The 115,343-nt window shown below is 40.7% G+C and carries 74 protein-coding genes and 1 pseudogene (2 of these 75 only partly in view); 54 read left to right on the forward strand and 21 right to left on the reverse strand.

Annotation, left to right across the window (positions count from 1 at the left end):
* Together C7972_RS02920 and C7972_RS02925 are read left to right on the forward strand one after the other, a co-directional pair.
* A protein-coding gene (locus tag C7972_RS02920) for an SUMF1/EgtB/PvdO family nonheme iron enzyme (protein ID WP_110354681.1) crosses the window boundary here: on the forward strand, positions 1 to 750 show its 3' portion. 282 nt of this gene lie to the left of the window's left edge; the window shows 750 of its 1,032 coding nt (coding positions 283-1,032); the start codon falls outside the window, past its left edge; it ends in the stop codon at positions 748 to 750.
* 47 nt (positions 751 to 797) lie between these two features.
* A complete protein-coding gene (locus C7972_RS02925) occupies positions 798 to 1,346 on the forward strand; it encodes a YceI family protein (RefSeq protein ID WP_110354682.1) in 549 nt (182 codons plus the stop codon).
* 67 nt (positions 1,347 to 1,413) lie between these two features.
* Here the strand turns inward: C7972_RS02925 and C7972_RS02930 are convergent, their stop codons facing one another.
* The gene (locus C7972_RS02930) at positions 1,414 to 2,283 is read right to left on the reverse strand and encodes an AraC family transcriptional regulator (RefSeq protein ID WP_110354683.1); all 870 of its coding nucleotides are present in this window, start codon (positions 2,281 to 2,283) and stop codon (positions 1,414 to 1,416) included.
* Between the two features lie 194 nt (positions 2,284 to 2,477).
* Between C7972_RS02930 and C7972_RS02935 the strand changes: the two genes are divergently transcribed.
* From C7972_RS02935 to C7972_RS02975, 8 genes are all read left to right on the forward strand, one after another.
* Entirely contained in the window at positions 2,478 to 5,699 is a 3,222-nt protein-coding gene (locus C7972_RS02935; protein WP_110354684.1) for a DUF1553 domain-containing protein, read from the forward strand.
* A gap of 34 nt (positions 5,700 to 5,733) precedes the next feature.
* Entirely contained in the window at positions 5,734 to 7,245 is a 1,512-nt protein-coding gene (locus C7972_RS02940; RefSeq protein WP_110354816.1) for a DUF1501 domain-containing protein, read from the forward strand.
* 51 nt (positions 7,246 to 7,296) lie between these two features.
* On the forward strand, positions 7,297 to 8,691 hold the full coding sequence (locus C7972_RS02945; protein WP_110354685.1) for a DUF2231 domain-containing protein: 1,395 nt from the start codon (positions 7,297 to 7,299) through the stop codon (positions 8,689 to 8,691).
* A 220-nt stretch (positions 8,692 to 8,911) separates the two neighbouring features.
* The gene (locus C7972_RS02950) at positions 8,912 to 11,254 is read left to right on the forward strand and encodes a PSD1 and planctomycete cytochrome C domain-containing protein (RefSeq protein WP_110354686.1); all 2,343 of its coding nucleotides are present in this window, start codon (positions 8,912 to 8,914) and stop codon (positions 11,252 to 11,254) included.
* 5 nt (positions 11,255 to 11,259) lie between these two features.
* Positions 11,260 to 12,720 (forward strand): DUF1501 domain-containing protein, encoded by a 1,461-nt coding sequence (locus tag C7972_RS02955; protein WP_110354687.1) that lies wholly within the window; start codon positions 11,260 to 11,262, stop codon positions 12,718 to 12,720.
* 3 nt (positions 12,721 to 12,723) lie between these two features.
* The gene (locus C7972_RS02960) at positions 12,724 to 14,160 is read left to right on the forward strand and encodes a c-type cytochrome domain-containing protein (RefSeq protein WP_110354688.1); all 1,437 of its coding nucleotides are present in this window, start codon (positions 12,724 to 12,726) and stop codon (positions 14,158 to 14,160) included.
* 125 nt (positions 14,161 to 14,285) lie between these two features.
* Positions 14,286 to 15,200 (forward strand): FAD:protein FMN transferase, encoded by a 915-nt coding sequence (locus C7972_RS02965; RefSeq protein ID WP_181422801.1) that lies wholly within the window; start codon positions 14,286 to 14,288, stop codon positions 15,198 to 15,200.
* 193 nt (positions 15,201 to 15,393) lie between these two features.
* Positions 15,394 to 16,572: a M20 family metallopeptidase gene (locus C7972_RS02975; RefSeq protein WP_220020850.1), complete on the forward strand. Its 1,179-nt coding sequence runs from the start codon at positions 15,394 to 15,396 to the stop codon at positions 16,570 to 16,572.
* An 8-nt stretch (positions 16,573 to 16,580) separates the two neighbouring features.
* On the opposite strand, the gene C7972_RS02980 is transcribed toward C7972_RS02975, so the two are convergent.
* Genes C7972_RS02980 through C7972_RS02990 form a run of 3 tightly spaced genes read right to left on the reverse strand, consistent with a single transcriptional unit; the run spans position 16,581 to position 20,597 of the window.
* The gene (locus tag C7972_RS02980; protein WP_110354692.1) at positions 16,581 to 17,825 is read right to left on the reverse strand and encodes a sodium:proton antiporter; all 1,245 of its coding nucleotides are present in this window, start codon (positions 17,823 to 17,825) and stop codon (positions 16,581 to 16,583) included.
* Positions 17,826 to 17,884: 59 nt separating this feature from the next.
* Positions 17,885 to 19,234, reverse strand: coding sequence for a PAS domain-containing sensor histidine kinase (locus tag C7972_RS02985; RefSeq protein ID WP_110354693.1), 1,350 nt, complete (start codon positions 19,232 to 19,234; stop codon positions 17,885 to 17,887).
* Positions 19,227 to 20,597, reverse strand: coding sequence for a sigma-54 dependent transcriptional regulator (locus C7972_RS02990; protein ID WP_110354694.1), 1,371 nt, complete (start codon positions 20,595 to 20,597; stop codon positions 19,227 to 19,229). The genes C7972_RS02985 and C7972_RS02990 overlap by 8 nt, the downstream gene beginning before the upstream one ends.
* 390 nt (positions 20,598 to 20,987) lie before the next feature.
* Here C7972_RS02990 and C7972_RS02995 point away from each other — a divergent pair, with 390 nt between their 5' ends.
* From C7972_RS02995 to C7972_RS03050, 12 genes are all read left to right on the forward strand, one after another.
* Positions 20,988 to 22,334 (forward strand): TolC family protein, encoded by a 1,347-nt coding sequence (locus C7972_RS02995; RefSeq protein WP_110354695.1) that lies wholly within the window; start codon positions 20,988 to 20,990, stop codon positions 22,332 to 22,334.
* 1 nt (position 22,335) lies between these two features.
* Positions 22,336 to 23,586: an efflux RND transporter periplasmic adaptor subunit gene (locus tag C7972_RS03000; protein WP_110354696.1), complete on the forward strand. Its 1,251-nt coding sequence runs from the start codon at positions 22,336 to 22,338 to the stop codon at positions 23,584 to 23,586.
* Between the two features lie 78 nt (positions 23,587 to 23,664).
* Positions 23,665 to 24,360 carry an ABC transporter ATP-binding protein gene (locus C7972_RS03005; RefSeq protein WP_110354697.1) on the forward strand — a complete coding sequence of 232 codons (696 nt, stop codon included), beginning with the start codon at positions 23,665 to 23,667 and terminating at the stop codon, positions 24,358 to 24,360.
* Positions 24,361 to 25,122: 762 nt separating this feature from the next.
* Entirely contained in the window at positions 25,123 to 27,555 is a 2,433-nt protein-coding gene (locus C7972_RS03010; RefSeq protein ID WP_110354698.1) for an ABC transporter permease, read from the forward strand.
* A 96-nt stretch (positions 27,556 to 27,651) separates the two neighbouring features.
* Positions 27,652 to 30,063 (forward strand): ABC transporter permease, encoded by a 2,412-nt coding sequence (locus C7972_RS03015; protein WP_110354699.1) that lies wholly within the window; start codon positions 27,652 to 27,654, stop codon positions 30,061 to 30,063.
* A 103-nt stretch (positions 30,064 to 30,166) separates the two neighbouring features.
* The gene (locus tag C7972_RS03020; RefSeq protein ID WP_110354700.1) at positions 30,167 to 32,566 is read left to right on the forward strand and encodes an ABC transporter permease; all 2,400 of its coding nucleotides are present in this window, start codon (positions 30,167 to 30,169) and stop codon (positions 32,564 to 32,566) included.
* A 153-nt stretch (positions 32,567 to 32,719) separates the two neighbouring features.
* Positions 32,720 to 35,080: an ABC transporter permease gene (locus C7972_RS03025; protein ID WP_110354701.1), complete on the forward strand. Its 2,361-nt coding sequence runs from the start codon at positions 32,720 to 32,722 to the stop codon at positions 35,078 to 35,080.
* Positions 35,081 to 35,202: 122 nt separating this feature from the next.
* A complete protein-coding gene (locus C7972_RS03030) occupies positions 35,203 to 37,686 on the forward strand; it encodes an ABC transporter permease (RefSeq protein WP_110354702.1) in 2,484 nt (827 codons plus the stop codon).
* A 125-nt stretch (positions 37,687 to 37,811) separates the two neighbouring features.
* Positions 37,812 to 40,229 carry an ABC transporter permease gene (locus C7972_RS03035; RefSeq protein ID WP_110354703.1) on the forward strand — a complete coding sequence of 806 codons (2,418 nt, stop codon included), beginning with the start codon at positions 37,812 to 37,814 and terminating at the stop codon, positions 40,227 to 40,229.
* Between the two features lie 19 nt (positions 40,230 to 40,248).
* A complete protein-coding gene (locus tag C7972_RS03040; RefSeq protein WP_110354704.1) occupies positions 40,249 to 42,666 on the forward strand; it encodes an ABC transporter permease in 2,418 nt (805 codons plus the stop codon).
* 98 nt (positions 42,667 to 42,764) lie between these two features.
* Entirely contained in the window at positions 42,765 to 43,427 is a 663-nt protein-coding gene (locus tag C7972_RS03045; RefSeq protein WP_110354705.1) for an ABC transporter ATP-binding protein, read from the forward strand.
* A gap of 138 nt (positions 43,428 to 43,565) precedes the next feature.
* The gene (locus C7972_RS03050) at positions 43,566 to 44,786 is read left to right on the forward strand and encodes a hypothetical protein (RefSeq protein ID WP_110354706.1); all 1,221 of its coding nucleotides are present in this window, start codon (positions 43,566 to 43,568) and stop codon (positions 44,784 to 44,786) included.
* A gap of 783 nt (positions 44,787 to 45,569) precedes the next feature.
* On the opposite strand, the gene C7972_RS03055 is transcribed toward C7972_RS03050, so the two are convergent.
* From C7972_RS03055 to C7972_RS03075, 5 genes are all read right to left on the reverse strand, one after another.
* Positions 45,570 to 46,193: a gamma-glutamylcyclotransferase gene (locus C7972_RS03055; protein WP_110354707.1), complete on the reverse strand. Its 624-nt coding sequence runs from the start codon at positions 46,191 to 46,193 to the stop codon at positions 45,570 to 45,572.
* 150 nt (positions 46,194 to 46,343) lie between these two features.
* On the reverse strand, positions 46,344 to 46,799 hold the full coding sequence (locus C7972_RS03060; protein ID WP_110354708.1) for an SRPBCC family protein: 456 nt from the start codon (positions 46,797 to 46,799) through the stop codon (positions 46,344 to 46,346).
* Between the two features lie 300 nt (positions 46,800 to 47,099).
* Positions 47,100 to 47,453, reverse strand: coding sequence for a VOC family protein (locus C7972_RS03065; protein WP_110354709.1), 354 nt, complete (start codon positions 47,451 to 47,453; stop codon positions 47,100 to 47,102).
* A 102-nt stretch (positions 47,454 to 47,555) separates the two neighbouring features.
* Positions 47,556 to 49,046, reverse strand: coding sequence for a pyridoxal-dependent decarboxylase (locus C7972_RS03070; protein WP_110354710.1), 1,491 nt, complete (start codon positions 49,044 to 49,046; stop codon positions 47,556 to 47,558).
* A 102-nt stretch (positions 49,047 to 49,148) separates the two neighbouring features.
* A complete protein-coding gene (locus C7972_RS03075; RefSeq protein ID WP_110354711.1) occupies positions 49,149 to 49,862 on the reverse strand; it encodes a GDSL-type esterase/lipase family protein in 714 nt (237 codons plus the stop codon).
* A 305-nt stretch (positions 49,863 to 50,167) separates the two neighbouring features.
* On the opposite strand from C7972_RS03075, the gene C7972_RS03080 reads away from it, so the two are divergent.
* The gene (locus C7972_RS03080; protein ID WP_110354817.1) at positions 50,168 to 50,449 is read left to right on the forward strand and encodes a pyrimidine/purine nucleoside phosphorylase; all 282 of its coding nucleotides are present in this window, start codon (positions 50,168 to 50,170) and stop codon (positions 50,447 to 50,449) included.
* 93 nt (positions 50,450 to 50,542) lie between these two features.
* Here the strand turns inward: C7972_RS03080 and C7972_RS03085 are convergent, their stop codons facing one another.
* The gene (locus C7972_RS03085; RefSeq protein WP_110354712.1) at positions 50,543 to 50,980 is read right to left on the reverse strand and encodes a VOC family protein; all 438 of its coding nucleotides are present in this window, start codon (positions 50,978 to 50,980) and stop codon (positions 50,543 to 50,545) included.
* A 328-nt stretch (positions 50,981 to 51,308) separates the two neighbouring features.
* Here C7972_RS03085 and C7972_RS03090 point away from each other — a divergent pair, with 328 nt between their 5' ends.
* On the forward strand, positions 51,309 to 51,878 hold the full coding sequence (locus C7972_RS03090) for a c-type cytochrome (RefSeq protein ID WP_110354713.1): 570 nt from the start codon (positions 51,309 to 51,311) through the stop codon (positions 51,876 to 51,878).
* Between the two features lie 167 nt (positions 51,879 to 52,045).
* Here the strand turns inward: C7972_RS03090 and C7972_RS03095 are convergent, their stop codons facing one another.
* Positions 52,046 to 52,972 (reverse strand): NAD-dependent epimerase/dehydratase family protein, encoded by a 927-nt coding sequence (locus tag C7972_RS03095; protein ID WP_110354714.1) that lies wholly within the window; start codon positions 52,970 to 52,972, stop codon positions 52,046 to 52,048.
* A gap of 292 nt (positions 52,973 to 53,264) precedes the next feature.
* On the opposite strand from C7972_RS03095, the gene C7972_RS03100 reads away from it, so the two are divergent.
* Complete coding sequence (locus C7972_RS03100) at positions 53,265 to 54,623, forward strand: hypothetical protein (protein WP_146216255.1); 1,359 nt, start codon at positions 53,265 to 53,267, stop codon at positions 54,621 to 54,623.
* A 63-nt stretch (positions 54,624 to 54,686) separates the two neighbouring features.
* On the opposite strand, the gene C7972_RS03105 is transcribed toward C7972_RS03100, so the two are convergent.
* From C7972_RS03105 to C7972_RS03115, 3 genes are all read right to left on the reverse strand, one after another.
* The gene (locus C7972_RS03105) at positions 54,687 to 56,564 is read right to left on the reverse strand and encodes a sulfatase (protein WP_258364757.1); all 1,878 of its coding nucleotides are present in this window, start codon (positions 56,562 to 56,564) and stop codon (positions 54,687 to 54,689) included.
* Positions 56,565 to 56,646: 82 nt separating this feature from the next.
* Positions 56,647 to 57,063: a response regulator gene (locus tag C7972_RS03110; protein WP_110354716.1), complete on the reverse strand. Its 417-nt coding sequence runs from the start codon at positions 57,061 to 57,063 to the stop codon at positions 56,647 to 56,649.
* A gap of 4 nt (positions 57,064 to 57,067) precedes the next feature.
* Positions 57,068 to 59,860: a PAS domain S-box protein gene (locus C7972_RS03115; RefSeq protein WP_110354717.1), complete on the reverse strand. Its 2,793-nt coding sequence runs from the start codon at positions 59,858 to 59,860 to the stop codon at positions 57,068 to 57,070.
* 652 nt (positions 59,861 to 60,512) lie between these two features.
* On the opposite strand from C7972_RS03115, the gene C7972_RS03120 reads away from it, so the two are divergent.
* From C7972_RS03120 to C7972_RS03130, 3 genes and pseudogenes are all read left to right on the forward strand, one after another.
* Complete coding sequence (locus C7972_RS03120) at positions 60,513 to 61,361, forward strand: ThuA domain-containing protein (protein ID WP_110354718.1); 849 nt, start codon at positions 60,513 to 60,515, stop codon at positions 61,359 to 61,361.
* A gap of 15 nt (positions 61,362 to 61,376) precedes the next feature.
* Positions 61,377 to 61,640: pseudogene (locus C7972_RS03125) on the forward strand (TolC family protein); the annotation flags it as partial.
* Between the two features lie 202 nt (positions 61,641 to 61,842).
* Positions 61,843 to 63,453 carry a sulfatase gene (locus tag C7972_RS03130; protein WP_110354720.1) on the forward strand — a complete coding sequence of 537 codons (1,611 nt, stop codon included), beginning with the start codon at positions 61,843 to 61,845 and terminating at the stop codon, positions 63,451 to 63,453.
* Positions 63,454 to 63,719: 266 nt separating this feature from the next.
* On the opposite strand, the gene C7972_RS03135 is transcribed toward C7972_RS03130, so the two are convergent.
* The 4 genes from C7972_RS03135 to C7972_RS03150 all read right to left on the reverse strand — a co-directional run bounded on the left by C7972_RS03135 (position 63,720) and on the right by C7972_RS03150 (position 72,351).
* Complete coding sequence (locus C7972_RS03135; RefSeq protein ID WP_110354721.1) at positions 63,720 to 65,942, reverse strand: molybdopterin cofactor-binding domain-containing protein; 2,223 nt, start codon at positions 65,940 to 65,942, stop codon at positions 63,720 to 63,722.
* Positions 65,943 to 65,954: 12 nt separating this feature from the next.
* A complete protein-coding gene (locus C7972_RS03140; RefSeq protein ID WP_110354722.1) occupies positions 65,955 to 66,419 on the reverse strand; it encodes a (2Fe-2S)-binding protein in 465 nt (154 codons plus the stop codon).
* Between the two features lie 230 nt (positions 66,420 to 66,649).
* Positions 66,650 to 68,110 carry a sulfatase gene (locus C7972_RS03145; protein ID WP_110354723.1) on the reverse strand — a complete coding sequence of 487 codons (1,461 nt, stop codon included), beginning with the start codon at positions 68,108 to 68,110 and terminating at the stop codon, positions 66,650 to 66,652.
* Positions 68,111 to 68,250: 140 nt separating this feature from the next.
* Positions 68,251 to 72,351 (reverse strand): two-component regulator propeller domain-containing protein, encoded by a 4,101-nt coding sequence (locus C7972_RS03150; protein ID WP_110354724.1) that lies wholly within the window; start codon positions 72,349 to 72,351, stop codon positions 68,251 to 68,253.
* A gap of 318 nt (positions 72,352 to 72,669) precedes the next feature.
* Between C7972_RS03150 and C7972_RS03155 the strand changes: the two genes are divergently transcribed.
* From C7972_RS03155 to C7972_RS03190, 9 genes are all read left to right on the forward strand, one after another.
* The gene (locus C7972_RS03155) at positions 72,670 to 75,717 is read left to right on the forward strand and encodes a TonB-dependent receptor (RefSeq protein ID WP_110354725.1); all 3,048 of its coding nucleotides are present in this window, start codon (positions 72,670 to 72,672) and stop codon (positions 75,715 to 75,717) included.
* A 12-nt stretch (positions 75,718 to 75,729) separates the two neighbouring features.
* Positions 75,730 to 77,289 carry a RagB/SusD family nutrient uptake outer membrane protein gene (locus tag C7972_RS03160; RefSeq protein ID WP_110354726.1) on the forward strand — a complete coding sequence of 520 codons (1,560 nt, stop codon included), beginning with the start codon at positions 75,730 to 75,732 and terminating at the stop codon, positions 77,287 to 77,289.
* A 68-nt stretch (positions 77,290 to 77,357) separates the two neighbouring features.
* Positions 77,358 to 78,848: an arylsulfatase gene (locus C7972_RS03165; RefSeq protein ID WP_258364758.1), complete on the forward strand. Its 1,491-nt coding sequence runs from the start codon at positions 77,358 to 77,360 to the stop codon at positions 78,846 to 78,848.
* Between the two features lie 176 nt (positions 78,849 to 79,024).
* Positions 79,025 to 81,010: a sulfatase gene (locus C7972_RS03170; protein WP_110354728.1), complete on the forward strand. Its 1,986-nt coding sequence runs from the start codon at positions 79,025 to 79,027 to the stop codon at positions 81,008 to 81,010.
* A gap of 55 nt (positions 81,011 to 81,065) precedes the next feature.
* Complete coding sequence (locus tag C7972_RS03175; RefSeq protein WP_110354819.1) at positions 81,066 to 82,493, forward strand: arylsulfatase; 1,428 nt, start codon at positions 81,066 to 81,068, stop codon at positions 82,491 to 82,493.
* Positions 82,494 to 82,507: 14 nt separating this feature from the next.
* Positions 82,508 to 84,100 carry a glycoside hydrolase gene (locus C7972_RS03180; RefSeq protein ID WP_110354729.1) on the forward strand — a complete coding sequence of 531 codons (1,593 nt, stop codon included), beginning with the start codon at positions 82,508 to 82,510 and terminating at the stop codon, positions 84,098 to 84,100.
* A gap of 39 nt (positions 84,101 to 84,139) precedes the next feature.
* Positions 84,140 to 84,379 (forward strand): sulfatase-like hydrolase/transferase, encoded by a 240-nt coding sequence (locus tag C7972_RS24045; protein ID WP_220020853.1) that lies wholly within the window; start codon positions 84,140 to 84,142, stop codon positions 84,377 to 84,379.
* 26 nt (positions 84,380 to 84,405) lie between these two features.
* Positions 84,406 to 84,960 (forward strand): sulfatase-like hydrolase/transferase, encoded by a 555-nt coding sequence (locus tag C7972_RS03185; protein WP_220020854.1) that lies wholly within the window; start codon positions 84,406 to 84,408, stop codon positions 84,958 to 84,960.
* A 3-nt stretch (positions 84,961 to 84,963) separates the two neighbouring features.
* Positions 84,964 to 85,254, forward strand: a complete 291-nt coding sequence (locus tag C7972_RS03190; protein WP_110354730.1) for a hypothetical protein — start codon at positions 84,964 to 84,966, stop codon at positions 85,252 to 85,254.
* 103 nt (positions 85,255 to 85,357) lie between these two features.
* On the opposite strand, the gene C7972_RS03195 is transcribed toward C7972_RS03190, so the two are convergent.
* From C7972_RS03195 to C7972_RS03205, 3 genes are all read right to left on the reverse strand, one after another.
* Entirely contained in the window at positions 85,358 to 88,693 is a 3,336-nt protein-coding gene (locus C7972_RS03195; RefSeq protein WP_309148907.1) for an amidohydrolase family protein, read from the reverse strand.
* 261 nt (positions 88,694 to 88,954) lie between these two features.
* Positions 88,955 to 90,271, reverse strand: coding sequence for a Gfo/Idh/MocA family protein (locus C7972_RS03200; protein WP_110354732.1), 1,317 nt, complete (start codon positions 90,269 to 90,271; stop codon positions 88,955 to 88,957).
* 177 nt (positions 90,272 to 90,448) lie between these two features.
* The gene (locus C7972_RS03205; RefSeq protein ID WP_110354733.1) at positions 90,449 to 91,690 is read right to left on the reverse strand and encodes an Nramp family divalent metal transporter; all 1,242 of its coding nucleotides are present in this window, start codon (positions 91,688 to 91,690) and stop codon (positions 90,449 to 90,451) included.
* A 284-nt stretch (positions 91,691 to 91,974) separates the two neighbouring features.
* Here C7972_RS03205 and C7972_RS03210 point away from each other — a divergent pair, with 284 nt between their 5' ends.
* The 17 genes from C7972_RS03210 to C7972_RS03290 all read left to right on the forward strand — a co-directional run.
* A complete protein-coding gene (locus tag C7972_RS03210; RefSeq protein ID WP_110354734.1) occupies positions 91,975 to 93,135 on the forward strand; it encodes an SIS domain-containing protein in 1,161 nt (386 codons plus the stop codon).
* 108 nt (positions 93,136 to 93,243) lie between these two features.
* Complete coding sequence (locus tag C7972_RS03215) at positions 93,244 to 94,200, forward strand: carbohydrate kinase family protein (RefSeq protein WP_110354735.1); 957 nt, start codon at positions 93,244 to 93,246, stop codon at positions 94,198 to 94,200.
* A complete protein-coding gene (locus C7972_RS03220; protein ID WP_110354736.1) occupies positions 94,197 to 95,021 on the forward strand; it encodes a class II fructose-bisphosphate aldolase in 825 nt (274 codons plus the stop codon). The genes C7972_RS03215 and C7972_RS03220 overlap by 4 nt, the downstream gene beginning before the upstream one ends.
* 72 nt (positions 95,022 to 95,093) lie before the next feature.
* The gene (locus C7972_RS03225; RefSeq protein WP_110354737.1) at positions 95,094 to 96,209 is read left to right on the forward strand and encodes a M20 family metallopeptidase; all 1,116 of its coding nucleotides are present in this window, start codon (positions 95,094 to 95,096) and stop codon (positions 96,207 to 96,209) included.
* Positions 96,210 to 96,217: 8 nt separating this feature from the next.
* Complete coding sequence (locus tag C7972_RS03230; RefSeq protein WP_110354738.1) at positions 96,218 to 97,252, forward strand: NAD(P)-dependent oxidoreductase; 1,035 nt, start codon at positions 96,218 to 96,220, stop codon at positions 97,250 to 97,252.
* 19 nt (positions 97,253 to 97,271) lie between these two features.
* On the forward strand, positions 97,272 to 98,327 hold the full coding sequence (locus C7972_RS03235; RefSeq protein WP_110354739.1) for a dihydrodipicolinate synthase family protein: 1,056 nt from the start codon (positions 97,272 to 97,274) through the stop codon (positions 98,325 to 98,327).
* 93 nt (positions 98,328 to 98,420) lie between these two features.
* Complete coding sequence (locus tag C7972_RS03240) at positions 98,421 to 99,332, forward strand: DMT family transporter (protein ID WP_110354740.1); 912 nt, start codon at positions 98,421 to 98,423, stop codon at positions 99,330 to 99,332.
* 907 nt (positions 99,333 to 100,239) lie between these two features.
* Positions 100,240 to 103,377: a SusC/RagA family TonB-linked outer membrane protein gene (locus tag C7972_RS03245; RefSeq protein WP_110354741.1), complete on the forward strand. Its 3,138-nt coding sequence runs from the start codon at positions 100,240 to 100,242 to the stop codon at positions 103,375 to 103,377.
* A 10-nt stretch (positions 103,378 to 103,387) separates the two neighbouring features.
* A complete protein-coding gene (locus tag C7972_RS03250; protein ID WP_110354742.1) occupies positions 103,388 to 104,908 on the forward strand; it encodes a SusD/RagB family nutrient-binding outer membrane lipoprotein in 1,521 nt (506 codons plus the stop codon).
* 261 nt (positions 104,909 to 105,169) lie between these two features.
* Positions 105,170 to 106,093, forward strand: coding sequence for a PIG-L deacetylase family protein (locus C7972_RS03255; protein ID WP_110354743.1), 924 nt, complete (start codon positions 105,170 to 105,172; stop codon positions 106,091 to 106,093).
* A gap of 41 nt (positions 106,094 to 106,134) precedes the next feature.
* Positions 106,135 to 107,382: an FAD-binding oxidoreductase gene (locus C7972_RS03260; RefSeq protein WP_146216256.1), complete on the forward strand. Its 1,248-nt coding sequence runs from the start codon at positions 106,135 to 106,137 to the stop codon at positions 107,380 to 107,382.
* A 116-nt stretch (positions 107,383 to 107,498) separates the two neighbouring features.
* Positions 107,499 to 109,676 carry a beta-N-acetylhexosaminidase gene (locus C7972_RS03265; protein ID WP_110354745.1) on the forward strand — a complete coding sequence of 726 codons (2,178 nt, stop codon included), beginning with the start codon at positions 107,499 to 107,501 and terminating at the stop codon, positions 109,674 to 109,676.
* Between the two features lie 38 nt (positions 109,677 to 109,714).
* Complete coding sequence (locus tag C7972_RS03270; RefSeq protein WP_110354820.1) at positions 109,715 to 110,794, forward strand: amidohydrolase family protein; 1,080 nt, start codon at positions 109,715 to 109,717, stop codon at positions 110,792 to 110,794.
* Positions 110,795 to 110,846: 52 nt separating this feature from the next.
* A complete protein-coding gene (locus C7972_RS03275) occupies positions 110,847 to 112,058 on the forward strand; it encodes a hypothetical protein (protein ID WP_181422802.1) in 1,212 nt (403 codons plus the stop codon).
* A gap of 47 nt (positions 112,059 to 112,105) precedes the next feature.
* The gene (locus tag C7972_RS03280; RefSeq protein ID WP_110354747.1) at positions 112,106 to 114,220 is read left to right on the forward strand and encodes an alpha-galactosidase; all 2,115 of its coding nucleotides are present in this window, start codon (positions 112,106 to 112,108) and stop codon (positions 114,218 to 114,220) included.
* Between the two features lie 68 nt (positions 114,221 to 114,288).
* Positions 114,289 to 115,179 carry a hypothetical protein gene (locus tag C7972_RS03285; protein ID WP_110354748.1) on the forward strand — a complete coding sequence of 297 codons (891 nt, stop codon included), beginning with the start codon at positions 114,289 to 114,291 and terminating at the stop codon, positions 115,177 to 115,179.
* A gap of 36 nt (positions 115,180 to 115,215) precedes the next feature.
* Positions 115,216 to 115,343, forward strand: partial view of a S9 family peptidase gene (locus C7972_RS03290; protein WP_110354749.1) — the beginning only. It continues 1,933 nt past the right edge of the window; 128 of the gene's 2,061 nt are visible here — the first part of the coding sequence; the start codon lies at positions 115,216 to 115,218; its stop codon lies off the right edge, out of view.

The raw sequence follows: 115,343 nt of genomic DNA on the forward strand, positions 1-115,343 counted from the left end.
GCCTTTTACATGGGAAAATATGAACTGGGCTGGGAGGTTTTTGAGTTGTTCTTCAAGCAGAACAAGAATTTGTTCGAGAGTTTGGAAGCAGATAGGCTAAATGGCATAGATGCCATTACACGGCCCAGTCCTCCATATGAGGATCCTTCCTATGGTATGGGAAAGGTTGGGTATCCTGCAATAAGTATGTCAGCCTATTCGGCATTGGTGTTCTGCAAGTGGTTAAGTACCGTTACGGGAAGATTCTATAGATTGCCAACGGAAGCCGAATGGGAATATGCTGCCAAGGCCGGAACCAATACGGCCTATTCCTTTGGGGATGATATTTCCAAAATTGATGAATATGCCGTGTATTATAAAAACTCCAATAACCAGTACGCCAAGATGGGAAGTAAACTGCCCAACCCTTGGGGTTTGTATGATATGCACGGAAATGTCTCGGAATGGACCTTGGATGAATACAAGGAAAATGCTTTGGCCATTACCGAATCCAAGAACCCTTGGGTAAAACCTACCGTAATCCATCCCAGGGTATACAAAGGTGGGTCTTGGGACGATGATGCAAAGGCACTTAGGTCGTCCGCTAGGATGGCATCCAGCTTAAAATTGCAAAAGAGGGATCCACAGATTCCAAAAAGTTTTTGGTGGAACACCGATTCCAATTTTATTGGATTTAGATTGGTGAGTCCAAAAGTTCAACCCTCAAAAGAGGAACAAAAACAATTTTGGCAAACTGTGTTGGACGAGTAGAACTACCAAGGGAACCCCTATTGTAAACCAATCATTAAATTAAAAAGATGAAAAATATACTGTTCATATTATTGTCATTGCTGGTTTTTACCGGATATGCCCAAGAATCATATACGTTGTCCAAAGAAAGTGTCCTCAAAATCAATGGTTCGTCTACCATTCATGACTGGACTGTGACGGCCAATTCACTGCAGGGGTCCATGAAAATGAAGGATGGTACTGTAAAGAATTTGTCGTTGCAAGTTGGGGTATCCGAAATAAAAAGTGAACGTGGGGCGGCCATGGATAAAAAGATGCATGCCGCCTTAAAGATGGAGGAGCATCCTGAAGTATCCTTTAAATTTCAAGAAATCAAGAAAAATTCCGAATCGGAAAATGCTTATGAGATTCATGGGATGCTCAATATAGCTGGTGTTGAAAAAGCTGTCACAATTGCTTCCGAATTAAAGGAAGAAGGTGTGAATTATATTTTTAAGGGAAGTAAGGAGATAAAGTTACAGGATTTTAATATGGAACCTCCTACGGCAATGTTTGGCCAGATTATAGTGGGGGATAATGTCACTATCGATTTTGATCTGGTATTTGCCAAGGGCTAGGGCAACGTTAAGTTGCCCGTTCGGATAGTTAAGGGGGTTGGTTTAAATATCAATAATTGTTGGGGCGTTATTTCTTTGACTGTTCTTCCCGAAAACTTCCAGGGGTCTTTCCAGTATGGCTTTTAAATATTCTCGTAAAATAGGACAGGTTCTCCAATCCGACCTTTTCCGCAATTTGCTTCAGGGAATTGTTGGTGGAAAGCAACAACAATTGCGCCCTTTCAATTCGCTTGGATTGAATGTATTTATTGGGCCGCATCCCAAAATTTTCATTGAAGATCCTAGAGAAATAATCGGTGTTTAAATGACAAAACTCGGCCAACTGGCTCACTGTTAAACTTTCGTGGAGATTCTCATGGATATAGTTAAGAACCATACCAAATTCCTTTTTTACATTGTTCTTTACGGACAAGGAGTTGGTATCCTTTATGAATCTGGATAGCAGGATCTCTAAAATGGCATGGGTTTCCATGAATTCCGAAGGACTTAATTCTTCATTCTTCTTTTCAAAGTCCATTAGGGTAGGTCTGTTATCATATACTTTTGGGTTGTAATTTTCCAATTGCCTATTAGGATTTATTTCCAACAATCGCTTAAAGTAATATAGGTCCATGGGGTTTGCCTCCAAGTCGTAATCAAAACTACCAAAATTGAAAATGGAATATCCACTTTTTAATTCTTCCAAACAGCATATGTAATATTGTTCATGATATACATCGCATTTATACCTGCCAAAAGTATAACTCGGTATTAGATATATGTGGCCAGGCTTCAATTCAATGGCTTCATTACTGTGATATATCATGGCTTTTCCTTTGGTAATATAATAGAGTCTGATAAATGGGCTAATAACATCATCATAGTCCCATAGAGGGTCCAGTTTGGCATAGCCTACGTTTAATAATGACAACTTTAGAGATTGAAGTATTTTGGACATGATTAATATTTTGTCGGATTTGGAGTAATGGTTATAAATGGATATTTAAACACCTAATTTAGTGCAAAATGTAGGATAAATTATATATTGTTGAAATAACAATGTCGGAAATGTGCAAGACTTGAACTGATTTGGATGTGAAAAATGAATCCTTAAATTTTATCTTTGAAAAAGTGCTAATAGTATGATGGTATATGGCAATTATTAGGAATATTTTAGTTTATGCTTGGGTTTTATCGGTTATATCCTGTGGCGGCCCCGAATTGCCCGAATTGGTATCACTGGAATATGATAGATTACCAAAGGATATAGATTTTAATCTGCACGTAAAGCCTATTCTTTCTGATAAATGCTTTATATGTCATGGCCCGGACAAAGCAAAAATAAAGGCCGACCTTCAGTTGCATACCCCTGAAGCAGCTTATAGGGAGCTAAAGGAATCCCCGGGAAAGTTTGCCTTAACACCAGGGAGTTTAAGAAAAAGTGAGGTGTTTCACAGAATTTTATCGGACGACCCCAACTATGTAATGCCGGAACCTGATTCCCACCTGAGCTTGTCCGACCATGAAAAAGCCGTTTTAATAAAATGGATTGAACAAGGTGCCGAATATAAAGATCACTGGGCCTTTATTAAACCAAAAAAATACCCTGTACCGGAAGTTAAGGGCAGGGACATGGTAGAAAATGCTATTGATAATTTTGTGTTGGCCCGCTTGGAACAGGATAAATTGCAGTTCTCCCCTAAGGCCGATAATGAATTATTGTTGAGGAGATTGTATCTGGATTTAACAGGCTTGCCACCAACTTTGCAGGATATGGATTCCTTTTTGGAGGACCCTTCTTCCGAAGCATATGAAAAAGAGGTTGATAAATTGTTGGACTCTCCCCATTACGGTGAACAAATGGCCTTGGATTGGATGGATTTGGCCCGTTTTGCGGATACACACGGATACAGTGTAGACCGTTATCGGGACATGTCGCCTTGGCGGGATTGGGTGATAGATGCCTTTAATAAAAACATGTCCTATGAGCAGTTTTTAACATGGCAACTGGCAGGGGATCTAATTGAAAATCCCACTCGGGAATCAATATTGGCCACAGCTTTTAACCGTGTTCATCCACAAAACATGGAGGGTGGCATTGTAAATGAAGAGTTTTTGGTGGAATATGCGGTGGATAGGGCCAGTACAGTTGGACAGGCTTTTATGGGGCTTACCGTGGCCTGTGCCAGATGTCACGATCATAAATACGATCCCATATCCCATAAGAATTTTTATGAACTTACCAGTTTTTTTAATAATGTGAACGAGTCGGGGCAAATTTCATGGAATGATGCCACCCCGGTACCCACCTTAATGTTGACCACCGAAGAGGAGGAAAAGGTACTTTCCTATATGAAGCAGCTTATTCAGGAGACGGAGGTGGAAATAAAGAAAGTGGAACAGCGGGAGGTTGCTGTAAATTTTGATAAATGGTTATCCGAGAAACAATATAAATCCATTGGGGCCAAAGTCCCTTCGAGAGGATTGACGGCCTATTTTGATCTCAATGATCAAAGTTTGCGCAATGTTATCGATCCAAATCAAAAGGGAACTATGAAACGGGAGGGCACCGAAGGGCAAAAAATAAATCTTTCGAGCGGAAAACAAGGTAAAGGGGTTCTTTTTGATGGAGATACGTGGTTGGATTTAAGAAAAACGGGTGTTTTTGGAAGAAATGATGCCTTTAGTATAAGTCTATGGGCCAATATACCCTCAAATATTGAGAACGGAAATATTTTTCACAAAGGCGATGGCGCTATTTTGTACAATTGGCGTGGATATCATCTTAAGATTGTGGACAATAAGTTGGAACTGATGATGGCCCATACTGCCCCGAACAATGCCATTGTGGAAATTGCCGCAGCACCATTTCCAAGGGACCAATGGGTTCATTTTGCCATTACCTACGACGGGTCTAGTAAGGCAGACGGATACAAGCTATTTGTTAATGGCAAGGAAATGGAGACCCTGGTGAAAACCGATAATTTATATAAGGACATTCTTTTTAGAAATAATAATGAACCAGGGTTGCAATTGGGAGCCCGATTAAGGGGGAAAGGGATAAAGGGTGCCGTGGTCGATGAAATAAAGGTTTATAAAAGGGACCTGTCTTCCCTTGAGGTAATGCAATTGGCAGGTAGTCCCCAATTAAATGAACTGATTAAAAAGGAGGCAGGTAGTATTGGGTCCAGGGATAAAAAATTATTACAGGAACACTATTTAAAAGTGGTCTCTGTGGCAACCCAATTGCAAGGCCGAAAATTGGACGAACTGCGCAAGAATTATGTGGATAGTGTTGAAAAAGTAAAGGAGGTAATGGTCATGGAGGAGACCCCTGAACCGGTACCGTCCTATATACTGGATCGAGGAGTGTATAACGCCAGGGGGGAAGAAGTGTTTCCCAATACCCCTGAAGCCATTCTGCCTATGCAGGAAGGATACCCAAAAAACCGATTGGGATTTGCGCAGTGGTTATTTCATGAGGACCATCCACTTACGGCCAGAGTGGCGGTCAACAGGTTTTGGCAACACTACTTTGGCAATGGCTTGGTGAAGACTTCGGAGGATTTTGGGAATCAGGGTGAAATGCCGAGTCACCCCGAATTACTGGATTGGCTGGCATTGGAGTTTAGGGATTCAGGATGGGATGTGAAGGCTATTCAGAAGTTGATAGTGATGTCTCATACCTATCGGCAATCTTCTATGGTAAGTGGGGAATTGATGGAAATGGATATGGACAATAGACTTTTGGCAAGAGGACCTTCTAAGAGGCTCTCCGGGGAGATGCTGCGCGATAATGCTTTGGCCAGTTCGGGATTGTTGAACAAAAGCATTGGAGGGGAAAGTGTAAGTCCATACCAACCAGAAGGGTTATGGCGGGTAAACAACGCTACCTATAGGCAGGATACCGGGGATAAATTGTACCGAAGAAGTATGTATACCATTTGGAAGCGTTCCGTGCCACATCCTACCTTGGCTACTTTCGATGCTCCCGCACGTGATGTATGCACCATTAGGAGACAGGAAACCAATACGCCCCTACAAGCTTTGGTGTTGCTAAATGATCCCACTTATATTGAGGCATCCAGGGTTTTGGGCAAGCACATTAGCGATGCGGAAAATTTAAAATTGGGTGTTTCCAAGGTCTTTAGACAGCTTACTGGGCGTAAAATAAAAGACAATGAACTGCAATTATTGGTTGAGCTCCAAGAGAAGGAATACAAAAAATTCGCGACCAACCTGGAAAGAACAAAGGGATGGCTAAATACAGGGGAATTTAAATTGGGGGACGGGGACGATAAGGCAATGGTAGCTGCCAATGCGGTGGTGGCCAATACCATTATGAATGGGGATGCCTGTATTACCAAAAGATAATAAGTTAAAGAATAGTATAATTAATCGGGAGGATATGTGCGATCATCATAATAAACTAAGGTCTAACAATCGGGATCTTCAGAGCATTGAAAGACAATTGGATAGGAGGGAGTTCTTTAAAAAGACTTCCCTGGGGATCGGGGCTATTGCGCTTAGTTCTTTATTGAATACAGAAAAGGTTTGGAGTGCTGTTAACCCCGTCGCAAATCCAAGTAATTCCATAGGTTCTTTCACTAGAAATAAATTGGGACTGCCACATCATTTGCCCAAGGCCAAACGTATTGTGTATCTGTTTCAAAGCGGTGGGCCCTCACAATTGGATCTGTTCGATTATAAACCAAAGCTTAAGGATATGTTCGGTCAGGATTTACCGGATTCAATTAGGGCGGGTCAGCGTCTTACGGGGATGAGTGCGGATCAAACGGCTTTTCCCATTGCTGCGTCCACCTTAAATTTTAAGCAGTATGGGGAATCCAGGGCTTGGGTCAGTGATGCTATGCCCTATTTATCAGAGGTGGTGGATGATCTATGTTTTATAAAAGGAATGCATACCGATGCTATTAACCATGATCCGGCCATAACCTTTTTTCAAACTGGGAGTCAACAGCCGGGAAGACCCTCCATAGGATCTTGGATCAGTTACGGACTGGGATCCGACAATAATAATTTACCAACCTTTATTTCCTTAGTCTCAAAAAACGGTTCAGGGCAACCCTTGTATTCCCGTTTATGGGGCAATGGCTTTTTGCCAACGGAGCATCAAGGGGTGCAGTTCCGTTCCGGAAAAGACCCGGTGCTTTATTTGGGGGATCCCGAAAATTATGACGGTGATGATCGTAGACAGATGTTGGATTATTTAAAAAAATTGAATGGGATAGCTTATGATGCCTACGGGGATCCAGAAATTAATGCGCGAATAGCACAGTACGAAATGGCCTATAGAATGCAGACTTCCGTTCCAGAAGTTACGGATACTTCTGATGAACCAGACTATATTTTTGACCTGTATGGGCCAGATAGTAGAAACCCGGGAACATATGCGGCAAATTGTTTAATGGCCCGTAAACTTTTGGAGAAGGATGTGAAATTTGTACAATTGTACCATCAGGGCTGGGATCAACATGGCAATTGTCCCGGGGGTGTAAAATATCAAAGCAAGAACACAGATCAGGGAACTGCGGCCTTGATAAAAGATTTGAAACAAAGGGGCATGTTGGAGGACACCTTGGTGGTGTGGGGTGGAGAGTTTGGACGCACGGTCTATTCGCAAGGCCAGTTGACCAATACCAACTACGGAAGGGACCATCACCCGAAAGCTTTTACCATGTTCATGGCAGGGGCAGGGGTGAAACCAGGATTTACTTACGGTGAAACAGACGATTTTGGATATAATATTATTAAGGATCCAGTACACACCCACGATTTTCAAGCTACTTTATTACATCTTTTTGGGATAGATCACGAGAGGTTGACATATAAACATCAGGGTAGGCGGTTTAGACTAACCGATGTGCATGGAGATGTGGTGAAAGATATTCTTACTTAAAGCATGGGGATTATTTAGGTTATAAGTTATAAGTGGTATTAAAAGTTAGGAATGGATAGTAGTGTGCCCGATTTTGTATTGTTTTTAGGTAGATTTCACCCACTTGTGGTGCATTTGCCCATAGGTTTTTTATTCTTTGCGTTTGTTCTGGAATTATACGGGCGCTGGAATAAGAATCCCCAACTGTACATGGCCATTGATTTGGCTTTGTTGGGTGGTGGTATAAGCGCCTTGGTGGCCAGTGTACTGGGATATATGCTTTCATTGAGCGGAGACTATGACGAAAGCACGTTGGATACCCATTTTTGGTTTGGGCTAGCGACAACCTTGATTACTTTTTTTGCTTGGGGCATACGTTCCGGCAAGCTTAGGATAGCACAATTAAACGGTCTAAAACCCAACATGGTTGCCCTTACATTAGTGGTGGTTTTGGTGAGCGTTACGGGTCATTATGGAGGGAATTTAACCCATGGAAGCGATTATTTGATAAAATACGCACCCTTCGGGAGATCGGAAAAGGTTGTTCTACCACCTATTGCCCAATTGGAGGAGGCTGCCGTATATGACTATTTGGTAAATCCTATCCTTGAATCAAAGTGTACCAGTTGCCATAATTCCAGTAAGAAAAAGGGAGGACTCTCATTTCAGGATACCATTGCTATAAAAAAGGGAGGTAAAAACGGGGAGGCTTTTATTGCAGGTAATGTTGCCAAATCCGAGATGATAAGACGCATTATGTTGGATCCACACGATGAGGATTTTATGCCTCCGGAAGGAAAGACCCCTCTTACTGGGGAAGAGAAATCAATATTGACCTTTTGGATAGATAATGCCAATGCCGATTTCAGGGTAAAGCTGGCCGATTTGGAAACCCCTGAGGAAATAACAAGTATTGCTTCCACTATGTTAGGTTTGGAAGATGTGACCGGCAAAAGTGGAATCCCCTTGCCCAAGGTGGGCCTAGTGAAAGAGGAAGTAATTGGAAATATTGTGAGTGCCGGATTTAAGGTTCGGGAATTAATATTTGAATCGGGTTTGTATGAAGTTGTATTGCCCCCAAATTTTATTAATTCCTCGAATAGCGATGACTTGGATGGGAAGCTGGAAATGTTACTTCCGATGAAGGACAATATTATTTGGCTTTCCCTCAAGGACAACGATGTGCAGGATAGACATTTAAAGACCATCGGTCAATTTGTAAACCTTCAAAAAGTGGAGCTGGAAAAAAATCCGATCACAGACAAGGGTATTGCTGAAATTATCGGAATCCAAAGTATAACTGGACTTAATCTATATCAAACCAAAATTACGGCATCCAGTTTGGATAACTTTTTAAAAATGAAGGGTTTGAAGCGTGTGTATGTCTGGGGAACGGCAATAACTGAAGATGAGGTGGCAAGATTTGCAGAAAAACAAAATCGTCCCGACATAATAATGGGAATGTAAAAGTATTGATAGCCCGGAAGCCTAGGGGATATTATAGGTATTTGGTCCAGGTTAAAGTTAAATGAGCTTAGTCTAGGTCTTTTAATTAAAATATGTTTCTATTTTTAGTATAAATAATATCATATATGTATATTGAGGAGCAGTATCCCATCGTAGGTGTGTAAGGTGTAATACAGTTCTTTCCTCCTAGTAATCAAATAAATGAAAATTTAGTTCCCTAATGAAACAGAAAATAGGTATAGTAATAATTTTGTTGGGCCTGTTAGGTTTGCTGTTCGCATTTAAATCGGGGTTTTTCACATCCCCCCAAGATGGGTATGTTAACCAGAAATTACCGGAGGTGGTCGATTATAATTTCCACATAAAGCCTATACTTTCTGATAATTGCTATACGTGCCATGGCCCGGACGCCAATAAGCGGAAGGCCGGTCTACGCCTGGACCTGGAAGAGGCCGCATTTTCGGAATTGCCGGAGAATCCGGGAAAATATGCCATAGTATCGGGTAAACCGGGTAATAGTCTATTGTACCAACACGTGGTCTCCGATGACCCCAAAAAGCTTATGCCCCCACCGGATTCACAATTGGCATTGAATTCCTATGAAAAGAAGCTATTGCGAAAATGGATAGAGCAGGGTGCCAAGTTTGCCAAGCACTGGGCCTTTATACCTCCTAAAAAAGCTGAACTGCCAAAAACTGAATTGACGGATTGGATCCAAAACGAAATAGATGCCTTTATTTCGGAGAAATTGGAGGAGAACAATCTGGTCCCTTCGGCAAAAGCGGAGGAACATACACTGGTCAGGAGAATGAGCCTGGACCTTACAGGCCTTCCCCCCAATGCCGATCAGGTGGATCGATTTCTCAACAATACCTCTGCGGATGTTCTGGAGCGGGCCATAGATGAATTTTTGGACTCCCCCAGCTATGGGGAGCGGATGACGCAGGTATGGCTCGATGTTGCCAGATATGCGGATTCCCATGGCTACCAGGACGATAGTTATAGGAGTATGTGGCCTTGGCGCGATTGGGTGATCCATGCCTTTAACAACAATATGCCTTACGATGAGTTTTTGAGCGTGCAACTGGCGGGCGACCTTATGCCCAATGCCACCAAGGAGCAGATCCTTGCCACCGGGTTCAATAGGAACCACCCCATAACCCAGGAAGGCGGTGTAATACAGGAGGAATACCAATCGTATTATGTGGTGGACCGTACCAATACTTTGGGGAAAGGCATTTTGGGCCTTACTTTGGAATGTGCCAAATGCCATGACCATAAATACGATCAATTGTCCCAGAAGGATTATTTTGAAATCTATTCCTTTTTCAACAATGTGGATGAAAAAGGGTTACGTATGGATGCCGTACAGGCGGCCAATCAGAAATATTTTGCCGATGCTCCCTTTATGACCATTACCGATGAGGAGACCAGCGGAGTTCTGTCCTTCGTCAATAAGGCCGAAGGGGAAGCCGTGAAGGTGATGGTGATGAACGATTCCATGCCCAGAACAACCTACATTTTCAATCGTGGGGAATATGATAGTCCGGGAGAGGAGGTGAGTCCCAATGCCCCTGAAATAATCCTTCCCTTTTCCGAAGATCTTCCAAAAAACAGATTGGGGCTGGCCCAATGGGTGACCGATGAAAACAATCCATTGACCTCTAGGGTCTTTGTAAACAGGATCTGGGGGATGTTGTTCGGGAAAGGACTTGTGGAAACTTCGGAGGATTTCGGGGTTCAGGGCAGTCTTCCCACCCATCCACAATTGTTGGACTGGTTGGCCAGGGATTTTATGGAACACGGCTGGGACATCAAATATCTGTTGAAAAAAATAATGCTATCCGCTACCTATCAGCAAAGTAGCATAGCTACCGAGGAGTCCAAAAAGGCGGACCCCGATAACAAGTGGCTTTCCAGGGCTCCCAGATTTAGGATGAGCGGGGAGATCATTCGGGACTACGTTCTGGCCACCAGCGGTTTGCTGAATAGAGAGATCGGTGGCCCCAGTGTAAAACCTTACCAGCCCCCAGGGCTTTGGGAGGAGACCAATGCCGGTGGCAATAGGGGGGTGCTTACCACCTATGTGGCCGATGAAGGCGATAAACTGTACAGACGTTCTTTGTATACGTTGTGGAAAAGGACCTTGCCACCACCCAGTATGTCCATTTTTGATGCGCCCAACAGGGATATCTGTGAAGTCAGGCGCCAAAAGACCAATACGCCCTTACAGGCATTGGCACTTCAAAACGATGTTCAGATGTTGGAAGCTGCACGGGTACTTTCGGAAAATATCATCGCGGAAATTCAAGATCCGCAACAATGGGTTACCACGGTCTTTCAACGCATATTGGTAAGGCATCCCAAGGAAGAAGAAAAGAAGGTTTTGGAGGAATATTATACGGATGCCCTGGAGAATTTCCTGAACAGCAAGGAAAATGCCGAGAAATTGATTGCCCAGGGAGAATATAAGAGGTTGGATACGGATCCAGCAAAGACAGCTGCGCTGATGTTGACGGCCCAGGTAATCTACAATCTAGATGAAACAATTACCAAAGAATAACTATTATGGAAGAAGACAAATCAAAATCTGAAAATCCACTTAAGGTAAACCGTAGGCACTTTTTTTCCCAATTAAGTGTGGGAATCGGTTCTTTGGCCCTAGGGTCTTTATTGATTCCAGACCTGTTCAAAGGAGGTAAGGGGCCTGTGGCCAGCCAGCCTCTTGGTATTCCCCATTTTGCCCCAAAGGCTAAACGGGTAATCTATTTGTTTCAATCCGGGGCCCCATCCCAATTGGAGTCGTTTGATTATAAGCCAACCCTGGTCAAACGTATGGGAGAGGATTTACCGGAATCTATACGTAACGGACAGCGACTTACCGGTATGACCGCTGGCCAGGATAAATTCCCATTAATGCCTTCGGCCGCCAAATTTTCCCAACATGGTAAAAGTGGTGCATGGGTAAGCGAATTTTTTCCTCATATTGCGAAAATTGCGGACGAGATATGTATTGTTAAAAGTATGCATACCGAGGCAATCAACCACGATCCGGCCATTACCTTTTTTCAGACTGGGAGCCAGCAATCCGGAAGACCTAGTATGGGTTCTTGGATGAGCTATGGTTTGGGCAGTGAAAATCAAAACTTGCCTTCTTTTGTGGTGCTTACCTCCAGGGGTAAGGGCAATAGCCAGGGCCTATACTCCAAATTATGGTCCAGTGGGTTCCTGGATTCCAAACATCAGGGGGTATTGTTGCGTTCCGGTAAGGATCCGGTTCTTTATTTGAACGATCCTGAGGGACTTTCCCGTTCCGATAAGCGGCATTTATTGGATCACGTCTCTTCACTCAATAAAATTCATCATGTTGAAACTGGGGACGATGAGATAGAATCTAGAATTGCCCAGTATGAAATGGCCTATAGGATGCAAATGTCGGTACCCGATGTTATGGATATTAAAAAAGAACCGGAATCCATTATAAAATTATACGGTGAGGAATCCCAGGTACCCGGTACTTATGCGGCCAATTGCCTTCAGGCCCGAAGGCTAGCTGAGAACGGAGTGCGTTTTATACAGTTGTACCACCAAGGTTGGGATCAGCACGGTAATCTGCCCAATGAAATGGCAGGACAGGCCAAGGATGTGGATCAGGCATCCGCAGCACTTATTTTGGACCTAAAACAACGCGGCATGTTGGAGGATACCTTGGTCATTTGGGGAGGAGAGTTTGGAAGGACCAATTATTGTCAAGGTAATTTCGACCCAAAAAATTACGGTAGGGACCATCACCCCAGAGCTTTTAGTATATGGATGGCAGGTGGTGGAATAAAACCGGGTATTACCTATGGGGAAACCGATGAATTTGGGTATAATATTGTGAAAAATCCAGTGCATATCAACGATTTTCATGCCACTATCATGAATAATTTAGGCTTGGATCATGAACAATTGATCTATAAATACCAGGGACGCAGGTTTAGGCTCACGGATGTTGCCGGTAATGTTGTAAATGATATTTTAACATAGTATATGGCTCAAAAAAATAATTCTCCTTGGGTCGATTATGTTATTTTCGGTCTTACCATATTTCTTATTTTCTGTTTAATTTTTGAATCTTTTATAGATCTTCCCGGTCTTGTGGCCTGGATGGGGCGCTGGCATCCTCTGATTCTGCATTTCCCTATAGTACTGTTGTTAATGGCGGCTGCACTTGGGCTTTTCAATAGAATAGTCCCCAATGTTCTGCTTACGATTGCAACCCTTTCCGCATTGGTTACTGCCATTACCGGATTCTTTTTGGGAACGGAGTCCGCTCCCAAGGGCGATCTTATTTTTTGGCACCAATGGATGGGGGCAGGAGTGGCTTTCTTGGCGGTGGTATGGTATTGGCTGAGCAACAATCATTTGCAACAAACCTATTTGGTCAAGGGAATACAAGTAGTATTGATTCTACTAGTGGGACTCACTGGCCATTACGGGGGAATGATTACCCATGGGGAGGATTTTCTCGCTTGGCCAAAAAGCAAGAAATTGGAAAAAATTCCCGAAAACCCGCTGATTTATGAACATATAGTGCACAGGGTCTTGGACAACAGTTGTATAGGTTGTCATAATCCCAACAAGACAAAAGGGGAGCTTTTAATGACCAGTATTGACGAATTAATAAAAGGCGGTGAAAGTGGGCCGGCTTTGGTCATAGGTGACCCTGTGAACAGTGAATTGATCAGGCGTCTACATTTGCCTGTGGAGGATGAGGAGCATATGCCTCCTGAAGGCAAAAAACCGTTATCCGATAATGAAATACAGATATTGGAACGTTGGATAGCCTTGGGTGCCTCGGACACCTTAAAGTTAAGCGATTTGGACAACAGTGAGCCTCTGGTGGGGTTGGTCAAAAAAATGATGGATAGTGGAACCACAAATTCATGGGCAAAACTTCCTAAAGTAATGGATAGCACCCTGCAAAATTTGGCTTCGGATTACATTACCATAAAAAGGATCAGCAGTAATTCACAGGCGTTGAGTATTTCCGTGTTTTTACCACCAGATTACAATTCTAAGAATATTACGGATTTAAAACGTATTTCGAACAATATCATTGAATTGGATCTAAGCGGTATCCCTATTGGTGAAAAGGAAATGGAACTGGTGGCCATGTGCAAAAATCTGGAATGGTTGGAAGTGGACCGTACCCCCATCACCGATGCGGAATTTATTAAATTGTCGGGCCTTGCCCAATTGAGAGTGCTAAAGGCTTATGAAACTGGTATTACCGATAAAAGTGTCGCCGTTCTAAAGGATTTGAAAGGGTTAAAAAGTCTTTATGTGTGGGAGACCCAAATTTCCGGGGATGGATTTGCGCAGCTTAAGGAGGCATTGCCCAATTTGCAACTGGACTACGGAATTGACCCGGAACTAAAAACAGAATTTATCCAGAAGGACAGTATTGTGGATAGTATACAGTAATTTTGTGGACGAATTTACAATTCCCTAACATGATTAGAGCTTTCTGCTTCCTAATTTATATTTGTCTATTTCTCAAGTGTTCTTTGCTAATAGCCCAAACACGGTTTCAATTTACCCATCAGCAAATGGGGACCCAAATTGGTTTGATATTCTACGATAAGGATAGCGATGAGGTAAGGGCAGATTCCATTGCACAATTAGTGTTCAATAGAATAGACGAACTGAATGGCACTTTAAGCAACTACCTACCTCAGAGTGAGATTAACAGACTTAGCAGAAGTCCAAATAAAAATGTGGCTGTAAGTAATGATCTGTTTCGGCTATTGCAGATTTCAGGGGACTTTTCCGCAAATACTAAGGGTGCCTTTGATATTACCTTGGGACCATTAATTGAACTTTGGCGTAAGGCTCGGAAAAATGGTCAACTTCCGTTAATTGAAGAGATACAGTCTGCCTTGAAAAGGATAGGCTATAACAATTTGGAATTCTTGGATGGGAATATTATAAGATTAAGGAAAGGAGGTATGCAATTGGATGTCGGAGGGATAGGCAAGGGGTTTGCAGCCGATGAGGCAATAGAGTTGTTGAAAAGGCATGGTATAACGGCTGCCTTGGTGGATATGGGTGGTGATATCACCGTCAGCGATGCCCCACCCAATAAGGAGTTTTGGATTTTGGGATTTAATTATTTTGACAATAATGGGGAGGAGGTTTTCCAAAAATTAAAGTTGAAAAATCAGGCGGTGGCCACTTCCGGGGATTTGTATCAGTATGTTTTAATTGATGGAAAGCGATTTTCCCATATTATTGACCCAAGAAATGGTAAGGCACTAAACAACAATATACAGGTAACGACTATTGCCCCAAATGGAAGTATGGCTGACGCCTATGCCTCGGCTTTAAGTGTTTTGGGTATAGAAGAAGGCATGGAAGTTGTCCAAAAAGCACCTTGCCTAGAGGTATTTATGGTGGAGGATATACCTGGAGCATACAAACAGTGGAACAGTTCTGGGTTTCTAAATTATATAATTGGGGATTGAAATAGGAGTGTAACCAATAAAAGGCTGCTTCCCCAAGAAGGGGTAGGGGTAATTGGGGGGATCATTTGGAGTTCTGTGTTGGATCCCTTCCGACTTTTGTCCCTGAAAAAGGTCCAAAAGCCACCTTCCCTTGTCAAGGGAAGGTGCAAAGATTTTGATAGGAACATTTAGGTTTAATACAATTTGTATGAATATGAAAGATAAAATAAAAGAACTGGCACATATCTATAGCCCAGCGTTTGTAAGTGTAAGGAGGTATCTGCACCAGCACCCGGAACTGTCTTTTAATGAGTACGATACTTGTAAATACATACAGCAGCAACTTAAGGGAATAGGAATAGAACATATTCAATCTGTTGCAGAAACAGGTTTATTGGCTACTATTCATGGTTCCGATAATGGTAAAACCATCCTTTTAAGGGCAGATATGGATGCTCTGCCCATACATGAAGAAAATACGGTGGATTACGCTTCTCAAAACATTGGGGTAATGCATGCCTGTGGACATGATGTGCATATGACTTCCTTGTTGCTGACCGCTAAAATACTTTTTGAACTTAGGAATGAATTTTCTGGAACCGTAAAATTGTTATTTCAGCCGGGAGAGGAAATAATGCCAGGGGGTGCCACCTTGGTCATGAAAGAGGCTGCCTATACCTCCTTAGGCCCCATTCCCCATCTAGGACAGCATGTAATGCCAAATCTTCCTGTTGGTAAGGTAGGTTTCAGACCAGGACTTTTTATGGCCAGTATGAATGAGATTTATATTACTGTGATTGGCAAGGGAGGGCACGCTGCGGTTCCGGAAGAATGCATAGACCCCATTTTAATAGCTTCCCATATAATTGTAGCGGCCCAACAAGTGGTAAGTAGAATGGCATCGCCCAAAACCCCCAGTGTATTATCCTTTGGCCGTATTATTGGGGATGGAGCCAATAATGTAATACCGGACAAGGTAACCATTGAAGGTACTTTCAGAACCTACGATGAGGAATGGAGATCAGAGGCTATAGAAAAACTGACTAAGATGGTAAAATCCATAGCAGAGGGGATGGGCGCAGAATGCATAGTGGATATTCCTAAGGGTTATCCACATTTAAAAAATGATGTAGCCCTGACCAATTCCATGAAACAAGGTGCAATATTGTTCCTGGGAGAAGATAATGTGGTAGATTTGGATCTATGGATGGCTGCAGAGGATTTTGCTTATTATACCCAAAAGAACCAAGCCTGCTTTTATTTATTGGGAGTAGGGAATACACAAGAGGGCATTACTTCCGGATTGCATACACCTACCTTTAATATAGACGAATCGGCTTTGGAAATAGGAGGCGGATTAATGGCATGGTTGGCTTTGGAAGCTATGGCCTAGTGGTGGGATTATGGTTCCCCGGACAATTTCTTTACTAGTTTTCCAACGGTCAAGCCCTGCGCCAGAATAGAAAAAACTACCACTACATAGGTAACAACAAGGAAAAGGTCCCTGTGCATTTCAGCGGTCAGCCCCAATGCCAAGGCTATGGAAATGCCACCTCTTAGGCCGCCCCAGGTCATAATAAGGTTGGTGTTGGGGACAAAATCCAATTTTTTCTTAAAGAAATTAATGGGGAGTAAAAGAGATAGATACCTACATGTCAATACAATGGGAATAGCTATTAAACCTGCAATAAAATAATTAAGTTCAATCGTAAGGACCAAAATTTCCATTCCTATAAGAACAAATAGGACGGTGTTCAAAAGGATATCCAGCAATTCCCAAAATTTATCCACATAGATTTCTGTATTCTCGGACATGGCCGTGTTCCTTACTTTGTCATTGCCTACAATTAATCCGGCCGTAACCATGGCCAAGGGTGCAGAAAGATGAAGTTGATGTGCTATGACGGTACCGGTCATAACGGCCGCTAAGGTAATTATAACCTCTATGTCGTAATCATCTATAGACTTCATAAGTCTAAAGGTGACCCATCCAAGAAGAAGTCCTAAAAAAAGCCCCCCTATTACTTCTTGACCAAACAATTTAAATATGTCGCTCGCTCCCATTTCACTACTTCCAAAGGAAGCTATCTGAAAAATGGTCAAGAATACGACCACACCCACCCCATCGTTGAACAGGGATTCGCCAACAATTTTGGTTTCCAATTTTTTGGGTACTCCTGCTTTTTTTAAAATTCCCAGTACGGCAATAGGGTCTGTAGGGGATATAAGGGCTCCAAATAGTAGGCAGTAAATATAATCTATCTGTAGACCTGTAGTTTGCAAAATATAGTACATGGCTGTTCCTACTAGAAACGTAGAGACTACCACCCCAAGGGTAGCAAATGCAAATACGGGCCATCTTTGTACTTTAAGCTGTTCGAAATTAGTGTGCAATGCCCCTGCGAACAGAAGAAAGCTCAACATAACATCCATTAGGACAGTTCTAAAATCGATATGGGTTATGATGTATTTTTCTGCATTCAACAAAGTGTCATTAACGCCGCTTATAGCAAACACCGCGAGGGTAAATAAAATAGTGATCAACATTAGCCCAATGGAATTAGGAAGTTTTAGAAATCTAACATTGAGGTAGCCAAAGGCGGCGGAAAGAAATATAAGTACTGTGGCAATGGTAAAATAATCCATAGGAAGGTGGGTTTATTACAAAAATAGAGCTTGGGAATTATTTAATAGTAAGGTTGGGCCTAAAAAAACAATGTAAAAGTGGTATTCTTTTCAGGTATTGATTTCACTTTTAAATTGCCGCCGTGCATTCTTAATATTTGTTTTGAAAGGCTTAATCCTACCCCTGTTCCCGAATTCTTGGTTGTAAAAAAAGGTACAAAGATCTCGTTGATCAATTCATGCGGTATTCCTGGGCCATTGTCCTCCACTTCAATGTATTTCTCTCCTGCGGGGTCTATACCGGCGATTAATTTTATGGAACTGTTTTCTTGATTGGATAGGGATTGTAAGGCATTTTTACATAAATTGATCAATACTTGTGTAATTTGTTTTTCATCTATAAAAAGCTCCAGGGATGGAGTCGCTATTTGCAATTCAATGGAGGTGTTTGAAAATTCGGGATTTTGGCTTACCAGTAGTTTTACTTTTTCCAACAAGCTTTGAGCCAATACAATTTTTTTATCCGGTACAGGAACGTTCAAAAAGCTTCTGTAAGATTGTACAAAACTCATTAGGTTCGCCCCTTGATCCTTAATGACTTCCAACCCCTTTATGGTGTTGTTAAAGCGCTTTTGATATTCGGAGCCATCTTCAGGTGTACTATCTCCTTTTTGGTAATATTTTAAAATGGAATCGGAAATGGAGGTTATCGGTGTAATGGAGTTCATAATCTCATGGGTCAGGACCCTAATTAATTTGGTCCAGGATTCGGTTTCCTTTTCGTCCAATTCCTGATGGATGTCCTGGATAACTACCAATAATAACTCTTGTCCATCCAAATTGAAGGATGAGGATTTTATCGCCAAATCAATTTTTTCACGTTCATTGGTCAATTGAAACATGCGACGTTCAAAAGGCTTCAATTCACTAAAGATACGATAGAGATTTTCATCAATTTGGGATAGTTGTTTAATATGGTTAAGTGGCGTATAATTTAGCATATGCTCCAATCTGGGATTGGCAAAAAGGATATGTCCTTTGTTGTTGATCGCTAAAATGCCAATATCGGCTTGTTTTAAGATCTCTTGGTAAAATCGTTCTTGGGTCTGATTTTTTAAATGAATTTTTTGAATCATTTCATTTAGCATATTCAAGCTATGATTAAGCTCTTCAAGAGATTTAAGTGTCAATTTTTCGGGAAATCTAAGGGTGAAATCCTCATTCTTTATAGCATCGAAGAAATAGGCTATTTTTCTGTTGGTCTCATTTACATATTTTATTAAATAAAAGGCCTGAAGTACTAGTGCAATTAAGGTTAGAACACTAAAAACATAGTTTTCCCGGACCAATAGAAAGGCGAGCATTAAGGATGTGGCGGTAATAAAGACTACTCGGCCTATGGTTTGGAAATAGAAGTTTTTACTAACCATTGGTATCCTGTTTTTTAATTTTATTGTAGAGCGTTTGCCTGGATATCCCCAATTGTGCCGCCGCTGCACTATAGTTGCCGTCATGGCTTTGCAAGGCGTTTGCAATCATAATTTGTTCCATTTCCTCCAAGGTTTTAGGTCCTGTGGGCATTAGTTGGGATGGTTTCGCATTCAATATAAAATCGGTAGGTTTCAGAATATTTCCTTCACACAGAATTACCGCCCTTTCCAAAGTGTGCTGTAGTTCCCTCACATTTCCCGGCCATGAGTAATGCATCAACTTTTCTTCGGCAATATCGTTTATTCGGAGTCCATGTTTTGCATACTTGGCGCTATATTTTTTTAGATAAAAATCAGCGAGGATCAAAATGTCATCCCCCCTGTCCCGTAGTGCTGGAACTTGAATATGTATAGTGTTTATTCGATATAAAAGATCCTCTCTAAAGAGACCGTCGGTTACCATTTGTTCCAAATTGCCATTGGTGGCACAGACCAATCTAATATCTACAGGAATGGGCTTGTTGGAGCCCACCCGTACTATTACCTTATTCTGAATGGCCGAAAGTAATTTGGCCTGCATTTGTAGGGATAGGTTGCCTATCTCATCCAAAAACAAGGTACCTCCATTGGCAGCTTCAAATTTTCCGGTCCTATCGTCCTTGGCATCGGTAAACGATCCTTTAAGGTGGCCAAATAGCTCACTTTCAAATAAATTTTCAGATATAGACCCCATATCGACCGAGATGAAAACTTCATTTTGTCTAGGAGACATTCGGTGCAGTTGGCGGGCAATCAGTTCTTTGCCGGTACCATTTTCTCCTGTGATTAAAACATTTACATCGGTTTTGGCCACCTTATTGGTAAGGTTTAAAACGGCGGTGAGTGCCCTGGAATTACCAATAATATAATTTTTGTCCTGATTAATTACCTGCTTTAAATTACTTTCCTTTTGTTTTAATTTACTGATTTCTTTCTGGGATTTGCGAAGCATATAAGCCGCTTTTACCGTTGCCAGGAACTTATCGTTGTTCCAAGGTTTGAGAATAAAATCGGATGCTCCCTCTTTAAGCGCCTGTACCGCTAGTTCTACCGCCCCATAGGCGGTCATCATGATAACTGCGGTAAGAGGTGCCTTTTTCTTGATTTCCTTTAACCAAAATAACCCTTCATTTCCCGTATTTACTCCGGCAGAAAAATTCATATCCAAGAGGACTACGTCAATCGAGCTTAAGTCGGGAAAGGAAGACAATTGATTGGGATTGGTAATGCTGGTGATGTTGGTGTATTCAAATTGCAACAAGATTTCCAAGGCACTCAAAACACTTTTATTGTCGTCTATTACTAATATTTTTCCTTCGACCATAATTTTGATGATAAGGCAATTTTTCTTTTTGTTGATTGGCTTTTATATATTTCGCCTCTTTCTTTATAAGAAGTAGGGTAGATATTTGTATGTTGTTCGTACTGAAGTTTGGCATTGAATCTAGTTTACTTCTTATCCTTATACTATCACTTGGACAATTACTCCCTTTATCAAAACTACAATATCTAAGTTTAACTCCATTAAAAGTGTCCAAATATTGGACAATTGTTGTACAACTATTTTACAATAGAATTTATTATGTTTATTAAATATGAGTTAACTTACTGTAAATCAATAATATAATTATTTGGCATGGACTTGGAATAGGGTACTTTGACGATGTCTTGACATAGTGGTCGGATTGGTGATTTTTTTAACCCTGTTTGTATTATGAATTTTATTGAAGGAAAATTGCTTCTTTTGTTTTTGTTTATCAGTGTTGTCGTCACTGGCCAGGAGAACTGGACCTTGGAGAATTGCATCTCCTATGCCTTGGAGCACAATCTTACGTTGCTGGATTATCAATATCAGGAAGATTCTGGTAAAGAGAATTATAATCAGGCAATAAGGGATATGCTTCCTAGTGTTAATGGTTTTGCCGATTATAATATTCGATATGGTAGATCTACAGATCCGAATACCAATGATATTATTGATACCGAATTCTTTTCCAATGGTTATTCCTTGAGCGCTTCAATAGATCTTTTTCGAGGCTTCCAAAAGGTCCACACGATTAAGGCAAGAAAGCTTTTGTATAAGGCTGCGCAGGAAACATCACAACAGCAGCGATTTTTACTGGCTCTAAGGATTATGACGGCCTATCACGATATTCAGTTTTATGAGGGTCTCCTGGCAATTTCAAAGGAGCAATTGACCATCTCGGAAGACAATTTTAAACTGGCTAGTAAACAAATTGAAATAGGGTTGAAGGCCAAGGCCGATCTGTATGAGGCAGAATCCGTATTGTACACGGATCAACTAAATGTTACCCAGAATGAAAATTTGTTACAGGCAGCAAAGCTTAGTCTGATACAGGAAATGAATCTGAAAAATGCCCATACCTTACAAATAAACCCTATTGTTCCCAAGACACTGGTGGATAACAAACTGTCGACAGATAGTATTTATGGCTTGGCCAAGGATTTTGTTCCCCTTCTCAAGGCCCAAAAGTATAGAACCGAAGCGGTTAAAAAACAACTGAGTGTTGTCCGGGGAGGGCTCTACCCTTCACTGTCGTTTGCTACTGGTTACGGAACCGGTTTTTATGAAACTACGAGGGACACCTTGGGAGTTACAATTCCATTTAAAAATCAAATTGAGGACAATGCCTCAAGGTTTGTGGGTTTTTCGCTTAATGTTCCCATTTTTAATGCTTGGTCTACTCGTTCTGCCATAAAACAACAGAAAATTGCTTTGAAGAGGGAAGAAAATAATCTTGAAATACAGGAGCAGGAAATTTTTAAGGCCATACAACAACTTGTCCAGGAGAACAAGGCCTTAAACGTGGAACTTATTCAAAGCGAAAAACAAATTTTGGCGCAAGAACAGGCTTTTGGAGTGGCACAAAAAAAATATGAAAAGGGCTTGTTTACGATAATGGAACTCAATCTGGCAAAATCTATGTACGCAACGTCACAAAATAAAAATTTACAGGTAAAACTGCTACTTCAGATTAATCAAAATACACTGTCTTTTTACCAAGGCTTACCTATTTTTAACATTAATAGCACCAATTGAAATGGATATACAATTAGAAAAGAAGAAAGGATTAAGGCCAAAACACTACGGGTATATTGCCATTGGGGTTTTGCTGCTATTTATGGGTTGGAAAATGATAACAGCTAATACGGGCCATACTTTTAGAACAGAAAAGGATAAATTGTCCATAGCAGAGGTGGTACAGGGAAAATTTGATGATTATATCACCATCAACGGTACGGTGGCCCCCATTGCTACCATTTACATGGATGCTTACGAAGGGGGGCGTGTAACCGAAAAACTGATAGAGGAAGGGGCCATGGTACAAAAAGGGGATATTATCCTAAAACTGGAGAATATTGGTCTATATGAGCAAATATTGAACAGTGAAAGCAATTTGGCACTAAAGCAGAACGACCTAAGGTCTACCAAAATAACATTTGATTCCAGACAGGTGGAGGGTAAAAAATCTTTGGCCAACGCACAGTACGAGTTAACAAAATTGAAACGAAATTTTGAACAGAACCAGGTTTTATATGATGACGAATTGATTTCGAAGGAAGAGTATTTAATATCAAAGGAGAATTTTGAGCTATCCCAAAAGCAATATGATATAGTTAAACTACAGACCGAACATGACGATGAAATGAGAAGCACCTCCTTGGCGGGATTGGATACGGATCTGGAACGTATGCGCAAGACGCTTACTATGGTTTACGAACGTTTGGACCATTTGAATGTACGGGCACCGGCAGATGGGCAATTAGGGTTTTTGGATGCGGAAATAGGACAGAATATCGGTCAGGGTGAACGTATTGGTCAGGTTAATGTCCTTACGGATTATAAGATCGAGGCGGATATAGATGAACATTATATAGATCGTGTGAAACGCGATTTAAATGCAACTTTTGAGCGCAATGGAATAGAGCATTCCCTGCGGTTGAGAAAGGTATATCCTGAAGTTCGAAATGGCAAGTTCAAGATAGATTTGGTCTTTACAGGTGAAAAACCACAGAACATCCGAGCAGGACAAAGTTATAATATAAAGTTACAGTTGGGCGAATCCAGTGATGCACTCTTACTGCCCAAGGGAAGTTTTTTCCAAAGTACTGGCGGACAATGGATATTTGTAGTTAACCCAGATGGTAATGAGGCATTAAAGCGGAATATAAGAATAGGAAAACAAAACTCCAGATATTATGAAGTGTTGGAAGGATTGGAGAACGGTGAAAAAGTAATTACCTCCAACTATGATAGTTTTGGAGATGCCGATAATATAGTGTTGAAATAGAAACATAAAATATACATCCGAAACTGTCACAAATGGGATGGCAAGTACATCCTTTAATTAACGTGTAAACCTTTTAGTATGATACAAATACAGAATCTTAAAAAAAGCTTTAGGACCGAAGAAGTGGAGACCCTGGCATTGAACAATGTTAACCTCAAAGTTCAGGACGGCGAGTTCGTAGCCATAATGGGGCCCTCGGGTTGTGGCAAATCTACCCTGTTGAACATTATAGGTATGCTGGACAACCCTACCTCAGGAAGCTACCAATTTGCCGGACATGAAGTGGGGCATTTAAAGGAAAATCAGCGAACACAATTGCGAAAAGGAAATCTGGGCTTTGTCTTCCAGAGTTTTAATTTGATTGATGAACTTACCGTCTTTGAAAATGTTGAATTGCCATTGATCTATCTTAAAATGAACAAAAGTGAGCGCAAGCAAAAGGTAATGGCCGTATTGGAGCGAATGAAGATAGCACATCGTGAAAAGCATTTTCCACAACAACTTTCGGGAGGTCAACAACAGCGTGTGGCCATTTCACGGGCCGTTGTTACAAATCCAAAGTTGATTTTGGCGGATGAGCCTACGGGAAATCTGGACTCCAAAAACGGAATCGAGGTAATGAACCTCTTAACAGAGTTGAATCAGGAAGGTACTACCATAGTGATGGTAACCCACTCGGATAGGGATTCGCACTATGCGCATAGAGTGGTAAACCTATTTGATGGGCAGATTGCCACCGAAAGCCATAATAGGGCTATGGGAGCAATGCGTTAGGGAGACCTGCAAGGTGTAGTCCGCCTTTTGCGGACCTCCTTGTAGGTCTTGCCTGGGATTTGAAAGTGGAACCAATAAGGTTCGGGGATCCGCATGGTAATGAAAACCTATAGGGTTTTGGAGACCTTGCAGGTTCATGAAGGGAGGAGTGTTTGTAGTCCGCCTTTTGCGGACCTCCTTGTAGGTCTTGCCTGGGATTTGAAAGTGGAACCAATAAGGTTCGGGGATCCGCATGGTAATGAAAACCTATAGGGTTTTGGAGACCTTGCAGGTTCATGAAGGGAGGAGTGTTTGTAGTCCGCCTTTTGCGGACCTCCTTGTAGGTCTTGCCTGGGATTTGAAAGTGGAACCAATAAGGTTCGGGGATCCGCATGGTAATGAAAACCTATAGGGTTTTGGAGACCTTGCAGGTTCATGAAGGGAGGAGTGTTTGTAGTCCGCCTTTTGCGGACCTCCTTGTAGGTCTTGCCTAGGATTTGAAAGTGGAACCAATAAGGTTCGGGGATCCGCATGGTAATGAAAACCTACAGGGTTTTGGAGACCTTGCAGGTTCATGAAGGGAGGAGTGTTTGTAGTCCGCCTTTTGCGGACCTCCTTGTAGGTCTTGCCTAGGATTTGAAAGTGGAACCAATAAGGTTCGGGGATCCGCATGGTAATGAAAACCTACAGGGTTTTGGAGACCTTGCAGGTTAATAAGAGGTATAGAGTTTATTCATCAATGAAATAAGTGCTGAACTTATTTCTGCATCAAAAACAATCATCATGTTTCAAAATCACATTAAAATTGCTTGGAGAAGTCTTAAAAGGCAACCTTTTTTTACCTTCCTGAATACTTTCGGTCTAGCCATTGGTATGGCCGGTGGCTTGCTCATATCGTTATACATCTATGATGAGATGAATTTTGACACCATGTTTAAAGATGCCGACCGTATTTATAGAATAAATTCGGATATCAGATTTGGCGGCAAAATTATGAGGTCCGCTCAAGTGGGTGCTCCTATGGCGGCGGCTATCAAAAGCGATTTTCCGCAAATTGAGTTAGTGACAAGAATAAGGAACCGAGGGAGTCTGCTATTAAGAAAACAGGGAACTGAAGCCAATACCAAAGAATCCAATGCGGCTTTTGCGGATTCTACTTTCTTTAAAATGTTCGGCATCGACTTGCTTGTAGGTGATGTACAATCTGCTTTGACCGAACCAAATACCTTGGTGTTAACGAAAACAGCGGCCGAAAAGCACTTTGGTATGAACAATGCCTTGGGGCAACACCTTTTGCTGAATAACACTGACACCTATACCGTAACCGGAGTTGTCGCCGATTTCCCTAAAAACTCAATGCTTAGGGACCACGATGTTTTAATGGCCATGGCCGGGTTTGATGATGCAAACCAAATGTTATGGACCAGCCATAACTATTTCACCTTTATAAAATTGCTGCCGGGGGCCGATATTGCTGATTTTCAAGCTCCCTTGCAATCAATGTTGGAAACGTATATCTTACCGTATGTACAGAAGTTCTTTCCCGGTATTACTGCGGAATCCTTTGAGGCATCCGGAAATTATTTGAAGTATAGTACTATTCCTTTGACCGATATACATTTGTATTCCAACAGAGAGATAGAGCTAAGTGCCAATAGCAGTATTCAAAATGTCTATATTCTCTCCTTTATTGGCTTGTTCTTAATCCTCTTGGCCAGTGTAAATTTCATGAATTTGTCAACGGCCCATTCCTTAAAAAGGGCCAAGGAGGTAGGTATTCGAAAAACCTTGGGTTCCAACAAGCTGGATCTAGTACGGCAATTCTTAATTGAAGCAGGGCTGATTTCATTTATTTCATTGCTACTGGCCATTGGTATTGCCATAGTTGCCCTTCCTTTTTTCAATGACCTTTCCGGAAAGTCCATTTTAATACCGTTCATTAATCCTGTTTTCTGGATAATCGTATTGGCCGCCGTAACTTTTCTAGGTCTTTTTTCAGGAAGTTACCCTGCATTTTTTATGTCCAGGTTTGTGACTGCCAAAGTACTTAAAGGTGGGGGAGGGAATAGCATTGGTGGAGGAAAGATCCGAAATTCCCTGGTCGTTTTTCAATTTGCCATTTCCGTTTTATTGATAATAAGTACCCTAGTGGTCTTTCAGCAATTAAAGTACATACAAAGCAAGGATCTTGGTTTTGTCAAGGATCGGGTCTTGCTTATCGATGATGTGTATACCGCGGGAAATCGGGTGCAATCTTTTAAGGAGGAAGTGATGCAATTGGGCCAAGTGGCAAGTACAACATTGACCGGTTATATGCCTACCCCTTCTTTCCGCAATGATAATTCCTTTTTTAAGGAAGGTTCAACAGAACAGGAAAATGCCCTTCAAATGCAGAATTGGGTGGTAGACCATGATTATTTAAAGACCCTGGACATGCAGCTTATTGCAGGAAGGAATTTTGATAAACGCTTCCCCACTGATTCCACCGCAACTATACTTAATGAGTCAGCAGTTGCAAAATTGGGGGTAACGCCCGATGAAGTATTGGGAACACAGATTTCTGGGAATCTCGGTTTAGAAAGCCAGGTTTTTTATACCGTGATCGGGGTGGTCAAAAATTTTCATTATGCGTCTCTAAGGGAAGATATCGGGGCTTTGGGCTTATTTCTCGGAAATTCCACGGGTTCTATGGCCATTAGGCTAAAAGCCGGTGATTTTTCAAATGTGATAGCCAATATAGAAAATATCTGGAACAAAGTGGCACCTGGCCAATTGTTCAGCTATCGTTTTATGGAAGATTCTTTCAATACGACCTACCAAGCAGAGCAAAAGTTGGGGCACATTTTTGTGGTATTTACGGTACTATCCATTTTGATTGCCTGTCTTGGCCTTTTTGGCCTAGCGGCCTTTAATGCCGAAAAACGGACCAAGGAGATTGGAATTAGAAAAGTGCTAGGGGCAAGCGTGGGCCAAATATCCACAAAACTTACTTTGGATTTCTTAAAACTTGTGGGAATAGCAATTTTAATTTCTATCCCCATAGGTTGGTATGCCATGGGTAAATGGTTGGAAGATTTCTCCTATCGAATAGATATTTCTTGGTGGATATTTGCTCTGGCTGCTTTTATGGCCGTTTTGATATCAGTGCTTACAGTAAGTTACCAAAGTATTAAGGCGGCCATGGTGAATCCTGTTAAAAGTTTACGTACGGAGTGAACAGTTGGCAGTGAACAATTAACAATGAATTGGGAGCAGTACACAGTTAGGAATTAAAACGCATATCATCAATCAAATCAAATCAAAACGAGAATCATGTTTAAGAATTATTTTAAAATCGCTTGGCGGAATATTAGGAGAAATAAATTGCATTCCGCCATCCATATTTTTGGTTTGGCCATCGCTTTTTCCATCTGTATCCTTTTATTTTTGACGGCCTATTTTCATCTGAGTTTCGATTCTTTCCACAAGGATAAGCCCCAGCTGTTTAGAACTTTCCGCCATATAAACAGTGCACAGGGTCCTGAAATGAGTTCCCAAATGCCATTGCCGGCCGCTGCTGCTTTAAGGACCGATATTCCGGAAGTGGAGACTGCTATAGTGGTGAATATGGGGATGCCTGAAAATTTATCATACGAGGAAAAAAATTTGGAACGGGTGGTTGTTAGGACCGATCCGGATTTTTTTGAAGTGTTCAATTTCCCGGTACTTATCGGTAATGGCAGCACGGCACTTTCCGGTTTGCAGGATATAGCCTTAAGTGAAACTACGGCCAAGGCCATTTTTGGGAATTCGGATCCCATTGGGAAGGAGCTAAAAATAGGCAGAGGCGAAGACGTTGAATATTACACCGTAACCGCAGTGGTCAAAGATTGCCCAAAGAATTCAAGTATTCGATTTGACGCAGTCGCCCGGACCGAATCGCTTCCCAATTATGCACAACTTCAAAATGATTGGGGCTCCAATGGATCCAGTGTTTTTATTAAAATCTCCAAAAATAGCGAGCCACAAAAGGTTGCTATGAAACTGGAACCTTTTGTGGAAAAATACTATCCCGATCAGTTGGCACAACTTAGGGCCGATAGGCCGGATGTAAAGGAATCCTCCGAATTGTTGAGTTTAGACCTCACCAATATTAATGATGTTCATTTTTCCGGGGAAAGGAGTGCCCCCAAGGTATTGGTATATGCCCTCATGTCCTTGGGGGCCTTTATTCTATTGATTGCCTGTTTTAATTTTATAAACCTTAACATGGCCAACTCTTTTAAAAGAAGTCGCGAACTGGGGGTAAGGAAGACACTTGGGGCCTATAAGGGGCAACTTTTTATGCAGTTATGGGGCGAGGCCTTTTTGCTTTACTTTTTTGGTTTTATGTTGGGACTGGGCCTAGCTTCCCAATTGATACCCGCCTTTAATGCACAATTTGGAGGCGGTATGGAAATTTCGGCCCTATTCCAACCCTCTTTTTTGGCCATTATCTTTGGGGTCTTTTTATTGGTAACCCTGATTGCTGGGGGATACCCAGCCTTAAAGATGGCCAACTTTAGTTTGGTTGGCGTTTTAAAGGGTAAGGTCTCCACCAAGAGGCCGGGAGCCCTTCGCAATAGCCTTTTAGTGAGTCAGTTTGCCATTTCCAGCCTGCTGATCTGCATAAGTTGGATAGCAGGACAACAATTGGATTTTTTACGGGAAGTACCTATAGGTTTTGAAAAGGAGCAGGTTATAAGTATTCCTGTAGGTTACCAGCAAGACGGTAGAAAAATATTGGCGCGTATGCGGAACCAACTTGTAAATGATCCCAATATTGTTTCCATTACTGGGACAGGTGGTAACTTGGGAAGGGGCTTGGATAGGGTTACCGTTAGGTCTGTTGTAGGGTTCGATTATAAACAGAACCAGGTTTCGGCCGATTGGCTCTTGGCGGATTATGACTTTTTAAGGACTTTGCAAATTCCTATTCTTAAGGGAAGGGATTTTGATCCTGCCTATGCCACGGATACAATAAATGCGTTCGTGGTTACTGAGAGTTTTGTAAAGGCCATGGGAGAACCTGATCCCATTGGCAAATATTTTGGAGGGGAAGAAGCAGGATTGGGAAATAGGATCATAGGTGTAATACCGGATTTTAATGCCTATTCCCCGTCCGAAAAAGCTTATCCAATTGCCATTCATCTATCGGCATCGGAACGTATAAATTACATTTTCCTAAAGGTTAAATCGGATAATCCACAGATGGTGATGGAACATATCGCTGCAGTTTGGGAAAAGCTTACGGATAATGCCCTCTTCAAAGCTTCCTTTTTAGATGAGAATCTTCAGGCCTGGTACGAGGGCGAAATAATTATGACTACAGTCTTTGGTATTGCATCGGCCATAGCCATATTCCTTTCCTGTTTGGGCCTTTTTGCCATTTCATTAATGGTGATTGAATTGAGGACCAAGGAGATAGGAATTCGGAAAGTTATGGGAGCATCGGTAAATAGTATTGTTGGTATGATATCAATTCACTTTTTAAAATTGGTATTGCTCAGTCTATTGATTGCAGTCCCCTTGGCCTGGTATGCCATGGAGATTTGGATCGAGAATTATGAAAATCGTATATCCATAGATCCGCTCACATTTTTAGGGGTGGGCACTGTGGTAATAGTGGTGGCATTGTTTACCGTTAGTTTTCATACCATAAAGGCAGCCATTGTTAACCCTGTAGACAGTTTAAGAACGGAGTGAAAAAGTAAGTAGTAAACAATAAGCAATTAACAATGAATTGGGAGAGGTAGATAGTTAGGAATTAAAACGCATATCATCAATCAAATCAAAAAACGAAGAAACCATGATTAAGAACTTTTTCAAAATCGCTTGGCGGAATCTTTGGAACAATAAGGGATATACTGCCATTAATGTAGGCGGATTGGCGTTGGGTATGGCCGTAACGCTCATCATAGGTCTTTGGATCAATGATGAATTATCCAACAATAGTTATTTTTCCAAAAAGGATAAGTTGGCACAGGTATTTCAGTCGCAAACTTTCAATGGAACCACAGGTACGGGGCCAGCTATACCCAGACCTTTGGAAAGGGCTTTAAGAGACGGTTATGCAGATAACTTCGAACATCTGGTTATGTCTTCCTGGAACATAACAAGATATTTAAAGTACAAGGACAAGAGCCTTTCCAAAACCGGGAATTTTATGCAGCCTGAAGCTCCTGAAATGTTGGACTTAAAAATTTTAAAAGGGGAAAAAGATGGCTTACGGGAGTTAAATTCCGTAATGCTGTCCGAATCGGTCGCCTATGCACTTTTTGGGGATGAGGAACCTATTGGTAAGACCGTACAGGTCAATAACCAATATGATGTAATGGTGAGTGCGGTATATGAAGATATTCCTTTTAACAATTCTTTTCATGACACCGAGTTTTTAATGCCTTGGGACAAAATAATCGCAACCCAAGAATGGATGAAAAATGCCGTGGACAATTGGGGGAACAACTCCTTTCAAATGTTCGTTCAGATTGCCGATAACACCACCATGGAAAAAGTTACCGAGGCTATTTTAAATGTGAAAAAGGATCTGAATGAAGATACGGCGGAATTCAATCCACAAATATTTCTCTTCCCCATGAAGGATTGGTACCTACGTGGCAATTTTGAAAACGGAAAGCAGTCCGGGGGCAGAATAACATATGTATGGCTCTTTGGAATAATAGGGGTGTTCGTATTGCTTTTGGCCTGTATAAATTTCATGAACTTGAGTACGGCCAGATCTGAAAAAAGAGCTAAAGAAGTAGGAATCCGAAAATCCATCGGCTCGCAGAGAAATCAGTTGATCAATCAATTTTTATGTGAATCTTTTTTAGTGGTATTGTTTGCCTTTTTTATGGCTGTGGTAATAGTGATTATGTCCTTAAACGGATTTAATGATCTTTCCAAAAAGGAAATTTCCTTTCCATGGACCAATGGAATTTTTTGGATCAGCTCTTTAGCATTTATTTTATTTACGGCCTTGATAGCAGGTAGTTATCCTGCATTGTATTTATCCTCTTTTAAACCTGTGGATGTTTTAAAGGGGACGTTTAAATCTGGCAGGTATGCAGGGTTGCCCAGGAAAATCCTGGTGGTTCTACAATTTACGGTTTCGGTGGCTTTCATTATAGGTACCGTAATCGTTATGCAACAGATCAACCATGCAAAAAACCGCCCTGTTGGTTATAATAAGGAAGGACTTATTCAAATACCAACATTCAGTCAAGATTTTGAGGGTAAGTACGATTTAATGAGAAGTGAATTTTTAAATTCTGGTGCGGTAATTGAAATGTCGGCGTCCAGCAGTCCCACTACCGAGATTTGGTCCAACCGCAGTGGATTTGAGTGGGAAGGCAAGCCCGAAGGTTTTCAGGAAGATTTGGCATGGACTGAAGTGACCCCGGAATACGCCAAGTCTTTGGGTATGAAAATTATTGAAGGCCGTGATTTTTCAAGGGAGTTCGCAACCGATTCCAACGCTGTGTTGATCAACCAGACCGCAGTAAAATATATGGGAATCAAGGATCCCGTTGGCAAGTTTTTAAAAGAGGATGACGAGGAGGATCCAGGTCCACCTTTGAAAATTATTGGGGTAGTTGAAGATATGATAACACAATCCCCCTATAAGCCCGTTAAGCAAGGACTTTATGTTTTTGACAAACATGGTAATTCCAGTTATTATAATTTACGTCTAAATCCCGACCGAAGTGCGAGTCAGAATATAGCCATTATAGAAAGGGTCTTTACAGAACATTTTCCGGATCTTCCTTTTGAGTATGATTTCGTGGATAGCCAATACGGCAGAAAATTTGCTTCGGAGGAGCGTATTGGAACACTTTCCGGAATTTTCACTGCTTTGGCAATTTTGATCAGCTGTCTTGGTTTATTTGGGCTAACCTCTTTTGTGGCCGAGCAGCGCACCAAGGAAATTGGGGTACGAAAAGTGTTGGGAGCAACCGTGTTCAATGTTTGGACTATGCTTTCAAAGGATTTTCTAAAACTGGTCACTATCTCTTGTTTTATTGCGGTGCCCATTGCCTACTATGTGATGAACGGATGGTTACAGGATTATCCCTACCACATGCTTCTTGAATGGTGGATTTTTGCCTTGGCCGTTTTCGGTGCCATGGCAGTAACGGTTATTACGGTAAGTTTTCAAGCTATCAAGGCAGCAAATTCGAATCCGGTAAAGAGTTTGCGAACAGAGTGAAGAAGTGAACAGTGGTCAGTTGGCAGTAAACAATTAACATTATCGTTGAACATAGAATAACTATCAATGTGCAATAAATACGAAAGACAATAAAATTTAATCAAATATCAACCCAGTTTCACACCTAAGCGGGGAGGATTAAAAACGAGATTCATGTTAAAAAACCATATTAAAATTGCATTTCGAAGTTTAGCAAAAAGAAAGGCCTTTGCACTGATCAATATTGTGGGACTTTCCTTAGGGCTATGGTGTACTTTATTGATCGCCCTATGGATTTCCGACGAGTTGGATAAAGACGCATTTCACATAAAGGGTAACCAAATTAGTCAGGTAATGACCAATGTTGGCTCCGATGATGGATCTGTCAGCACATGGGACGGTACCGGATATCCGGTCGCAGAGGCTTTGATGTCCCAACTACCCGAGATAGAGACTGCTGTACGTAGAACAGGGCCAAGAGGGGGACTCTTAAAAATTGGGGAGAAGTCAATTGAAGCACAACTAATTGGAACCGATATCGGATTTTTCGAACTATTTAGTTATCCCTTGAAAGTAGGGGAACCCAAAACCTGCTTAAAAGACCTAAAAAGTATCGTTCTATCTGAAGAAATGGCCGCTATATATTTTCCAGATGGGGCAGCTTTGGGAAAAACCGTGAATCTTATGCTTTCCGAAATTTCCGAGCCCTATCTGGTTACAGGGATATTCAAGAAAATTCCGCGGCAATCCACTTTAAAATTCGATGCAGTTGTGCCGGTGGACAATTTCTTGCCGATGAACAATAAAAGTTGGGGCAATACATGGGTGAAGACTTATGTACTGCATGGAGAAGGGGCGGACCTTGATCTCCTGGGGAAAAAGTTGCAACATCTTCCCGAAGAAATGGGAGACGATAAATGGCGAACACTCTCATTACAACCCCTTAATGACCGATACCTTTATTCGAAATTTGAAAATGGTCAACCCATTGGTGGTCCAATTGATGATATAATCCTCTTTGCCATCATTGCCATTTTCACTTTACTCATTGCCTGTTTTAATTTTATAAACCTCACTACGGCCTTGGCCGTTAAGCGTTCTAAGGAGGTAGGGGTCAAAAAAGTCCTTGGCGCAGGGAGGGGCTCATTACTAGTACAATTTTTCACGGAATCGGCAGTTCAAGTGGGCATCTCCGTTGTGTTCGCAGTTTTGTTGGCGGCAGTTTCCATGCCTATGTTCAATGCAATTACTGAAAAGGAATTGATAATCGACTTTTCGGACGGTCGAATCTATGGCATTTTAGTGCTTATTTCATTGGCCACAATATTGTTTTCAGGGCTCTATCCTGCTTTTTCACTATCTTCTGTCAACGGGATAAATGCCCTGAACGAAAAACTAAAGGGTAATAAAGGCGAAAATTTTTTAAGGAAAGGCCTGGTCGTATTTCAGTTCTTTCTCTGCATGCTTATGATTACGGGAACCATGGTGGTCTACCTGCAGCTTCAATTTATAAAGGATAGAAATCTAGGCTTGGATAAGGAGAACATTGTTTATATGCCGATGAACCATGAAACGTATTTAAAATCAAAGACATTTAAGGCCGAGTTGGCAAATTTTTCGGGAATTAAAGAACTGAGTTCTGCTAGTAGTAATTTTATTGATTCTTGGGGTACCACCTCCGATCCGGTTTGGGAAGGACAGAGTCCTGATGATGGGCAACAATGGTTTACCATCCTTACAACCGATTTTGGCCTTATGGAAATGCTGAACATTCCTATTAAGGAGGGCCGGAGTTTTTCTCCTGAATATGCCACTGATACTTTGAATTATTTGGTCAATGAGGAAGCGGTAAAAGCCATGGGGATGAAAGATGCAATTGGGAAATCATTAAGTTTTTGGGGTGATGAAGGCGGGAAAATTGTTGGGGTGGTCAAGAACTTTCACTTTACCTCCCTGCATAACCCTATACAACCAATGATTATTCGTTGTAGGCCCGCAGAACCTGACCTTGTGTATATAAAAACCATGCCCGGGAGAACCAAGGAGGCCATCGCCCATATGGAAAAAGTACACGCCCAATTTAGTAGCTTACCATTTGCCTATCATTTCTTGGATGAAACTATTGGGAATGGATACAAGCAAGAGCAAAAAACACAGCAATTAGTAGGTGCCTTTACAGCCTTGGCCATCTTTATTTCCTGTATAGGTCTATTTGGACTGGTAGCTTTCATGGCCAATCAGCGGGTCAAGGAAATTGCCGTAAGAAAAGTATTGGGAGCAAGTGTTTTTGGGCTGTTTAACCTGCTTTCAAAAGATTTTGTAAAGCTTGTAGGTATAGCCCTTTTAATTGCTGTTCCCGTTGCCTGGTATTATATGAATGAATGGATACAAGGCTTTGCCTATCATATGGCCATTAATTGGTGGCTGTTTGCTTTGGGGGGAATAATGCTATTGGGAGTAGCGCTAATAACAGTAAGTTATGAGACTATCAGGGCCGTTAGAACAGATCCTGCCAAAAGTTTAAGAACGGAGTGATTAAGTAAACAGTAAGCAGTTGCCAGTGAGCAGTGAACAATGGGCAATTAACAATGAATTGGGAGCGGTGTATGGTTAGGAGTTAAATCGCATATCATCAATTAAAACAAAACACGGGAATCATGTTAAAAAATCATTTGAAAATTGCCTTACGATTTTTTTTAAGGAACAAATTGTTTACTGGTATCAATGTCTTAGGCCTTTCCATAGGAATAACGGCATTTATCTTGTTGATACAATATATTGCCTTCGAAAAAAGCTACGATAACTTTATTCCAGATGTGGATAACCTCTACAGGGTTACCCTGACCACCAATTTGGGTGATAATGGTTTTGTTACTTCCGCAACAAATCATCCTATGACAGGCCCGGCAATGTTATCGGATTTTCCGGAGGTTGAAAGTTACACCAGGATTGCTGACAAGCCAATGGCATTTTCTGGCACTATGAATATTTCTTATACCAATACCTTGGGTGACGAAATAAAATCTGATGCCAATGATGATCATATCTATTTTGCGGATAATGCCATTATAGATCTTTTCGATTTACAATTTGTTCAAGGCGATGCGGCAACGGCACTAAAGGAACCTACCTCCGTAATTCTAAGTGTGAAAATAGCACATCGCTTTTTCGGCAACGAGGACCCTATAGAAAAGTTGATAGAGGTAAATGATAATTTCAAATTAAAGGTAACAGGTGTTTTTAAAGAACGTCCGGACAATACACACTTACCTATGGGAATGATTGTTTCCTATAACATCTTTGGCCCAAATGGCGATCATGCCAACAGTTGGGTATGGCCAGAATTTTACAATTATATTAAACTTAAACCTGGGACCAGTCAGAATACCGTAGAAGCTAAGTTTCCTGCATTTGTAAAAAAATATTTGGGGGATATCATGATCGAGCATGGGTTTGAAGCAAGAATGGCACTGCAACCCGTTAAGGATATTCATTTAAAATCGCATTTATTAAAAGAGATTTCACCCAATAACAGTGAAGGTACTTTGTACTTTTTATTGGTTGTGGCCGGTTTTATCATTGCCATCGCCATGATTAATTTTATTAACCTTTCTACCGCCAAATCTATGGAGCGCGCCAAAGAAGTAGGAATTAAAAAAGTAGTTGGTGCACCCAGGTCGGTACTCGTACATCAATTTTTATTCGAGTCGCTCCTCATTAATTTCTTTGCCGTTATTATTGCCTTTGTACTGATCAATTTGTTAATTCCTTCCTTTAATTCCTTAGTAGGTATAGAGGTTTTAAACTTTGGAATGTGGGGTAAATGGCAAGTGTGGTTGGCCTTGCTGGGCATATTTCTAATAGGGGGAGTTTTAGCAGGCCTTTACCCCGCTTTCGTATTGTCGGGTTTTGTACCTATTGAAGTTCTTCGGGGAAAGTTTCATAAAACCACCAAAGGGAATACGCTACAAAAGACTTTGGTAGTTTCCCAATTTGCCATTTCAATTGCTTTAATTGCGGGAACCTACATTGTTTATAACCAATTCTCATACATGCAGAACCAGGACCTTGGCTTCATTGCTGAACAAAATCTTGTCTTTGCAGCACCTACGTATGCCGATACCACCACGCAACGGAAAGTAGAATCTTTTAAACGGGAACTGATCCAAAACCCAAGGATAAACAGTGTTGCCTTGTCCGATGAAATACCCGGTAAACCAATTGTTCAGGGGAATACCATACGGCAGGTTCATAAACCAAGAGAGTTGGGGGTCAGTGCCAATTTCGCAATCATAGATCAAGATTTTATAAAAACCTATGACATTGACCTCTTGGCAGGAAGGGATTTTGTTAAGGAAGATGCCAGCTCATTGTATACAAGGGAGGGCCCGGTTCCATCCGGACATCGGGTCCTAATCAATCGTTCTGCAGCAAAAATATTGGGTTTTTCAGACCCTGGAGCGGCTATTAACAAAAAGATGATATTCAAGTTTGGTCCTATCGATCGAACAACCGAAATTATCGGGGTGGTAGAGGACCATCATCAACAATCCCTACAAAAAGGGTACGACCCTATAGTCTTCATGCATATCGAGGGCTATACTGCCTCGTTTATGACCGTAAATATTGTAGCGGGTAATATTTCTGAAACAACGGCCCAAATAGAGGCCAAGTTCAAAGAGTTTTTCCCGAACGATTTGTACAACTCCTTTTTTATGGATGATTACTTTAATCGGCAGTATCAGGCCGAATCTAAATTTGGAATTATTTGTTTGGTGTTTTCCCTATTGGCCATATTTATAGCGGCCTTGGGACTGTTTGGCCTGGGATCGCACATGGCCATGCAAAAGACCCAGGAGATAAGTGTACGAAAAGTTATGGGTGCCACTGTGGCACAAGCCTTGGCCATAATTCCAATAAAACTACTGAGCCTGGTCCTACTATCAGGGGCAATAGCCTTACCCATCATCTATTTTGTCACTAAAAAATGGCTGGAAAAATATGCCTTTAAAATCGATTTGAGTATTTGGATGTTCGCAATACCCCTATTGGTAGTTCTTGTGGTCGCGGCATTGTCCATCCTCTCACAATCATTTAAAACGGCCATGGTTAACCCAGCGGAATCATTGAGAAACGAATAAAGTGAATACTATTTCCCACAAAGGGTGGCGCATACATAGGAAAACAACGTGAAAAGATAAATTAAAAGACCGAACCGATTCCCCCTCTCTTGGAGGGGGTTAGGGGGAGGTCAAAATCAACAATCATGTATAAAAATTATCTAAAAATCGCTTGGCGAAGTATTAAAAGTGATAAGCTCTTTACCTTTATAAAGGTTGGGGGCTTTGCCATGGGCATTGCAGCTTGTCTGTTGATTGCATTATTCATTAATGACGAACTCAGCTATGACCAACAATACAAAAATAAGGATCGTATTTATAGGGTTGTTTTACAAGGTGTAATGGATGGTGAGCTAAGAAAAAGTGTTCATTTTCAATTGCCTTTTGCAGATGCCCTACAATCCGATTTTCCAGAGATAGAAAAGGCAGGGAAAATAAATATGAGCGAGCTCTTTGGGGCTGGGAAACGTGGCTTGCGATTGGCGGGTGATTCCCAGAACAATTTTGAGGACGGATTTGTATTTGCCAATCAGAACATCCTTGAAATTCTTGAGATTTCCTTGGAACAAGGCAATGCTAAGGAAGCCTTATTACAACCCGGGAATATGGTAATTTCAAAATCCAAGGCAGATAAATATTTCCCTAATGGGGCGGCTTTGGGTAAGACCATTGTTTTGGACAATAACACTTCAAAGCCCTATACTATTACCGGGGTAATGCCAGATTTCCCCAAGAATTCCCACTTACAGTTTAATTTTCTGTTACCTATAGAGGATACCAACATGAGTTGGACCAACCAGAACTACTTCACCTATATTCTAGTGGATGAAAACACCGATATCTCGGCCTTGGAGAAAAAAATGTTTTCTATTATGGAAAACTATGTGATTCCTGCCCAAATGGCTCGTGGTCGTGCCCCTGATTTTATCGAAATTTTAAAGACTATAGAATACAAATTACAGCCTATAGGGGATATTCATTTACGATCGGACCTGGCCATGGGCGATGGTTTAAAACACGGTGATATTCGTTTTGTATGGCTCTTTGGTGCCATTGCAGGTTTTATTTTAATGCTGGCTTGTATCAATTTTATTAATCTTTCCACAGCCAAATCGGCCAATAGGGCCAAGGAAGTTGGTCTGCGTAAAACCGTGGGCGCGTATAGGAGTAATTTGGTTGGACAGTTTTTGACCGAATCGGTGTTGTTCAGTATAATCTCATTTCTATTGGGAATTATGTTGGCCTGGGCCTTGCTGCCTTTCTTTAACAGTATAGCGGCAAAATCGATTTTATTTCCCTGGCAGGTGTGGTGGTTTGTTCCGCTAATGGTTTGTTCCGCTTTATTCGTTGGAATCTTGGCCGGAATGTACCCCGCATTTTATCTCTCTTCCTTTAGACCGGTAAATGTGCTGAAAGGGAGCATTAGTGTTGGTAGTAAAAGCGGCAAGCTGAGGAGCGGTTTGGTCGTGTTTCAGTTTGCCACATCGGTAATCCTGATTATAGGGACACTGATTATTTACAAGCAGATGGATTATATACAGCACAAAGAATTGGGTTATAACAAGGAGCAGGTTGTTATTTTGGATGGGGCCAATATCCTAGGAAACAAATCGGAGAGTTTTAAGGAACAACTCTTACAGCTTCCCCAGGTACAAACAGTAACAAAAAGTGATTATTTGCCGATAGATGGCGCCAAAAGAAACGGAAATACCTTTAAAAAGACAGGGGAGGGTATTGAGGACCGTGGGGTTCCTGCACAGATTTGGAGAGTGGATTATGACTATATAACAACTTTGGGAATCCAAGTGAAGGAGGGCCGGGATTTTTCACGGGAATTTGCTTCGGACTCCGTGAATTCGATGATTATCAATGATCAAATGGCCCATGAACTGGGGTATGATAATCCCATAGGAAAGCAGATAAACAACGGAATGGATTGGACGATTGTGGGGGTCGTGGAGGACTTTCATTTTAAATCCTTGAAAGAAGATATAGCCCCACTTAGCCTGGTGATTGCCAATAATGATAGTGGTGCTATTTCAGTAAAGCTCAAGCCGGACAATATTGGGGAGTCCTTGGCCTCTATTGAAGCAATTTGGAATAAAAATGTTCCCAATCAAGTTTTTTCTTATTCCTTTTTAGATCAACAATTCACCCAAATGCACGAAGATGTGGAACGCATGGGGAAAATATTCAACAGCTTTGCCTTGTTCGCAATTCTAGTGGCCTGTTTGGGCTTGTTTGCCCTTTCTGCCTTTATGGTGGAACAGCGTAAAAAGGAAATTAGTATTCGGTTGGTTTTGGGGGCTCCTTTTGAAAGTATCTATAAACTGTTGACCTTGGATTTTCTAAAATTGATTCTTTTGGCCATTCTTATTGCGATACCCCTAGGATGGTATATGATGAACCGATGGTTGGAGGATTTTGCCTATAAGATTGATATTGGATGGGACATATTCTTTGTTGCTGGTGGAATAGCTTTGATCATTGCTGTGGCGACCATTAGTTATCAGTCCATTGGGGCTGCATTGATCAAACCCTTAAAAAGCTTAAGGACAGAGTAAATTATATAAAAGAATTACTATGTACACACTATTCCTAAAAATCGCGACAAGGTATTTGCTTAAGAACAAGTTGTATTCCTTTATCAACATCTTTGGCTTGGCCATTGGATTGGCATCCTTTGTTTTAATTATGATATACGTGAACCATGAGCGGAGTTATGACACTTTTGAGGGCTCTGAAAATGTATATCGGGTGTATATGGATTATTTGGAAGGGGAAGAGTGGGTTCCTGGAGATGCCAATGCCTACATTGTAAGTGGCCCTACCTTACAGGAGAAATTCCCGGAAATTAAGGATTTTGTGCGGCTTCGTCGCATGAAAGGAGTGGTTTTGATGCGCGACAAGGATATTTTTGACAACAACACTGGGTCTTTGGCAGATAGCAGTTATTTCGACATTTTTGATCGCACTTTGGAAAAGGGTGATATTAAAACGGCATTGAAAGAACCGTATTCAATGGTGCTGTCCACTTCTCTGGCACATAAGATTTTTGGTTCGGAAGACCCTTTGGGAAAAACCCTGAAAATAGGAGGTGACGAAAATTCTTTATTTACAGTATCTGGGGTTTTGAAAAACAGTTTACAAAACACCCACATTGATAACGATTTTCTGGTCACGTTCAACACCTTCTATACTTGGAAGGAATTTGAACGCGATTGGAAGTATACCTGGAATCAAAACGAATATTTTACGTATATAAAAGTGGACAAAAATGCTGATATACCAAGGCTCAATCAAAAGGTCATGGCTTTTGAACCTAAAGGTTTATTGAACGAAAGGCATCATTTGGAACCATTGGAAGATATTCATTTGCATTCCAATAAGCCGTATGAGGCGGACACTAATGGTAGTGCCAATAGTATTAGGCTTTTGGCCATAATCGCATTTATAACCATTCTATTATCGTGGATTAACTATGTGAACCTTTCCACCAGCAAATCTATGGAACGGGCCAAAGAAATAGGTATACGGAAAGTAGTAGGTGCCAAACGGCCACAATTGATAATGCAGTCCCTTTTTGAATCAAGCATACTTAATTTCATTGCCATCTTGTTGGCGATGGCTGCAGCCTATCTAATGTTACCTGCTTTTAATAAGTTCGTTGGGTCTAATTTCGAGCTGGACAATACCCAATTAAAAGTCCTATTGCCTTATTTCGGTTTTATTTTCCTAGGAGCCGTTTTGTCTGCCTTCTATCCTGCGTTTGTGTTGAGCAAGTACAAATCAGTGACCGTGTTAAAAGGAAAATTACAGACTTCCAACACAGGCCTCAACCTACGAAAAGGCCTGATTATTGGTCAGTTTTTTGCCACAATAACGCTATTGACAGGTGCTTTCGTGGCTAATAAGCAAATTCGTTTTCTTCAAAATAGGCCGATTGGCACAGAACTTCACAATTTGGTAGCATTAAACGGTCAAGTATTGAACAGGGAACATGATTCCCTTTTAAAACGGGATTTTAGTAGCTTGATGGACGAACTTAAAAAAAGCCCGTTCGTTAAGAATGTGGCATTGGCTCAGACGTATCCAGGTGATGATTTTTCAAATTTGAATTCGAGTTTAGGCCTTGTTTTTCCTGATGGAAGAACGGATGATAAGCGGGTGTGGTATAACTACACGGTGCAGCCAAGCTACTTTGATGTAATGGGTATGGAATTTGTGGCAGGAAAAGCCTTTCCCCAAACAGCTATGGAATGGAGCCATAATATTGTCATCAATGAAAAATTGGCCCGGTTCATGGGCGTTTCCGATATGCAAAACCTTATAGGTAAAACGATAAAATTTTGGGATCAAGATTGGACCATATCGGGAGTGGTTAAGGATTACCATCATTTTGGACTGAAATCTCCCATTGCGCCAATGATAATTACGCATAACAAGAGCATTGGAAATATTTTGGTAAAGTTTGATGAAAGGGTTGCTACATTGGCAAATACGAACGTTGCCCTGGAGGATTTAAAAGAAATTTGGTATCAAGTTTTTCCAGAGAGCACGTACAATTACATTTTTTTGGATCAGAATTTTCAAAGGCAATATATAGAGGAAAGAAAGTTTGCCAGGGCCTTTCAGATTTTCACAATTTTGGCGATTCTCATTGCATCTATGGGCCTCTTCGGGCTTACCACCTATACTGTTTTACAACGTAAAAAGGAAATTGGGATTAGGAAAGTCAATGGAGCCAAGATTGGGCAAATCCTATCGCTTCTCAATAAAGATTTCGTAAAATGGATAGGGCTTTCTTTTGTAATGGCCGTACCAATTTCATGGTATGCGATGAATATATGGCTAGACGGTTTTGCCTATAAAACCACAATGAGTTGGTGGATTTTTGCCTTGGCAGGGATTGTGGCTTTATTAATTGCCTTGCTAACCGTGAGTTGGCAGAGTTTTAGGGCAGCAGTGGCAAATCCTGTGGAATCTTTGAGGGATGAATGAACAATAACAAATATTTATGGTCGTGAAAAGACGTTTTTAAATATGTAAATGAAAAACTAGTAACTTCTAAATATAATTAGGGACTTAAAACTTAAATTATGCTACTACAATTAAACAACATTTTTAAATGGGTAAACTCAGGAGGGCAACGTGTCTTCCTCCTAAAGGATATCAACCTTACTGTGGAAGAAGGAGAGTTTATTTCCATTATGGGACCCTCCGGTTCCGGCAAATCCACATTGCTCAATGTTATTGGCATGTTGGATAGTTTTGATGAAGGGGAATACAGTTTTTTGGACGAGCCCGTTCACACCCTAAAAGAAAAACACCGCGCCAATTTGTACAAACAATATATAGGCTTTGTCTTTCAGTCCTATCATTTATTGGACGACCTTACCGTTCAGGAAAATCTGGAAATGCCCTTGCTCTATAAAAAACTGGGGAGTTCCGAACGAAAATCCTTGGTGGCGGATACCCTGGACCGATTTAATATAGTAGGAAAGAAAGACTTGTTTCCGGCACAGTTAAGTGGAGGCCAACAACAGTTGGTAGGGGTTGCGAGGGCGTTGATTTCCTCTCCAAAACTTATCCTGGCCGATGAACCAACCGGAAATTTAAACTCTAAACAGGGGGAGGAGATTATGGAGCTTTTTAAGCAATTGAATGAAGAAGGGGTTACCATAATTCAAGTAACGCACTCTGAAAAAAATGCTACCTACGGTTCACGTATTATCAATCTTTTGGATGGGAGGAAAATATAGGTTTTAGAAGTTTATATTTTAATGGGGGTCTACATTATGGAAATAATTGTAATTTTTCCAGACGGCATTAATTATTTGGTATCATAACTACCAACTAATGTTTTGTGTACTTTTAGGTATTCCATTGGTGAGTTGAATATGAAAAATTATTGGCAGTATCTTATAGGTTTTTTGATGGTGCTACTGATCTATGGGATTCATATGCTCCCCGTATCGGATAGTATGTTGAATGAAAACAACACCAAACTATCCCATGTTTTTCTGGCTTCCCAAATTAGATATCATCAGGAATTTGCACCCTTCGCGAGGCGGCCATTAACATCCTTGTTGGTCGAAGGTTCTTCCGGTATTTTTGGGGTGACCTTGGGGGAGTCTTTTGTTCTAGTGAACTTGTTATTGTTATGGATTAGTGGCATATTGATCTTTACCCTATCATTAAGACTTAAAGCATCAAAGGGTCAGGCAATGTTTAATCTTGTGGCATATTATCTAAGCTTTTCAATACTATTCGCTTTTTTTCCTCCAGTGTTCAGTTATGATGAGCCACTTCAATATTGCTTAATTTTGCTCAGTATCCTTGCTTTGATCAAGGAAAATTGGAAATATTATGTTCCATTATTTTTAATGGCAACCATAGCTAGGGAAAGTACTGTTTTTCTTTGGCCAGGGTTGGTCGTTATCTTTGCCGGTCTAAGTCTGAAGTCCAAGAATTTATGGTCTGCCACTGTCAAAAAGAAATTGTTCCTTCTTTTTCTACCGCTTCCTTTATACGGTATTTATTTGGGGATATTTATATGGGCAACCGGCATTTGGAAGGAAACTTCGGAGTTGGTTGCCAATAGGCTTGGTTGTTACTTTCAGAACTTTGGAACTTTTGCCAGTTCAGTTGAAACCTTAGTGTCTTTTTTCTTGGTTTTGGGTCCAGGTCTTTATTTTCTTTATATGTCCATAAAGCCCAAGACTTATACCATTTTGGAAAAAAAATACATCTTGGCCTTTCTACTTGCCTTAGTGATAAATACTCCTATTGTAATGACTGCTACTTTGGCTAGGGAAGCTAGATTATTTGCATTGCCTCTTTTTTTTATATGGCCTTTGGCCGGACAATTGTTCGGAAAGGAATTAAGGCTTTTATTGATGCCCAGCTTGTATCTGGATGGCCTTAAGAACTGGCGATGTAGTTTGGCGGTGTTGGCTTTGTGGCTAATCAGTTATTTGATTGCGTTTAGATTGTACGTTCCCAGTTTTCCTTCCCAGGACAACTTTTTTAATGAATATCTCTTTGTGCTTCTGTTGATCATGTCCCTGCACTTTGTGCTTAAGAACTTTTTGAAAAAAAATAACAAGGCTTTACTTTAGTAATTCTATGTACTGCAGCATTTATAACTAAATTGGGAAAGCCACTTTTCGTTTATTTGGCCATGGGCAGGTCTACTATTACAATAAATTTATGGTGCTTTAAAATTTGAAGGATATACTTATATTATGTATGTTTGGAACAGAACCAATAAGGTGTAATTTGCACTGATATTGTTGAATGAAACAGTATTTTTTGATTCATTATGGAAGGCCATAACTTTAATACAATAGAAAAATACCACTTTGGTCAAGACCAAGGTGTTATAAGGTTATTAGGATATTTTGCCCAACAATATCCTCTCAATCATTTGATTAGAAAATCGAAAATCATCTTCCCGAATATTTAGGCACCCGCAAGTGTGCTTAAAACAATCCTATAAACCTTACGCCCATTTTTTTGGTAACAATGGTTGTTTATCTTGTAGTTGCCATGACTCGTAGGTAATGGTTTTAGTGCCCTAGGATTGCCGTTTTATATTTTTTTTATTTATTAATTATTTAAAATTATTATCATGGCTAGAGGGAAGAAATTAAAAGCCCCAAAAGTGGATTTAAAGACAAAGAAACAGGAGAAAATCAAGCAAAAACTGGAAGCTAAGCAGACAAGAAAGCGCAAATGATGCGGCTTGGTTAAGTTGTAATATTTCTGTTAATTCAGTATTACTTGGTTCATAAAGAAGATGAACAAACCCCCTTTGAGAACTATTTCATTGGGGGTTATTATTTAATATGATAAGATAACGATTATCTATTCAGCGTATTGGACATGTCCTTATGTATAAACTATTCCCGCATCTTCTTTGGTATTACGGTAGCCACCAATGTGGGGTCGGGAGGTATGGTGGAATGGTCAAATTCCCTTCTGTGCATAATTCCCATAGTATCATAGGTAGCCAATACTAGATCTAAATAACCTTTTTCCACGATGCTTTTGTCCCTGTCCATTTCCGGATCGAACTCATATGCCGGCAGTGCCTTGTAGGCATATATTATACCATTTATAAAATTGTATTCCTCAACTCGATCCGTGACATCAATTCTGCTGTACCCCAATTCAAATTCATCGAACAATGCCAATTCTTCCGGGGTTACGAAATACAAAGTGCAGTTTAACCGTATATCCTTATTCTCAATAATATTTAAAAAAATGGACTTTTCGTAAGCTATGGTGCTGCTATTTTCAAAAGAATTGGATTCATAGTTTATATATTCTGCAGGAAAATTCGGGTCGTTATTGGGGGCTACAAAATTCCAGGCCCGCTGCAGACATTTTAGATGAACCAAATAGATGGAATCTTGGTATTTTTTGCCTAGTACTTCCTCAACACTCTTTAGGGAGGATAACATTCCATAGCCTATCATTCCCACTTTCCCCTCTGGAATTTTTATAGTGGATTTTTTATTCATATTGTTTTAATATAATGAATTGTGCACAAGTGTATTGTGTAGAAATTATGAGGGACTCCAACGTCATTCGAAATCCTGTTCCGATTTGATAAACTAGGTGGCCATTGGGCTCAAATTTATCGAATTTTGGCAATGTTATAATGGTTGTTCTTAAAATATTTCTTCCAAAGCGTTGGTTCTATACTCAAATATCTCCTGTAGCTTTCCTTTTATAATTAGTTCATTGGCGATACTTCCCAAAAAACCTAGAGGTGGTTGGTAGCTCACAATATCGGTCATTAAGGTCCCGTTGGTAATGGGTTTGACAATATGTTGATGGTGCCAAATCCTATAGGGCCCTACCCGCTGCTCGTCTACGAAATAGCTATTTTTCTTTAAATGGGTAATTTCAGTTACCCAGGTGGTTTTAATGCCAAGCAAAGGTGAAACTTTATAGCTAATGATCATCCCTTCGTACATTTGGGAGGGAATATCTTCTGAAGTAATATCAAACCCCATATAATCCGGTGTAATTAGCTTTAAATTGCTAGGGTCTGAAATAAATTTCCATATTTCATCGACTGAGGTTTTTATTTCCTGTGTTCTCTTAAATTGATAAAACCCCATAGATTGAAATGTTAGGTTAAAAATTGATTTTTAGAGTGGTGTTTATTTTAATATACGAAATACTATGTATAACGGTATTTGTCCAAGGTATAATTATTAATTATATATGAGGATGAATTTTTATTAGTGAAACTCAATTTTGAGAAGTCGGTAAGACGCACTTAAAATTGCAAGTTGAACTAATCCCGCCTTTTTTGGCGGGATCTAGGTTCAATACCTCGACCCTAGGGTCGATTCCTATTATTGGGTTCAGGGCCTGTCTGCCGACAAAGGCAGGCCTGCCTTGAGGTTTAATACCTTTTATTTTACTTGATCCGACCAAACAGCAAGTTCATTGCCGGAAGGGTCTTTAAACTGGAATCTGCGTCCACCGGGAAAGGAAAATATATCTTTGGAAATTTCGCCCCCACTTTTCTCTATTACATTTTTTATTGCGTTTAGATCGCGGTGATATAAAATTACCAACACCCCATTTGTTATCGGTTCCTCGGTCTTTTCAAAGCCTCCTTCCAATCCACTATTGGAAAAAGCAATATAGGTGGGGCCATAGTCGGTAAAGCTCCAATTAAAGGAGGATTTATAGAACTTCTTAATTTCTTCCAAGTCTTTAGCCTTAAATTCTACATAGTTGATGTGGCTGTCTTTAGCTGTCATTTAGCAAGTTTTTTTATGCAGATTGAATGCGGGTTTAATTTGGTTCGTTATAATTTGATGCAATGGGGTAGGGATATAAACCCATTGATTCTCGGTTTCAACTTATTTGGTCCTTAGTTTTTGATGCATTCTTTTTCCTTCCCTAACTATTATTTCAATGATTTCCTCAATATCTTTTTTAGAGGTCCTAAAGTTGACGATACATCCCCTTAGGCAGTATTTATGATGTACTATGGCATTTGATAGGAAAACCTTGCCGGCCTGTTGTAGCTCATCCAAGAGAGCTTCATTCAAGGTGTTTAAATAGGTTTCGTTCTTATCGGTTTTGTCACCATAACCCTCTGGAACATACCTCAAGGTAGTTATGCTCAAGCTTTGGGTGATAGCTTCCAATTCGGAATGATTTTCAGCCAATAGGAACAGTAGTTTGGATAATTCCATATCTTCCCTGATGGTTTTCAAATAACCATTTCTACCTATCTGCCTTAAGGCCATCCATACTTTAAGAGCTCTAAATCCACGTGAATTCTGTAGGCCATATTCGTAAAAATTCAAAGCTGGCCCATGATCATTTTTACTAAAATTATAATATTCGGGGTGGGAACTATAGGTGTCTGTAAGGTGTTTGGGGTTCTTTACCAACGTACATCCTGCTTCCAACGGGCTATAGAGCCATTTGTGCGGATCTAGTGCAATGGAATCTGCCTCTTTAATTCCCATGAACATTTGCTTTAATTCTGGATCAATAGCAGCAGGTATACCATAGGCCCCATCTATATGGAACCATAGATCATAGGTCTTGCATATGGATGCAATGCCATTTAAATTGTCTACAGTTCCCGTACTCACATCGCCGGCCGTTCCAACCACCATAAATGGTTGATGACCTTCATCCAGATCATTTTTTATGGCTTGTTCCAAGAGCATATTATCCATTTTGTTTGTAGAGTCCGTTGGGATCCACCTGGTGGATTTAGACCCGTGACCAAAAAGAATGGCGGCCTTTTCTACCCAGGTATGGGTAGTTTTTGAACAATAGATCAGCAGCTTTTTTGAAGTGGAGCTAAGTCCGTCTTCCTTAATGGTTTTTGGGGCCTTAGCGGTACGCGCTGCTAAAAAAGCAGTGAAATTGGCCATATTGCCACCACTTACCAATATTCCACCATAGTCTGGGGAGACCCCAATAAATTCTGCCAGCCATTGTACGGTTTGCTTTTCTATTTCTGTCGCCATGGGGCTCAGTATATGTGCGCCCACATTAGAGTTTACCGAAGCAGCCAATAAATCGGCAAGCATGCCAATAGGGGCAGGGGATGAGGTAATGTAGCCCATGAATTTTGGATGACCGTTGAGTAGGGAATGGTCCATCAACAGTGCTGCTGCATTCGAAACAATATCTTCCGTTGGACTTCCATTCTCGGGGAGGGATGATCTTCCTAATATTTTTTGCAATTCTTGTGACCCTTCCCCCGGGGTAACCGGTTTTTCATCTATTGTGTCCAAGAATTCGGCTATCTTATCTATTAACTGATAACCGATTGTTTTAAACTGTTCTTTGTTTATTTCCAATGATGTATTTCGTTTATCGGTCATTTCCTTCAATAATTTTATTGTTAGTCGACTCTATCTTTATAGTTGATGTAGTATTATTTTGTACGCTATTCCTTTAAAATGTTCTGTAGTGGCCCTTTTGGGTCATTGGAAATATGTGATTATTTCTTCTGCAATGAGTTTATGCCCTTCTGCATTTGGATGATTTACCTGGGACATAAACTTTGGAATGCTATCTCCGGCCAAAACCTTTTCTTTGAATAAAGTGTAACTGTCCACGAGTCCAACCCGGTTCTCTTTGGCCAAGAGTTGAATCTGATTTTTGTACTGTTCCAATACATTGTCCACTTCCAAAATATTTACCCTTTGGTCGGGGGAAGGGGTTAAAAGAATTATTTTGATTTTCAGATTCATGGCCTTTTTAATCATTTTGTTCCAAGCTTCATAGGATTTCTCAAGGCCTACTCCAATATCGTTTAAGGCATAATCTATGAAGAGAACATCTGGCTTATGGATTAATACCTCCGATTCAAACCGTTCCGAACCGCTAACTGAATTCTCGCCACCTATGGAAGTATTGATAATGTTGATGACCGCAAAGGGATATTGTTCTTTGAGTAATTTCAATACTTGGTAAGGGTAGGAGTCCAAGGTATTGACAATAGGAGTCTTAAAATACCCTGCTGGAACGGAATGCCCGTGAAAGACCAAATTTATGGTGCGGTTATGGGGCCATTTTATGCCAAGATCTTCTTTGATTTCCTTTAGATAATCCAAAGGATCGGCCATCCTATTTTGGGTTCTTCCTTCCCAGGAAAATAAAACCAAAAAGAAAAGGATTACATTTATTTTTCTCATTATTCCCAACCTATTTAAATTATTTTAAATATACTCCAAAGTCTCCTAGGACCATTGGCAAGTAAAGAAAATAGATTCTATTTTACCTCCAAAAGGGCAAAAAATATATCGAAAAAATACTGTCATTCCTTTGTTTCTTTTATAAGTGGACACTGTTAATTTGTTTTTGGACAGTAGCGTAGAGACTTTAACCTTGGATTGTCGTAGACCTAAGGGTTGTTTATTGTTGGTTAAAAGTAATGGGGAGGGAGGTATTCCGATTTTCCTTTCTTTATATTTGCTGGCTATTTTATAAAAGTAAATTGATGATCTCGAATAATGAATATTTTGATGGAACCGTAAAATCCCTTGGTTACACTTCGGCTACCGGGAAGTCTACCATTGGGGTGATGGAGCCGGGTGAGTATGAATTTGGTACCTCGGCCAAGGAAACTATGATTGTGATAGAGGGTGAATTAATAGCTTTGTTGCCAGGTGAATCGGAATGGAAATCCTTTAAGGCGGGTACTTCGTTCAAAGTGGGGGCCAATACTTCATTTAAAGTGAAGTCGGTTGGGCAAACCTCTTATTTGTGCCGGTACGAATAGTTCACCATTTGGAGTCAGGAATTTTAGACAATTGATTTTTTGGCAAAGGGCCAACGGATTTTTGTTCTTGATTGTGGATTGAGTTGGGTGTTTTTATATAATTTGGTTGAATTCCAGTTTTTCCCCATCCAGTCCACGTATAGCAAAATACTTGCAACCGTTTTCCCAGAAATTAAGAAATACCGGTTTCTCCTCTATTATGGTAAATCCTGCTTCCGATAGTTCCTTAAAAGCCTTTTCAACATCGGCCACATCAAAGGCAATATGATCTACATGCCCATCTTTTCTCGATTTTAGTTCCAACATTTCGTTTTTGGTAACCTGGTATAGTTCAATAATTACGCCTTTCTGCTCCATCATGGCCACCAGAATGCTGTCATTTTCTGTAGGAATATCTACATGAGAGGACATAATTCTTTTAAAACCGAGGGATTTGTAAAATTCCAAGGAAGCCTGCAGGTTTGAAACCGGCAGCCCAAGGTGCTGCAGGCCTTTGAAATTGCCTTGGAGAAAGGTTTTGCTTGGCTTCATAGGTATTGGTTTTGGATTGATATTGTAAGATAGTCAAATTTATTATTAGGCTTTTCCTTTATCATAATTGGGATTGGATGGCCGATACTTTTTAATGGTGACGATAAAACCATTTTTCAATACTTCCACTGCATATTATAAGATGGTACGCTTTTACGGGCATGCGGTCTTTGGTGGTATATTTTTCACATAATCATGTGATTGACGGCATTGTACTTTCTGCCTTCCTTTGTCAAGTATGTTTTAATCTCCGGCCTGTGTTTTTATGGGTATGTGATTGAAACTAAATGTTCTTATATCCATAAAGTAAAATTTAAATTAAAAGTTTATGAAAAAAACATTTTTGGCACTGGCCATCACCGGTCTTTTGATAAGTGCATGTGGCTCACCAAAGCAAAAGGAAGTTGCGAAAGCAGATCTGCCCAACTCTGGCGACCAGATAGAACGGGGGGAATTTTTGGTAACGACCTTGGGGTGTAATGATTGCCATTCCCCAAAAGTTATGACCGAAAGAGGCCCCATCCCCGATCCCAACAGATTTTTGTCGGGTCATGATTCCGGCGAAGTTTTACCTGGCTATGATCCCCAATCGGTTGGGGGCTATGTACTGTTCAATATGAATGGAACAGCTACTATTGGACCTTGGGGCACCTCCTTTGCAGCCAATTTAACCCCGGATGCTACAGGTATTGGATTTTGGTCCGAAGCACAATTTATAAAGGCCATAAAATCTGGAAAATATAAGGGTCTCGATAATAGTAGGCCACTATTGCCCCCAATGCCATGGGAAGGATATTCCAAACTGCCAGACGAGGACCTAAAAGCAATTTTCGCCTATTTAAAGAGCATAAAGCCCGTCAAGAATATAGTTCCACAAGCTATCTTGCCAGGGACATAGGCCATTCTTGGAAAATAAGTTCGAAAACTAAATTTTGTAGGGCAAAGATGCCATTCTCTAAGCGTTAATGAATAAGGGGCAAAATTAAAAAGAGAATGGCATTGTTGTTATTCATCACTCAAGCTTACTAAAAAGTATAAAGCTCAAATGATATATGAAAATTCCTTTTAATAATCGGATTTAATGATTTCTTTAATTCCTTCCAAATAGGGAGTGGTCCTAAAATCAAAATGCCTGTCAAATTTATCCGAATTAAAAACATAATCCCGGTCGTACTGATACATCATTTCAGGTAATTCCCGCATGAGCGATACAAAGAGGCCCATTATTTTTAACATTAGCCTGCTGGCAACCTGAAACCTGGGCTTTATCCCCATTTCACTGGCAATGATTGTTATCCACTCCCTTCCTGTATACGGATTTTTCGCGGTAGGTAAATGCCAGACCTGATTGTAGGCCTTTGCCGAATTACCAAGTAAGGCGGTGGCTCTACCAGCGTCCGGTGTATAGGTAAAGGAGTGTTTGAAATTTACTGAAGATAGCCAATTCGCTTTTTTCCCATTACTTAGAGGTTTAAAAACCATCTCTGTCAACATGCTCGAATATTTAATACTGGGGCCATAAAAATCGGCAGATCGGGCAATCAAGGCTTCAAGGCGACCTTCCTTGACCTTGTCCATAATCATTGCCGCTACCTCTGTACGAATTTTACCTTTCTTGCTTGGAGGATTAATGGGTGTTTCCTCATTCATTCCATCCAAAAAATTGGCATCGTACATGTATATATTGTCGAAAAATACCAGTTTACAATTGTATTCAATGCAGGCATCTATTACATTTTTGATAAATTTCGGCCAATGCTGCTGCCAAAATTTAAGGTTATATGGAAATCCAACAGTGACATAAACAATGGAGGAGCCCTGTATTGCTTCAAAAACTTTGGATCTATCCAATAAGTCTGCATATACTAGTTGATCGGATTTATTCACCTTTTTGGGATTTCTGCTTACCAACCTTATTTTACTGGTATATTGGGTTAAGGCCTTGGCCAGTTCAATACCAATTGCCCCTCCAGCCCCCAATATTGTTTGCATAGCTATTTCTTTAAATTGATTAATGTGATATTTTGGATCTTTCGTTTGATATTGGTTGACTTTGTTGTGTATTAGTTACAGGAATTTCTTGCTAATATTTTTTGACCGTCTGAATAACTTGTTTAAAATTAATAATTTTCCTTATTCCAATAAAGCTGTATTGGGTTTTAACTATCTTATATTTAGATACTTATATCCGTCTTTTAGGTTAGGGACTTTTTCCAGTATTAAATTGTATTTTAGAAGTGCCCCAATATTGCAAGGAGGCGGTATGTTAAATTTGAAACATAAAATGAATTTTCTAAAGAAATCGGTAATAAACCTATTCTTGATTGCCGTTGTGGTATCTGGTTATGGGCAATCTGTAATTACACCAAAGAACCCTATTTTAAGTGGTAAGGATTTTCAATTTCTTGAAAGCCTTACGGCAACCATTATTGATAGTTCCCGTATTTATCCAGGACAGAAGGTTGCGGATCAAATGGGTAATAACAATACTGGGTCAATCTTGGTTAAACCTGGGGGAAGGGGTAGTTATCCTGCTTTTTGGATACGTGATTATGCCATGTCGTTGGAATCCGGGTATATAACAGGGGACGAGCAAAGGAATATGTTAATACTAACGGCGGCAACTCAGGCCGATAAAACATGGATTACCAAAAATGGTTCATTAATCCCCTTAGGGGCAATTGCGGATCACATACGTATGGATGACAGTCTGCCTATTTACTTTCCGGGGACCTATAGCTTCGAGGAACAGGGAACTCCTCAATTTGGTAGGACTCCGCCCTATGGTGATCAGTTCCTGTTTGTTCATATGGTCCATTATTATGTGAAGACTACAAAAGACCTATCTATTTTAAATCAGGAAATAAACGGTACTAGGCTCATAGACCGACTAGAAATTGCATTTAATGTGCCTCCATCAGGATTGGATAATCATATTGTGACTACCACGGAACATTTTAGGGGTATCGATTTTGGTTTTAGGGATGTCATGACCATTACAGGAGATCTTTGCTATCCATCCATATTAAAATTTAGGGCGGCTATGGAGCTTGCCGAATTGTTTGAAAAATTGGAAAATAAGACCAAAGCGGATAAATACAGTTTAATCGCTTCTAAGATCAAGGGAGCATTGCCGTTAGTTTTTATGGATGAAAGGGGCATGCTTAAAGCATCCACTGGAAAAGGTAATCAAGCAGATGTTTGGTCTACTGCCTTGGCTATTTATTACGATATCTTAAGTAAGGAAAATACCGAAAGAACTAGCCGCTTTTTGTCCAAAGCCTACGAGAATGGTCATTTGTCCTATAAAGGCAATATTAGGCACATATTAACCACGGATGATTTTAGCGAGTCTACAGCTTGGGAATTTTCATTGGCGCAGAAAAATACATACCAGAATGGAGCATATTGGGGAACACCAACGGGATGGGTATGTTATGCCATAGCTAAAACCAATTTTAAACTTGCGCAGAAATTAGCCAAAGAATTCATAGATGATTTGCGTGAAAACGATTTTAGAAAAGGTTTGGAATACGGAGCTCCCTATGAATGTTTTCATCCTTCCGGACACAGACAAAACCCTTTGTATATGACCACAGTAAGTTGTCCCTTGGCTGCGTTTAGGGCAATTGCAAAACCTTGAAAGAGAGACTATTTTTTTCTTCTATTTGGGATTTATAGGCTTCTATATTGATTATGGGCTGTACTAAATAATATTCAGGTATTTCAATCTGAGCTTTACTTCCGAATCTTCCGCAACTACTTTTGAAATTTTGTTCAAGTCGATATCAAAAGTATAATTGTAGTTACTGGAATTCATTAAGACCACAGAATTTAAAATAAGAAGGGCTTCACTCGGCTTATCGGATTTGTACAAGGCATTGGTCATCACTGCCGATGGATCCGATTGTTTCATAATTGCCATAAATTCTGCCGCACGTACCCTGTTTATAAGCTCTGGGTCCTTGGTTGTGATCGATTTGATTTTGGCCCCCATGGCCATAGCCTGTTCTCCAAAGGTACTGCAGACAATGATGGCCCAATATCGTTCCCATGGATCCGAAGAATCCAAGGCTGCTGCCAATGAATTTTTGGCCTCCTTAAAGTTTAAAAGGCCCAGGTTGGCAATTTCAATATATTTTATAATTTCCTCTTTGTGTTTTTGGCCAAACGCCACTGGGTTCTCAAAAGCTTTATCTATAAGGACATGTTCAGGGTAAAAAGAGAGGTCGGGCATTCCTTTTACCCAAGTATTTAGCCTGTTTCTCAAGTCTATTAAAGTAGTTTTGTAGGCTGGGTCATTGGCCAGATTTTTTGTTTCATAGGGGTCTTCATCTATATTGAAAAGCATTTCACAGGGGCGGGCTTCAAAGAAGGCCGATTGTGTTTTGTTCAGTTCTCCTTTGTCATAGAGTGCTTTCCATTCTTGGTAGGCCAATTGCTTGTAACGGTAGTTGTTCATTAGGCCATCAAAATTAAAGGGCTGATAGTTTCTAATATATTTGTACTTTCCTTTTCGAACGGCCCTCACCATATCGTATTTCTCATCAAACCTATCCGCATAGCTATAGGTCTCATCAGGGGCATGCACCTCTGGGTTACTGTTGTCAGGGCCTAAAAATGCCTTTCCATCCATTCCTTTTGGCTTTGTAACCCCTGCTAGGTTTAAGACTGTTGGTGCCAAGTCGATAAAGCTTATAAAATCGTTTACGGTACTGCCAACGGGTTTATTTACGAGATGTTTATATTTTTCGGGAACGTGGACTACCATTGGAACGTGGAGTCCAGTTTCGTATAGGTATCCCTTGCTTCCTGGCAAAACCCCTCCATGATCGCCAAAGTAAAAAATAAAGGTATCGTCCAACCTGCCATCAGCCCTTAGTTCATTGATAACTGTTCCAACCTGCCGATCCATCTCCCTAATTTTATCCCGGTACAGGGCGTTGGTGTATTTAAATAGTTCAGTATCGGGGTGTTTGGGCTCAACTTTGAATGAATTTTGGTCCGTTTCAGGCAATGTGTCGTCCATATCCTCATGGGTAAAGTGCATGCTCGACTCATGGGAAACCCCGATATTGAAAACGTGGAAAAAGGGCTGATTTTCATTCCTATTCCTCCAACTGGCCTTCTTTGAGGATTCGTCCCAAACTCCATCCCTTTTCCTAATATTGTAGTCTTCCTTACTATTGTTGGTAGTGTAATAACCTACCTGCCTTAAATATGCCGGAAACATCTTTAGGGAATCGGGCATAGGGACCATCACCATTTTCCTATGGAATTGGGTCCCAATACGGGGACCGTAACAACCAGTGATGATGGCCGACCTGGCGACACTGCAAACCGGTGCATTTGAAAATGCGCGATTAAAGATTAAACCCTTTTCCGCAAGGGATTGAATATGGGGGGTGGGAACACCATTGTCGTCAAAGAGGTCGAGGTAGTGCTTGGAATTATCCTCGGAGGTAATCCAGACAATGTTGGGGGGACGATCCTCCATCTGTTTTGCTTGGGATACCAAGGCAGTGGTATACATGAGATTTATAACCAGGGCTGTGAAAAATATACGGGAATCAAATATGGTCATAGGGGTTTATGTTTGCTTTTATACGGAATAGTATTGGCTCATTGTTTTTAATGATGCCCCTAATATACCAAATTCCCTAAATCTATATTTTCCCCTCTGCTTCCAGAGTATCCACTATGGCAGAGAGTTGTTCCGGGGTAATGGGCTTAATTATGTAATCGGATATCTCGCTAATTTGGTTTGCTTGGGCCAAATCCACTGGGTCTACCGAAGAACTGACCATGTAAATGGTAACTTCCTTTCCTACCCTAGGTTTGATCTTTACGTATTCTTCCATGAACTGAAAACCATCCAATATGGGCATGTTGATGTCCAGAAAAATAACGTCAGGCAATTTCTGGTTGTTTCCAACATTATCGATCATAAATTCCAAAGCTTCTTCACCATTGGAAAACATCAATATTTTTCTAGCTAGTTTATGGGTTTTAATGGTTCTTGTAATGGTATATTTATAGATGTCATCATCATCTATAAGGCAAATAATGAACGGTTTCGTCATAATATTAAAATTTAATTGTAAATGTTGTTCCTTTTCCTACTTCACTTTCCGCGGTAATGGTACCGCCCATTGTTTCAATGTGGTTCTTTGTAAGGAAGAGCCCAATACCTCTGGCATCCTTGTGTTGGTGAAATGTTTTATGAAGGCCGAATAATCTATTGCCATGCCTTTTAAGGTCTATGCCCAAACCGTTATCCTTTACTGTCATAAACAATCTTTTGTTTTTTGTTTTTGTCCAGATTTCAATTTCGGGCACTCTTTTCGGGTCCTTGTATTTTATGGCATTGGTTAGCAGGTTAAGGAAGATGCTTTCCATATAATTGCGATTATATATAATCTGATTGGCTTTGGAGAAATCTGCTTTGATTATTGCGCCTGTTTCCATGATCTGGGCACTGATTATCTCTTGCGTCTTTTTGAGAACTTCATCAAATTTAATGTTCTCTTTTTCCTTTTTGGCTTCATCCCTAATTTTTAATGCCTCCACCAAACTATCCAACGTAGAAGTAAGATGATGGATTACAACCTCGAATTTTTCAAATAGCAATTCTCTATCTTCATCACTTTCGGACGTTTTGTAAAAATGTAATAGTGCGTTAAGATTGCCTACTGGAGAACGCAGGTTGTGGGAAGTGATATGTGCAAAACTAGCCAATTGTGTATTTTGGGCAGTTAGTTTTTCGGCAAGAATTTCCAGTCTTCCCTTGGCCTCTGCCAGTTTACGTTGGCTTTCAATACGTTCACTAATATCGATCGCTATCCCCAAGAATCCCGTTACTTCGCCATCTTTTGCGCTTCCTAATGCCGCTACATTTAAGAGTACGGTTACAGTTGAGCCGTCTTTACGTATATAGGTCCATTCCCGGGTTTCATTGTTCTCTTGGTTGGCCAATTCCACAAATACATCAAATCCCGTTATATTACGTCCCAAATTTGAAGATAGCTCCTCGCCGCGCTGTATCACTTCTTGTTCGAGATGAATGGCTGATGGCGTTTTTTTTCCGATCATTTCCTCGGCGGAATATTGCAACATTTCCTCAGCACCCCTATTGAAATGACTAATAACACCATCGATATGGGTTCCAATAATTGAAATTGACCCTGTGTTGAATATAGCCTTCAACTCTTCATTGGCCCTAGCTAAAGTATTCTCCGTTGTCTTTATTTTGTTAATATCTTGAAAAACACCATAGAGCCTTTTGCATTTTCCATCAACAAATTCGGTTTGGCCTATGGCACGTGCCCATATGGTATTTCCCTTCCCGGTTACAAGTTCCAATTCCAGGTCATAGGGCGTACCTTTTTCCATTGCTTCTGCAACTACCTTCTGTATTTTATTCCGGCTATCACCGGCTTTGAAAAAATTGATTCCAGTGGTCATATCGGGAATGTAGTCTGCTGGCACTTCATGAATTTCTCTGGTAATCCTGCTCCAAACAATTGTCCCTGATTGTATGTCAATTTCCCATGTACCTATTCGTGCCACCTCATTGGCCTTGTCCAGTATTTCCTCGGTCCTAAGTTTCTCTTGATCCTTTTGTTTGGCCTCCTGTTGAAGTTTTAGTTGTAGGGTAATATCCCTGATGGCGGCAGAAACCCATATTTCACCTTCCATTTTTACAGGGTTTAAGGATACTTCCACAGGTATTTCCTGTCCTCCTTTTTTTAAAGCAAACAGTTGCTTGCCAGCACCCATAGTTCTTGCTTTAGGAGCATCGGTAAAATGCTTTCGATGACTTATGTGGCCCATTTTAAAGCGTCCCGGTAGTAGTATTTCAATGGGTTGACCAATTAATTCCTCTTTTTTGTAGTTAAAAACATTTTCGGTCTGCTCATTGATTACCTGTATTTTTCCATTTTCACTCACAATGACAATGGGGTCCGGGGTTGCATTCAAAAACGAACTTACCTTCATAAGGCTTCCCTCTGCCTCCGATCTTTTCTGTGCTATTCGATTAAGAATCCCTGAAGTTCTCCAGATTAAAAACAGGCTGCTTAGCAAAAATGAAATTGCAAATAACAGGATTCCAAACTCTACCGATATTAAATTAAAACGATGGGTCAGTATTCTGAGAAAGCCCAATGCCAGTATCATAATCGTTAATTGGAAATAAAGGATCCTAGCCATTTTGTTGCCTATTTTACTTCCAGTAAATAAACTGGTTATTCCCAATGACGGATTAAGTAGGGACGCGGCAATCGATATAATAAAAAAGGCCAAAGAAGTATGGAGGGCCATGGATGTTAGAAATGAAAGTTTGTAGGAGGTAGGAACATTGAATAGGTATCCCAAAATGGCGATGAACGATAAAATAGTAACCAGATTCAATAAAGCCTGGACAATAAAGCGGAGGCTTCTATTCGGGTTATTTATAAATACCAAAGAGAAACCCATCATAGAGAAACAAATGGCCGATAATGGAGACATTCTCCCTGGAACGGGATTGTTGGCAGCCGCAGCGTCCAGATCGGTTATAAAAAGTTGATCTAATCCAATGTGGATATAGTATGTTCCTTGAAGTAATGTTAATCCCCCAATTGCAAAAACAGCAAATGCCAATAACTTTGAAAAGTGTTGCCGATTTTCATATTTTATTTCAGTTACTAGATATAGCGAAGCCCCGGATAAAGCAATTCCAAGTGCGGTATTGAATTTCATTGTAACATAGCCCGGAAGTACACTCTTTAAAAAAGATATATCCAAGAACCATCCTATCATTACTAATATTCCTAAGCTAATAGCAATAACACTGATCTGGTGGATGAAATTTTTAAATTTCCTAGGAGTATTGTCCATTTAAATGTTTTCGATGGTTAGTGGCACTGAAATTACCATATGAGTTTTAATAAGGTAAAATATCATGCCCTTTTCAACCGTCCTAGGAATCGGATTAGGTAGAACATGTCGTCCCTTATCCAGCATGGAAGAAGTGGTTGGAAAAAGTCACAATCCCCTCCTTTATTATATTGGTATTATATATAATTGATAAACTAAATTCTAAGGTTGGGGTTACAGGAATCAAATCTTAACCAACCCTTCAGGTCTCTTAAAGATACGTAATTTTTTGATATACAGATGTTTCAAATAAAGGGTTTCTAAGAAATTTACTTAAATGTTGTTCTTGCTTTCATTCAAAATGCAAAAAAAATTGTTACATTGAAATTTGGAATTACTTGGCCATAATTTTTTCTGGCCGGATTTTTAATCTAAGGATTTCCTGATGATAATGAATTAATTGGAAATCATGCCTTTGTCTTTTTCATGTCTATATTGTAGGTAATTAATCCATGGCGGGTTTTAAATTGCCTAGGGAGAACCAGAGTAAAGATTAAATGCTTAGTAGCTTCTGCCATTCTAGTTTAGAACAAAGGAAATATAAACGGAGGTCCCTATTACGGTTAGGGAATAAAAAAATAACATATAATAAACTATACATTAATTACCAATTATGAAAAGTAAAAGAATCCAAACTGTTGCTACCATTATTTTATCCCTAATGTTTTTATCAACCTTTAGTTTAATTGCGCAGGAGCATCTTGATGTTGACCACCAAAAGAAAATGTACGAGCGAAATGCCATGGGAGACGGAACAGCATTGAAGGTTTTACTTTTTTCCGGTACTGGTTGGTTCAGGCATCCTGATATCCCCATTGTAAATGGATGGATCGTACGGCTAGGTGCCGAAAACAACATGCAGATAGATGTAAGTGAAACTGGAAGTGATATATCCAAGGAAAAACTGGGTTATTACGACGTGTTGCTGTTCAACAATGCCAATGTTCTGGATAAGGTTCTTAACCAAGACCAACGCAATGTCATTGAAGAATGGTATAGGGCTGGGGGTGCAATTGTTGGCTTACATGCATTGTTGGTGCACCAGGAAAACTGGCCATGGTTGATGGAATTGGGAGGATGTGATTTCAATAGTGATTCCGAATTTCTCAAAGCCAAAGTGGTGGTTGATCCTGCCGCTATGGATCATCCTGCGGTTAAGGGAATGGGTAAGGAGTTTTGGTACGAGGCGGATTGGACCAACCACACCAAGGTTGTTACCGGTTTGCCAGGTGTACAGGTTTTACTTAGGGTAGACGAATCCACATACGAACCGGTTAGGGAGTATTTCAAGACCAGGGGAGGTGTAGCTATGGGAAAAGATCATCCAATAGCCTGGACCAGGGAATGGGACGGAGGTAGATTTTTCTATACAGAGTTGGGGCATGACATCCGTTCATTGAATACGGATTTTGGGCGACAACATCTTATAGAAGCAATAAAATGGGTAGTTAACAAAGAGTGACAATGCCGTTCTAATTTTATCGAGGTAGCCAATCAACTGTCCAATATTGATAATCTTAACAGAAGTTATGAATTAAAAGTAGGGCAGGTACAGGCACTTACGGAGACTATCGATATTTCCATTAAACTTTTTCAGTCGGCCAGGGCAGACTATATGGAGGTACTTTTGACCCAGCGGGATGCCCTCGAATCCAGTGAGGAACTTGTAGAGACCAAAAAGGACCAAATGTTGGCCAAGGTGGGTATCTATAGGGCCTTGGGAGGAGACTGGGATAGATAAAGCTTATACAAGGTTTGATAATAACTTTAAAGGGAAGCCATTTTACATTCGTGTAGAATGGCTTTTCCTATTTTAAGGCTGATAAGACTTTTGGATTAAGTCCAAAATGAAGTGCCAACTCAAATTTATTTGAGGATTATCCATAAACCTTATATATTTATTGTTCCCTATATTAGTAGCCTTATTAAAACCATCCAATTATATGAAAGTTTTATCTCTATTTTTCCTTGGCACCTTGTGTTTTTTATCAATGAACAGTTGTGCTGAGAAAGAAGGGAAGAAACCCCAAAAGCCCAACTTCTTATTTATTATGTCCGATGATCACGCCTATCAGGCCATTAGTGCCTATAGTGATCATTTGATTCAAACCCCAAATATAGATCGGTTGGCCAAGGAGGGCATGTTGTTCAGAAACGCTAGTGTTACCAACTCTATCTGTGCGCCATCAAGGGCCACAATACTCACCGGGAAACATACCCATATTAATGGGAAAATAGACAATCACAATCCCTTCGATACTACACAGGTTACCTTTCCACAGATATTTCAGAAGGCGGGTTACCAAACGGCTATGTTCGGGAAACTGCATTTTGGAAATAATCCCAAGGGCGTGGACGATTTTATGATTCTCCCCGGGCAGGGACATTATATTAATCCGGATTTTATTACCCCAAAGGGCGATACTACGGTAACCGGGTATGTAACTGATATCATTACGGACATGAGTTTGGAATGGTTGGATAAGAAACGGGATCCCAACAAGCCGTTTTTTTTAATGTATTTGCACAAAGCACCACATAGACCTTGGTGGCCAAGGGCGGATAAGTTTAAGGAGTATACCCAAAAAACCTTTCCTTTACCGGAAACCCTTTTTGACGATTATACGAATAGGGGCACTGCTGCCAAAACAGCAGAAATGAATTTGTTATACCATATGCAGTATAGTCATGATAGCAAGATTTGGCCCGAAACTTTAGAGGCCATGGGAGGAGTAGAGCCATTTGTGGAAGGTTCCCAGGCCGATGTTTATAACGAATTCAATCGAGGAAACGAGGAGCAAAGGCAAGAATATAAGCCTATTATAGATGCCATTAATCAGGATTTTAAGGAAAAGTGGCCTACGTTTACGGATAAGGAAAAAATGATCTGGAAATACCAAAGGTATATGCAGGATTATTTGGGAAGTATTTCCTCCGTGGATGACAATGTTGGGAGGGTATTGGATTATCTGGATGACAATGGTCTGGCCGAAAATACGATAGTGGTCTATACCTCGGATCAAGGGTTTTATTTAGGGGAGCACGGTTGGTTCGACAAGCGTTTTATTTATGATGAATCTTTTAAAACACCCTTGTTGATTCGCTGGCCCAATGAAATTAAGCCAGGAACCACTGAGGAGGAAATGGTACAAAACCTTGATTTTGCCCAGACTTTTTTGGAAGCGGCACAAATTGAAGCACCAACTGATATGCAAGGGGAAAGCCTTTTACCGTTGCTAAAAGGGAAATCGGCCCAATGGAATCGAGAAGCTGTTTATTACCATTATTATGAATACCCAAGTGTACATATGGTTAAACGTCACTACGGCATTGTGACCAAGGAGTATAAACTGGCCCATTTTTATTATGATGTGGACGAATGGGAGTTATATGATCGTAAAAAAGACCCCAAGGAATTAAACAATGTTTATGATGACCCGGCCTATGCGGAAATAGTGCAGGAGCTAAAGGAAAAACTGGCCCAGCTTAGGGTAAAATATAAGGATTCCAAGGAGTTGGATGATAAATATATTGAACAGTCCAAAAAATATTAAAGTATTTTTTGTTGGATTCTTATATAGCAGTATTGGGTAATCGATTTGGCATTGGTTCTACTATGTCCCTTTTCCAAGGGAAGGGGCCTATTATCAGCTTTTATTAATTTGATAGTTCCGAGCCGATACTATGTTTTGGTTGCGCCACCTGTGTGATTTAGCTCATGACATACCTATTTTAGGGGTATTCGTGAACCTTCGGTTTCTCCCTGCCGGTCTAAATGACCTATGCTATTATAATCAGTTTGACTTTATGGAATATTGGCCTATGTATTTAATATCTTATCTGGCGTAATCGGCAGATCGTAAACGCGTTTACCACATGCTTTATAAATGGCATTGGCAATGGCAGCTGCAGATGGCGGCATGGCGACTTCCCCAACGCCATAGGCAGTTTCCTTAGGTCTATTTATTATGGCCACTTCCACTTCGGGTATTTCCGAAAAACGTAAAATGGGGTATTTTATCCAATCTGTACTAGTGATTTCCTTTGTATTGAAAGTTACTTGTTCCTTTAGGGTCCAGCTGGCTGCCTGGATCATACCTCCTTCAACCTGATTTGTAATTCCATCCATATTGATTACTTCGCCAACATCTACGACCGCCCACATTTTGATTAACTCAATATGGCCATTTACTTTATTAACGGCAACCTTGGCGGAAACGGCAATATAGGCGTCCGAATTTTTATAGCGCATAAAGGCATATCCAATCCCCTCACCATCCAATGTATTTTGTGAGTTGGTCAAAGCTTTAACCTTTTGGATTACCGCTATGGCCCTTTCGTCTTCCAAGTGGTTTAATCGAAAATGTAAGGGGTCTTGTCCCGCCTTTTCGGCCAAGGCATCCATAAAGGATTCAACGGCAAAGATATTGGTGAAAGATCCCAAGCTACGTAATGAGGATACTCGAAAGGGTCCGTCATAGTAGTGTGCATTTAGCTTTATGTTGGGAATAGTGTAATAGGGGTCGGCATTTCTATGGCCTCCTCCCAAGTATCCTCTCGATTTCATGGTGAATGGTACTTCCAAATACCTGGCTGCCAATACCGTTCCGGCATCTTTATTGGGGCGCATACTGTGGGAGTCCGACCACACCTCGGACTTCCAAGAATTTATTCGCTGGTTTTCATCCAAGCTGGCTTCCAATTCTGTAATCAATGCAGGGCCATAAGGGTCCCATGAATGCTCATCATGTCTGGACCATTGTACCCTAACATGGGCGTTGGGGTATTCCAAAGCCAAAATCGCTGCATCGGTGGCGGCATCATCTGCTGTGCTATGACCAAAACAGCCAGCCCCAGGAACGGCTTTAATATGTATTTTATCGGTCTCCATAGATAACATTGTTGCCAATGCCTCCCTCAAAGGATATATTCCCTGACTATGTGACCAGAGGTGTAATACTTCCCCATCAAACATGGCCAGTCCACAAGCTGGGCCTAAAGAAGCGTGTTTAAGATAGGGTTTGGTATATCTTGCCTTGACGGTTTCCACCCCTTTAAAAGCTGCTTCCACGTTACCTTCTTTCCTTATGGTTTCAGGATTATCGGCAATCTCTTTTATATGCGTAAATAGATTTTCAGGTTTGGGAAAGGGTGTGGAAGTAGTCCATTTAGAGTGGTTCCTAAGGTATTGTTCTGCCTTTACCGCTTGGTATTCCCTTTCGGTAATAACGCCCACAAAACTACCTTTTATGACCGTTTTAATTACCCCTGCCACTTCGGCCTTTAAGCCATTCCCATCTATGGCGGTCAGTTGGGAAGTGTATCCTGGAGGTCTAACCACCCTTGCGTGTACCATGCCTGGGAAGCGTAGATCCTGGATGTACACAGCTGGCCCTTGGACCATGTTCAATATATCTGTTCTGGGAACAGCCTTTCCAACATATCGATGTTCCCGGTAGTCCTTAATGGGAACTGGAAGGCTTATTTCCCGATCTATTTGTTCCCCTTCAAGGATTTCAGCAAAAGTGTAGGATTTGTCATCCAATTTGGACTTAACAATGCCGTTGTAAAGCATTAGGTTGTCAACACTGGTGTTTAGTTTTTTACCCGTCAGGGCCAACAATTCCTGTCTGGCCGTAGCAGCTGCAAAACGAACGGACATAGCGCTGTTTTGAATAGAGGCGCTGGCACCGGTATAGCCTTCGTTTGGAGTGATACCAGTCTCTGCTAAATGCACCTGTACCTTATCAAGCTCCATATCCAATTCTTCAGCGGCCACCTGTTGGATGGCAGTGCGTATTCCCTGTCCCAGTTCTACCTTTCCCGATAGTATCATTATACTCCCATCTTCCAATATTTTCAACCAAGCGTTTACGGTTTTGGCACGCCCTATGCTGCCAGGTAGTTTTCTATTGTAATTCACTCGGGCTGCCATTATAGGGTCTTCTGTACCTGAGCAGGACCCCAACAATGTGAATCCTACACTGATATAGCCCAAGTTTTTTATAAATTTTCGCCTAGATTGAAGTGGTATGGCAGTCATGGTAGGTTGGGGTTAAAGGTTTTTGGCCGCAGTTTTAATGGCGCGGATAATTCTGCTATGACTGCCGCAGCGACATAGGTTACCTTGCAGTGCATTTCTAATTTCCGCCTCATCAGGATTTGCGTTTGTATTTAAAAGGCTAACAGCGACCATTACCATGCCATTGAGGCAATATCCACATTGGGCAGCTTGCTCGTTTACAAATGCCTGCTGCACGGTGTGTAGCTTGTTCTTTTCAGTGGCAAGACCTTCCAGGGTGGTTATTTCGGCATCCCCAACAGATGATACAGGTAACATACAGCTAGTAGAAGCACTTCCGTTTATAAGGATGTTGCATGCTCCGCATTGGGCAAGCCCACAGCCAAATTTTGGACCGTTTAGTTCCAAATAGTCCCTCAATACGTAGAGTAGTGGTGTGTCGGCTTTCGTTTCCACTTTTTTTAGGGAACCATTGATGTTGAGCTGGTAGGTTGGCATAGCAACGAGTTAAGCTTCTAAGATAATGAATTGCTTTTTTAAAACAAATGAACTGGAAATTATCGAAAGCAGGAATCCATAGCTTGATGGGTTTTTTGTTAGACCTTGGAAAACTTCTGCTATTACTTACTTTACTTTGTTTGTATATGGCAGCAATGTAGGTAACTAATTTGTTTCTTGCTTGAAGTGGTGGTACCGTTCCAATATGACGGATTTTTGGACTGCAGTATTTATCGTTGGTTTTTTTCTTGGATCATCCGTTGTTCAAAGGTCGCGTTGTATTCAGGATTGCTTTGGCTTGGAACCAAGGCATGGGTTGCTGTTCGCCACCCTGTTAATTTTTTATGGAGTTCCTGAGTTTTATCCGGGTTTTGTTCGGCAACATTATTTTCTTCACTTGGGTCCGAGGTTAAATTGTATAGCTCCAAAGCACTGTCTTCAAAATATTCATGAAGTTTCCAGTCGCCCGAAATTATTACGGAACCTGGGCGGGTACGGAACAGGGGATCTCGACTACCATCCTGTATTCCTTGATATTCCTGAAGGTAGATGGGAAAATGAAAATATAGTTCTCTATCAAATAGGGGTTTACCATTAAAAATAGGTGTAAGGTCCATACCATCAAGTAGCTTGGCACTTTTCTTTGGTTTTGCAATATTTTGTAGGGTAGGATAAAAGTCCATATTGCTTACACGGACGGTAGAGCTGGAATTAGGTTTTATTCTTTCGGGCCATTTAATCAGTAATGGCACACGGATTCCCCCTTCATAATAAGAACCCTTTCCTGCACGCAAGGGATTTTGTTCGGATATGGCCCTAATCCCACCATTGTCCGATGTAAATATTACCATGGTATTTTTTTCCAATCCGTTTGCTTTTAGCGAGCTAAGTAGTTTGCCCACGTTTTCGTCCATGGAGGCTACCATGGCGGCATAGTCCGGTCTATTTTGACCATTGGAACCTTTTTTATCCTTAAATTTTTTTATTAGTTCCTCTTTGCCCATTATTGGGGTATGCACCGTATAAAAAGGAAGGTAAAGGAAAAAAGTGGTGTCACGGTATTTTTCAACAAAAGTGATGGCCTCCTTGGTGATACGGTCCGTTAAATACTCCCCATCGGGTCCATGGGTTATATGGTCTATCTTATAAGGGGAAAAATACCCCCCTTTCCCAGGATTGCCCTTGGCGCTTCCACCAATATTTATATCTATACCCTGTTCTTTAGGATTATTGCCTACGTGCCACTTCCCGAAACTGCCGGTGACATATCCTGCCGACTTCAACATTTGTGGGAGGGTGTATATGGTGTCGTTAAGATGATCCGTATTTTTTATAGGAATCAATTTCCGCGTCTTGGAATTTCCGCGGTCCGATGGACTTACCGTATAAACGCCGTGTCGTGGCGTATTAAGTCCGGATAGGAGACAAGCACGGCTGGGAGCGCAATTTGCAGCTGCGGCATAAGCATTGTAAAATATCATACCCTCCTTTGCCAATTTATCCAGATTGGGTGTTTCGTAATATTGGCTGCCCATAAAACCTAAATCTTTCCATCCTAGATCGTCCACGTTAATGAGTACGATATTGGGCAGGGACCTTGGTGATGCGTTATCTTTGGACGACCTACAAGATAGTAAGGTTGTGGCTAAAACCAAGGCAATAATTATGGGGAGATGTTTTAGGTATTTCATTTGTGTTGGGAATCCGGCACAGGGGCTTTAGTATTTTGATGGATATTGATTCAAATTTACCCTAAAACATTTACTTTGGGGATACATTTTGTATCAAAGACAGGGCTTAGATGTTGAATGTGGCTTTGAAGATTCCCATTTTATCCATTTTTTTCGGTTGTCTCTGTTGTATATTGTTTGGCAAATTCGGTCGGACTTTTTCCAAACTCCTTGCTAAAGCATTTGCTAAAATATTTTTGATTATTAAAGCCGGTCATATAAGCCACTTCGGAAATATACATTTTGTTTTTCTTTAATAGCTGGGCAGCTCTTTTTAAACGTATCTGCTTAATAAAGTTCACCGGAGTGTCATTGACTATGGCCTGAAGTTTTCTATAAAGATTGGCCCTGCTCATACCCACTTCCGAGGCCAGGTATTCCACACTCAGTAAATGATCGTCCATAGAATCTTCAACAATTTGTATCAGTTTTTTTATAAATCTTTCCTCATTGGAATCTACTTCAATATCAGAGGGTTCGGAGGTGATTATTTTGCTGTACTTTTCTTTTAGGTCTTGCCTGGTCATTAAGGCGTTCTTTACTTTCCATTTTACAAATTCTAGACTGAACGGCTTTTCTATATAATCCTCCGCTCCCAAACTCAGGCATTCAATTTTTGTTTCATCCGAGTTTTTTGCGGTCAACATAAAAATGGGAATGGAATTAATGTGATTATTCTCCTTAACCCGTTTTAGCATGGAAATGCCGTCTTCAATTGGCATGAGTATATCGCAAATTACCAATTGGGGCTTGTCTTTTAGAATGATGTCGTAGCCCTCCATACCATTCGAGGCTTCAAGTACATAGAAATCATGTTTTAATTCCTCTTTTACCATAAACCTCAGGTCATTATTATCCTCAACAAGCAATATTTTGGGTTTATCTGACTTAATGGATTGTGATTTTGCTTCAAATTCAGTGGAGACTTCCTCAATAACCTGAAATTCTGAATTATGGATGAAATTTTTTGTTAGAGGTTTGCCTGTGTTTATCCTTTCTTTTTTATTGAAAGCATTTTTATAGATCGGTAGAAAAAAGGTGAATTCAGTGAATACGCCCTCTTCACTTTCAACCCTAATGGCACCGTGATGTCTTTCCACTAGTTTTTGAACCAGTTCCATTCCTATACCGGTACCAGGAATTTGATTGCTATAGGCCTTTGTCGCCTGATAATAACGGTCGAATATATGTGGCAAGTCTTTTTCAGGTATTCCGATGCCATTGTCCCGAACACTGCATTTAATATAGGGGCCTTTTTTTGTGTCCTTTGATATTAAGTCCGGATCGTATTTATTTGACAGCTCAAGAAAAACACTGATCTCACCTTTTTTAAGGGTATATTTAAAGGCATTGGAAAGCAGGTTAAAAAGTATTTTTTCCAAAATATCAACATCGTACCAGCCCCTTATTTCATCCTTGTCACAGATAAAATTGTATTTTATTTCATATATCCTGGCAAAATCGTTGAAGGCATTTTTAATGATGCTTATATCCTTTACGATATCATTTTTGGATATACGCAATTTGAGTTTGCCTTCGTCAAATTTTCTTATATCCATTATCTGATTGATCAGCCTATGCATTCTAAGGGTATTGTTGTAGATGCGTTGGGAGGTAAGCGGGCTCAAGGTGAATTTCTTTTCCTTTACTACTTTTTCAATAGTACCAAGAATTAAGGCCAAGGGTGTGCGCAATTCATGGGATATGTCTGTAAAGAAGACCATTTTCATTCGGTTGAGCTCATTGTCCTTTTCTCTGCTGATGGTTTCTGTGACTAAATTTTTCTTTAAGGTATACCATCTCTGGACGAGCAAAAAAGTGATATAGATGCATGTCGATAAAAGCAATGTGTACACTAAATAGGCCAGATTACTTTTCCAATACGGCGGGGCGATTACAAAGCTAAGTTCTGCAGGCTCCGTATTCCAAACCCCGTCGCTATTGGAGCTTTTCACCTTAAAAGTGTATTTTCCAGGGGGTAGGTCATTATAATTGGCATTTCTATTGGAGGCCTTTGTATGGTGCCATACATCGTTAATGCCATGTAACAAATAGGCATATTCATTTTTGTTGGGAGCGGTTAAATCCAATGATGAGAATTCAATGGCAATGTTATTATTGTTGTATGGCAATTTCAAATCCTGTGATGTATTTATCGAAAGGATTTTGGAAGTAAAATCTTCTGTTTTTAGATTTTTGTTTTGGTCGCCTAATACGGTAAAATTGGTTATTATCGTATTGGGTTGCAAATATGATTTCTTGTAATTCTTGGCATATACGCTATAAAATCCGCCTGGGCAACCAAAGTATAGGTTACCGTCTTTGTCTTTGGTATGGGAATTAAAGATGAAATGACTTTCGGCTAGGCCATCTTCAATTCCAAAATTCACGAATTTTTTGTCCAAGACCTGAAAACGTGATATTCCCCCATGGGTGCTTAGCCATAGATTACCGGACATATCCATTTCAATACTGGAAATGGTCGAGGACAATAAGCCTTCCTTTTTGCCAAAGGATTTTATGGTTTGGTCTTGGGCGTTGTAAAAATTTAAACCCCCGCCCCTTGTTCCGATCCATAGGTTTCCTTGTCCGGTTTCCATTAAACTTAGTATGGCATTAGACGATAGGCCATCCTTGATCGTAGGATTGAATGTCCTTATTTCTTCCTTTATTAGGTCAACCTTAAAAAGACCATCCCCTCTTGTGCCTACCCATAAATTTTGCATTTTGTCCAAATGCATTACCGAAACATTTTTCCCCATTAGATGGGAGATAGTTTTTAATTTAAAATCTGAAATATCTGTAACGGTATTCACAATGTCGATTCCACCACCCCACAGACCTACCCAAATTTCATTCTCATTTAAGGGAACTATATCTTTTATGCCTTTGGAAAATTGTTTTAAGGTGTCTACTTCCAAGGTTTCATTTTTTTGGGAATAGTTATTGGATTTTATAAGGGACGTGCCAAACCCGATCAAAAGCTCTTTTCCTTCGTAATTTTTTTTTACAACGGTATAATTTTCCTTGGTGGCCAGTAGGAGTTCGCTGATGTTTAACGCTTTGTTAAATCGGTATAGCCCTTTTTGGTTTATGGTCATTAAAAATTCCCGTTCATTTTCCTTCATTAAGGCTTGGGGAAAGAAATTGGTTAAATTTTCATCTATGCAAGTATATTCGAATATTGAAGTTCTACCTATATATTTATTGACCCCTTTGTTTGTTGCTATCCATAGATTATTATAACGATCAAGAGCCAAGGAGTTGATACCACTTTCGTTGGTGGCGCTCTGATTGTTGGTGTTATTTATGTTTTCAAAAGTATATTCATTCTTGTTGCGTATTCCCTTTATTAGACCGGATTGGGTTCCTATCCATAGGGTTGAGGTTTCCATTTCTTGGGTTAATGTGGTAACTTTTGGTAAGAGGGATTTGTTACCTGGAAAATCGGTATAGGTTTCCAATATTTTCAATTGGTTATTCGCCTTTCCATAACCGAGTACAAAGAGACCTTCAGTGGTGTTTGCAATAAACTTGTTGTTATTTGTGTTGATTAGTAAATCTGTGTTTTTGGTAAATCCGGTTTCAATCAATTTATTGCCCTTTCCAAAAACTTGTATTCCATTAGGAGAAGCGAACCACATTCTGCCAAATTTGTCTTCGGCGAAATGATTGATCTGTTTCTCCTTGGCCCAAATGCTGTTTTCTTGTTTATAATTAAATTCGGTCTGAAATACAATGCTCTCGACCTTCTCATGGGGAAGTATTTTTACGACCCCGGTATTGCGTAAATTGGCCCATATGGTGCCGTTCGAAGATTTCCCCAAAACTTTTGAGGTGCTGTTTTTGTAATAGCCTTTGAATCTATTTGCTTTTCTTTCGTATAATATCAAGTAGCTTTCACTTCCTATCCATAAATTTCCAAGATCATCTTCAAGTATTGAGTTTATGCTATTGTTGGGAATCGAGTGTTCATCAAAAACATCATATTGATTTTCTATAAGGGAATGACCATCATATCTATAGAGTCCACTATCTGTTCCCAACCATAGAAACCCCAAATGATCTTCAAAAACCACATTTGTTTTTTTATTAAAGGGAATTCCGTCTATGTGTAATTTGTGAATATAGGTTCTATTTTCCTGGGACAAGCCGCCTAGATGGAACAGTATTACAAAAAAGAAAATTGTCAGGGTCTTCATGGATTTCTAATTGCACCTTTATGAAACAGAGTGTCCACTAAGGAAACGTTTTGGTACCCGCCCTCGGACAATCTTGAATTGTATAATTCGTATTCGATAGATAATAAATGTACGGGTCTAATAAGGAGTACAGGGGAACCTTATGTCTAAATATTAGGGTAATTATGTTGCATAATTAAGCTATTTAAGCCTTTAAAACAAGCGCATGCAACATAATTGCACCTATTTGGGATTTATAATCTTAGAGCACCCTATACATTTACATAATCCCGATTGTTGTGGAATGATCGGATTTAATATTAACCAACAAACACCAATATGAATTTAAAAAGAATATTATTGCTACTGCTGTTTTTCAGTATTGTATCGCTACAGGCTCAGCAAATTATAAGCGGAACGGTTACCGATGAATCTGGTCAGCCCCTTCCCGGGGTGAACGTTATAGTTCAGGGGACAGCGAACGGGACTGTTGCGGATTTTGATGGAAATTATTCGATAAATGCAGCGGAAGGAGCTGTTTTGGAATTTAGTTATTTGGGTTTTTTAGCTCAAAATGTTCAAGTGGGAAAAGCAACTACAATTAACGTGGTGTTGCAGGAAGATGTTTCCCTATTGGATGAGGTAGTGGTCATTGGATATGGTACCTCTTCCAAGAAAGACTTGGTTTCTTCGGTATCAAGTATTAAATCGGATGTTTTGGAAAACCAACCGGTGGCAAGGGTAGATCAAGCCTTACAAGGTAGAGCTACAGGGGTAGAGGTTACTTCCAATAACGGATCACCTGGTACGGGTTCCACCATTCGTATTAGGGGTAACAGCTCCATCAATGGAAATAATGATCCATTGTACGTAATAGACGGTTTTATTGCAGGGACAGGTTTTAATCTTAATACTATCAATGTCAATGATATAGCATCGATTGAAATTTTAAAGGATGCCACTGCTCTTTCCATATACGGAACGAGGGGTGCTTCTGGGGTAATATTGATTACGACCAAAAATGGTAAGGGAATGGCTCCTGGTAAGCCAGTAATTGCCATTAATCATTATCAAAGTATACAGGAAACGGCCAACCGCATCAATATCCTAGGCGGTAGGGATTTTATTGATTACAAAAACGAATCCTATCAGTTTGTGCCCGGGCCAGACGGTTTTGGGTTTACGGACACTACCCTGCCATTGGTTTTGGATCCGGAAAATACAACCACCACAGATTGGTTGGATTTGGTAGAGCAACCTGGTTCCATCTCGAATACGGATGTGTCCATAACGGGAAATTCTGAAAACGCCAATTATTTTATTTCTGGAAATTACTTTAATCAAAAAGGATTGCTAAGGGGATCTGGTTTGGAAAGGGTGAATTTCAGAACCAATCTTGATGTTAAGGTTTCCGATAGGTTTAAGACCGGCATTAGAACAAACATAACGCATTATAAGATAGAGAACAATAAAGTGAATTATGGCAATATTGTTTCCAGTGTTTTGCCAATAAGACCTATTTATTTGGAAGATGGAAGTTTCTCTTTTGAAAACCCTATAAGTGCCGGTCTGGAGCGAAACCCGGAAGCGGATATACAACATAGAGTGGATCACGACTTGGTTACCCAAATCATAACGAATGCCTATGCAGAGTATGAATTGGCAAAAAATCTTTCGTTTAAATCTACTTTTGGGGCACAGTTAAATTATGTGAAGCAGAACAACTACTTGCCCGGGATTCTTCCCGAACGTGTAAATGGTGGGTTCGGTAGAATAAACACCAATTTCTCTAAAAGTATTTTGAATGAGAATACGCTTAATTATAACTTGGATTTAAATGATCATTCCTTGAAGATTTTAGGAGGTTTTACCTGGCAGAAAGATAGTAACGAAAGTACATTTTCAGAAGCCGATAATTTTCCAAATGATGTAGTATCGTTCAATAACCTTGCACTTGGTGATTCGGAAACGGCAAAAGTTGGTTCCGGTTATGGCCAACGAACCCTTACTTCCTTTCTTGGTCGTGTCAACTATGGCTACAAAAGTAAATACCTTCTTACTTTGGTAGGCAGATATGACGGGTCTTCTGTATTTGAGACAGGTAATAAATATGCCTTTTTTCCTTCTGTAGGTGCCGCTTGGAACGTTGATGAGGAAGAGTTTATGGCAGATTCCAATGTAATCAACAGGTTTAAAATAAGAGGTAGTTATGGTATAGTTGGGGAACAAGGTGTTGCTGCCTACAATTCTATTGCAACCTATGCCAATACCACAACGGTATTTAATGGTTCTTCGGTAAATGGGGTGCTTGTTGGGCAGGTTCCCAGTAGTGGTTTAACTTGGGAAACAACCAAACAGATGGACTTAGGTCTAGAATTGGGCTTTTTGAACAATAGGATTTCCTTTGAGGCGGATTATTATAAAAAGACAACAGATGATTTACTTTTATCAGTGGCCTTGTCGGGCCAGGTAGGAGCCAATTCAACCACCCAATTACAGAACTTGGGCTCAGTAGAAAACAGAGGCTTTGAGTTTGGTCTAAATACCATCAACATACAGAACGATAACTTTTCATGGGAGTCCAACCTAAGTATATCCTCTAACAAAAGTGAGATATTGGAGTTGGATGATCAAGAGTATATTTCTTTACAATCTACTGGTAACCAAGGAGGTAATTCAGCTAGGTTGATTGTTGGGGAGGCACTGCCAACCTTTGTAGGCGCCAAGTACTTAGGAACCTATAAGACAGCTGAGGAAATTACTGCAGATGGAAGGGCGGGCCGCTCGTTTATTGGAGGCCCTAGATATGAAGATGTAAATGGGGATACCAATATCAATGATGAGGATTTTCAGGTGTTGGGTAGTCCGGTTCCTGATTTTTATGGAGGTTTTAGAAATACCTTCAAGTATAAAAACCTTTCATTGGATGTATTTTTTCACGGTAGTTATGGTGCCGAAATCTGGAATGTGCGAACCCAGACTGCCTACTATGGTAGGGGGGAACAAAATGTGGATCCTATCGTATTGCAACGTTGGATAGCCGGGGTAAATGAAACTTCCGATATTCCAAGGGCTGGTCCATCCAATAGTCTATTTAACGTAAATAGTGATTTGAACATAGAGGATGGTTCTTATTTGAGATTGAAAACGATGACCTTAAATTATGATATTCCTATGGAATCAAAAGGACTCGGAAATGTATTCAGCTCAATGAATGTATATGTAACCGGAACAAACCTTTTCCTTTGGTCCGACTTTACTTTGGGTGATCCGGAAGTGAATGCTTTTACTGCAGGTAGCGGACTAGGTTCTGTTTCCCAAGGTTTTGCTTCAGGCCAATATCCATATGCCAAGACGATAACCCTAGGTGTAAAACTAGAATTTTAAAAAAAAACAGATATGAAAACTATAATAACAAGCAAATTTTTGATGCTACTTGTGGGCTTACTGGTTTTGAGCTCATGTGACAAGTTTCTGGAAGAAGATTTAAGGGACGAGATTACACCGGATGCTTTTTTTACCAATGATAAAGAAGCTGAACTTGCTGTAAACGGTGTTTACCGCCTATTTCACAATAACAACCTTTACGGACAACGTGGGCTGGACAATTATTACACAAGTGGTGCCGATATACAGGCCGCCAATAGAAACGTGAACAACGAGATACACAATTATCTCATTCAAGAAGGTACAGCAGATGGTAATGGTACTTGGATCCAACTTTATCGTGTGATAAACAATACTACCGAGTTCATCTCCAATATTGAAGGAAATGAAAGTTTATCGCAAGAAGCAAGGGATCAAAGAGTGGGGGAGCTGATCTTTCTAAGGGCATTGGCCTATTATCATTTGACCAATCTTTGGGGCGACGTTCCGTTTTACACCGAACAATTGCCGGTTCCCGAAAGATCTCTGCTGGGGAGAACGGCAAAAGCGGAAATTAGAAGTGCCATGAAAATAGATTTGGCAAAGGCTTTTGACCTATTGCCCAGTTCCTATTCCGGAAGTAATTTGGGTAGGGCCACAAAGTGGGCAGCAGCAACCCTTAAGGCCAAATATCATCTTTTTGATAAAGAGTGGGGATTGGCAAAGATAGAATGTGATATAGTAATTGATCAAAGTCCACATGTGCTTTTGGATGATTACGCCGATGTGTTCGACCAATCCGATCCAAGCGCCCAATACAACAACGAATATATTTTTGTTATTGATTTTGAGGCCGATTTGGTTGGGGAATTATCTACCACAAGAACGGATGACTACAACCCCCGTATCAGGGATGAACCAGCCAACCGAAATAAAGATACTGTAGTAGACGGGGTCTCTGGGTCCAAGGTGAATATATTTCAAGGCCTGTTGCGAACAAGAAATGAAGATATGACCGGTTATGGTTGGTCGGTACCTTTGCCAGAGTTTTCTTTACAAGAAAATTGGCAGGATGGCGATTTACGTTATGATGCCACCATTGTAACCGAATATTTAGGCTGGAAATTGTCGTTCCCATACTTTCGTAAAAATTGGAATTTGGACCAAGAAAATTCGTTACGTGGCAATCACCCCGAAAACTATATCGTATTTCGTTTGGCGGATGTTTATTTAATGGCGGCTGAAGCCGAAAACGAGGCAAATGGTCCTGGTAATGCCTATGCCTATGTAAATAAGGTTAGGGAACGCGCTTTTGAGCCAGATCAACCTTGGAGCGGTATGTCGCAAGTGCAATTTAGGGAGGCCATGTACGACGAGCGAAGGTTTGAACTAAGTGCCGAAGGCCATCGCCGTATGGATCTTATTCGCTGGGGTATTTTATTGGACAGGGTAAAATCTGTTGAACATCGTTCATGGAACAATCCTGCTGCCAACATTCAGCCTTATCACGTTTTATTGCCCATTCCGCAAAATCAGTTGGAATTGAACCCAAATTTATTGGAGTCGGATCCTACGAACAACGGATACAGGTAATGCATTAAAAATTTTACAGCCATGGGACATATATTTTTTGTTCCATGGTCTTATTTCACATGATTCTTATGATAAGACAATTCTCTTATTTTGTAACTCTTTTCCTCTTGATTTTCGGAATGTACTCTTGTAGAAATAAGGGGCAGAGAACAGGGGTGTCCAAAAAAGATAGCATTCAGGAAATGGTTGCCAAACCAAACATCATATACATATTGGCCGATGATCTGGGCTATGGTGATCTAAGTGCCTATGGGCAGCAGAAGTTCACAACTCCCAATATAGATAAGTTGGCCAGGGAGGGCATGCTATTTACCCAGCATTATTCTGGTAGTACGGTTTGTGCACCTTCCAGATCGGCATTGTTGACAGGTATGCATACAGGTCATACTTTTGTGCGCGGCAATAAGGAAATACAGCCGGAAGGGCAATACCCGATCCCTGACAATACCTTTACCTTGGCAGAGGCAATGAAAAAAGCGGGCTATGTTACTGGTGCATTTGGTAAATGGGGACTTGGTTATCCAGGTTCTGAAGGGGATCCCTTGAATCAAGGTTTTGATACTTTTTTTGGATATAATTGCCAGCGCTTGGGACATAATTATTATCCGCGCCATTTGTGGGCCAATAGTGATTCCTTGGTATTGGAGGAAAATTCGGGAAAAGGGAAAGGTATTTATGCTCCGCAATTGATTCATGAAAAGACCTTGGATTTTATAGAATTTAATAAGGAAAATCCATTTTTTCTTTATGTGGCATCGATTATTCCACATGCAGAACTTGCGGCGCCAGAGGAAATCTTAGAAACTTATAGAGGTAAATTTCCTCCAGAAAAAGCTTATAAAGGTGTGGATGACGGACCGGAGTACAGGAATGGCCCCTATGAATCACAGAAAGAAACCCACGCTGCCTTTGTGTCTATGGTTCACATATTGGATAAGCAAGTAGGGGAGATCATGGCCAAATTGGAAAAGCTTGGCATAGCCGAAAATACCATTGTAATATTTACCTCGGACAATGGTCCGCACACTGAAGGAGGTGCCGACCCCGATTACTTTAATAGCAATGGCCCCTTTAAGGGCACCAAGAGAGACCTTTATGAAGGAGGTATAAGGGTCCCTTTAATTGTGAAATGGCCAGGGCACGTAGAACCTAATACCAGAACCGATCACGTTTCTGCATTTTGGGATGTATTTCCTACGTTTTCAAATATTGTGAATATGGAGGTTCCGCCTTCCTTGGATGGTGTTTCTTTTTTGCCTACCCTATTGGGTAACGATAAGGATCAAAAAGAACATGAATACCTGTATTGGGAATTTCATGAGAAAGGCGGTCGACAAGCAATCCGAAAAGGTAATTGGAAGGCCGTTAAGTACAATGTATTTAGTCCATCGGATGCGCCAATAGAGCTTTATGACCTTGATGCCGATCTGGGCGAGGAGAATAATCTTGCACAAGATTATCCGAAGGTGGTAGAGGAAATGAAAAATATTTTTGAACAGGCCAGGACGCCTTCAGAAGTGTTTACCTTTGATCAAGGCACTTATTTGAATGTCGAATAAAAATAGTTAGTAGTTGATTAGTTAATTTTTTATTGCAAAAAAGGGCTCCTATGTTTTGAAGCCCTTTTATGTTTTACAAAAGGTTGAATGTTCAAGGTTTTTACATAATTTCAATGGTAATATTGGAACTAGTAAATGGAAATTAATACTAAAATCGTTTTCAAAAAGTATGCACAATGAAACTTAATAAAATATTTACCCTAAAAGATTTAATGGTTCTGTTAATCCTTATAGGGATGACCTCTAATTCCTATCCCCAAGGAAAGGCAAAACCCAATGTTCTTTTTTTAGTGATAGAGGATACTTCTCCATATCTTTTTCCTGCCTATGGAAACACGAGTATCAAGACTCCAAATTTAGATTGGTTGGCTAAAAATGGGGTAGTATTTAACAATGCTTTTGCCAATGCCCCGTATTGTTCCCCTGCTAGGTCTACACTTATCAGTGGAACCCAGGCTACCGTGTATGGCAATGATATCCACCGAGAAGGCCATATCCAAAAAGAACCCTATTTTTTGGTAAAAAAATTGACAGATGCGGGTTATTTTACCGTAAACAAGGGTAAAATGGATTACAATATAACTGGTAAGAAAACCAAAGAAATTTTAAAGACCGTTTGGAGTATGAATGGGGACAATGCTAGCTATAATGACCCTACCAGGGCCGCAAAGCCCTTCTTTGGGCAATTCAATAACGTCTCTACCCATATGAGCAGAATGACAACCATTACCATTGACCGACGTTTAAAATGTGAGGTAGATCCCGGCAACGTGATTTTGCCTCCCCATGTGCCAGATCTTCCCGAAATAAGGGCGGATTATGCGCTACACCTGGAGGGCGTTCAGAATATTGATGAGTGGGTAGGCGTATTTTTGGATGATTTAAAAGAGCGTAAGCTTTTGGAAAATACCATCATTTTCTTTTTTTCAGATCATGGAGGGTGTTTGCCAAGGGGAAAGGCCTTTCCATATGATACGGGACATCGAGTGCCAATGATCGTTTATGCGCCTGAAAGATATAAAAATCAATTGCCCGTGGCTATAGGAGGGCGATCTGATAGGATGGTGAGTTTTGATGATTTTATCCCCACAGTTCTTAGTTTGGCCGGAGTTAAGCCACCAAATTATGTAACGGGTAAGCCATTTATGGGCAAATATACCGAAGAAGCCCGGGAATACGTTTATACCTTTCGGACCAATACTGAAATGCATTTTGATCCCTCTCGGGGCGTACACGATGGCGAATACCACTACATTAGAAATTACACGCCCCACAAAATACATGCCCTAACCCAGAGTTTTCAATGGCAAATGCCGGCCCAATTGGCTTGGGATAAAAGCTATATGGCCGGTAATACATCAACCTCACACAATTCTTATTACGAGCCTCATCCCACGGAAGCACTGTATAATTTAAAGAGTGATCCATGGGAGCAAAATAACCTTGCCGCCGAGCCTGCTTACCAGACCAAATTGGCGGAATTAAGGGAGGCAAATAATAGATATATAAGACAGGTAAAAGATCTAGGTTTCCTTTCTTGGGAGGAACGTACTGCCCTAACTCAACAGGGAAAGGACTTTTACAGTTGGGCTAGGGAAATCAATTATCCTTTGTCCGACTTAATTTCCTTGGCGGAAAAGGCATCCGATGGCAAAATGGAAGATTTGCCTATATTTTTGGACAACCTAAAAAGCGATAAGTCCTCCTTTCGCTTTTGGGGTATTTCCGGCTTGGCCCATTTGGCGCAAAGAGGTAAATTAAAAGCTATTCCAAAAGAAATTAGGCCTTTATTGGATCCTAATGAAGATGAAGACGTTTCAGCTTTAGCAGCCGAAATATTGGTAAGGATGGGAGAAGAAGAGAGAGGCTTGAGGTTTCTATTGTCCAAATTCAAACCTATGGGTTTCGCCATATCATCTTTAGAGAATTTATGGGACAAAACAACTCCTATAGAAAATGAGCTTATAAGCCTGGCCACTGAAAGCCAGGATGAAAAAACAAGACTCTTTGCCAGGAGCTTACTTATAAAACAGGGAAAAATGGGTGTAGGGGAATTGTATGGGCAAAAACAGATAGATAAGAATTACAAAACCTATCTTAATAGGGTAGATAACTACTTACAGAACCTACCTAATACCGAGGTCCTGGATAATGGGAAGTAGTAAGGTTACATTAATCCTTGCAGTTTTTTTAATAATCAAATTAGTTCTAAAAATCATGAAGTGTTTTACGACTATCCGAAAAAAAGTTCTTACCCAATTTCTTATTCTACTGTTCACCCTTTACGGCAGTGCGCAAAACGCTGGAAAAATTGTTGGTGATAGCCAGAAGCCCAACATTATCTACATTCTTGCGGATGATCTTGGGTATGGCGATTTAAGTTGTTTTGGACAAAAGAAATTTTCAACACCAAACATTGATAAGTTGGCAGAACAAGGTATGATTTTTACCCAACATTATGCAGGGTCAACGGTCTGTGCCCCGTCCCGATCTTCGTTGATGACTGGGCAGCATACGGGACATACACCAATTAGAGGTAATAAAGCAGTGCCGTTGCCTGCTGAAAGTGTAACATTGGCGGAGGTCTTAAAAGAAAAAGGTTATACCACAGGTGCTTTTGGGAAATGGGGTATGGGATATGCTACCACTGAAGGGGATCCCTTAAATCAAGGTTTTGACCATTTTTACGGCTATATCAATCAATCCTTGGCACATAATTACTACCCCTATTTTTTATGGGACGATGGTAAAAAAGTTGTTTTAGAAGGGAATAAGGGCAAAGCTACTGCAGAGTATGCTCCCAGTTTGATCCATAAAAAAGCGCTCGACTTTATTGATAGAAATAAAGACAACCCCTTTTTTCTTTATTATCCGTCTATCATGCCGCATGCAGAACTTGTGGCACCTAGCCACTATATGGATAAGTATAAGGGAACCTTGGAGCCGGAGAGTCCGTACAAGGGAGTTGACGATGGTCCCAAATATAGAAAAGGCCCCTACGCATCCCAAGAATATCCACATGCTGCCTTTGTAGCCATGATAAATGTACTGGATGATCAGGTGGGGGAAATTATGCAGAAGGTTGGGGAGCTTGGCTTGTCCGATAATACCATAATTATTTTTACCTCGGATAACGGACCACATAAAGAAGGGGGTGCCGACCCTGATTATTTTGATAGCAATAGCATTTATAGGGGTTACAAGAGAGATTTGTACGAGGGTGGAATTCGTGTGCCTATGATTGCCAGTTGGCCCGATAAAATTAAAAAAAACACGAAATCGGACCATATTTCCGCTTTTTGGGATGTCTTGCCTACCATGGCCGACCTTTTGGATATAAAAGTGGAATCGGAAATAGATGGAATATCATTTTTGCCTACGTTACTGGGTAAAAAGAACCAAAAGAATCACGATTATTTGTATTGGGAATTTCATGAACGTGGCGGGAGACAAGCTTTATTGGCCGGGAATTGGAAATTAATTAGATATAATGTAAATGATGATGGAGATTATGAGCTGTACAACTTAAAAGAAGATCCCGGTGAAACCAGAAATGTCATAAAGGACTACCCCAAAAAGGCCAAGGGACTCATTGGGGAATTAAATAAAAGTAGAACGCCTTCCAAGGAATTTCAATTTAAATAATCGTAGATACAGGTATGATCAAGAATTGGAAATTATTACCGGTTGGGCCATTCTCTAAATATTTTAAAATAAAATTCAATATTGTTTTTGCTGTCCTTACCTGCCATTTTGCTTTTTCACAGGAAAGGGAGATGGTCAAGGTGAACATTTCCACAGATAAGGAATATCAGACCATACATAACTTTGCAGCTTCCGACGCATGGGCGGCCCAGTTTACGGGCTTATGGCCAGATGATAAAAAGAACCTAATGGCCGATTGGTTGTTTAGTTTGGAAAACAATACGGATGGTTCCCCAAGAGGAATAGGACTGTCCGCCTGGCGTTTTAATATTGGGGCAGGAAGTGAGGCCCAAGGTGAAGAAAGTGGGATTAAGGATCCTTGGAGAAGGGCTGAAGGCTTTTTACAGGATAATGCAAATTATGATTGGCACCAACAGGCGGGGCAACAATGGTTTCTTCAGGCAGCAAAAGAAAGAGGGGTAAATCAGTTCATAGCGTTTGTGAATAGTCCGCCCATACAAATGACCAGAAACAACAAGGCACATTCCAAGGACGGATTGGCGGCTAATCTATCCTATGACAGGTATGTGGATTATGGGGTGTTCCTAGCAAATTTTCTTCACCATTTTAGGGATAGTCTTGCCATTGATTTTGATTACATAAGTCCTTTCAACGAGCCCCAGTGGGAATGGAAAGGTGGGCAGGAAGGTTCGCCCTGGAACAATGATGAATTGGCGAATGCCACTAGGGTAATAGATTCGATTTTTGTCACTGCAAACCTCAATTCAAAGATAGAAATCACTGAAGCCGGTCAAATCGACTATTTAACAGGTGAAAAAGAAAAGTACCACAATAGGAGCAATCAGATTGAAACATTTTTTAATCCTGTCAGTCCCAATTATCTGGGGAATTTAAGATCCGTAGCGCTAAAGATAGCGGCACATAGTTATTTTACTACCTGGGACATTTCAAAACTTAAAAAGGAAAGGGAGCGAATAGCCAAAAAACTGGAGGAATATCCTTCCCTGGAATATTGGATGAGCGAATATTGTATTTTGGAGAACAATGAGGAGATTAAGGGAAAAGGGAGGGATTTAGGGATGAAGACGGCACTTTATGTGGCCCGTCTTATCCATGCCGATCTAACCATTGCCAATGCGAGTGCCTGGCATTGGTGGTTGGCTATGAGTCCCTACGATTTTAAGGACGGACTTATCTATGTGGATAAGGAGACTAATGACAGAGATTTTTACGACTCCAAATTGTTATGGGCCTTGGGTAATTATTCCAGGTTTATCAGGCCGGGAGCCAAAAGGGTGTCTGTTGCCTATGATAACTATAATACAGAGGAAAACCTAAAGAACGGGGTGCTGCTATCCGCCTATAAAAATACCGATGATAGTTTGGTGCTGGTTGCAATAAATCAAAGTGATGCCGTAACGGATATAAAATTGAATGTGCCCTTACCGCCCAATACCAAAATAGAGAGGTATGTTACCAGTGAATCTCACAATCTTAGTAAAATACCCAACGGTCAATTTGGTAAAGGTAAAATACAGGTCCTGGGTAAATCGCTCACCACATTTGTTTTTAATGTTGGTGAATAAAGTGTGTAGGACTAAATTCTTAAATTAAAAAACTATATAATGACTACTAAATTCATTACTCTGTTTACCTTGGTATTTGCGTTGTCATGCATTGGTCAAACTGTTAAACGGCCCAACATAGTTCTTATTTTGGTAGATGATATGGGGTTTGCCGAATTGGGATGTTATGGTAGCCCAATTATAGAAACCCCAAATCTGGATTCATTAGCTGAAATGGTTTACGTTTTGCCCAGTTTTATAATACCGCACGTTGTTCACCATCCCGAGCATCACTTTTAACAGGTTTATATCCGCATCAAGCAGGAATGGGGTATTTGGATCGTATGGATGTAGCGGTAGGCACACTAATTAAGGGATTGAAAGAAAGAGGTCAATTTGAAAATACACTGATTGTATTTATGTCAGATAATGGAGCTAACCCAGAGCAAGGCCCCTTTGGAAAATATAGTGGTAAAGAAATATCGGGAACTGTTGATTCTAAGGTTTATCAAGGCCAGTCATGGGCTACTTATTCCAATATTCCTTTTAGAAGATATAAACATTTTACGCATGAAGGAGGTATTTCCACTCCTCTAATTGTTCATTGGCCCAAGGGGATTTCCAAATTTAAAAATGGCCAAGTTATTCAGAATGAATCACACATAATAGACATAATGCCAACCTTGGTAGAAATCACCAATGCCACTTATCCCTCAGAATTAAATGGGCATGTGATACAACCAATGGAAGGAGAAAGTCTTATGCCCATTTTTAAAAGTAAATCATTTCGCAGAACAGAACCAATTTATTGGGAGCATGAGGGTAACAGGGCGGTTAGAAGTGGTCAGTGGAAAATAGTTTCGATAAACCATAAACCATAAACCATGGGAATTCCCTATGGAAGTAAAGCGGAAAAAGAAGCGAATATTTACTCTTACGATGTGGTGATAGCATCGGCAGACCATATTTATGGTCCATATAACGATCGTTATACAGCAGTTACGGGTGGGCGACATAACAATTTTTTTAAGGACAAAGAAGGACAATGGTGGAGTCCCATGTTCGGCAATCCCCGGGGAGACCTTTTGGATCGACCTTTTATAGCAAGACCCGCTATTGTTCCCATTATTTATAATAAGGGGAAATTCATGGTTGATACGAACAGGAAATTATAAACTTCAACCTGATACAGATAAAACACCATAGTTTGCACATTATAAGCCTTGTCCTTAACTAAGGTTGCGTACAAGGACGGATTACTCCGATAATCTTACAAAATCAATGCCCTATCTCACAGGAACATCCCGTATGTGTTTCCCCGTGCCAATCAAAGGCGGGGGCATAATCGCTTAGTTCCCAGTAGAAAGGGCTTCTAGGTTTATCATAGTTTCCAATCTCGTTCATGGTCTCTGTATCGTACAGACGTCCATTGATCATGGTATAGATTATGGAATTGGAATTTTGAATATCCACCAATGGATTTTTGTCCAATACGATGAGATCGGCCAATTTTCCCTTTTCCAAGGAACCCAGTTCATCTCCCATTCCAAGGTATGAGGCTCCGTTAATGGTGGCTGCTTTTAAGGCTTCCATATTGCTCATCCCTCCTTGGGCCAACATCCATAGTTCCCAATGCGCACCAAGACCTTGCAATTGCCCATGGGCACCGAGGTTTATTTTTACACCGGCGTCGGCCAATTTTTTGGTAGCGTTGGCAACCAGGATATGTCCGTTTTCATATTCCTTAATAGGCGCCATGGTACGATGCCTGGAACGTGCATCGATCACACTTCTTGGGGTATATTTTAAAAGCTTTTCGTTTTCCCAAACATTGGTGGTCTGGTACCAAAAATATTCCCCATTCAATCCGCCGTAATTAACGATCAGGGTAGGGGTGTAGGCAGTTTCACTGGCCGACCATAATTGTAGCACATCATTGTAAATGGGAGCCACCGGTATATTGTGTTCTATGCCTGTATGCCCGTCAAGAATCATGGACATATTGTGAAAGAAGGTGGACCCTCCTTCCGGGACTACTTCTATCTGTTTCTCATGGGCCGCTTTAATGATCTGCTGTCTTTGGTCACGTCTGGGCTGATTGTAGCTTTTTACGGAAAATGCACCAAAGGCTTTGGTCCTTAGAATAGCGGAACGAGCATCTTCCAAATTGTTCACTGTAGCCTTGAAATCACCGTCCGCACCATATAAAATAACTCCTGTGGAGAAAATTCGGGGTCCCACCATAGTCCCTGCCTTCACCATTTCCGATTGGGAAAATACCACTTCGGTATTGGCCGAAGGATCGTGGGTAGTAGTTACACCAAAGGCTAGATTGGCATAATAGGGCCAGTGTTTTTGAGCGCTCAATCCATACCTAAAATGACTAAGATGTGCATGTGCATCCACTAATCCGGGCATTATGGTCTTACCGCGAACATCAAAAATTTTGGCATCGTCAGGGATGTTTACAGCATCGCTGGAACCAAGGTTTGTAATTCTATTGCCGTTAATGATGATGGTACCGTCCTCTATAACTTTATCATTGTTCATAGTAATGAGCCTGGCACCTTTTAGGGCAATGGTACCCTTTGGTCTGTCGGTTGGTAGGTTGAGGTTGATTTTTATGCCTACAGTGTCCATCGCCGAAATGCTATCCGGAGCCCCCTCCAAGAAGGTAAACCGCTGGTTGATGGCAGTATTGAAATAGGCATCGCCCAAGGTCCAATAAAGTTTGTCGCTATTGGAAGACCAATGTAGGTTGATGCCGGCATCGCGAGCTACTTGAGCCACTGGAACATTGGTGGCATTGCCATCCAGTTCAATAGTATTGCCTGTTTTGGGCAGGGCTGCAATATATACTTTGTACAAATTTGTAAAGGCCAACCATTTATCATCAGGACTGGGGATGATCCGTTGTGCGTATTTGGATTTTACAATTTCCCGTACTTCCTGGCCCTGAAGGTTGACCGATTTCAAGGTCTTGGTAATGTTCCCTAAAAGATAGCCACCGGTTTGAAAGTAGATCCGACTGGCATCTTTATTAAAACTTGGAAATATACCTTCCTTTACCACTAATTTTTTATTGGTACTGATACCGGATTTTCTGGATTCACTTATTTCCATAAGATAGATTCCGGGCTCTTTGGTATTTACATATCCCTGATGTTGATTCCCATTTTCTTCGCGGTATACAATATGGTTGTTGTTGATGGGGGAAAAACTGGGTTCTCTATAAATGGCCTTTTCAGGGGTTAATTTAATAGGACTACTTTTGCTGGAGGATAGGTCCAGCCTATGGATGGCCCCCATATGCTCATCGTTCCAAGTTACGTATACTAAGTATTTTCCGTCCTTGGAAAAGGCAGGTTCATATTCCAGATCCGTTCCCTTGGTAAGTCGGGCAGGGATGCCATAGGGAAGTGATTTCTTCCACAGGTAACCGGCCGCATGGAAAACCAGCATTGTTCCATCGGGGGAGGTAACCGCATTGCGTATGGCTTTCGGGGTAAAAGTATCCGGAGCTGCCTTGTTTTGAAATTTAAGGGCATTCACAATTTTATGTTCTGCCGTAGCCTTAAAGGGAATATCACTAGCTTTCAGGGAATTGAGGTCAATTTTTTTGATTTTCCCCTGTACCCAAATAATGATGGCGCTATCATCTGGGGTAAAATTGAATCCCGTATAAGGTCCAAATATGGCCCATGCTTCCTGTTGGTCCTTGCTGAGTTGGTCATAAACAGGCCATTCCCTCCCGGTTTTAAGATCGTGCAGATAGAGCACTGTTTTTTCCCTTACCCTTTTTACAAAGGCCATTACATCGCCTTTGTGAGAAATTACGGGACGTATGGCTCCTCCAGGTCCGCCGGTCACCCTTTCTATTTCCCCATCTTCCAGGTTATAACGGTTTATAACATAAATCTGGCTATTGGGATCCTTATTGTACTGAAATTCCCCACCAGGATAAACGTCTTCGCTATAGTACACATATTTGCCATCCGGTGAAGCCCAAGGTTCCCCAACATCCTGTTGGTCGTTTTTCTTTTTGGTAAGCTGAATACCCTTACCGCCAGATTTATGGTACATCCATATTTCGCCCGCACCTAGGGAGCGGGTGGAGGTAAAATGTTTACGGCAAAAAATATAGTTTCCATCTACGGACCAAACCGCATTGTTAACCAATCTAAAATCCTCCTTGGTGATCTGTTCGGCTTCGGAACCGTCGGTGTTCATCACCCAAATATTGTCGCCACCACCAGCATCACTGGTAAAGCTGATATGTTTTCCGTCCGGGCTGTACCTAGGTTGCACTTCAAAGGCATGGCCGCCCCGTATCAGAGTGGCGTTGCCCCCACTGATGGGCATGGTATAGATGTCGCCCAGCATATCAAAAACGATCTGCTTCCCATCCGGACTTACATCCAGGCTTATCCAAGACCCTTCGTTAGTGGTAATGGAAACATCTTTAAAGGGCAGGGCAGGGGTGTTGACATCCCATTTGTCCTTTTTGGCTTCTTCTTTATCCTGTGAAAAGGAGGTATGGCAAATAAGTAATAGAAGGGCTAATACGATGCTGTTTTTCATAGGTGGAGCTACTTGTAAAATGATGTTCTTCACTTAGGTTTCAATTAAAAGTTTAAAGATAGTATTTTGGTTTAAATTGCCCTATGGAAACATGGTTTTGTACCTTGGGAACAGCGTATAGTGTACGGGATGTGCGAAGTCTGGAGACTTCGCACAGGGGTAGGAGATATTATGTTTGGAATTGGCCAGATCGATAAAGAATGAAATTATAGGGTAAATCGAAATTGGGCACTATGAAGGAGCACGAAGTCTATAGACTTCGTGCAGTGATGTTAATTAGGCAATGGGGTATCTTTAAATAACCTCTGTTTTACCTGGAATGGGGATGGTGTAATTTCCATCTTTTCCTGGCATATCCGGCATTTTGGCATCCCATGTATATGCTTCAGGTAGAATACTTCTTTTGGAAGCCAAGACTTGATCTATATTAAACCTTTGACCTGAGTGAATGGACATTCGGCCCATGATGGTGGTCAAGGTTGATTTTGCACCGTATTCAACCTGGTTTATGGGTTTGTTGTTTATGATTGAGTTAACAAAATTGGACTGACATTTTTGGGAAGACCCTAATGTTTCTTCCTTGTTGCGATATCTCCAAATTAATTCACCAGCCGCATTGAATATTTGGGATTTATCATCGGCATAGCCCTTTGTTCCCCGAATATGAAATCCACTCTTGTTCCAGTTATTGTCTATATTTCTACATTGAACGTGTAATTTTACTTTATTTGGGTATTCGTATTCTGCGTAATGATGGTCAAAGGTATTTCCTTGATTGGGTCCGGAATACGCCTGCCTCCCACCTAATCCATTTACCGTAATTGGATAATCGTCCATAATCCAATTCATAAGGTCTATTTGATGAATTGCCTGCCCTGCCAGTTGCCCGCCCCAAAGCCAAGTAAAATACCTCCAATTCCTCATCTGATAATTCATTTCGGACTGTTCCGGTTGTCTTGGGAAAATCACGGGAGCACCTACATTATAATAAACGTCCAAGGAAGTAATGTCACCAATCTCACCATTATCTATTCTGTCCTTCATTTCTTGATAACCACTTTCGTAACGCAATTGTAGTCCAACACCGATGCTCAAATTTTTTTGCTTTGCAATCTTGTTGGTTTCCATTATTTTTAAATACCCTGGGATGTCAACAAATAAGGGTTTTTCCACAAAAGCATGTTTTCCGGCTTCAACAGCAGCTTCTAAATGTATTGGGCGGAACGGGGGAGGTGTTGCCAGGATAATAACATCACAATGTTCCAAAACTTTTTTATAGGCGTCAAATCCAACAAATCTCCGGGTGTCGGGTATATCTACCTGATCAGGAAAGCTATTTTTTAAATTTTGATGGGCACTCATAAGCCTGTCTTCAAAAACTTCGCCAAGTGCCACTAATTTTACATTGGAAGAAGTGCCCAGTGCCTCATAGGCAGCCCCTGTACCTCTTCCACCACAACCTACCAGTCCAACTTTTAGTACGCTTTTATCATTATTGGCACTATTTCCAAAGGCATTCATGGGTACTCCGCCAATTAGAGTTCCGCTTGCAAGGATGACCCCTGTTTTTACAAAATCTCTTCTGCTTCGGGCTGTTCTCTTTTTGTTCATCGTTGAAGGTTTTAATATTATAGTTATAATTAAATTGTCTACTGTGACATTTAGTTTTCTTATTTATAATCCAACTTTATTAGGGAAACTCAATTTTGAGAAGTCAGTAAGACACACTTAAAATTGCAAGTTGAACTAATCCCGCCTTTTTCGGCAGGCCCTGAGGTTTAATTCCTTTTATTTAAAAAAAAGGAAATAGATACTGTAAATGGACATTAGTATCAAAATTGAAATACCAATAATGCCCAGGGCAGTGGTGAACATATTATTTTTGAGTCCTTCCGAAATTCTTTTTCCGTTTGAAAAAATCAGAATTATAACCGCAATCATAGGTACTATCATGATGGTTATGCCTTGTGCGAAAATGATGAGTTCCAAAGGAAGCGATCCAAATATGTGAGCTATGGTGGCACCTATCAGGATTACCAATATAATCATGGCACGAACTTTCAATTTTCGAAGGTTACTAATACCGAACAGAGTGTCTGCCAAGATTACGCCCCCTATGGTTGCATTGCCGATCATTGATGAAAAGGACGCCGCAAAAAAACCGATCATGAACGCATATGATGTAAATGGGCCGAAAAGAGGTTCCAAGGCCATGCCTAGGTCGGAAGCACTAAGCACGTCTATATTATTGCTTTTTAGAACCGATGCGGCACAAATCATGACCAAGGTAGAAAGCATACCAAGGATAATGATTCCCGTTCTACTTTCCCTTAAACTATCTTTCTTATCTGCAATGCCAACACCTTTTTCCTGGGTAAGATAAGATTGATAAAAGGCTCCAACTATTGAAAAGCTGGAAGCGGTGAGGGTTATGATAAAATATTCGGACCCATCAGGGACAGATGGGATGATTCCCATAAGTATTTCTTGAATATTTGGGGCCACCATGATTATGGTCAGTAAAAAGGACGTCAACATCAGAATCACCAATCCTATCATCAATTTCTCCAGAATTTTGTAAAAAGATTTAAAGAATAAGAGAAATATGGCCAGAGAGGTAAATATTAATATCCAAATCCACATGGGGGTGGAAAACAACTCGGAAAAAGCCAGGCTGGCTCCAACGGTATTCCCAGCTTGAAAGGAGGCTGTGGTCAAGAAGATGCCTAGGCCAACTAGCAAGGCCGTCCGCTGGCCGATTTCAGTCTTAATACGCGATATAAAAGAATCCTTACTGTACAGTCCAATTTTGGTGGACATGTTGGTAAAAGCTGTCATTAAGATCATGGATAGCAATAGAACCCAAATTAAAGAATAGCCATAATTGGCACCTAGCTTGGTGTTAATGGTAAGGCTTCCAGGTCCAAATACCAAAGCCGCTGTAATAATGCCAGGGCCGAGTTTCTTTAGAAAGGATTTGGGTGCCTGCCCAATTGGGCTTTTTGGGGCAGTCTTTTTTATTAAACTCATTGCGTATTATTTTTTATGATGACCAAAGGGCAAATTACAAATTTTTAGAAGCCTTGGGGTGTATAATTTCAATTGGATTACAAGTTTCTGTTTTCATGTAAACCAATTCCGTTCATTTAAATTCTATATAAAGGTTCGTAAACGGCTAATTTTTGTTTAACAAATATATCCAATAAATTTTTAAATAATAAGGAATAATAAATAAAAACGTAAAAAATACTTTCGTTTACTTAAAAGTTTAGTTACATTTGATTTCTTTTAAGATTAATTTTGATATTGAAAGTATGATTGAAAATAAAAACGGGACAAGTCCAAGTTATACGGCCACCGAAATAATGGGTCAACCTTATTTGTGGAAAAGGACCTATGAAGATGTTGTTGCTGCGAAACAGGAATTGTCCGCTTTCCTAAATAAAGTGCTGGTATATGATAATCTGAGGGTTATTTTGACAGGAGCCGGTACTTCGGCTTTTATTGGAGACGTGCTCCATAAAAAGTTTCAGAAAAATTTTGGGAGGTCTACCGAGGTAATCGCATCAACTGATTTTATTTCGCATCCCGCGGATTATATAATGGATTCCGAACAACCGGTATTGATGGTGTCATTCGCCCGTTCCGGCGATAGTCCGGAAAGCGTTGCGACCGTAGATCTGGCAAATGAATATTGTACCACAATTTTTCACTTGATAATCACTTGTAATGCTACCGGTAAGCTTGCCAATTTGGCCGATCTTGATAATTCTTTTGTGTTGTTGATGCCGGCAGGGGCCAATGATAAAGGCTTGGCAATGACTGCATCCTTTACCACTATGCTTTTGGCGGGAATCTTGGTGTCTGATATTAAGGGTTTGGAACGGAATAGGAAACACGTGGAACAATTGGAGAGGTATGGAAAAACTATTCTAAACAAATATGCCCAAAAGATCAAGGCCGTGGCAGCTCTGGAATTTAACAGGGTGGTTTTCTTAGGGTCAGGTGCTTTAAAAGGGATTGCTAGGGAGTCCCATTTAAAAGTACAGGAATTATCGGATGGGCAAGTAGTGTGCAAATACGATTCCTTTCTGGGATTAAGGCATGGGCCTAAAGCGGTAATCAATGAATCTACTTTGGTAGTGTATCTTTTCTCCAATGATGATTTTGTAAACAATTATGAGTACGACCTGGTCAGATCTATAAATCGACAAAAAGAAAAGTTGTACGAGATTGGAATCGGTGAGGTGATAAAAAATAAAGAATCAATTTCTTTGGACTTGTCCATTGAAGTGGCCGAATCCAATAACATTCCCGAAGAATTTTTTGCTGTGTGCGCTGTGCTTCCCAGTCAGCTCTTAGGGTTGTTCAAATCCCTGGATTTGGGTCTTTCGCCTGATTCCCCTTCGGTAAATAATTCCATTAATCGAGTAGTGCAAGGGGTTGAAATTTATAAGATCAAAAAAAAGGTATAAAATTAACATTCTAGATAGATTTTCCTGTAGTCGTTATGCAATCACAGAAATAGTGATAATTTAGGAATGATATAGGAAAATATTCAATAATGTTCGAAAATATAGTTTATGACTAGGGAATTTGATGTCATAGTTGTGGGGGAGCTCAATGTGGATTTGATTTTCAATCAGGTCAATGGCTTTCCTGTAGTTGGAAAGGAAATTTTGTCGGATCACATGACTTTGACCTTGGGCAGTTCTTCTGCCATATGTGCAAGTAATTTAAGTTCCTTGGGCTTAAAAGTAGCGTTTATCGGTAAGATCGGCAATGATGTTTTTGGGCAATTTATAATTGAAAAACTAAATAGATCCGGTGTTGATACTTCAATGTTGATGATTGATGGGGACCTTAAGACGGGTGCCACGGTAGCACTCAGTTATGGCGAGGATAGGGCTATGATAACACATCAAGGCGCAATGTCGCATTTGGGATTAAATGATATTGATGAAGATCAGTTGTTACGGGCCAAACACCTTCATTTTTCTTCTTATTTTTTTCAGCCAGGTTTTAAAAATAATGTCCATAGGTTATTTGAAATGGCCAAAAATGTGGGAACTACCACTTCCTTGGATGTGCAATGGGATCCGGCTGAAACATGGGAGCTTAATTTGGGCCAGGTGCTTCCTTATGTGGATGTTTTTATTCCCAATGAGGTAGAGCTTAAAAAATTGACTGGGCTTTCGAGTGTTGATCGGGCCATTGAAAGTATTAAAAATATTAGCAACTATGTAGTGGTCAAATGTGGAAGTAGTGGGTCCGTTATGTACTACGATAATAAAGAGGTGAGGCAAAATCCTTTTTTGAATAAGGATGTGGTTGATACTATTGGCGCGGGCGATAGTTTCAATGCGGGTTTTATTTCAAAGTTTATAAAGGGGGCTTCCCCCGAAGAGTGTCAAGAATTTGGAAACTTAATCGGTGCCATTTCCACTACCAAAGCAGGTGGGACCGGGGCTTTTAAAAATCTAGACGGGATAATGGAAATTGCAAGGAATAGGTTTAATTATCAGGAATCAAAAGAATGAAATTACAGGACAAGTTTATAGAGTTAAGGAGTAAACGACAGGGGATTCTGGCCACTAATTTTTATAATTATGAAACACTAAAAGGTGTTTTATTGGCGGCAAAAGCCAAGGAACAACCAATTATTTTACAATTGACCAGAAGTTCTATAGATTATATGGGACTTCCTGTAGCATTTCAAATGGCCAAATCCATGTTGGATTATCACGGAGTTGAAGGTTGGGTGCATTTGGATCATGGGGACTCCTATGACTTGGTGGCCCAATGTTTGGATGCGGGATTTGATTCGGTAATGATCGATGCCAGTGAAAAGTCTTTTAGTGAAAATATTGCGGTTACGAGTAAAGTAGTGAAATTGGCCGAAAGGTATGGTGCCAATGTAGAGGCGGAACTCGGTTATATTGCCAAATTGGGTCAGGATAAGGAAAAAGGAGGTTTTACCCAGCCTTTGGAGGCCAAGGAATTTGTGGATGCCACAGGTGTAAATGCCCTGGCCATTGCTATTGGTACTGCCCATGGTTTTTATGATAAGGAGCCGGAGTTACAACTTGCAAGGCTTTCTGAAATCGCAGCAATAACCAATGCAACATTGGTGTTGCACGGCGGCTCCGGTGTTCCAGGGGATAGTCTTAGGGAGGCGGTGGACAGAGGGATTTGTAAAATAAACCTTGCTACTGAAATCAAAAATATTTTTATGCAGACCTTGAAGGCAAAGCTATTGACCAATGAGGAAATTGATTTACGAAAAGTTTTTCCGGTAGCAACCGATCAAATTGTTGGATTGGTAAAGGATAAATTGGATATTGTAAAAAATTTGAAATAACGTGCTTGGAATTCAGTCCTATATTTTGGACGGGCCAAGCTCATCTAGTTTTGTAGCATAACAGATAGGTAAATGAATGTTATCTCTTTAACACGGGACCTAATAAAATTCAATACAATAAACCCTCCGGGCAATGAGGAAGAGGTTGCCAGATATGTGGGTGCCATTCTAGCCGATCATGGGTTTGATGTGGATTATCCCAAATATTCCGAAGGGCGGTTAAATGTGGTGGCCACCAAAGGTCTTTCTGGGCAAGTGGCCCCCATTGTACTTACGGGACATTTGGATGTTGTTCCGCTTGGGGCTAAGGAATGGAAAACAGACCCGTTTGAGGGTAAGGTGTTTGATGGTAAATTGTTCGGGCGCGGTTCCTCCGATATGAAGGGGGGCATAGCGGCCATGATGATGGCAGCAATACAGTGTTTTAATAATGACCCGCCCAAGGGAGGGGTGAAACTAATTTTTACGGCAGATGAAGAGTTGGGGTGCAATGGAGCAAGGCATCTACGTGGGAGTGGTTATGATATTGGAAGTGCAAGCGCTATGCTGGTTGGTGAGCCTACTTCCAATGCACCTCTGATTGGGCACAAAGGAGGTTTGTACATAAATGCAAAAACTACCGGGGTTACCGCGCATTCTTCCATGCCAGAATTGGGGGATAATGCAATTTATAAAGCTGCGAGGGCGATAAATAGCATTGAAAAATTGAAATTTGATGTTTCGGAAGATAATTTGTTGGGGTTTCCCACCATTAATGTAGGTACAGTTAAAGGCGGATTGAACTTAAATTCGGTACCTGATAAAGCCGAATTTACTATTGATGTTAGATCAACCCCGAAATTGGATAATGCGATGGCCTTTGCAATCCTGGACAAAACTTTGGGACCAGAGGTGGACCTGGTAAAAATGGTCGATTTAGACGCTATTGCTACTGCCGAGAATCATTCTTTTGTAAAATTGGTGGCCCAGGTTTGCAATGTAGATTTTAACGCGGCAGAAATACAAAAGGCAGCTAGTTATTTAACCGATGCCTCCGTACTTACTCCTTGGCTAAATAATGTACCCACGATCATCTTGGGTCCGGGGGAGGCACATATGGCCCATCAAACAGATGAATTCTGCTATGTACATAAACTGGAGGAAGCTGTAGAAATATATAAGAAAATTATTCAGGAAAACGGTAAATAGAAATTGTAATGGAGCATCAAAAGTATTTTAAGGACGAAAATGAACTGGAAGAGGCATTGTCCAGGCCTACTTCGGAGTTGGTGGAAATGTTCAAAACCCTGGATGGGGATATTATATTATTGGGTGTTGCCGGTAAAATGGGAGTTTCCATGGCGCGTATGGCCAAAAGGGCCTGTAAAATGGCCGGTATTGACAAACGGATTATTGGGGTTTCCAGATTTAGCGATAAGGGGCAACAGTCCTATCTTGAAGAAAGTGGCATTGAGACCATTAAGGGAGATCTTTTGGATCTGGAATTTATAAATAGTCTGCCGGAAGTGGAGAATGTTATTTATTTGGCAGGAATGAAATTTGGCACTGCGGGCAACGAATCCTTTACTTGGGCTATGAATTCCTTCTTACCTGGATTGGTGGCCCAAAAGTTCAAAAAATCAAGAATTGTGGCGTTTTCAACCGGATGTGTTTACCCCTTGGTTGATATCACTTCAGGCGGATCCAAGGAATCCGATACTCCAGAACCGGTAGGGGAGTACGCACAATCCTGTTTGGGAAGGGAACGCTTGTTCGAATATGGAAGTTTAAAGTTCGGAACTCCAGTAGTGCTTATACGATTGAATTATGCTGTGGAAATGCGGTATGGGGTATTAGTGGATATTGCTTCCAAGGTATACAATCAGGAAACATTGGATGTAACCATGGGCTATGCCAATGTTATCTGGCAAGGAGATGCCAATGAGATGATTCTAAGAAGTTTGCAGTATTGTACTTCCCCTGCGGCGCATTTGAATATTAGTGGGGCCGAATTGATCTCCGTGACCGAAGTGGCCAAGAAGTTTGGGAAAATAATGGGCAAGGAAGTGAAGTTAAAAGGTGTTGAGGCAAATTCGGCCCTATCGGTCGATGTCTCCAAGAGTATAGGACTGTTGGGAACTTCTTCGGTAGGTTTGGATCAGCTAATTGAATGGACTGCCCATTGGATCGGTTCTGACAAACGTTTGTTGGGCAAGTCAACCCATTTTGAGGTAAGGGACGGTAAGTATTAATAATTAAAGATTTGGAACATTGAGTAGTTTATTGACAGACGAATTGAAAGAATTATTGCAAGGAGGGCTGGCGATACCCGCCAATCCTACCGCTTTAACCCGCGATTTAAAATTGGATGAACGAAGACAGCGAGCCTTGTCCAGGTATTATTTGGATGCCGGGTCAGGGGGGTTGGCCATTGGGGTGCATACCAGTCAATTTGAAATTAGGGAAGTTGGGCTGTACCAGCCTGTATTGGAATTGGGGAAGGAAGAAATGGATTCCTTTTTTAATAAAAGTGGGAAGCCGGTTTTTAGGATAGCAGGGGTATTGGGCAATACTGCACAAGCTGTACAAGAAGCCAAGATAGCATCGGATTTAGGGTATCATGCAGTATTGTTGGGCTTGGCGGCCTTAAAAGGTAAATCGAACAGGGAGTTGGTAGAACATTGTAGGGCCGTTGCAGAAATTATACCTGTAATTGGATTTTACTTGCAGACGTCGGTTGGGGGAGCTGTGTTGGATACGGAATTTTGGCGCGAATTTTCTAAGATTGAAAATGTTGTGGCTATAAAAATGGCACCATTTAATAGGTATAATACACTAGATGTGGTACGGGGTGTTGTGGAATCCGGAAGAGGTAAAGATATAGCCCTGTATACTGGAAATGATGACAACATTGTGGCGGATTTATTAACGGAATACCAAATCCCGACAGCAGCAGGGGTAATTAAGAAAAGAATAGTAGGTGGCTTGTTGGGACATTGGGCAGTTTGGAACAAAAAAGCAGTAGAACTTTTTGAAAGGATAAAAAATGCACCTCCTTCTGAAGCATTGGAACTTTTGTCGGTGGGTATTGGCATAACAGATGCCAATGCGGCCTTCTTCGATTCCAGGAATGGTTTCAAAGGGTCCATAGCGGGTATTCATGAGGTGTTGATAAGGCAGGGTTTACTTGAGGGCAACTACACCATTGATCCAAAAGAAAGGCTCAGTCCGGGTCAGAAAGAGGAAATAGATAGGGTATATGCCATGTATCCCGAATTGAACGATGATGGGTTTGTTAGTGAGAACTTGGATAAATGGTTGCGTTGATAAGGAGCTTTTTATAAGAACTGTTCCCTTGGTTTAAAAAAGGATGAAACTAGTGGAATAGTTTCAAAATAAATATTATTATTTGAATACGATATGAAAGAAAGTAAGAAGAAGCCCTGGTTGTTATATGCAATAGTTGCTACTGTGTTTTGGGGAGTATGGGGTGCATTTACCAGTGTTCCTTCGCGTAATGGGTTTCCGGATACATTGATCTATTGTGTTTGGGCCCTTACAATGATCGTCCCTGCTGTTTTTGTGCTTTGGCGGATCAATTGGAAGTTGGAAATGGATAAAAAAGCCATTTTATACGGTTTAATCATCGGTCTCTTGGGGGCTGGAGGTCAAATGATACTATTTTATGCGGTAACGATTGGACCAACGTATTTAATCTTTCCTATAATTTCCCTTTCCCCATTAATAACTATTGTACTTTCTCTTTTATTTTTAAAGGAGCGGACCGGTTTGTTGGGGGTTATAGGCATTCTTCTGGCCTTGTTCTCCTTGCCGTTATTTGAATATAGCGGGGACCTTCCAACTGAAGAGTTGGGTGAAAATGGAACCCTATGGTTCGTACTTGCCATTTTGGTTTTGGTGGCTTGGGGTGTACAGGCTTATTTCATGAAGTTGGCAAATGGCTCTATGAGCGCGGAAAGTATATTTTTCTATATGATGATTACGGGAATTATGCTTATTCCAATGGCCTTTTATATGACGGATTTTTCCCAGGAAATTAATTGGGGTTGGGATGGTCCCTACTTAGCTGCGGCCATTCAAATTTTAAATGCTATCGGTGCCCTTTGCCTTGTATTTGCATTTAGGTATGGCAAGGCTATAGTGGTTTCTCCCATGACCAATGCCGGAGCTCCTCTGATGACCTCGATTATATCCTTGCTGGTGTTGGGTATAATGCCCGGACAATTTAAGGTAGTGGGAATTATTTTTGCTGTTATTGCGGCATTTCTTTTGGCAATACAGCCAGAAGGCAAGAAACCGGTCAAAGATTAGTTTTGGGAAATAGTGGCATGGGTTTCCTTGTGTAAGATTAAAATACGGCATGCCGCACTAGGTCATTGCCAAATTGCCGATCCAATGTGGTTGGTTTAAAGTCCACTATGTCCAGAACTGCTTTCATCTATTGATTGCCCTAGGTATACTTTGGGGCATCAGTTTTAAACAATTTTCTGTTTCCCCTGTACTTTTCCAAATAACTTTCCAATTAACAGAGGGTTGAGGTCTGGTAAATTTGGAACAATTTATTCGCAGTATTCGATTTTCAAGAAAGTTTCGAAAGGAATAATAAGGTTTTGTATGCTATATTGTGTTTAATGTTTAAATCAAAAATTAAAATCAATATTGTTTTTTTGTTCTTTTAAGGGGTCTATACTTGTGTATTTATAGGGTTTTATTACTTGCTTCCCAAAAAAATACAGTAAAGGGTATTGTTTTTTCTGCTCTGGGAAACCTTGATTCCGTATGAATTTAAATCATATCCAAAATGTAAATTTTGGCTGTATAGTATTTATTATAAGCCTTATACGTGGTTGGTATGGGGGTGAAAATAATTGTGGTACGGCAGCTTTCGTTGTCGAGGACCTTTACGGTCTATTATAAAAAGGTGTAAGTTTCATCAATCTTCTACTTCCTTTCAAATTTGTATCTCCTTGGAGGATGTATCTTAAAAAATATGTCTTTTAAATGATTATTTACTTATTTAAATTGGTTTCGTATAGTTTACATTTGGATTAAAATACTTTCATAACATTATTTTTATGTAAAATATTTATTAATTTTTGTTGGTTATTATCATTCGACTTATTATATTGCAATGAATTAGTAGTATCTCTTACGAAATAGTATTGATTTTAACACTTTGAAATGAAGAACAACTTAAATTAACCAAAACTAGATAACTATGAAGAAAATTTTGATTTTTGCAATTTTTACACTTTGTGTTTCGCAAGTGTTTTCGCAAGAACGGTCGGTCTCGGGAACTGTGACCGATGCAAGTGACGGAACTCCCCTTCCAGGAGTGAATGTTATTATTAAAGGAAGCTCCACGGGAGTGTCGGCGGATTTTGATGGCAACTATACGATCAAGGTCCCCAACAATAATGTGTCCTTGGAATTTTCATACATAGGTTATGAAAGTCAGTCCGTAGCCGTAGGGTCCAGGTCGGTAATCAATATTGCCATGAATACTTCCAGTACAGAACTTTCGGAGGTGGTCGTTACGGCCTTTGGTATAGAAAGGGAAAAGAAGGCCTTGGGGTATTCGGCACAGGAAATTGTGGGTGAATCCTTGACCGAGGCAAGAGAGGTCAATGTGGCCAATTCGCTAAAGGGTAAGGTAGCGGGTGTATTTGTTACTTCGGGCTCTGGTGGTCCTGCGGGATCTACCTTTGTTCAGATAAGGGGTAGTAGTTCCTTAAGCGGCAACAACCAACCTCTGTATGTAGTGGATGGGATTCCGATAAGTAACGATAACCTAAACCAAACGAATATTTTTGCAGGCCGGGATTTTGGTGATGGTATAAAGGATATCAACCCGGATGATATAGCTACTATTTCTGTTTTAAAGGGGCCAAATGCTGCTGCTCTTTATGGATCCCGGGGTGCTAATGGTGTTATTTTGATAACAACCAAAAAATCCTCCTCCAAAAAAAGAATGGGGGTTACCTATAATTCCAATACCACTATAGAAATGGTGAATGTTATGCCCAAGTTTCAAAATAATTATGGAGTAGGGTATGATGATTCATTTGGTTTTGGAACAGCCGAGTATGAGGGAGTGGAATATCCTGCCCAAGGTGGTGGTGTAGATAGTTGGGGAGGAAAGTTTGACGGAAGGCTTATATTGATCAACAATTTAATTGATCTAGGTCCTGTGCCGTATTCTGCCCAACCTAAGGATAATTTAAGGGATTTCTACAACGTAGGAAGCACGTTGACCAATACAATTGCAGTTGATGGCGGATCTGAAAAAATTAATTATAGGGTGTCTGCCTCTACTTTGCACAATAAAGGTATAGTTCCAAATTCCAAGTTTGCAAGACAAACTTTTACGGCAACCTTTGGGGCTGATGTTTCTGATAGACTTCATGTAGAAACAAAGGCGAATTACGTTAAAAGTGGTGCCGATAATAGGCCTATTGTTGGTGTGTCGAGTGGTCGAAATGTGGCAGCGGCCCTAAACTTGGTGCCAAGGAATATCGACTTGGCCTGGTTGGCAATGAATGGTGGTCGAAATGAAGATGGCAGCTACCGTAATTACAAGGGAGGAAGTCCAACTAACCCTTTTTGGCTGATCAATGAGGTGACCAGTGAAGATAATCGCGACCGTTTTGTGGGGCTTTTGTCTGCTACCTACAAAATTACGGATTGGTTAAATATAATGGGCCGTGTAGGTAGTGATAGTTATGTAGAGACACAACGTCAACAGTACAGTGCCGGTACGCCTGGCGGTTCGTATGTTAATGGGCGGGTAGATTTTGACACATATAGGGTCAATGAATTAAATACCGATGTTCTATTAACGGCAAGTGGGAAGCTTTCCAATGATTTTACGGGTTCCATGTCATTGGGAGCCACTCAATATAAACGACGCTATGAAAGGTCGGCAACAATAGGGCAAAATATGAATATTCCAGAATTGTACACCATCGAAAATGCGGATTTGGTAATTCCCTCCTATACCTTAATAAGAAAGGAAATCCAATCCGTGTTTATGACCGGTCAGTTGGCCTATAAGAATTATGCCTTTCTTGATCTAACCGCACGTAACGACTGGTCCAGTACCTTGGGTGAGGGGAACTACTCCTTTATGTATCCTTCTGCAAGTTTAAGTTATGTGCTTTCGGATGCCTTTAATTTTAATTCCAATGCAATAACCTTTTCCAAACTAAGGTTGTCTTACGCCCAAGCGGGGAATGATGCAGACCCTTATCAGACCAAAGGTGGGTACACGGTGCAAAGCAATACATTCCAAGGGCAACGATTTGCGAGAATTAATGGGAGTGTCCCGGCAACAGATCTGAAAAATGAGTTGACAACCTCTTTTGAGATTGGTACCGATCTGAGGTTCTTTAATAATAGATTGAGTTTGGATTTTACCTATTACAACTCTAAGACCAGTAACCAAATTATGCAAATTGGCTTGTCGGAGTCTACTGGATTTGGTGGTTTGTACTTAAATGCTGGGGAGGTTTCCAACAAAGGGATCGAATTATTTGTTTCTATGACCCCAATAAAGGTGGCAGATACCTTTAAATGGGTTGCCGATGTTAATTTTTCCAAAAATACCTCCAATATTGAAAGTTTAGTAGAGGGAATAGATCGATATAATTTTATATCAACGGGCAACGCTAGTATTATTGCCCAACCAGGATTGCCTTATGGTAGTATCTTAGGGTACGAGTATAAAAGAAGTCCAACTGGCGAATTGGTTGTGAACGCGGATGGAAAATCATATGTGCGGGCAGATGAACTGTCAATTTTAGGGAATATCCAACCAGATTGGTTGGGAGGATTTACAAATACCTTTACCTATAAAGGTTTGTCCTTGAGTGCGTTGATCGACGTAAGGATGGGGGGAGAAGTATATTCTTGGAGTAGGTATGATCAAAATGCCAAGGGAACAGGTGTTTGGACCAATGTTAGGGAAAATTTAACCGTGGAAGGTGTAATAGACAATGGGGATGGTACCTATACGCCATCGGTTCAGAACAATGTTTTGGGACAGGACTATTTTGCGGCAAGGTCATGGGGGAATATTGGTGAGGAATTTGTGTTGGATGCAACAAATGCTTCGCTGAGAGAGGTAACCTTAGGGTATACTTTCAATAAAAAGACCTTAGAGAGTACCCCTTTTGATACAGCCAGATTGTCTCTCGTGGCCCGTAACGTAATGTATCTTTATAGGGATTCCAAATTTGTAGAAATGGGGATTGCGCCAGATACGGCATTTTCACCCACGGCAGCGGCACAAGGTTACGAATCTTTTTCAATGCCCACCACTAGAAGTCTAGGTTTTAATCTCTCAGTAACATTTTAAACGATAAATTATGAAAACAGTAATAAAAATACCAATTACGCTATCAGTACTTATAGCACTATTATGTATACCTCTTTCTTGTACAGATGGTTTTGAGGAGCTAAATACAAATCCAAAACTAATTACTGATGATGATATAAAACCTTCCCTATTGTTTACAAGGGTATTGAAGGAGTCTGGTTTTGATATTTTAAACGTAGGCCGAATAGGGGAATTCTCCAGCTATATAAAAAGAGGGGATTCGGGTAACATGCTTGCCCTTACCGATTTTTCGGAACCGTTTAATTATTATACTGCCTATATAGAAAACTTGGCGGCAATTATTAGGCTTACGGCCGATGACCCTGAGTTGCGCAATCAAAATGCCATGGCTAGAATATGGAAAGTCTGGGTATACCATCGTATGACAGATGCCTATGGTGATATTCCTTATACTGAGGTTGCCACTTCTTTTGATGATATAGTACTGTATCCGAAATATGATACGCAGGAATCAATATATGTGGACATGTTAAAAGAGTTGAAGGAAGCCGCGTCAGCATTGAGTACTTCGTCGGAGCAAAAAGGTTTTGGTGCTGCAGATGTGCTTTTTGCCGGTGATGCGGATTCATGGAAACGATTTGCAAATTCTTTGAGATTGAGATTGGCTTTAAGGGTTCGTTATGCCGACGAGACTATGGCACAACAAAATGTGGGAGATGTATTTTCATCTAGTTTAATCGCCAACAATGACCAAAATGCGGTTATTACCAGTGAGGGCCCTGATGCAGCGGATTTATCCAATACCAACCCACTATATCAAGAAGTAGTGAATGGTAACCCTGGTGCTGGATCTTCAATTTCTGCCGGCCTGGCATTGGTTGAGAATCTGTTGAACAATGATGATCCCCGATTGACGATATATTTGGAACCTAATAATGATTTGGAATATATAGGCGGGGCTATAAATCTAACTGCTGAAGAAAAGGCACTCTATCCGCAGTCGTCCAAATGGAGCCAATACTTTCGTAATGCCACATATGATTTTAATGTAATACAGGCGTCTGAAGTTAACTTTTTAAAAGCGGAGGCTGTTTTAGCAGGTATGGCAACAGGTGATGCCAACGAGTTTTATCAAAATGGAATTACGCTGGCAATGCAACAATATGGTGTTGACCCAGCTGATATTACCGCTTTCCTTTCCTCTCCTGCAGGTGTTCTTTCCGGAACTGATGAGGAGAAACTTGAAATGATCATAACGCAAAAGTACTTGGCACTTATTGGGGATTCATATGAGGTTTTTGCTGAACATCGTAGAACTGGTTATCCCAGGGTTTGGATAGGTAGTGAACCTGCTGCTGAAACAAATAACGCTTTGCCTAGAAGGTTGCCTTATCCACTAATAGAGTATAATTTGAACGCCCAGGGCGTTGAAGGTGCCGCCGGAAGATTGACTGGTGGTGATAAAATGAAATCAAGAATTTGGTGGGATGCCAAAGCTGGTGTGCCTTTTGCACACCCAAAACAGGGGACTTTTCCTCCATATGAATAATTTATAGCTGATTGTTATTCCATTGAATGCCTTCCATTCCCCAGGTATAATTTTTTTAGGGGATGGAATGGTACAAGATGATAACTGTTAAGCATATTGAGTTGGTTTGTTAGTTAGTTATGTTGCGAAGTTGCGGGGATAACCTGCAACTTTGCCATATATCCAAACCCTATAAATCCACACAACTGCTTTAATCAATTGTCTATCAGGTAGATATATAAATTTCAATATACCCTTACTCCCACTTTTAATGATGACCATATGAAAAACAAACAAAACGTATTATTTTATTTAAAATCCAAAAGTACTCCTGTGGTCTTTTGGGGAGGTTTTGGCAAGTCGTTGCAAGCAATTTTCACCTTATTTATGCTAGCAGGAACCCTATTATCCTGCGAAGAGAAGAAAAAAAATTCAACAGAACAATCTAACGTTGTCCCAGTGGATGTTTCCGCAAAGGGAAAAACTATTATGGCCGTTTTTGCACATCCGGACGATGAAATTTACATTGGCCCACTCATGGCAAAATATGCACGTGAAGGAGCTAAGGTGCAATTGGTCACCGTAACCGATGGACGTTATGGTACCGGGCAGACCGATTTGAAGCCTGGGGACGAATTAACGGCTTTGCGCCAAGAGGAAGTAAATTGCGCAGCTGATCACATGGGAATTGAAAAGCCCATTTGGATGGGATATCACGATCAATTGAAATTAAAGGACGGTTTTTTTGGACATGTTCCATACATACAGGAAATAATGGTAAAATTGGATAGTCTCGTAATGGATATTGACCCGGATGTAATTATTACATGGGGTCCGGATGGAGGTTCCAATCATATGGACCACAGGTTGGTCGGCGCATCCATGACCCAGGTGTATTTGAGCAAGTCCAGGGTAAAACCCCTAAGTCTGTATTATGTGGCGACTCCTTCGTCCCATATAAAGGATGAAGATCAGCGACTCTTGGCAGGTATTGCGGACGATTACCTTACTACTCAAATTGCTTATTCCGAAGAGGATAGGGAGAATACAATTCTTGCTTTTCAATGCTATAAGACACAGTTTTCCGAGGAGGCCATGAAACGGAGAGCCGATCGATTGAGATCAGGTGATCAAAAAATTTATTTGCGGCCGGTGCTAAAGTCCAAAACAAAAAAAGATAACCTTTTTGTTGTAGATGGCGAGTAGGAACGTTTCATTGAACAGTGAATATATTGGAAGGGATTTTGATGAATAATACGGAATCTGACGTAGTTATTATTGGCGGAGGAATAATTGGTTTGTTCTGTGCCTATTACTTAATGGAAGAGGGAAAAACCGTTACCGTGTTGGATCAAGGACAGATAAAGGATTCTTGTTCCTATGGCAATTGTGGTCTGGTAAGCCCAAGTCACGCCCTGCCATTGAACAGTCCTCAACTACTATTAAAGGCATTGGTATGGCTTTTTCAAAAGAATTCCCCTTTTTATATCAAGCCACAAATGGATATGGAATTTATGGGTTGGATGATGGGGTTTGCATTTAATTCCTTTAGTGGGAAGCAGCTGGAAAAAAGTATGAAAGGCCGTGGCAGCTTGTTGATGGATTCCAGGACATTGTACGATGATATTTTTAAAGAACATAAGTGGGACTGTAATTGGGCACCCAGTGGAATACATTTTGTTTACAGCCAGGAAAAGAGTTTTAACGCCTATCAGAGTAAAGATTCAAAACTGGCAGAATTGGGTCTGGCGGCCGAACCCATTATAGGGCGAGAACTTTTTAACAAGGAACCTTCACTAACAGAGCATGCCTATGGCTCTTGGTTTTATAAGATAGATGCTTCTCTCAACCCTGGAAAATTGCTAAATGAACTTCGTGGACACCTGCTATCAAGAGGAGTTCAAATAAGGGAATTATGTAAGGTAGATACCTTTGAGGAATCCAATGGCAGGATTACCGAAATAACTACAAATCACGGCAATTTTAAGGCAAGGGATGTGGTAATGGCTACAGGAGCATGGACGGCCAATTTGGCAAAACAGTTAAAACTTAAAATCCCGGTTATCCCTGGAAAGGGCTATAGTATCACAATGAAATCGCCTACAGTTCATCCAACATGTCCCATTATCTTTGATGAGAACAAGGTAGTTGTTACACCTTGGAAAGAAGGCTATAGATTGGGGGGAACCATGGAGTTTTCGGGTTACGATACCACATATAATGAGCATAGGATCCAAACGCTTAAAAATGTTGCCAATCTATATTTGAAGGAGCCTTATACAAATGAAGGGGTTGAAGAATGGTACGGGTGGAGACCAATGACCAACAATGGTTTGCCCATTATAGATAGATCTCCCGTGCATAACAACTTATTTGTGGCCTGCGGACATAATATGTTGGGGTTAAGTATGGCTCCCAGTACAGGAAAACTTATAACCGAAATGGTGATAGGTAAAGAGAAACACCTTGAAAGTGATCCGTATGCTTTTGCTTGATTGTAATTTTCCAAAGAGGTGTTGGAATTAAGACGAACCAGTGAAAATTTGTCCTTATCTTATGTTTTATTTAGATAAAGGTAATTGGATATTTAAAAAAGAATAAACATTTAAAGATGAAAAGAATCTTATTATTTCGAAGCTTGATCATAGTATTTTTTTGCATTCTAAATACAGTCGCAGCCCAAAAGGGAACATCGGAACTTGCCTCATTGGGAATACATATAATTCCATATCCACAGGAAGTACAACTTGGGGGCGATGACTTTATATTGCAGAACAGCCTGAACGTTATTCTTGATAAGGACGCAACGCCCACGGACCTTAAAACAGCGGAATTATTAAAAAATGCCCTTGTTGATGATTGGGGTCTGACCGTTAATATCTCTCGGGAAAATGACACTAAGGGTATAGTTCTTACCAGAAAGGGTGTTGGCGCTTCCATAAAAGATCAAGGATATAGCCTTGGAACGGACATGGACCGATTGTCGATATTGGCTAAGGATGAGGATGGTTTATTTTATGGAGTACAGACTTTCTTGCAGCTCATTAAAAAAGATAGGACCAGGCTGTTTGTTCCGGGAATGGAAATTTTGGACTGGCCCGATGTAAAAATCCGTGCAGCACATTATGATACCAAGCACCATCAGGATAGGGCAAGTTATGTTAAAAGTTTTATAAGGGATTTGGCCAAATATAAGATCAATATGCTGGTATGGGAATGGGAAGATAAACTGGCATATAAAAGTCATCCCGAAATTGGGGCGCCAGGTGCTTTTACCCTGGAAGAAATGAAGGAATTTACAGCCTATGCCAGAGATTATCACATAGAATTAACTCCTTTGGTACAGGGGTTGGGGCACGTAAGTTTCATATTGAAATGGCCACAGTACAGGGACTTAAGGGAAGTAGAGGATTCAGATTGGGAGTTTTGCCCCTTGGAAGAGGGCACCTATGATCTGCTTTTTGATCTTTGGGACGAAGCCATGGAAGCTACTCCTGGATCCAAATACATTCATATTGGTTCGGACGAGACTTTTGAACTGGGAGTCTGTGATAAATGCCAGGAAAAGGCCAAGGAAATTGGGAATAGTGGTTTGTATCATTTGTTTGCGGAAAAAGCGGCCAAGCATTTAAAGAAATCACGAAAAGTAATGCTTTGGGAAAGACCCATGGGATGGGAAAACAGTGGCTCCCCTATTAAGAATATGAAACCGGATTCAGATCTGGTGCTGACCGAAGAATATCATTATGAGAGTCCTGACTTTAAATTTGCGGGGCAGGCTAAAAATATGGGATTTGAAATGTTTATGTATGACCCTAATCCAGGCTTGGAACCACTTTTTCTACCCTATCATTTTAAAATGACTTCCAATCGTATTTCAAGTTCCCCGAGGAAAGTTAAGGGAAGTCTGAAGGATTCATATGATTTATTGACTGCATCGGCTAACTCTGGACTGTTTCATGGGATGGTCAATACGTCCTGGGACGATTCCGGGCTACATAACCAAATGTGGATGTTAAGTTTTGCAACATCGGCACAATACTCATGGAATGCTACAGCGCCTGGCTTGGAGGAATTTGAAAATTCATTTTTTCAGAACTATTATGGATCAAATGTCAAGGATATGGAAGAGCTATATGAGCTTCTCAATGAGGGAGCTTATTATTATGCCCATTCCATGGAGCGCAATGTTTGGCATCATGGAGATATTGGAAAGACCCACTTGCCCGATCTTCCCCGAGGGCAATATGTAGAATATGACCTGTATTGGAATAACGAGTACTCAGATATAGTAAAGAGGTCCAGAACGCAAAAAGAGAGTATGAAAAGGGCTTTGCAGATTATCGATATCAATATGGGGCAGGTGGAGAGAAATGCCTATGATTTTGAAGTATATCAAAGTATTGCAAAATTGATAGAACATACCTGTCTTACTTATTTGGATCTTTCCGAATTGGAATATACTATAACCCAGGCCCATAAGAATGCGTTCTTGGATAGGGCGGCGACATTGAGAAGTTTGGAAAAGGCGGAACAGCTTATTGGGAATAGTCTCCTGCGAAGAGAAAAAGTGTTTGCAGATCTGGTAAGCGTATGGGAAAAAACAAGATTGCCAAAAGGTATGTCCACCCCGGCTAAAAAATACTTCTTTAAAATGGACCGTTCAAGACATTTTGCCAATAGAACCCCGGACATGAGCTATTTAATTTATGATGAGCAATTGTTGGATATGGAAGGGTATCTTGAAAAGTTACGAGCGTATCGCAAGTCGTTCCAGTTGAAATTTTAAGAGTAATATTTACCATGTATATAATAAATACAAAACCCATGAAAATTGTTTTATGTTGCTTAGTGTTATTTACGCTTTTATCCTGTTCGGAAAAACAGGCCTACTACACCTTGGAAGACTTTGGGAAGGTAGAAAAGATAGACACCCATATTCACGTATCCACTGATAGGGACGTATTTGTGGAACAGGCTAAGAGGGACAATTTTAAGCTTTTGAATATTGTAGTGGACTTTACCAAGGGAAGGGAATTCGTTGAAGAGGAGTTCGCCTACAGGTTGGATCAAAAGAGCAGGCATCCTGAAAGTTTTGAAATGGCAACGGCATTTTCCATTAAAGAATGGGACGATCCAAATTGGTTAAACCAAACTTTGGATTGGTTGAAAAGGAATATAGACGAAGGCGCCCTTGCGGTAAAAGTCTGGAAAAATGTAGGGATGGTCTTTAAGGATTCAACCGGGCAATTAGTAATGGTGGACAATCCCAAGCTCGATACTATATTCAAGTTTTTAACCGAGCGCAAAATACCCGTAATTGGGCATTTGGGCGAACCAAAAAATTGTTGGCTGCCATTAGAGGAGATGTCCGTAAACAATGATCGGGTCTATTTTGAAGAGCATCCACAGTATCATATGCACAAGCATCCTGAACTGCCTACCTATGAGGATCAGATTGCGGCACGGGACAGAATGCTTGAAAAACATCCAGAGCTCATTTTTGTTGGAGCCCATATGGGCAGTTTGGAATGGAGCGTGGACGAATTGGCGAAAAGATTGGATAAATTCCCCAATATGTCCATAGATCTTGCTGCCCGTATAGGTCAGGTTTTTTACCAAACCATTGAGGATAGGGAAAAAGTAAGGGAATTTTTTGTTAAATATCAGGACCGAATTCTATATGCCACGGACTTGTCCGACGGGGGAAAGGATGACCCGAAAAAGCTTATAAGGGAAATGCACGATGCCTGGATACTGGATTGGCAGTTTTTTGTAACCGATGATATTATGACCAGCGATAGGGTAAATAATGAATTTCGCGGGTTGAAACTGCCTAGGGAAGTGGTAGATAAGATATATAATGGCAATGCCAGAAAGTGGTTAAAAATGTTCCCCGGTGAATAGGATGATTAAAAATATCCAAGTTTTTGTGTCCACGTTAAAAGAGGGGCGTAAAATGGTTTTTCTGTTATTCGTTTTCCTTTTTGCCTTATTTGGTTTTGAAGAGGCAAGACAGAATCAGAATGGTTTGGCTATGGTAGGGGGAGCTAAAGGAAAAGGGTTGTCCAATGTGGAAACTCCGCATATAGATTATGTTGCCATGTCTTCTGATCAGTATCACAAAAATTTAACGGAAACCATCTGGTACGACGATTTTTCTACTAAGAAACCGTATATGGATTCCCGTGGGGCACTGGATACCATCGTTAATTTTGGAGTTAAGGGAGGCTCGGTAAATGTAGGATTTAATAAAGGGGATGTTTTTGGACACGGAGATAGGAAGGTGGCTTTTGGGGATTTTCCGGGAAATGGTCCAGTTATAAAACAAGGACAATCGTTTGATGAAATTTACTGGCGTATCTATGTAAAGCATGAATACGGCTGGAACGGTTCCCCTGCAAAAATGTCAAGGGCAACCAGTATAGTATCCGATACATGGAAACAGGCGATGATCGCTCATGTGTGGAATGGTGGGGGACCCGTGTTAACTTTGGATCCGGCTCGGGGTGTATATGATCAAACCGACAGTATAATTACAACCAAGTATAATGATTTTGATAATCTGGTTTGGCTGGGGAATAGTCCAACTTCACAATTTCCACTGACCTCTACCGAAGAATCCGGGTATTGGGTCTTGGTAGAATCCAGGGTAAAGTTAAATACACCAGGCAAAAATGATGGGATAAACCAGCTTTGGATCGATGGGATATTGGAAGTGGAACGCAAAAATCTGAATTTTAGGGGTAACTATACCAAACATGGAATAAATGCTGTTTTTTTGGAGTCGTATTGGAACAAAGGTTCCCTTAAAGATCAAGGTCGTTGGTATGATAATTTTGTTATTGCAACAGTGCCCATCGGACCTGTTATTTGCCCCCGGAATCCCACTTTGGTAAAAACTCCTTACCATGGACCTGGGAAATTAAAGAATTGGGAAGTAGAATTGGCTTCCGATTGCAATGGTGCGGAAAAAGTTTTTGTGTCCAATAATTTGGGTGAGAGTAGCAAAATTATTGTCAATACGGAAACAGGCAATTTTATGGGCCCCTTGAAGGGGAAATCGAAATTGGCTTCCGGAACCATTTATTTTGCCAGGGTTCGTCAACAAAGCTCCCATGGACAATGGTCGGTATGGAGTAGATGGCACCAAGGGTTTAATGTGGAATAGGGCGGTGGCTACTTAGTTTTATCAAGGGTTAAAAATCAATATAGTTAATGAAAACAGTTTTACTAAAAATATATTTTACACTAATAGCCTCATTGGCCACCCTTGGAGTTGGTGCCCAATCGGTAGACTTCAATTCGGAACATATCCAAATTAGGTTCGACTCCAATTTTAACCGTGACATAAATTGGTTGGATGCCGAGGGCAATAGGTTGACTTATTTTGATCCTGAAATTCAAGAAGGTATTGTAGTCAATGGTAGATTGTACAAGTCATTCAAAATTGATCGGGACAGGGTGGTACGGAAATCGGTAGATCACAGTGAATTTGGGAAATGTGTACAAATGGTTGTAAGCGGAATTTATACCAATCAAGATTTATCGCTTCAAAAAACAACGACCATCCTTTTTCCGAAGGATTTTAATAATTCGGCCATTTTTGAGACGTCCTATCGCAATTTAGGGAATCAAAAAATAAGAATAGATACCGTATACAGTCAAAGGGTAGCTTTAAAATCCAATGAATCCTTGGCAGTGGAAAAGGGGAAGTACAATCTGGTCTCGTTTCAGGGCGGGGTAAACGAATGGGGCAGTGACTATGCTGTAATTGGTCTTGAACCGGGCTTTTCACAGGATAATTCTCAAGGGATGCACCCTACGGCCAAAGGAGAAATTATAGGGGGAGGTATGCCATTTATTGATGTTTGGGGAAAAAATATGGGAGTGGCATTGGCACATCTGGGAAAACAGCCGGAATGGGTTTCCTTACCTGTAAGGATGGATGTCGACAACACGGTTGACATGGGTATTACCGAGATACCGGAGGAACGCCTCGGATTAAAAAAATGGTTGTCTCCCAATGAAGTTTATACCACTGTAATGACTACCGTCATCTTTCACAAGTTGGACTATTACAATGCGCTAAATACCTATGGAAATCTTTTGCGTAAACGAGGAGTAAATATTCCAAGGTCATCGCCTGAGGCTGCCTATGAACCCTATTGGAAAAGTTGGGGCTTTGAGTTGGATTTTACGTTGGATGAAATTTATGGAATTCTTCCTGAACTGAAGAATATGGGAATTAAGGTAGCCAATCTGGATGATGGTTGGTTTGATTATTATGGGGACTGGGAAGTAAACAAAGCCATCGGAAAATTTCCGGGCGGTCGTCAGGATATGGTCAAATTCGTAGATCGGGTTCATCAAGAGGGATTTAAGACCAATCTGTGGTGGTATCCTTTGGGCGTTAGTGCCGAGAGCCAATTGGCTAAAAAGCACAGTGAGTATTTGGTCATGGATGAGGCCGGTACATATCCAGTAGATGTCCGCGGATTGTATCAATTATGTCCGGCATATGACCCGGCGATGAAGCATGTGGAGAATCTGGTAAAACGTTTTGTGGTGGATTGGGATTATGATGGTCTTTATTCCGACACCAGAGGACTATCGGCCGTACCTCCCTGTTTTAATGTGGTGCACGATCATGCTACTCCTCTAGAATCATTCCAGAGGGTTCCGAAAGTATTTGAGGTAATAAAATCGACCTTGGATAAATATAAAAAGCATTCCATTCACGAGGTATGTATTTGTGCTGTACCCCATTCACCATATAATATGCCTTATTACGATATAGCGAATGCTTCCGACCCCATTAACTCATTGCAGACCAGACGTAGAATAAAAGTGGAAAAAGCCATTCACGGTCCGGCTTATGCCGTTGGGGACTGTTATCAGGTGCCAGAGGACGAGTGGAGTGGTTTTTCAGTGCCTCAGGACTTTGAAAGTGCCATGGGTACCGGGGCGCAAGTGACTACTTTTTATACGGATCTGGACCTTGAACAACAAATGGATTGGAAGCGCTGGGTGAAGGAATATAATGAAAAGAAACTAAGTAGTGCCACCTATACCAATCTTTATGATATAGCCTTTGATAGGCCCGAAGTACATGTAGTGGAAAAAGAAGGACAGCTTTTTTACGGCTTGTACGCCGATCTTTGGTCAAAAGTAGATAGTATTGAACTACGGGGGTTAAGAAAAGGGGTAAATTATGAGGTATATGACTATGCCAATAATCGGAAAATGGCCAATGTACATGGAGATAGTCCATATATTAATATTGGTTTCCGCGACCATCTATTGATTCAAGTGGTTCCTGAAAATAAATAGAAAGGGGTTATAACAATTTGATTGAACATTAATTTGAACATTAATTTGCAAATTAAAATTTTACGCTTGTGAAAATACTCATTTTGGTATGCTGTTTTATAGTCCTACAAGACACTTTTGTACATGATGGGGGGAATTCCCTTGAGAAAGAAAATAGGGTTATTTTTCGCGAGGATTTTGAAAAGGCCTCAGTGGAGGAGGTGCTTCAGAATTGGGACGATAGTAAAAACTCCAAAGGCATGTCATTGTCCAACGATGTCCCAAAAGGAAGTTCAGGAAAAAAATCGCTTATGATGACCTATGTTGCCGGAAAGAATGAGGGGGGACATCTTTTTAAAAGTTTTCCAATGGGCCATGAGGTGTTGTATGCACGTTTTTATGTTAAATTTTTGACCGCAAATAGCCACATCCATCATTTGGTAAAATTGGGGGGATATCAACCCGCTGTGCCATATCCCATGGGATTGGCAGGGCTTAAGCCTAATGGGCAGGATTTTTTAATGTCTGGAATAGAATTCCCGGATAATAAAAATTGGCATTGGGGATTTTATACCTATTGGATGCACATGGCGGGAAGTCCAAAAAACTATTGGGGCAACGTATTCTTCCCTAAAACCGAGAAAAAAGCACCTGTGGGGGAATGGATATGTGTAGAGTTTATGATAAAATTGAACTCTCCAGTAGATTCTTACAATGGAGAGCAGGCATTTTGGATAAATGGCGAAAAAGTACTCCATTTGGGGGAAGGATTTCCCAAAATAAATAATAGAGGTGGACATAATAAAGAAAGTTCATCAGGGAACGCTTTTCAAGGCTATCAATGGAGGGATAATGAAAAATTGAAATTAACCTTATTTTGGTTGAATTATTATATGACCAAAGGGGTCGAAGGGGAAATAGATCACATTTTATTTGACGAAGTTGTAGTATCCAATAAATATATTGGTCCTCTAAAGTAGTAGTCGGGATAGTGGATAAATTAAATAGAATTTAGTATGGGCAAGGTAAAGTTATTAGTTTGTATTTTTATTTTGGGCAATGCAGTGGTTTTCTCACAAGTGTCCGATTTTAAGGTGGCTCCCAATTTTGATCAGACCAATAACATAAGGTGCTATCTTAGTAA

Origin of the sequence: Arenibacter sp. ARW7G5Y1 (assembly GCF_003201775.1) — a bacterium.
GTDB lineage: Bacteria > Bacteroidota > Bacteroidia > Flavobacteriales > Flavobacteriaceae > Arenibacter.

What these genes read in the sequence shown, in the direction of transcription:
- C7972_RS02925 (WP_110354682.1), top strand. Translation starts at nt 798, where the DNA reads ATGAAAAATATACTGTTCATATTATTGTCATTGCTGGTTTTTACCGGA.
- C7972_RS02930 (WP_110354683.1), bottom strand. Translation starts at nt 2,283, where the DNA reads ATGTCCAAAATACTTCAATCTCTAAAGTTGTCATTATTAAACGTAGGC.
- C7972_RS02935 (WP_110354684.1), top strand. Translation starts at nt 2,478, where the DNA reads ATGGCAATTATTAGGAATATTTTAGTTTATGCTTGGGTTTTATCGGTT.
- C7972_RS02940 (WP_110354816.1), top strand. Translation starts at nt 5,734, where the DNA reads ATGTGCGATCATCATAATAAACTAAGGTCTAACAATCGGGATCTTCAG.
- C7972_RS02945 (WP_110354685.1), top strand. Translation starts at nt 7,297, where the DNA reads ATGGATAGTAGTGTGCCCGATTTTGTATTGTTTTTAGGTAGATTTCAC.
- C7972_RS02950 (WP_110354686.1), top strand. Translation starts at nt 8,912, where the DNA reads ATGAAACAGAAAATAGGTATAGTAATAATTTTGTTGGGCCTGTTAGGT.
- C7972_RS02955 (WP_110354687.1), top strand. Translation starts at nt 11,260, where the DNA reads ATGGAAGAAGACAAATCAAAATCTGAAAATCCACTTAAGGTAAACCGT.
- C7972_RS02960 (WP_110354688.1), top strand. Translation starts at nt 12,724, where the DNA reads ATGGCTCAAAAAAATAATTCTCCTTGGGTCGATTATGTTATTTTCGGT.
- C7972_RS02965 (WP_181422801.1), top strand. Translation starts at nt 14,286, where the DNA reads ATGGGGACCCAAATTGGTTTGATATTCTACGATAAGGATAGCGATGAG.
- C7972_RS02975 (WP_220020850.1), top strand. Translation starts at nt 15,394, where the DNA reads ATGAAAGATAAAATAAAAGAACTGGCACATATCTATAGCCCAGCGTTT.
- C7972_RS02980 (WP_110354692.1), bottom strand. Translation starts at nt 17,825, where the DNA reads ATGGATTATTTTACCATTGCCACAGTACTTATATTTCTTTCCGCCGCC.
- C7972_RS02985 (WP_110354693.1), bottom strand. Translation starts at nt 19,234, where the DNA reads ATGGTTAGTAAAAACTTCTATTTCCAAACCATAGGCCGAGTAGTCTTT.
- C7972_RS02990 (WP_110354694.1), bottom strand. Translation starts at nt 20,597, where the DNA reads ATGGTCGAAGGAAAAATATTAGTAATAGACGACAATAAAAGTGTTTTG.
- C7972_RS02995 (WP_110354695.1), top strand. Translation starts at nt 20,988, where the DNA reads ATGAATTTTATTGAAGGAAAATTGCTTCTTTTGTTTTTGTTTATCAGT.
- C7972_RS03000 (WP_110354696.1), top strand. Translation starts at nt 22,336, where the DNA reads ATGGATATACAATTAGAAAAGAAGAAAGGATTAAGGCCAAAACACTAC.
- C7972_RS03005 (WP_110354697.1), top strand. Translation starts at nt 23,665, where the DNA reads ATGATACAAATACAGAATCTTAAAAAAAGCTTTAGGACCGAAGAAGTG.
- C7972_RS03010 (WP_110354698.1), top strand. Translation starts at nt 25,123, where the DNA reads ATGTTTCAAAATCACATTAAAATTGCTTGGAGAAGTCTTAAAAGGCAA.
- C7972_RS03015 (WP_110354699.1), top strand. Translation starts at nt 27,652, where the DNA reads ATGTTTAAGAATTATTTTAAAATCGCTTGGCGGAATATTAGGAGAAAT.
- C7972_RS03020 (WP_110354700.1), top strand. Translation starts at nt 30,167, where the DNA reads ATGATTAAGAACTTTTTCAAAATCGCTTGGCGGAATCTTTGGAACAAT.
- C7972_RS03025 (WP_110354701.1), top strand. Translation starts at nt 32,720, where the DNA reads ATGTTAAAAAACCATATTAAAATTGCATTTCGAAGTTTAGCAAAAAGA.
- C7972_RS03030 (WP_110354702.1), top strand. Translation starts at nt 35,203, where the DNA reads ATGTTAAAAAATCATTTGAAAATTGCCTTACGATTTTTTTTAAGGAAC.
- C7972_RS03035 (WP_110354703.1), top strand. Translation starts at nt 37,812, where the DNA reads ATGTATAAAAATTATCTAAAAATCGCTTGGCGAAGTATTAAAAGTGAT.
- C7972_RS03040 (WP_110354704.1), top strand. Translation starts at nt 40,249, where the DNA reads ATGTACACACTATTCCTAAAAATCGCGACAAGGTATTTGCTTAAGAAC.
- C7972_RS03045 (WP_110354705.1), top strand. Translation starts at nt 42,765, where the DNA reads ATGCTACTACAATTAAACAACATTTTTAAATGGGTAAACTCAGGAGGG.
- C7972_RS03050 (WP_110354706.1), top strand. Translation starts at nt 43,566, where the DNA reads ATGAAAAATTATTGGCAGTATCTTATAGGTTTTTTGATGGTGCTACTG.
- C7972_RS03055 (WP_110354707.1), bottom strand. Translation starts at nt 46,193, where the DNA reads ATGAATAAAAAATCCACTATAAAAATTCCAGAGGGGAAAGTGGGAATG.
- C7972_RS03060 (WP_110354708.1), bottom strand. Translation starts at nt 46,799, where the DNA reads ATGGGGTTTTATCAATTTAAGAGAACACAGGAAATAAAAACCTCAGTC.
- C7972_RS03065 (WP_110354709.1), bottom strand. Translation starts at nt 47,453, where the DNA reads ATGACAGCTAAAGACAGCCACATCAACTATGTAGAATTTAAGGCTAAA.
- C7972_RS03070 (WP_110354710.1), bottom strand. Translation starts at nt 49,046, where the DNA reads ATGACCGATAAACGAAATACATCATTGGAAATAAACAAAGAACAGTTT.
- C7972_RS03075 (WP_110354711.1), bottom strand. Translation starts at nt 49,862, where the DNA reads ATGAGAAAAATAAATGTAATCCTTTTCTTTTTGGTTTTATTTTCCTGG.
- C7972_RS03080 (WP_110354817.1), top strand. Translation starts at nt 50,168, where the DNA reads ATGATCTCGAATAATGAATATTTTGATGGAACCGTAAAATCCCTTGGT.
- C7972_RS03085 (WP_110354712.1), bottom strand. Translation starts at nt 50,980, where the DNA reads ATGAAGCCAAGCAAAACCTTTCTCCAAGGCAATTTCAAAGGCCTGCAG.
- C7972_RS03090 (WP_110354713.1), top strand. Translation starts at nt 51,309, where the DNA reads ATGAAAAAAACATTTTTGGCACTGGCCATCACCGGTCTTTTGATAAGT.
- C7972_RS03095 (WP_110354714.1), bottom strand. Translation starts at nt 52,972, where the DNA reads ATGCAAACAATATTGGGGGCTGGAGGGGCAATTGGTATTGAACTGGCC.
- C7972_RS03100 (WP_146216255.1), top strand. Translation starts at nt 53,265, where the DNA reads ATGAATTTTCTAAAGAAATCGGTAATAAACCTATTCTTGATTGCCGTT.
- C7972_RS03105 (WP_258364757.1), bottom strand. Translation starts at nt 56,564, where the DNA reads ATGACCATATTTGATTCCCGTATATTTTTCACAGCCCTGGTTATAAAT.
- C7972_RS03110 (WP_110354716.1), bottom strand. Translation starts at nt 57,063, where the DNA reads ATGACGAAACCGTTCATTATTTGCCTTATAGATGATGATGACATCTAT.
- C7972_RS03115 (WP_110354717.1), bottom strand. Translation starts at nt 59,860, where the DNA reads ATGGACAATACTCCTAGGAAATTTAAAAATTTCATCCACCAGATCAGT.
- C7972_RS03120 (WP_110354718.1), top strand. Translation starts at nt 60,513, where the DNA reads ATGAAAAGTAAAAGAATCCAAACTGTTGCTACCATTATTTTATCCCTA.
- C7972_RS03130 (WP_110354720.1), top strand. Translation starts at nt 61,843, where the DNA reads ATGAAAGTTTTATCTCTATTTTTCCTTGGCACCTTGTGTTTTTTATCA.
- C7972_RS03135 (WP_110354721.1), bottom strand. Translation starts at nt 65,942, where the DNA reads ATGACTGCCATACCACTTCAATCTAGGCGAAAATTTATAAAAAACTTG.
- C7972_RS03140 (WP_110354722.1), bottom strand. Translation starts at nt 66,419, where the DNA reads ATGCCAACCTACCAGCTCAACATCAATGGTTCCCTAAAAAAAGTGGAA.
- C7972_RS03145 (WP_110354723.1), bottom strand. Translation starts at nt 68,110, where the DNA reads ATGAAATACCTAAAACATCTCCCCATAATTATTGCCTTGGTTTTAGCC.
- C7972_RS03150 (WP_110354724.1), bottom strand. Translation starts at nt 72,351, where the DNA reads ATGAAGACCCTGACAATTTTCTTTTTTGTAATACTGTTCCATCTAGGC.
- C7972_RS03155 (WP_110354725.1), top strand. Translation starts at nt 72,670, where the DNA reads ATGAATTTAAAAAGAATATTATTGCTACTGCTGTTTTTCAGTATTGTA.
- C7972_RS03160 (WP_110354726.1), top strand. Translation starts at nt 75,730, where the DNA reads ATGAAAACTATAATAACAAGCAAATTTTTGATGCTACTTGTGGGCTTA.
- C7972_RS03165 (WP_258364758.1), top strand. Translation starts at nt 77,358, where the DNA reads ATGATAAGACAATTCTCTTATTTTGTAACTCTTTTCCTCTTGATTTTC.
- C7972_RS03170 (WP_110354728.1), top strand. Translation starts at nt 79,025, where the DNA reads ATGAAACTTAATAAAATATTTACCCTAAAAGATTTAATGGTTCTGTTA.
- C7972_RS03175 (WP_110354819.1), top strand. Translation starts at nt 81,066, where the DNA reads ATGAAGTGTTTTACGACTATCCGAAAAAAAGTTCTTACCCAATTTCTT.
- C7972_RS03180 (WP_110354729.1), top strand. Translation starts at nt 82,508, where the DNA reads ATGATCAAGAATTGGAAATTATTACCGGTTGGGCCATTCTCTAAATAT.
- C7972_RS24045 (WP_220020853.1), top strand. Translation starts at nt 84,140, where the DNA reads ATGACTACTAAATTCATTACTCTGTTTACCTTGGTATTTGCGTTGTCA.
- C7972_RS03185 (WP_220020854.1), top strand. Translation starts at nt 84,406, where the DNA reads ATGGGGTATTTGGATCGTATGGATGTAGCGGTAGGCACACTAATTAAG.
- C7972_RS03190 (WP_110354730.1), top strand. Translation starts at nt 84,964, where the DNA reads ATGGGAATTCCCTATGGAAGTAAAGCGGAAAAAGAAGCGAATATTTAC.
- C7972_RS03200 (WP_110354732.1), bottom strand. Translation starts at nt 90,271, where the DNA reads ATGAACAAAAAGAGAACAGCCCGAAGCAGAAGAGATTTTGTAAAAACA.
- C7972_RS03205 (WP_110354733.1), bottom strand. Translation starts at nt 91,690, where the DNA reads ATGAGTTTAATAAAAAAGACTGCCCCAAAAAGCCCAATTGGGCAGGCA.
- C7972_RS03210 (WP_110354734.1), top strand. Translation starts at nt 91,975, where the DNA reads ATGATTGAAAATAAAAACGGGACAAGTCCAAGTTATACGGCCACCGAA.
- C7972_RS03215 (WP_110354735.1), top strand. Translation starts at nt 93,244, where the DNA reads ATGACTAGGGAATTTGATGTCATAGTTGTGGGGGAGCTCAATGTGGAT.
- C7972_RS03220 (WP_110354736.1), top strand. Translation starts at nt 94,197, where the DNA reads ATGAAATTACAGGACAAGTTTATAGAGTTAAGGAGTAAACGACAGGGG.
- C7972_RS03225 (WP_110354737.1), top strand. Translation starts at nt 95,094, where the DNA reads ATGAATGTTATCTCTTTAACACGGGACCTAATAAAATTCAATACAATA.
- C7972_RS03230 (WP_110354738.1), top strand. Translation starts at nt 96,218, where the DNA reads ATGGAGCATCAAAAGTATTTTAAGGACGAAAATGAACTGGAAGAGGCA.
- C7972_RS03240 (WP_110354740.1), top strand. Translation starts at nt 98,421, where the DNA reads ATGAAAGAAAGTAAGAAGAAGCCCTGGTTGTTATATGCAATAGTTGCT.
- C7972_RS03245 (WP_110354741.1), top strand. Translation starts at nt 100,240, where the DNA reads ATGAAGAAAATTTTGATTTTTGCAATTTTTACACTTTGTGTTTCGCAA.
- C7972_RS03250 (WP_110354742.1), top strand. Translation starts at nt 103,388, where the DNA reads ATGAAAACAGTAATAAAAATACCAATTACGCTATCAGTACTTATAGCA.
- C7972_RS03255 (WP_110354743.1), top strand. Translation starts at nt 105,170, where the DNA reads ATGAAAAACAAACAAAACGTATTATTTTATTTAAAATCCAAAAGTACT.
- C7972_RS03260 (WP_146216256.1), top strand. Translation starts at nt 106,135, where the DNA reads ATGAATAATACGGAATCTGACGTAGTTATTATTGGCGGAGGAATAATT.
- C7972_RS03265 (WP_110354745.1), top strand. Translation starts at nt 107,499, where the DNA reads ATGAAAAGAATCTTATTATTTCGAAGCTTGATCATAGTATTTTTTTGC.
- C7972_RS03270 (WP_110354820.1), top strand. Translation starts at nt 109,715, where the DNA reads ATGAAAATTGTTTTATGTTGCTTAGTGTTATTTACGCTTTTATCCTGT.
- C7972_RS03275 (WP_181422802.1), top strand. Translation starts at nt 110,847, where the DNA reads ATGGTTTTTCTGTTATTCGTTTTCCTTTTTGCCTTATTTGGTTTTGAA.
- C7972_RS03280 (WP_110354747.1), top strand. Translation starts at nt 112,106, where the DNA reads ATGAAAACAGTTTTACTAAAAATATATTTTACACTAATAGCCTCATTG.